This is a genomic window from Roseospira goensis, from assembly GCF_014197795.1.
GTDB classification, from domain to species: Bacteria; Pseudomonadota; Alphaproteobacteria; order Rhodospirillales; family Rhodospirillaceae; genus Rhodospira; species Rhodospira goensis.
Window position 1 is genome coordinate 1 of sequence record NZ_JACIGI010000015.1, and the last position, 107,261, is coordinate 107,261.

Genomic DNA, 107,261 nt, shown 5'->3' on the forward strand with positions numbered 1-107,261 from the left:
ACGGGGCCTCCCTGGCAGTCTGTGTCGTGTCGCAACTACCAGTGTGTCAGACCGTCCCGTTGTCCGCCCCTCCCCGATTTTCCGTCATGAACCTTATATTTGATTTTTGTCATAGAAGAGGCCGCCGGGGCGGTCCAGGCTGTCCCGCATCGCCGAACCGGAAGGACCGCCGCCCGTGGACCCGCAAGCCGAGTTGATGGCGCTGCTGTCGTCGGGCCTGGCCCATTGCCACGTCGTGATCGGCGATGAGGGCGGTCTGCTGGCGAGCCTGTTCCTGGCCGGCCTGGGCGGCGGGTTCACCCACTGCACCGGCATGTGCGGGCCGTTCGTGCTGTCGCAGACCACGGCGCGGCTGGAGGCCATCCCGGCCGACCGCATGCGCGAGTTTCACCGCCTGACCGGCGCCGCCCTGGTGCCCTATCACCTGGGACGGGCGACCACCTACGCCGTGCTGGGCGCGGCGCTGGCCGCGCTGGCCGGCACGCTGACCCGCACCGGCCTGCTGGACTGGATTTCGGCGGCGCTGCTGCTGCTGGCGGCGCTGCTGTTCGTCGGCTATGCGCTGCCGCGCCTCCGGGTGGCGATCCCCGGCGGATCGGCGCTGGAGGCCTGGTGGTCGGAGCACGTGGGCGACGCCGCCCGGCCGCTGTTCCGCGACCCCACCGGCTGGCGCGGCTACGGCCTGGGGGTCATGCTGGGGTTCATCCCCTGCGGCCTGCTGTACGGCGCGCTGGCGGCGGCGGCCTCCAGCGGCGAGGTGCTGACCGGCGCCGTCGCCATGGCGGTGTTCGCGGCCGGCACGGTGCCCAGCCTGCTGCTGGTGGGGCTGGTCGGCCAGGTGGCGGCGACCCGCTTCCGCCGTGCCATGGCGGTGGCGGTGCCCGCCCTGATGGTTCTGAATGCCGCCGTGTTGACGTATTTGGCGGTGAGGCTGGTGGTGTGAGCTGGACCGCACAACAGGGAAGGCGCCCATGACGCGCAAGTGGATGTCACTGCTCGGCGGGCTCGCCGTCATCGCGGCGGTGATCGCCATCGGCCTGCTGCCCCGGCTCGGGTTCCTCAGCGGGGGCGAGGGGACGGACGACGGCTCCCACGGCACCGGCCTGACCGCCACCACCGGCGAGGCCGACATCGGCGGGCCGTTCACCCTGGTCAACGGGGCCGGCGAGACCGTCACCGAGTCGTCGTTCCCAGGGCGGTATCTGCTGGTCTACTTCGGCTACACCTATTGCCCCGACGTCTGCCCCACCAGCCTGCAGACCATGGCGCTGGCGCTGGAGCGGCTCGACCCGGCGCTGCTGGACCGGGTGCAGCCGCTGTTCATCACCGTCGACCCGGCGCGCGACGACCGCGCCGCGGTCGCGGACTACGCCGCCGCGTTCCATCCCCGGCTGGTCGGCCTGACCGGCACGCCGGATCAGGTGGCGGCCGCGGCGTCGACCTACCGGGTCTACTACGCCAAGGTGGAGCAGCCCGAGAGCGCCATCGGCTACCTGATGGACCACAGCGCCATCACCTACCTGATGGCGCCGGACGGGTCGCTGGCCGCCTTCTTCCGCCACGGCAGCGATCCGGAGGCGATGGCGGACGAGATGCGCGTGATCCTCGGCGCCGCCGGGGCCCAAGGATGATCCCGCGTCGCCGTGGCCCGGTCCGGTGTCGAGCCCAGGAGTGCAGGGATTACAAATCGTTAACATGGGCTCGGCGGCATGGTCGGATGCCGGTTCGACTGGAAATCCGGGGCCGCCGGCGCTAGGGTACTGTCACCGTGGCGTTACACTTCGATCCGCCGCGCGGCGCGTTTCGCGCTCCGGCCCGACCCGACCGCCTGCGGTCCCTGATCCGGTAGAGGCCATGCACCGCTACGCTAATCCGACCCGGTTCCTGCGCATCGCCAACGCCATCCTGCCCTGGAGCACGGCGGTGATGGTCGCCGCCTTCGGCGTCGGCCTGGCCTATGCGCTGGTGTTCTCGCCGCCCGACTACCAGCAGAGCGAGACCGTGCGCATCATGTACGTGCACGTCCCGTCGGCCTGGATGGGGCTGTTCGTCTACACCGCTATGGCCGTCGCCAGCGCCATGTTCCTGATCTGGCGCCACCCGGTGGCCGACCTTGCGGCGCGCTGCTCGGCGCCGGTGGGGGCGGCCTTCACCTTCATCTGCCTGGTGACCGGGGCGTTGTGGGGCAAGCCGATGTGGGGCACCTGGTGGGTGTGGGACGCCCGCCTGACCTCGATGCTGATCCTGCTGTTCCTGTACCTGGGCTACATGGCGCTGGCCAACGCCTTCGACGACCGCCAGCGCGGCGCCAAGGCGGCGGCGGTGCTGGCCCTGGTGGGCTGGGTCAACATCCCGATCATCAAGTTCTCGGTGGACTGGTGGAACACCCTGCACCAGCCGGCCAGCGTCAACCCGATGGGCGAGAGCGGCATCGCCATCGACACCGCCATGCTGATCCCGCTGTTCACCATGGCGCTCGCCTTCAAGGCCTATTACGTCACCACCCTGCTGCTGGGCATGCGGCGCGAGATCGCCGCCGCCAAGGTGCGCGCCCTGCGCATGGCCGCGGCCCAGGGGTGAGGCGATTGGACCCGGGCAGGGAAGAACGACGGGCCAGGGAACGACGGGCCAGGGAATGGCGGGGCAGGCAAAGACGGGGCAGGCAAAGACGGGGCACGGTGTGGACAGCCTGATGACCTATTTGAACATGGACGGTTACGCAGCGTTCGTCTGGCCGTCCTACGGCATCGCCGGGGTGGTGATGGTGGCCTTGTTCGTCGCCGTGCGCGCCGGACTGCGCCGCGACGAGCGCACGCTGGACCAGCTCCGGGCCGCCACCGGCGGCCGACGGCGCGCGGCGGGGGCCGCGCACCGGGCGGGCCCGGACCAGGGGACCGGGGACAGCGGGGCCGCAGCGGCCGCGCCGCCCCGTACGACGACCGATCCGGGGGGACCGGAGCGTGAGCGGCATGGGGACGCCCTCGACGACGCGACATATCCCTCTGACGGAGGCCGGGCGTGACACGCAAGAAACAGCGTCTGTACTTCATCGGCCTGGGCATGCTGGCGCTGGCCGGCGCTACCGCCCTGGTCCTGACCGCCATCAGCGATAGCCTGCTCTACTTCTACAGCCCCTCCGACCTGGAAGAGCGCCCGGTGGCCGACGGCCAGCGCTTCCGCCTGGGCGGTCTGGTGGCCGAGGGCAGCGTCGACAAGGCCGGCGACACCGTGCACTTCGTGGTCACCGACCTGGTCCACGAGGTGCCGGTGACCTACACCGGCATCCTGCCCGACCTGTTCCGCGAAGGGCAGGGGGTGGTCACCGAGGGCCGCCTGAACCCGGGCGGCACCTTCCAGGCCGCCAACGTGCTGGCCAAGCACGACGAGAACTACATGCCCAAGGAAGTGGCCGACTCCCTCAAGGAGACCGGTCTCTGGAAAGAGGGCGAGGGCGGGTACGGCGATACGGGCTATGGCGAGACCGGCTCCGACACGGGCGCCGGACTCACCGCGACCCCGGGCGCGATCCAGGCCACGTCGGGCGGCTACCCGTGAGGCCGGGGCGTCCGGCCGGCGCGATCGAGCGCGCCGGCACACCGACCGCTTGCGCTTGCGCGCCGGCGGCGGATCGGTCAGGGTACCGGCGGGAATCAGGGGCGTATTCAGGGGACTGTGAAGGGCGCGCCGCCATGGGGGATCGGCGGGGCGCCGCTCTGTTCAGCGTGACGGCGGAGGTCGTGACGGCCGGCGGTCGGTGGTGGACCGCCCGCCCATGACGCCGCTCCCGACCGCACCCTCGACACGGAATCCCGAGATCCTGAGCGGGAGGAGTCCGCGATGATCCCCGAGATCGGACATTTTGCGTTGGTCCTGGGCCTGTTCGTGGCCCTGGTGCAGTCCGTTGTGCCCCTGGTGGGGGCGCAGCGCGGCAATCTGGCCATGATGGAGGTGGCGCGGCCGGCCTCCGTGGCTCTGTTCCTGACCATCGGTGTGGCCTTCGTGGCCCTGACCCACAGCTTCCTGGTCTCCGATTTCTCGGTCAGCAACGTCTATATGAACTCCCACACCGACAAGCCGCTGCTCTACAAGATCACCGGCGTGTGGGGGAACCACGAGGGCTCGCTGCTGCTGTGGATCCTGATCCTGGCGGTGTTCAGCCTCGCGGTGGCGGTTTTCGGGCGCAACCTGCCCCCCATGCTGCGCGCCCGCGCGCTGGCGGTGCAGGCCATGATCACCGTCGGCTTCCTGCTGTTCATCCTGTTCACATCCAACCCGTTCGAGCGCATCGACCCGGCGCCGCTGAACGGGCGCGGGCTCAACCCGCTGCTCCAGGACCCGGGCCTGGCCTTCCATCCCCCCATGCTCTACATGGGCTACGTGGGCTTCTCCATGGCCTTCTCGTTCGCCATCGCGGCGCTGATCGAGGGCCGGGTGGACGCCGCCTGGGCGCGCTGGGTGCGGCCCTGGACCCTGCTGGCCTGGATCTTCCTGACCCTGGGCATCGCGCTGGGGAGCTGGTGGGCCTACTACGAGCTGGGCTGGGGCGGCTGGTGGTATTGGGACCCGGTGGAGAACGCCTCGTTCATCCCCTGGCTGTCCGGCACCGCGCTGCTGCATTCGGCCATCGTGGTGGAGAAGCGCGACACCCTGAAGAGCTGGACCATCCTGCTGGCGATCATCACCTTCTCGCTGTCGCTGCTGGGCACGTTCCTGGTGCGCTCCGGGGTGCTGACCAGCGTCCACGCCTTCGCCACCGACCCCACCCGCGGCGTGTTCATCCTGTTGCTGCTGGCGGTCGCGGTGGTCGGCTCGCTCAGCCTGTACGCCTGGCGGGCGCCGCAGCTCAAGGGCGGCGGCGTGTTCGCCCCGGTGTCGCGCGAGGGCACCCTGCTGCTCAACAACGTGCTGCTCAGCACGGCGGCGGCCACGGTGCTGCTGGGCACGCTCTACCCGCTGTTCGCCGACGCCCTGAACCTGGGCAAGGTCTCGGTCGGGCCGCCGTTCTTCAACGCCGTGTTCGTGCCGCTGATGATCCCGATGATCGTGGTCATGGCGCTCGGGCCGATGCTGGCATGGAAGCGCGGCGACGCCCTGGGCGCGGCCAAGCGCCTGTGGCTGGCCCTGGTGGCGGCCGCCGCCGTGTTCGCCGCCACCTACGTGGTCGCGGGCGGGGCCTGGACCGACGTCGGGGCCGCCTTCGGCATGGGGCTCGGGGCCTGGCTGCTGGTCGCCACGGGGGTCGAGTGGGCGGAGCGGGTGCAGCTTTTCCGCACCTCGCCCGCCAACAGCCTGAAGCGGGCCGTCGGCCTGCCGCGCGCCGCCTACGGCATGAGCCTGGCGCACGCCGGCACCGCCCTTTTGGTGATGGGCATCGTCGGCAACACCGCCTGGAAGGCCGAATCGATCCAGGTGATGGCGCCCGGCGACGTGGTCGAGATCGGCGGTCACAGCTACCTGTTCGAGGGCGCCGAGACGGTGGACGGTCCGAACTACGCCGCCAGCCGCGGGCATTTCATCCTGCGCGACGAGGACGGCACGGCCCTGGCGCGGCTGGACCCGGAGAAGCGGCAGTACACCAGCCCGCCCCAGACCACCACCGAGGCGGCCATCCACAGCGACGGCATCACGGACTACTACGCGGTGATCGGCGATCCCTCCCCGGATCAGGGGCCGGGCGCCTACGTGACGCGGTTCTATCATGAGCCCTTCGTGCCGCTGTTGTGGTACGGGGCGCTGTTGATGGGCCTGGGCGGGGTGGTCTCGCTGACCGACCGGCGCCACCGCGTGGGCGCCCCCACCCGGGCGCGCGCCCGGGGCGCGGCCGCGTCCGCCGGCGGGGCGGTGGCCCCGACCGGCGCTTCCGCCCGCGTTTAGCCGTTCCCGAGCGGGCGGCCCCCCGGCGCCGGACCGGCGCCGGGGCCGAGCCGCCTGTCACCGCCTTGTCGCTGAGGGTCCCCCATCGCGGGGGACCGGAGGGTCTGACCCATGACACGCAAACTCGTCTACTTTCTGCCGCTTCTGGTGGTCGCGGTGCTGCTCGGGTTCTTCATCGTCGGCCTGCAACGGGACCCGCGCGAACTGCCGTCCGTGCTGCTGGACCAGCCGGTGCCCGAGTTCGCATTGCCCGGCCTGCCGGGGCGCGAGCCCCCGCTCACGGAAAAGGCCGACCTTCAGGGCGAGGTCGTGCTGCTGAACTTCTTCGGCTCCTGGTGCGCCGCCTGCCTCCAGGAGCATCCGGTGCTGCAACGCATCCAGGACGAGGGGCTGGTGCCGGTGCACGGCATCGCCTTCAAGGACCAGCCCGATGACACCCTGCGCTGGCTGAAGCGGCATGGCGACCCGTACGACCGCATCGGCTACGATACCACCAACCGCATCGCCATCGAGTTCGGCATCACCGGCGCCCCGGAGACCTTCGTGATCGACAAGGCAGGCGTGATCCGACACAAGCAGATCGGCCCCATCACCGACCGGATCTGGGCCGAGACCCTGCGACCGCTGATCGAGGACCTGAACGAGGGATGACCCACTCCGCCCCCCGTCACAGGATCGCGCGCGCCTCCCGGCTGGCCCGGGCCGCCGGGATCCTGCTCGCCGCCCTGCTGGCCGCAGGCGCCCCGGCCGGCGCCGTCGAACCGAACGAGATGCTGGACGATCCCGCGTTGGAGGCCCGCGCCCGCGAGGTCTCCAAGGGCCTGCGCTGCGTCGTGTGCCAGAACGAGAGCATCGACGAATCCAACGCCGAGATGGCCCGCGACATGCGCGTGCTGGTGCGCGACCGTATCCTCGCCGGCGACTCGAACGCCGAGGTCGAGCAGTACCTGGTGGACCGCTACGGCGACTACGTGCTGCTCAAGCCGCCGTTCAAGCCCACCACCTACGTGCTGTGGTTCGGACCGGCGCTGATCCTGCTGGGCGGGGCCGTGGCGGCGGTGGCCTACTACCGGCGCAAGGCCACGGGGCCGGCGGGACCGGCCCCGTTGAGTCCGGACGAGGAGGCCCGGCTGCACGCCCTCATCGGCGACGACGAGGCCGGACCCGGTGCCGGGACCCGCACCGGCCGCGACCAGGGGGGGTCCGCATGATCCTGCTGTGGCTCATCGTCGCGCTGTTCTCCGCCCTCGTCATGGCCATGCTCATGTTCCCGCTGCTGCGCGGGGAGGGTCCCGGGACCACCGACCGGGCGGCCTACGACCTGACCGTCTACAAGGACCAACTCGCCGAGATCGACCGTGACCTGGCGCGCGGCCTGCTGACGGAGGACCAGGCGGCCGCCGCCCGGGTCGAGGTGCAGCGCCGCATCCTGGCCGTCGCCGGGCCGGAGGCGGCGCGCGCGGCGACCGGAACCGACGCCGCCCAAGGACCCGCCGCCTCGGCGCGCGCCGACGGCCGGGTGCGCCTGCTTGACCTGGTGCCGCGGGCCATCGAGCAGGGGCCGTGGGGCCTCGCCACGCTCGCCGCCATCGTCGCCGTGGTGCCGATCGGCGCCCTGGCGCTGTACCTGGTGGTGGGCTCGCCGATGCTGCCCGGGCAACCGCACGCGGAGCGCATCGAACAGGCCGAGCGCGAGGCCCTGTCCCGGATGCCGCCGCAGCTCCGCGCCGAGATCGAGACCCTCCTGGAGGTGATCGACCGCGATCACGACAATGCCCGGGCGTGGTTCGAACTGGGCCGCGCCTATCGCCGCGCCGACCAGCACGACCGCGCCGTCGAGGCGCTGCGCACCGCCCGCGACCTTGGCCTGGACGGCCCGGACCGTCCCATCATGCTGGCCGAGCTGGGCGAGTCCATGATGCTCTCCGAGCAAGGCCGCATCACCGAGCGCACCCGCCAGTTGTTCCTGGACGCGGTGCGCATCGACTCCGACGAGCCACGCGCCCGCTTCTATCTCGGCATGGCCGCGGCCCAGGCCGGCGAGCCCGAACGCGCCCTGGCCATCTGGCGCGACCTGTCGGCGCAGACCCCGGCGGACGCGCCCTGGGCCGAGATGTTGCGCCAGAGCATCGCCATGGTGGGTCAACGGGCCGGCATTCCGCCGGCCACGGTGGAACCCGCCCATCCGCTGACCCTGGAGGCCGGCCAGCCGGTCAAGCGCACCGAACTGCCCGAGGCCGACGGACCGACGGACGGCGACGCCGCACCGGCCCCGGACGCGGGCGCCCAGATGCGCGCCGACGCCGACCGCCAGCGGACCCCGGGCGACGGCTTCTCGGACGACGAGCAGGCCATGATCGAAGGCATGGTCGAGGGTCTGGCCGCCCGCCTGGAAGAGAACCCCGAGGACGTCGACGGCTGGATGCGGCTGGCGCAGTCCTACGGGGTGCTGGGGCGCTGGGACGAGGCCATCGGCGCCGCCGAACGCGCCGCCGAACAGGCCCCGGAGGATCCGGCGGTGCTGACCGGCCTCGCCGACACCCTGATGACGGCGGCCCGGGCCGAAGGGGCCGGCGAGCCGCCGGCGCGCGTCTTCGGCCTGTTCGAAACCGTGCTGGAGCACGACCCGTTGAACCCGCAGGCGCTCTATTTCGTCGGCCTGTCGGCGGCCCAGGACGGCGACACCGACCGCGCCCGCACCCTGTGGGGCCGCCTGCTGGAGCGCATGCCGGAGGACGAGCCGGCCTACGCCGCCATCAAGCGCCAGCTCGACGCGCTGCCGGCGAACGGCGCGACCCAGTAGGCGCGGCCCGTCTTGCGCCCACGCGGAAGCATGGGCGCAAGAGAACCCAGCGGCGCCCCAGCAGGAGCGGGGGCGCGAGAGGTCTTTTCTGTCTCGGTCCCACGCTCCCGCGTGGGACCGGCACGCACCGCCCCCCGCCCCCGTCGGAGCGGGGGCGCAAGAAAACCCAGCGGCGCCCCCGCAGGAGCGGGGGCGCGAGACTCCGTTTCCATCTCGGTCCCACGCTCCCGCGTGGGACCGGCACGCACCGCCCCCCGCCACCGCAGGAGCGGGGGCGCAAGAAGACAAAGGCGCCCCCGCAGGAGCGCGGGCGAGAGACTCCGTTTCCATCTCGGTCCCACGCTCCCGCGTGGGACCGCACAACACCACCCCCGGGACCACCCGCATGGACTTCACCGAGGAGCAGATAAGGCGCTACGCCCGCCACATCGTGTTGCCCGAGGTGGGCGGCACCGGCCAGGCGCGGTTGCTGGCCGCACGGGTGCTGGTGATCGGCGCCGGCGGCCTGGGCTCGCCGCTGATCCTGTACCTGGCGGCGGCCGGCGTCGGCACCATCGGCGTGGTGGACGACGACACCGTCGACCTGTCCAACCTGCAACGCCAGGTGCTGCACGACGGCGGCGCCGTCGGCACCCCCAAGGCCGAGAACGCCGCGGGCGCGGTGGCGCGCCTGAACCCGGATGTGCGGGTCGTGCCCCACGTCACCCGCCTGACCGTGGACACGGTGGAGGACCTGCTGGCGGGCTACGACCTGGTGTGCGACGGCAGCGACAACTTCGCCACACGCTTCCTGCTCAACGATGCCTGCCACTTCGCCCGCAAGACCCTGGTCTCGGCCGCCGCCCTGCGCTTCGACGGCCAGCTTTCGGTCTACAAGACCCATGCCGGCGGACCCTGCTACCGCTGCATCTTCCCGGCGCCGCCGCCGCCGGACGCCACCCCGTCGTGCGGCGAGGCCGGTATCCTGGGCGCGGTGACCGGGACCATGGGCGCGCTCCAGGCCACCGAGGCGGTCAAGGAGCTTCTGGGCATCGGCCGCTCCCTGGCCGGGCGGTTGCTGATCCACGATGCCCTCGACAGCGCCTTCCGCACGGTGACCGTGAAACCGGACCCGGACTGCCCACTGTGCGGCCGCGCCCCCACCATCACCGACCTGTCGAGCCACCGCGGCCGGACGACCGACGCGACGCCGCCTTGACGCCTTCGCGGGGATGACGACCGGAGCCGGACCGGCCGCGCGTGCCAGCCACCCAGCCATGACCCCGCCATGACCCCGCCTTCCGAGACGACAGTGCTGGCCGTGCTGGCCGGCGGCGCCGCCCGGCGCCTGGGCGGGGCGGACAAGGCCCTGCTGGCGATGGGCGACGGCCGCCCGCTGCTGGCCCACCTGGTCGACCGTCTGGCGCCCTGGCCCGGGCCGGTGGTGCTGTGCGCGGGCGGCGATCCGGCGCGCTTCGCGGCCTTCGGCCTCCCGGTGGTGGCGGACACCCTGCGCGAGCCGGACGGCCGGCCGGCCGGACCCCTGGCCGGCCTGCTGGCGGCACTGGAGTGGACCCGCGCGGTGCACCCCGGCGTGGCTTGGCTGGTGAGCGTGCCGGGCGACCTACCGGTCGCGCCGCCGGACCTGCTGGCGCGGCTGTGGGCGACGCGGGCGCGGAGCGGGGCCACCGTGGTCCGCGCCGCCTCGGGCGGGCGGATCCATCACGCCGTCGCGCTGTGGCCGGTGGCCCGGGCGACGGCGCTGCGCCACGCCCTGACGGCCGAGGGGCTGCGCCGGGTGGACGCCTGGGCCGGCCGGCACCGGGGCGCCGTCGCGGACTGGCCGGCCGATCCGGTCGACCCGTTCCTGAACGTCAACACCCCGGCGGATCTGGCGCGGGCGCGGGCGCTGACGGCCCCGCGCTACTGATGCCGCACCACCAGCACCGAGCAGGTCGCATGCCGCACCACCCGCGCGGCGTTGGGGCCGAGCAGGTAGTCGCGCAGCTCCGGCCGATGGGCGCCGATCACGATCAGATCGACCGCGCGCTGCTCGGCCATGGCCAGCACGGCCTCGTAGACGTTGCCCTCCCCCACCAGGTGGTTCACGGTCATGCCGGCCGGCAGCGCCGCGTCCGCGCGCTCGCGCAGCCGCTCCATGACCACGTGGGCCATCTGCTGCTCGTAGCCGCGCGGGAAGAACTGGCCGACGATGCTCATGCCAAAGTCGGGAATCACCGTCATCACGTCCAGGCGCGCGGACCACTGCGCGGCCAGTTCCACGGCGGTGGGAAAGGTCTTCTCCCAGTCGAACGTCGCCTCCAGATCCACGGACACGAGAATATTGCGAAACATCGGACGGTGACTCCGCAGCGGGGAACGGGCAGGGCGCCCAGCTTAGCCCAGGCAGCGCCGGTTGCAACCGCGGCCGGTCGATCCGCGCCGGCGGGTCGCGCGCCCGCGCCGCCCCCCGAGACAAGCCTTGCGTCCCCCCGGACCCGGTTTCTATATTGGCCTCGGAAGGCTGGCGGTGGACGGGCTCCTCGCCAACCCGGTCAGGTCCGGAAGGAAGCAGCCGTAACGAGTTTCGGTCCGGGTCGCCGTCCAGTCTTCCACGCGCCCGCGGGGCGGTCCGCCGCCCCGCCGCCAGCGTTCTCCAGGCACACCCCCCAGGCATCATGACCGAGCCCCCCGCCGAGGCCCCGCGCGACGTCCAGACGGGCCCGGACGCGGGCTACCGGGTGCTGGCGCGCAAGTACCGCCCGACCGCCTTCGACCAGCTCATCGGCCAGGACGCCCTGGTCCGCACGCTCACCAACGCGGTGAAGAGCGGGCGCCTGGCGCAGGCCTACATGCTCACCGGGGTGCGCGGCGTCGGCAAGACCACCACCGCGCGGCTGATCGCGCGCGCCCTCAACTGCGTCGGCCCGGACGGCAGCGGTGGCGTCACTATCGCGCCCTGCGGGGTGTGCGAGCATTGCCGCGCCATCATCGAAGACCGCCACGTCGACGTCCTGGAGATGGACGCCGCCAGCCGCACCGGCGTGAACGACATCCGCGAGATCCTGGATGGCGTGCGCTACCGCCCCACCTCCGCGCGGCGCAAGGTCTACATCATCGACGAAGTGCACATGCTGTCGACGGCGGCCTTCAACGCGCTCTTGAAGACGCTGGAGGAGCCGCCCGAGCACGTCACCTTCATCTTCGCCACCACCGAGATCCGCAAGGTGCCGGTCACCGTGCTGTCGCGCTGCCAGCGCTTCGACCTGCGCCGGGTGGACCAGGACGACCTGGCCGCCCACTTCGGCCGCATCGCCGCGCGCGAGGGCGCCGACGTGGCGCCGGCCGCGCTGGCCCTGATCGCGCGCGCCGCCGACGGCTCGGTGCGCGACGGCCTGTCGCTGCTCGACCAGGCCATCGCCCACGGCGACAACACCGTGACCGAGGCCCAGGCCCGCGACATGCTGGGGCTGGCCGACCGCACGGTGGTCTTCGACCTGTTCGAGTCGGTGATGAAAGGCGACGTGGCCGCCGCCCTCGACACCCTGGCGGGGCAGTACGCCCTGGGCGCCGATCCGCTGGTGGTGATGCAGGACCTGCTCGACCTGACGCACTGGCTGACCCGCCTCAAGGTCGTGAAGACGGGGGAAGACGACCCCACCCTGCCCGAGACCGAGCGCACGCGCGGGCGGACCCTGGCCGAGGCCCTGTCCGTCGCCAGCCTGACGCGGGCCTGGCAGATGCTGCTCAAGGGCCTGGGCGAAGCGCGCCAGGCCCACGCACCGTTGCAGGCGGTGGACATGGCCCTGATCCGGTTGGCCTATGCCGCCGACCTGCCCCCGCCGGCCGAGGCCGTGGCCCGGGTGACCGGCAACGGGGGCGGCGCCGGCGGCAGTGGGGGTGGCGGTGGTGGTGGCAGCGGCGGCCGCGGCACACCGAGCGGCGCGGGTCCATCCGCCGCGCCCTCCTCCGCGGGCGCCGGCGCGGGTGGCACCCCGGGCGCGTCCGCCGCGTCGGGCGCGCCGCGGGCGGCGGCCGCCACGGCGCCCGCGCCCCCGGTGGCGGCGCCGACTCCACCCTCCGCCGCGGCGGGGCCGCCGCCCGGTCCGACCTCGTTCAAGGCGGTGGCCGAGCTGGCGCGCGAGAAGCGCGAGGCCGTGCTGGCCAAGCACCTGACGCACGACGTCCACCTGGTGCACTTCGAGCCGGGGCGCATCGAGGTCAACCCGGGACCGGACGCCCCACGCGATCTGGCCGGACGCCTGGGCAAGGCGCTTCAGGACTGGACGGGGCGGCGCTGGATCGTCATGGTCTCCGACCGCCCGGGCGAGCCGACCCTGCACGACCAGCTTCATGCCAGCGTGCTGGCCGACCCGCTGGTGCAAGCGGTGCTGGAGGCGTTTCCGGGCGCCCGCATCGGCCGCGTGCACGAGCGCGCGACGGGGCCGGATGCGGTCGATCCGACCGGCGCCGGACCGGCCGCGGGCGGGATGGAAACGGAAGACGGCGAGGCTGGACCCGCCGCAGACTTCATGATTGAGTCCGACGGCGAGGCGCCGGCGTTCGGCGCGCTGGAGGACGGATTCGGAGACGACGACCTATGAAGAACCTCGGCAACCTGATGAAGCAGGCCCAGGACATGCAGCGCAAGATGGGCGAGCTGCAGACCAAGATGCAGGAGATGGAGGTCTCCGGCAGCTCCGGGGGCGGCATGGTCGAGGTGGTCATCAACGGCAAGGGCGAGCTGCGCCGGCTGAACATCGACAAGTCGATCGTCGATCCCGAGGACAAGGAAATGCTGGAGGACCTGATCGTCGCCGCCTTCAACGACGCCAAGATGAAGGCCGAGCAGGCGATGCAGGAAGAGATGCAGGAGGTCACCGGCGGCCTCAAGCTGCCCCCCGGCATGAACCTGCCGTTCTGAGGATGCGGGCCGGCCCGTTTCGTCACGGCGGGCCGGCGGTCCCGCGATCCATGGCGCCATGACCGGCCCCGAGATCGACCGCCTGACGACGCTGCTGGCGCGCCTGCCCGGCCTCGGGCCGCGCTCGGCCCGGCGTGCCGTGCTGCACCTGATCCAGAAGCGCGAGGCCGCCCTGGTGCCGCTGATCGGCGCCCTTCAGGACGTGGCCGAGCGGGTGCGGCCGTGCGGCACCTGCGGCAACTTCGACACCCGCGATCCCTGCGCCGTGTGCGCCGATCCGCGCCGCGACGACAGCGCGATCTGCGTGGTGGAGGACGTCGCCGACCTGTGGGCGATGGAACGCGCCGGCGCGTTTTCCGGCCGCTACCACGTGCTGGGTGGGGTGCTGTCGGCGTTGGACGGGGTCGGGCCGGACGACCTGACGATCCCGGCGCTGGAGGCGCGCTGCGCCGACGGCCGGGTGCGCGAGGTGGTGCTGGCCCTGGGGGCCACGGTCGACGGCCAGACCACCGCCCATGTCATCGCCGAGCGCCTGACCGCGGTCGCGCCGGGGGTGACGGTCTCGTCGCTGGGCCAGGGGGTGCCGGTGGGCGGCGAACTGGACTACCTCGACGACGGCACCATCGGCGCCGCCCTGCGCGCCCGCCGGCCCGTGTAGTCGGGCCGTGTAGTCGGGCCGTGTCGCCGTCCCGACCGGACGGTCGTCGCCGGCCGGCACGCGAACCGCCCCCCGCCGGGGCGAGAGGCCGTGGGCATGCGCGGATCACGATCAACCGGCCCCCCGACATGGTTCGGGCTGATCGCGCAACTCCGCGCAAAATGTATGAATCGCAGCCGATGAGAGCCGACTGTTCGGAATCGGCCCCACCCCGGTGGTTCCGATTTCGAGCGATCGGCGCTGTTGCGTCAAACCGAAATCGCGCCGCGAGTCCGGTGTGTCGCCATCGGCTGCTGGTCGGCGCGGCGCGCCGGGATCAGCGCGAGTAGTACTCGATGACCAGGTTCGGTTCCATCTGCACCGGATAGGGCACATCGGCCAGCTTGGGCTGGCGCAGGAAGGTCGCGGTGGTGCCCTTGGCGTCGGACTGGATGTAGTCCGGCACGTCGCGCTCGGGCGAGGCCAGCGCCTCCAGCACAAGCGGCATTTCGCGCGACTTCTCCTTGACCTCGATGACGTCGCCTTCGCGCACCTGATAGGACGGGATGGTCACCGTGCCACCATTGACCTTGATGTGGCCGTGGTTGATGAGCTGGCGGGCGGCGAACACCGTCGGGACCACCTTCATGCGGTAGACCACCGCCAGCAGGCGGCGCTCCAGCAGGCCGATCAGGTTCTCGGAGGTGTCGCCCTTGCGGCGCACGGCCTCCTCGTAGGTGCGGCGGAACTGCTTCTCGGAGATCTCGCCGTAGTAGTTCTTCAGCTTCTGCTTGGCCATCAGCTGCACGCCGAAGTCGGACGGCTTGCGGCGGCGCTGGCCGTGCTGGCCCGGGCCGTACTCCCGGCGGTTGACCGGGCTCTTGGGCCGGCCCCACAGGTTCACGCCCAGGCGGCGGTCGATCTTGTACTTGGCGGAATGACGCTTGCTCATCGGTGGGCTCACCTTCATCGAGGTTGTTGTCGGGGCCGTTCGGCCCGTTGGTGTCCCGGGCTCGCCCGTCCCCGTCACCGGGGCGCCGATGGGCGCGATCCGAGCCGTCGCAGCGGCCGGATCGGGCGGCGCGGGCCGGGCGCGCACGCGCCAGCCGCTCCCTGCGGAGCCCGCCTGTCCAGGAAGAACCCGGGTGTGTACGCCAGCCGGGACACCGGGTCAAGACCGACGCCGGCCCGGATCTCGCGCGCGGGCGATGGTCCCGTTCCGTGGAGTGGTGTAGGAGCAGGAGGGACGCGGCCCGGTGCCGCGTCCGCCTCGCGACCGCCGGCAGCGGCGCGGCGGCGGGCCGCCGATGGGCAGGCCCGCCCCGCGCGGCCGGACGGGATCCCGCGGGGCGATTTGGAGCAAGACGGAGTTGGTCCCATGAAAAGACTCTTGATGGCCACCGACCTTTCGCCGCGGTCCGATCGGGCCCTCGACCGCGCGGTGGCGTTGGCGCGCGGGCACGACGCCGATCTGTGTGTCGTCCATGTCGTCGACGAAGACCTGCCGGCGTCGGTGGCCGAGGCGCAGGAAACGGCGGCGCGAGACGTCATGCGGGCGCATATCGACAGCCTGAACAAGGAGGCCGCGGTCCCCGTGTCGATCGAGGTCGTGATCGGGCGGACCTACGTCGACGTGCTGGAGATGGCGGAGCGCATCGAAGCGGACCTGATCATCCTCGGCACCCACCGCGAAGACTCGGTCATGGATATGTTCCGGGGGACCACGGCCGAGCGGATCATCCGCGCCGGCGATACGCCCGTTCTCTTGGTCCGGGATCGGGTCCTCGCGCCGTACCGCCGGATCATGGTCGCCGTTGATTTCTCCGTCTATTCCAGGCGGGCGTTCGAGTTCGCGACCCGCTTCGATCCCCGCGCGGAGTTCCATCTGGTGCACGCCTATGAGGTGCCGTTCAAGGGCTTCCTGTATGGCCATACGACCCGCAGAGAGGTCAGCAAGCAGCACGAGCGGCAGTTGCAGTCCATGATCGAGGAGGAGATGGCCGCCTTTCTCGGCACCCTGGAGACAAAGGTCCCGCGGCTCGAACGGGTGCTTCAGGAAGGGTCTCCACAGGAGGTCATCCGTCGCCAGGTGACCCGCCTGAAGCCCGACCTGCTGGTGCTCGGGACCCACGGCCGCACGGGGGTGGCCCATGCCATCCTCGGCAGCGTGGCGGAGGACCTGCTCAAGGCCCCGCCCTGCGATGTGCTCGCGGTCAAGGCCTGGTGACGGGGACCCGACAGTCTGTCGCGCCCCGCGCGGACGGGGTGCCGCCCGGACCGGTCACGGTTTGGTAAGGCCATGCCCCCACACTGGCGTGGTCGCCATCCCGATCCGGCGGATCCCTCGGGGTCCGCCTGTGCCCCGTCGGTCACAGCCCCTGCGCCCGGGCCGCGTCGGCCTTGACGCCGGCCGGCGGGCGCGGGACAACCGGGGCATCACGTCCCGCCCCTGCCACCGTTTCGGACCGCCGCATGGATGCTCCCACGGCCGCCCCGGTCAGCCTGACCGCCTATCTCACCGACAGCACCGCCGTGCTGGCCCGCACCCGCGACGCCGGACTCGACGCCGCCATGGACCAGGCGGTGGACCGGATCGTCACGGCGCTGGCGGACGGGCGGCCGGTCTTGGTGTGCGGCAACGGCGGCTCGATGGCCGACGCCCTGCACATCGCCGGAGAGCTGACCGCGCGCTTCCTGCTGGAGCGGCGCGGGCTGCCGGTGATCGCGCTGGGGGCCAACCCGTCCACGCTCACCGCCTGGAGCAACGATGTCGGCTATGCCGGCCATCTGGCGCGCGAGGTCGAGGCCTACGGCCAGGCCGGCGGCGTGCTGCTGGCGATCAGCACCAGCGGCTCGTCCGCCAACGTGGTCGCCGCCGCCGCGCGCGCCCGCGCCCTGGGGCTTTCCGTGATCGGCCTGACCGGGGAACAGGGCGGCGCGCTGGCGCCGCTGTGCGACGTGCTGCTGGCGGCGCCCTCCGGGTTCACGCCGCTGATCCAGCAGGCCCACCAGGCCCTATACCATTATCTCTGCCTGCGGGTGGAAGCCGCCCTGACCTGACCACTCGGGAGACCCCCATGCACGGAACGATCCCCCTGGTCCGGACCGCTCGTCCCTCGGGCCGCCCCTTCGCCGGCGACACCCTGGTGGTCGCCAGCCACAACACCGGCAAGGTGCGCGAGATCGCGGACCTGCTGGCCCCGTTCGGCCTGACCCGCGTGGTCTCGGCCGGCGAGCTCGGCCTGCCCGAGCCGGAGGAGACCGGCGCCAGCTTCGCCGCCAACGCCGAGCTGAAGGCGCTGGCCGCCGCACGCGCCAGCGGGCATCCGGCACTGGCCGACGATTCCGGCCTGGAGGTGGTGGCCCTGGAGGGAGCGCCCGGCATCTACTCGGCGCGCTGGGCCGGCCCGGACCGCGACTTCGGCCGCGCCATGGAGCGGGTGCGCAGCGAACTGGGCAGCGGCCGCGACCGCCGCGCCAATTTCGCCTGCGCGCTGTCGCTGGCCTGGCCCGACGGCCACGTCGACACCTTCGAGGGCCGCGTTTACGGTGACATCGTGTGGCCGCCGCGCGGCGACCGGGGCTTCGGCTACGACCCCATCTTCCAGCCCGACGGCCACGCCGTGACCTTCGCGGAGATGGACCCGGCCGACAAGCACGCCATCAGCCACCGCGCCGAGGCGTTCCGGCTGCTGGTGGCGGCCTGCTTCGACCCCGCCACGGGCTAGGCGCCGGGCAGCGCGTCCAGCAGGCGGTCGACCTCGTCGGCGGTGTTGTAGTGCACCAGGCTGACCCGCACGATGCCGTCGTCGGGCGCCAGCCCCAGCGCCTCGGCGGCGCGCCAGGCGTAGAAGCTGCCATGGCGCACCGCCACCCGACGCACGCTCAGGGCCTCCGCCACCGCGCGCGACGACCGCCGCGCATGCACGAAGGCGACCGTGGGCGCCCGCGCCGGTCCGGCCTGCGGCGGCCCGATCACCCGCACCCCCGGGATCGCCGCCAGCCCCTCCAGCAGGCGCGCGGTCAGGGCCGTCTGGTGCGCCTCGAAGCGGTGGAACAGGCGCACGATGCGGGTGCGCAAGGCGTCCCCGTCCGCGCCGCCCAGGGCGCGGTCCAGCCCGTCCAGGTAATCCGTGATGCCGGCCAGCGCCGCCGTCAGTTCGTGCGGCGGGCCGCCCGGGTTGAGCGGCAGCGTGCCCTTGCCGGCCAGATACATATGGTTCTGGTTCTCCAGCCGCCCCAGCAGCTCGGGGCGCAGCGCCAGCACCCCCACGTGCGGCCCGAACACCTTGTAGGCGCTGAAGGCGTAGGCGTCGGCGTCCAGCGCGGCCACGTCCACGACCCCATGCGGGGCGTAGGACACCCCGTCGACCACCGCCAGCGCGCCGGCGCCGTGGGCCAGGCGCACCGCCCCGGCGGCATCGCAGACCGCGCCGGTCAGGTTGGACGCATGCGGCAGGCAGACCAGGCGGGTGTTGTCCGTGAGCAGCGCCTCCAGGTCGGCCAACGCCAGCGCCCCGGTCTCGGGATCGAAGCGCCATTCGCGGATCGTGGCCCCGGCGCGGGTCAGCCGCCGCCAGGGCGTGATGTTGGCCTCGTGGTCCAGGTTGGTGACCACCACCTCGTCGCCCGGTTCGATCAGCGGCACCAGGGCGTTGGCCAGCACGTGCAGGTTGGTGGAGGTGTCGGCGCCGATCACCAGGCCCTCGACCGGCGCGTTGGCCAGCGTCGCCATGGCCGCGGTGCCCTCGTCCATCATCGCCGTCGCGAGCGCCGAGGCCGGGAAGTAGGGCGCCCCGGGCTGCACCTTGGCCTCGGTCATGAAGCGGGTCAGGCGCGCGATCACCGGGCGCGGCACGTAGGCGCCACCGGCGTTCTCGAAGAACGCCCAGTCGGCACCGGTCGGGCTGTCGAAGGCAGGAAACCAGGCGCGCACGGCGGCCAGGTCGAGGTCGGAGACGGACACGTCGGGCATAGAGGCTCCATGGCAAGGCAGCAGGGACGCAAGGCGGCCCGCGCGGACAAGGGGGCCACCGCCGAGCCTACAGGATCAGGCCGACCCCCAGCAGCAGCACCAGCAGGCCGCCGGTGACGGTGGACAGCACGCCGGCGGCGGTGCGGTGGTCGGCCATCAGGTGACGCAGGGTGCGGCGCAGGGCGCGGCGCCACGCCGGGCCATCCGCGTCGGCCTCCGGGCCGGCCTCGGGGTCGCCCTCCGGGGCCGTCAGGCCGGCCGCTTGCATCGCGGCCCAGCCGCGGCGCACCGCCGGCGTCGGCCGGTCACCCGCGGCGGCGGCGGCGCGCAGGTCCTGGAGGAACGGCCCCAGCGGGCTGACCCCATCCGGACGGCCGCGCGGGAAATGGGCGCGGTTCGGCACCAGCACCTGGCCGGTCAGGAGCGGCGCCTCGGGTTCGGCGTCGCTGGCGGCCACGGGATCGGGCAGTGCTGCCTGCACCGCCGCCATGGCCCGCCCCAGGCGGCGCAGCGGGTTGCCGAAGCGATAGGTGTCCAGACCCTGCTCCTGGCGCCACACCCGCCCGCGCGGCCGGCCCACCAGGCGGCCGCTGCGCATGCAGGTCTCCAGCACGACGAAGCCGGTCGGCAGCCGCACCACGTGGTCGACCTGCTGGAGCCCGCCGCGCGGACCCCGCAGCACCAGATCGTGCAGCGCCGGCAGCCCGGCAGCCTCCAGCGCACGTGCCACCCGGCGCTGGGCGCGCCCCTGGCGCAGCGCCGGACCCACCGTCATGTAGACGCCGGCGACGACCAGAAACAGCGCCAACACCCAGACCAACAGCAGCCACAGCAGGTCGCGCGCCCAGGGGATCAGGCTCTGGTCCATGGTCGGGTCCATGGCGGGGTTCGTCGCTCCTCCCGTCGGCGGGCCGGCCGGGTTGGCACCCCCGGCGTCGGTCCGCGTGCGTTGCCGCGCGTCGCGTCGCCCCTTCTTAGCGCAGCGCCCGCCGGGTGTCACTCTCCCGGCGTGCCGGCTGGACCGGCCCCGCAGGCGGCGCGCCGCAAGGGTGACGCCCTTGGCGATTCCCTTTCCCTATCATCTGCTTTAAGGTGCCCGCCCAGACCGGCGACGGCAGCGGGGGAGGCGTGCCCATGACGGCCAGACTAGAAGCGTCCCGAGCCGCGGTGCCCTGGCGGCGGCACCCCGGCGCCGCCCTGCTCGCCCTGGCCGTGCTCGGCGGCGCCGTCCTGGCGCCCGCGCCGGCACGGGCGGATGCGGACTTCAACATGATCGCGGCCGCCTCGCTGGCGGTGGTCGGCGCCGGCCTGATCGGCGACCACATCCGCGGCAACGACGTCTGGGCCGAGGGACCGGAGGAGCCGTTCCGCTTCGCGGTCGGCGCAGGCGCCCACAACGTACGCATCGACAACGAGACCGACCGCGGCAACGAGACGGTGTCGATGGTTCGCGTCGAGGCCCGGCTGCCCGAGAAGCTGTGGCGCTTCACCCCCATTGCCGGCCTGGAAGTGACCGACCGGGGCGCGGTCTACGCCTACGGCGGGCTGGCGCTGGACGTGTTCTTCGGCGAGCGGTTCGTGGTCACGCCGAACGCCGCCGCCGGCTACTACAGCGCCGGCGAGGGCCGCGACCTGGGCTACCCGCTGGAGTTCCGCACCGGTATCGAGGCGGCCTATCAGTTCGGCAACGGCAGCCGGCTGGGGGTGGCCTATCATCACATCTCCAACGCCGGGCTGGGGGACCGCAACCCCGGCATCGAGACCCTGACGCTGAACTACGCCCTGCCGCTGGACATGCTGTTCGGCCGCTGACCTCTCGCCGACCCCGGCCCGACCCTGGCTCTCCCCTGGCCCTACCCCGGCCACGGATCGCCGATTTCGCGGCGGTCGCGTTCGCGCTTGAACACCGCGTTGGCGAGCTGGTCCATCAGGATCCGGAACGCCGCGCTGTCGGGCGCGGTGGCCGGCCCGCCCCAGCCTTCGGCCCACGCCACCATCTCGGCGCGGTCGCACAACGCGGCACTGGCGTGCAGCGGTCCACCACCCCCGGTCCCGGCGGTGGTCCCGGCGCCGGTCCCGGCGCCGGTCCCGGGGGACGTCTCGCCGGTCTGACCGGTGCCGGCGGGCAGGGCGCCGCGACACAGGGCCTGGCCGTCGGGCACGCCGCCGTCGCCCAGGAACAGCACGGTGCGGTAGCCCGGCCCGGCGGTGCCCACCGCGGTGGGCACGAAGCCCAGCGGGCGGCCGTTGACGTTGCCGCTCATGGCCCGGGCGGCGGCGGCGGCCACGGTGGCGTCGGAGACGCCCGCGAACGGGTTGCCCACCACCTCCAGAGGCAGCGTGCCGGTGATGACGTAGTTGAACACGTCGTTCGGGCTGGAGACGTGGGAGACGGTGCGCGGCCCGGCACAGGCGGCCAGCGCCAGAGACAGAACGCCCGCCAGAGCGCCGGCGGACACGGCACGAGCAGCGGCCATGTTGAACTCAACTCCCTGAGGCTGCTCCCTAAGGCTGCGGGACCGGCCCTGCCCCGGCACGCGGGCCGGGGCCATCACCGGTCATCCCACAGGTGGCGCGGAGCCCGGGCCGGGTCAATGGCCGCCGCGCCCGGATGCGGGGGGCTCAGCCCAGATCGCGCACCGCCGTCAGCACGGCGTCGGCGTGGCCCGGCACCTTCACCTTGGGCCAGACCTGACGCACCACGCCGTCGCGGTCGATCAGCACGGTGGTGCGTTCGATGCCCATGTAGGTCTTGCCGTACATGCTCTTTTCCTTCCAGACGCCGTAGCGCTCGCAGACGTCGCCCTCGGCGTCCGAGGCCAGGGTGAAGGGCAGGTCGTGCTTGGCCTTGAACTTGTCGTGCTTGCCGACGGGGTCCTTGGAGACACCGATGATGGCGGCGCCGGCGGCCTCGAAGTCGGCCAGCGCGTCCTTGAAGGCGAGGGCCTCCTTGGTGCAGCCCGAGGTGTCGTCCTTGGGGTAGAAGTACAGCACCACGGCCCGGCCCTTCAGATCGCCCAGGGACACCTGGCCGCCGCCGTCGGTGGGCAGGGTGACATCCGGCGCGGGCTGGCCGACTTCGACGCTCATGGCAGGACTCCTTCGCGTGAGGGTGGGCTCGGGGACCGATCGGACGGGCATACGCGCCGGCGCGCCCGTCCGATCACTCCCCAATCACCCCACCAAATCAACCCGGGGGGACCCCTACCGCTTGTCGAAGGGCACGAACGCGCGCTGCGTCGGCCCGGTGTAGAGCTGACGCGGCCGGCCGATCTTCTGCGCCGGATCGGTGACCATCTCGTTCCACTGCGCCACCCAGCCGGTGGTGCGGGCGACGGCGAACATGCCCGTGAACATGGAGACCGGGATGTTCATGGCGCGGAAGATGATACCGGAGTAGAAGTCGACGTTCGGGTAGAGCTTCTTCTCCACGAAGTAGTCGTCCTCAAGAGCGATGCGCTCCAGCTCCAGGGCCACGTCCAGAAGCGGATCCTTGATGCCCAGTTCCTCAAGCACTTCGTGGCATGTCTGTGCCATGATCTTGGCGCGCGGATCGTAGTTCTTGTAGACGCGGTGCCCGAATCCCATCAGCCGGAACGAATCGTCCTTGTCCTTGGCGCGCTTGACGCAGGCACTGACGTTGTCCTTGCTGCCGATCTCGGACAGCATGTTCAAGACCGCCTCGTTGGCGCCGCCGTGCGCCGGCCCCCACAGCGAGGCGATGCCGGCGGCGATGCAGGCGAACGGGTTGGCGCCGGAGGATCCGGTCAGGCGAACCGTCGAGGTGGAGGCGTTCTGCTCGTGATCGGCGTGCAGGATGAGGATGCGGTCCATCGCCTTGGCGAGCACCGGGTTGACCTTGTATTCCTCGCAAGGGACCGCGAACAGCATGTGCAACAGGTCCTCGGCGTAGGTCAGGCAGTTGCGCGGGTAGATCAGCGGCTGGCCCATGGAGTACTTGTAGGCCCAGGCCGCGATCGTCGGCATCTTGGCGATCAGCCGGTGCGAGGCGATCATGCGGTGGTGCGGGTTCGAGATGTCGGTGCTGTCGTGGTAGAAGCCCGCCAGCCCGCCGACAATGCCGCACATCACCGCCATCGGATGGGCGTCGCGGCGGAACCCTTCCAGGAACTTGTGGATCTGCTCGTGCACCATGGTGTGGTGCGTGATGGCGTGCTCGAACGTGCCGTACTGCTCCGGGGTCGGCAGTTCGCCCTCCAGCAGCAGGTAGGCCACCTCCAGGAACGAACAGTTGGTCGCCAGGTCCTGGATCGGGTAGCCGCGGTGCAGCAGAATGCCCTGGTCGCCATCAATGTAGGTGATGGCGGATTCGCAGCTCCCCGTGGAGGTGTAGCCCGGGTCGTAGGTGAACATGCCCGTATCGGCATAGAACTTGCGGATGTCCACCACACTCGGGCCGGTCGACCCGTCGAGGATCGGCAGTTCGTAACTGGTGCCGCTCCGGTTGTCGGTGACGGTCACGGTGTTGGTCTGGGTCATGTCGGCTCGTCCTTCCCTTCGCTGCGGGTGTTCGCGCGTCGTTGGCGACCGGCCGGGCGGGGCCGCAGCGGCGCAGTCGCGCAGGATTGTTACCGACTTTTTAGACTCTTTCTCGTTTACGCGATACACCCTTCGTCCAGACACCCCTCGGAAACGCCTAAAGGGGCCTTCTGCTCCGGACTTCCTCCCCAAACGTGTTAATTTTATTTCTCATGACTCGCGCCGATGCGCAATGGACTTGCCCGGTGGTCCTATCCGGCGCAGCAGTCCTCCAGTCGGGCCAGCGTCTCCGCCCGCCCCAGGATCTCCATCACCTCGAAGATCGGCGGCGACACCGTGCTGCCCGTCAGGGCGGCGCGCAACGGCTGGGCGACCTTGCCCAGCTTGAGCCCGTGCGCCTCGGCGGCGGCGCGCGCGTCGGCTTCCAGCGCCGTCCGGTCCCACGGTTCCAGCGCCGCCAGCCGGTCCCGCATCAGGGCCAGCGTCGTGGCCCCGTCGCCCGTGACCTGCTTGAGCGCCTTGTCGTCCAGCGCCAACGGTCGCGGCCGGACATAGAAGGCCGCACTCTCGGCCAGCTCCATCAGGGTCTTGGCGCGCTCCTTCAGGCCCGCCATGCCGGCCAGCAGGCGGCGATGGCCCTCCTCGTCCACGGTCTGGCCCAGCCGGTCCACCACCAGATCCACCAGGCGGGCGTCGTCGGCACGGCGCAGATAGTGCCCGTTCAGGCTGGTCAGCTTGGCCATGTCGAAGCGGGCCGGGGCCCGGCCCACGCCGTCCAGGTCGAACCAGGCCACCGCCTGGGCGTCGTCGATGATCTCGTCGTCGCCGTGGCCCCAGCCCAAGCGCAGCAGGTAGTTGCGCATGGCCTCGGGCAGGTAGCCCATGTCGCGGTAGCTCTCGGTGCCGAGCGCGCCGTGGCGCTTGGACAGCTTGGCGCCGTCGGGGCCGTGGATCAACGGGATGTGGGCGAAGGCCGGCGGCGCCCAGCCGATCAGGCGGTAAAGCTGGGTCTGGCGGAAGGCGTTGGTCAGGTGGTCGTCGCCGCGGATGACGTGGGTGATGCCCATGTCGTGGTCGTCCACCACCACCGACAGCATGTAGGTCGGCGTCCCGTCCGAGCGCAGCAGGATCATGTCGTCGAGCTGGTCGTTGGCGACCGTAATGCGGCCCTGCACCTGGTCCTCGATCACGGTTTCGCCGTCGCGCGGCGCCTTCAGGCGGATCACCGGGCGCACCCCTTCGGGGGCCTCGGCGGGGTCGCGGTCGCGCCAGCGACCGTCGTAGCGCAGGGTCTGGCCGGCGGCCTTCTGGGCCTCGCGCATCGCCGCCAGCTCCTCCGGCGAGGCATAGCAGCGGTAGGCCTTGCCCTCGGCGAGCAGGGCGTGCGCCACCTCGACATGGCGCGGCGCGCGGGTGAACTGGAACACCGGCTCCTCGTCCCACGCCAGCCCCAGCCAGCGCAGACCGTCGAAGATGGCCTGCACCGCCTCCGGGGTGGAGCGCTGGCGGTCGGTGTCCTCGATGCGCAGCAGGAAGCGGCCGCCGTGGTGGCGCGCGAACAGCCAGTTGAACAGCGCCGTGCGGGCGCCGCCGATGTGCAGGAAGCCCGTGGGCGAGGGCGCGAACCGGGTGACGACGGTCATGGAGGGTCGGAGTCCGTGTGTCTGGGGCCAGCGGGAGCGCCGCCGGGGCGGCGCGTTTCTGTACCACACCGCCGCGCCCTGTGCAGCACCGGCCGAGCCGGCCCGCGCCGGCCGGCGAGCCGCGACAGGCGCACCCTTTCGGGGCATACTGGCGTGACGGCGACCGATTGGCGGAAGACATGGCGCACCACCGACACGGCCGCCGTCCGGGCGCCGGCCCGGCCCCCGCTGCGGCGGCCGCCCACACCGGCGGGATGGTCTGGCGCGCCCCCGTCTTCGCCCTGGCGGCCACCCTGGAGGCCGAGCGGGCGCGCTGGCCCTTGTGGCTGCCGGTGGCCTTGGGCTGCGGCGTGGCAGCTTACATCCTGCCGGCGGTGGAGCCGCCGCGCTGGGCCGGCGCGGCGCTGGCGGCCGGCGTGCTGCTGCTGGTGCTGGTGGCGCGCCGGGCGGCCTGGATCGGCGCGCTGCTGGCGGCGCTGGTGGCGGCCGCCGTCGGCTTCGTGGCGGCGCAGGAGCGCGCCCACGGGATCGCCGCGCCGGTGCTGGCGGAGCGACTCGGGCCGGCGACGGTCAGCGGCCGGGTCGTGCTGATCGAGGCGCGCGGCATGGCCCGCCACCGCGTCACCCTGGCCGACGCGCGGGTGGCCGGGCTGGACGCCGCGCGCACCCCGGCGCGGGTCCGGCTCACGCTGACCCGCGCCCCACCGCCGCGGCCGGGGGCCTGGATTCGCACCCGCGCGGTCCTGATGCCGCCGCCGCCACCGGCCGCCCCGGGCGGCTACGACTTCCGGCGCCGGGCCTGGTTCGAGGGCCTGGGCGCGGTCGGATTCGCGGTCGCCGACTGGGGCCCGCTCGACCTAGCGCCGGCGCCCACCCTCGCCGACCGGCTGGTGGCCTGGCGCGAGGGGGCCCGCCAGACGGTGGCGGACCGCCTGCGGGCCGGGCTGCCCGGGCAGCCCGGCGCGCTGGCAACCGCGCTCGCCACCGGCGACCGGGGCGCGGTGCCGGAGCCGGTGCTGGAGGCGTTCCGGGCCTCCGGACTGGCGCACCTGCTGGCCATCTCCGGGCTGCACATGTCGATGATCGCGGCGCTTCTGTTCGTCGGCGGCCGCGCCGGGCTGGCGCTGGTGCCGGCGTGGGCGGCGCGCTGGGACCTGAAGAAGCCCTGCGCCGTGCTCGCGCTGGCCGGCACCTTCGCCTACCTGATGCTGGCGGGGGGCAACGTGCCGGCACAGCGCGCCTTCCTGATGACGGCGCTGGTGCTGGCGGCGGTGCTGCTGAACCGCACCGCGATCTCGCCGCGGCTGGTGGCCTGGGCGGCGGTGGCGGTGCTGCTGACGCAGCCGCATGCCCTCTTGGGGCCCAGCTTCCAGATGTCGTTCGCGGCCGTGCTGGCGCTGGTGGCGACCTGGGAACTGGCGGCGCCGCGGCTGGCGACGGCGGCGCGACCGCGCCGGCCGCTGGCGTGGGCGCTGGCGCGCACCGTCGGGCTGTACCTGGGCGGTGTGCTGCTGACCAGCCTGGTGGCCGGGCTGGCGACGATGCCGTTCGCGGCCGTCCATTTCAACCGCGTGGCGGTGTTCGGGCTGGCAGCGAACATGGTGGCGGTACCGCTGATGGGGCTGTGGGTCATGCCGTGGCTGCTGGCGACCCTGCTCCTGCTGCCCTTGGGCCTGGAGGGCTGGGCGCTGGCGCCGCTGGCCTGGGGCCTGGAGGGGGTGGCCGGAACGGCCGCCGCGGTTGCGGGCTGGCCGGGGGCGACGCGGCTAGTGCCGGCGGCGCCGGCCTGGGGCCTGGCGGTGCTGGTCCTGGGCGGGCTATGGCTGTGCCTGTGGCGGCGGCCCTGGCGGCTGCTGGGGCTGGCGGCGATCGCGGCCGGGCTGGCGAGTCCCTGGAGCCGGCCGTTGCCGGACCTGGTGGTCAACGCGGACGCCCGGGCGATCGCGGTCCGGGCGGCGGACGGCGGGCTGATCCTGTCGCCGGGGCGGGCCGACGGATTCGCGCGCGCGGTGTGGGTGGAACGCTGGGGCGGGGCCAGCGCCGAGTCGTGGCCGGAGCCCGGGTCCGGCACGGCGGACGGGCGGCTGCGCTGCGACCCGCGCGGATGTGTGCTGGCGGTGGGCGGGGTCGCCGTGGCCCTGGCCTGGCACCGGGCGGCGCTGGCCGAGGACTGCGCGCGGACGGCGGTGGTCGTCACACCGGTGCCGGTGCCGGCGCCCGAGTCGTGCGCCGGGCCGGGGTGGGTCGTCGACCGGGCGGCGCTGGCGGCCGGGGGCGTGCATGCGCTCTGGCTGGCGGACGGGACGGTGCGGATCGAGACCGTGACCGGCACCAGCGGCCGGCGGCTGTGGACCGGCCCCCCGATACCGTGACAGGGCCGGACCCCGAACGAGATACCGCTCGGCTGGCTTGCGCCACCGAGCGGTATTCGTAGGATACGCGGTACTCATCCGTGCTGGCCGGATGGAGCGAGGTCAGCCTCCCCGCTCCCCGGTCAGCGCAGGATCAGCCCATCCACGCGGTCGCGTAACGGTCGCTACCGAACAGGATGGCGAGGTGGACCAGGATCGCCAGGACGAACAGGGCGATGAAGAAGCCAACCAGGCCCTCCTTCGGGGACACGATCTGCCAGAAGCGCCAGTCTTCGTTGAAGAAGTTCGGGATCATGAGCTTTCTCCACGGTCTGCAGTGGTTGTCTTAGTACGCGATACTCAGGAACTCAGCGGACGGCTGTATTAGCCGGCCACCGGGTACCAGGGCATCCACGCCCAGACCAGGAAGTGCGCCAGCAGGCAGATCGCGAAGAAGACCTGGCCACCACGCTGGAACATGGCGTGGAAAGCCTTCGCCTCGTCATCGGTCAGGCCGGTCCGGTTCAGGTTCTTGTAGCTCGTGACGGGAGCAGGTGCATCAGCCATTTGTTTTCCCCTCAGCAAAGATGGATCATTTCAATCCGTCCGGATTGGGCGAACACCGGGCCGCGGCCGCGGTTGACCGGTGTCGGGTGCGATCCTCCCTTTGTGTTCCCATCCGATCCCCGACAGAGCGGGAGGGCGGTGGGACCGCCGGGGTGACCGCTGCATCCCCACAATCCGAGAGTTGTTTTCACATATTGGCGGGAGAGTGTCAACACAGGTTTTCACATGAAATGTCATAGCGTGTTGACACCCCGTGCCGGGCGGTGCCGCGAGCGTCGATCGCCCGGGAGGGACCGCGGCGAGCGGGGGTCAATCCTGGGGGCCAATCCGGGGGGCCAACCCAGGAGGGCCGCGGCCGATCGCCGGTCGGCCCGCGCCCATCCGCCGATCGCGACAAACCGGGCTCGCGGCGCGATGTCGCTGTGCCGCAATCGCGGGGATCGCGATCAAACCGACCCACGTCGTGGTTCCGAGTGATCGCCATCCCCGCATGACCGCCGCATTACAGAAAATTCATGTGGCGGACGGCACGCCGTTAGGCGTGCCGTGGCAACGTCGGGGTGTACGGGTCACGGGTCTTCCGATTTCTCCTCCGCCACCGTCCGTCCCCGCAAACCTCCGGCGGGTCGGGCGTCCGACAGCGGACGATGCGTGCGGACGCCCCCCCGTCCTGGGACCTCAGCCACACTCCGATCGCCCGGCAATCGGCGGCCCGCCTCCAGCGCGCCGCCGGTTCGCTGTCCCGACCGGACGCGACTCGACCGTCGGGGTCGGGCCTACAGCCGATTGCGACAAACCGGAATCGCGGCACACCGACATTGCGCGGCCTTCCGGCCGCCTATCCGGCGGATGCGGCGGGCGGCGGGTCGCGCAGGCGCTCCGCCTCGCGCAGGTCCACCGACACCAGGGTGGACACCCCGCGCTCCATCATCGTGACCCCGAACAGGCGGTCCATGCGCGCCATGGTCATGCGGTGGTGGGTGACCAGCAGGAACCGGGTCTGCGCCGCGGTGCGCCCGGTCAGGTCCTCCAGCAGGCGGCACAGGCGGTCGACGTTGGCGTCGTCCAGGGGCGCGTCCACCTCGTCCAGCACACAGATCGGCGCCGGGTTGGTCAGGAACACCGCGAACAGCAGCGCCAGCGCGGTCAGCGCCTGTTCGCCGCCGGACAGCAGCGACAGGCTCTGCAACCGCTTGCCGGGCGGACTGGCCAGGATCTCCAGGCCGGCCTCCAGCGGGTCGTTGCTCTCGATCATCTCCAGGTGGGCGCGGCCGCCGCCGAACAGATGCGCGAACAGGTCGCCGAAATGCCCGTTCACGGCCTCGAACGAGGCCACCAGGCGCTGACGGCCCTCGCGGTTGATCTCCCCGATGCCCTGGCGCAGTCGCGCAATGGCGCCGGTCAGGTCCTCGCGCTCGTGCCGCAGGGCCGCCACCTTCTCGTCGAGGTCGGCCAGTTCGGCCTCGGCGCGCAGGTTCACCGGCCCCATGGCGTCGCGCCGGCGCGACAGGGTCGCCAGAGTCGCGTCCACCTCCGCCGCCGGCGGCAGGGCCTCGTCCGCCGGCAGACCGGCGGCGTCGGCGAGACCATCGGGCGGGCAGTCCAGGCGCTCGGCGATGGTGCCCGCCACGGCGCGACAGGCCGCCTGGCCCTGCTCCACCGCCGCCTCGTGGCGCACCCGGGTCTCGCGCGCCTGGGCCAGGTCTCGGTCGGCCTCGGCGGCCGCCTGGCCGGTGGCGCGCGCCTCCGTCTCGGCCGCGGCCAGGGCGTCGGCGGCGGCGGCCCGCCGCGCCTCCGCGCTCTCCAATGCCAGGGTCAGGGCGCCGCGTTCCGACTCCAGCCGCGCCGGCGCGTCCGCCAGCCGGGCCAGTTCGGCCGCCACCGCCGCCTGACGCGACTCGAGGTCGGCCAGCTGCGCCTGCCCCTGCGCCAGGCGGTCGGACCAGGAGTCGCGCTCGCCGGCGATCGCCGCCAGCCGGCGCCGGCGGTCGGCGCGCTCGCGCGCCAGCCGGTCGTGGGCGGCGCGGGCCTCCACCAGCGCGGTGCGGCGCGCGGACAGATCGGCGCGCCGGGCCTCCAGGGCCGCGCGGGCCGCGGCGCCGTCGCCCAGGGCGGTCCGCTCGGTCCGCGCCGCCTCGGCCTGCTCCGCCGCCTCGGCGCCATCGGCGGCGACCTGATCCAGGGTGGCGCGCAGGGCGGCCAGCTTGGCCTCGGCCTCGGCCGCCCGCCGGCTCAGGTCCTGGCGCACCGCACGCGCCCGAGCCGCGGCGGCATCGGCCGCCTTGACCGCCGCCCGGGCGGCGCGCTCCTCGCCCTCGGCGTCCGACAGCCGCGCCCGCGCCGCCTCGGACGCCGCCTCGGCGTCGGCCACCCGGCCCTCGGCCGCGTCCAGATCCGCCCGCAGCACCGTCAGCCGGTTGCGGGTCTGGAGCCGCGCCGCGGCCTGGGTGCCGGCCGCCGCGCCGGCCCCGGGCCGCACCGTCAGGCCGTCCCAGCGCCACAGGTCGCCGTCCGCGTCCACCAGCCGCTGCCCCGGGCGCAGGTCGTGGCGCCGCGCATCGCCGGTCGCCCGGTCGCGCACCACCCCCACCTGGGCCAGCCGCACCGCCAAGGCCGCCGGAGCGTCCACATGCGCGGCCAGCGCCGCCACCCCCGCCGGCAGCGGCGCCGGCTCCGCGGGCGTCGGCACCTCGATCCAGTGCGCGGGGGCGGCCGGGTCGAGCGCCGCCGTCAGGTCGTCGCCCAGGGCGGCGCCCAGCGCCCGCTCGAACCCGGGCGCGACCGTCAGCGCCTCCAGCACCGGCGGCCAGTCCCCGGCCGGGGCCTCGCGCGCCAGCAGGCCCTCCAGCGCCTGCACCTCGGCGCGCAGGCTGGCCCGCGCCGCCGCCCCCTCCTGCACCGCCTCGCGCGCCGCCTCGAAGCCGGCGCGCGCCTCCGCCCGGGCCGCCTCGGCGGCCTCGCGCGCCGCCGTCGCATCGGCCAGCGCCGCCTCGGCCGTGGCGACCGCCGCCTCGGACTCCCGCACCGCCGCGGGGTCCACGGCACCCGCCAGTGCGGCCTCCAACTCGGCCGCCAGGTCGGTCCGGCGCCGGGTCAGCCGCTCGGCCCGCTGGGCCGCCTCCGTCGCCCGCCGATCGAGGGCGGCGCGGGCCGCGTCGGCCTCGGCCAGCCCCTGGGTCGCCCGTGTCACCTCGGCCTCCAGGTCGGCGACCGCGGCCCCGGCTGCCTCCAGGTGGGCGTCGGCCTCCGCCTGGGCCGCGTCCTCGCCGGCCGCCGCCGTCTCCAGCGCGGCCCGCTCCTCGCCCAGACGGGCCAGCGCCGCCTCGGCATCGGCCACCCGGGCGCGTTCGCGCGCGGCATCGGTCCCGGCCTGAGCCCGCCGGGTCTCGGCGTCGGCGCGGGCCTGGTCGATGCGCCGGGCCTCCGCGTCCAGCCGGTCGCGCTCCAGGCTCAGGCGTTGCAGCGCCGCCGCCGCCTCGGTGGCCTGGTCGCGCAGGGGCGCCAGGGCGGCGTCGGCCGTCTCGCGCGCCCGGCCCGCCGCGCCAGCGCGGGCCGTCAGGTCGGCCACCTGGCGCTCGCTCTCCCGCAGTGCGGTGCGGGCGACGTCGAGCCCCCGGATGGCCGCCAGCCAGCGGTGGCGCAGCACCATGGCCTCGGTGCGGCGGATGGCCTCCGACAGCTCGCGGTACTGGGTCGCCTGGCGGGCCTGCTTGCGCAGGTTGCGGCCCTGACCGTCGAGCGCCGACAGCACGTCGTCCAGGCGCTCCAGGTTGGCCTCGGCGCCCTTGAGGCGCAGTTCGGCCTCGTGCCGGCGGGCGTGCAGGCCGGCGATGCCGGCCGCCTCCTCCAGGAGGGCGCGCCGCTGCGCCGGCTTGGCAGCGATCAGCGCCCCCACCCGGCCCTGCGACACCAGCGCCGTGGAGCGGGCCCCCGTCGCCGCGTCGGCGAACAGCAACTGGACGTCGCGCGCCCGCACCTCCTTGCCGTTGACGCGGTACACCGAGCCCGATCCGCGCTCGATGCGGCGGGTCACCTCCAGGTCCTGGAACTGGCGGAAGGCGGCGGCCGAGCCGTCGCTGTTGTCGAGGTCGAGGGTGACTTCGGCGACGTTGCGCGCCGGCCGGGCGCTGGTGCCGCCGAAGATCACGTCGTCCATCTCGCCGCCGCGCATCTGCTTGGCGGAGGTCTCGCCCATGACCCAGCGCAGGGCCTCGACCAGGTTGGACTTGCCGCAGCCGTTCGGCCCCACCACGCCGGTCAGCCCGGGGGCGATGACCAGCTCGGCGGGGTCGACGAACGACTTGAAGCCGCTGAGGCGCAGGCGGGTGAACTGGACCATGGCGGACCCGCGAACGGGCGGCGCGCGGAGGGCCGGGCCGGTCGGCCGGCCTAGCCGCCGGTCGCCTCCAGGGCGGCGTCGATCGCCCGGGTCATGTCGTCCAGGCGATAGCTGCCGGTGTGCTTCTGGCCGTTGATGACGAAGGTGGGGGTGCCGGAGATGTCCCAGCGGGCATCCGCCTCGGCGCGGCGATCCAGGATGGCCTGGTACAGGGTCTCGTTCTCCAGGCAGGCGTCCACTTCGGCCTTGGACATGCCGGCCAGGCGGGCGATGCCGGTGATCGACTCGCGCGGGGTGCGGGTCATCCAGGCGTCCTGATCGGCGAAGAAGATGTCCACCAGCCGCTTCTGGATCGCCTCCGGGGCGCAGTGGGTGATGAGCGAGACCGCGCCGGCGATGTTGTCCAGCGGGAAGTCCACCAGCGTCAGGTTGGCCCGGCCGGCCTCGATGTAGCGGTCGCGCAGGGTCGGCAGGGTCTCCTGGTGGAAGCGCGCGCAGTGCCCGCAGGTGTAGGAGGAGAACTCCAGGATCGACACCGGCGCGTCCGGATCCCCCCAGGTGTGCGGCGCATAGGATGGCGTCGCGGCCGCTTCCCCCTCGGGCGAGCTGGCGGCGGCCGGGGCCAGACGCGCGGCCACGGGCAGCAGGGCGAGGCCGGAGAGGCCGGCGGCGAGGCGGCGACGGGACAGCGGGCGGCGGTTCACGATGGCGTCTCCCCTGGGAGCGGGTGGTGGCAGGACGGACGAAGACCGTGCAACGACGGCGATAGTGACGATATGATGACGGTATGATGAGCCTGGGAGTCCCGGGCGGACACCGCCGCCCCCACGGACTGGCAAGGGACCACGGCACCCCGGGACCACGGCACCCCGGGACCACGGCTACATAGGGCGGCGGGCCGGCGGCGGACAAGGCCGGGGCGCCGCGTGCCCGGCCCGATCCCACTGTGCGCAGCCAAATGGGGCGGCAGGGTGACGGCGACACGGGGGGCGGGGTTGATCCCTCGGACGGCCGGTGGACCGTGATTGACAGCCGCCGCCGCCGGGCGTTTCCTGAATTAGAACACATCGGATCTGCCGGTCCGACGGCAGCCGAGACGAGCAACGGAGGGCGCGGTGGACGGGGCCGACCCCAGCGGGCGCAGACGGCAGGGCCTCCCGATGGACGGCGGAGCGGCGACGCGCCCGGCCCGCGCCGCAGCCGGCGGTGGGGCCGCCGACGCCGGGACCGGATCCGACACCAACGCCAACACCGTTTCCGGCACCGGATCCAACACCGTATCCGACACCGACCGGCTCCGCCCGCCGGTGCGCATCGCCGTCATCGCCGCCTGTCCCGCCCAACGGTCGGCCCTGAGAGCCGCCCTCGAGTCGCGCTATCGGGTCGATGTGTTCGCCGACGGCGACACCGCCATCGCCTGGCTGCGCGAGGCGCTGCCGATGGTGATCCTGATCGACGATGCAGCGCCGGAGGCCGCCGCCGGAGGCCGCTCCGCGGCGGCGCCGTGGAGCGCCCTGCGCACGGTGCACCGACTCGGCTTCTACCCCGATCTGGCGCGGGTGCCGCTGGTTGGGCTCACCGGTGATGCGCGTTCCGACCTGGCGCTCGACTTCCGGGCCGGCTACCGCCCGCTGCTGGTCAAGCCGATCCGGCGCAGCGCCCTGCTGGAGACCGTGGCCGACCTGGTCAACGAACAGGTGGAACTGGCCTGGCAGAACCTGGCCGAGCCGCAACGCGCCGCCCTGATGAAGACCGTCGCGGTCTTCAACGGCGTCACCGACATGATCGACGCCGGCCGCCCGGTGCCCTACCAGACCTTCCGCCAGAGCTGCTCGCCCCTGGTCGAGGCCGTGCGCGGCGGCGCCTTCCGCGCGGTGCTGGAGGGCGTGCGCGGCCACGACAACTACACCTATGTCCACTCGCTGCGGGTGGCGACGTTCCTGTGCTACTTCGGCCATGCGCTAGGGCTGCCCGAGAGCGACCTGACGGTGCTGGCCACCGGCGGGCTGCTGCACGACGTCGGCAAGATGTCGATTCCGCACGAGGTGCTCAACAAGCCGGGCAGGCTGTCGAGCGGGGAATGGGGGGTGATGAAAAGCCACGTGCCGCGCACGCTGGACTTCATGGATCTGGTCAACGAGGTGCCCGGCGGGGTGCGGCTGATCGCCGCCCAGCACCACGAGAAGCTGGACGGCACCGGCTATCCCGCCGGCCTGAAGGGCGCCGAGCTGAACGACCTGGCGCGCATGGCCGCGATCGTGGACGTGTTCGGCGCGCTCACCGACCACCGCGCCTACAAGGCGGCGATGGCGCCGGAGGCCGCGCTGGACCTGATGCACGGCATGAGGGGGCACCTGGACCACGTCCTGCTGGCGCTGTTCCGGGAGATGCTGCTGGACGCCGCCGGGGCCATGGACGCGGCGTGAATGTGGGCGCCCACGCGGGAGCGTGGGCTTTTTCTCGGTCCCACGCTCCTGCGTGGGACCGCCTGGACGATTGGCGCCCCCGCCGGAGCGGGGGCGAGAGAGTCCTATGCTTTCTCGGTCCCACGCTCCCGCGTGGGGCCGCCTGAACGATTGGCGCCCCCGCAGGAGCGGGGGCGGGAGAGTCCTATGCTTTCTCGGTCCCACGCTCCCGCATGGGGCCGCCTGTACGATTGGCGCCCCCGCAGGAGCGGGGGCGGGAGAGTCCAATGCTTTCTCGGTCCCACGCTCCCGCGTGGGACCGCCTGTACGACGGGCGCCCACGCCGGAGCGGGGGCGGGAGAGTCCTATGCTTTCTCGGTCCCACGCGCCCGCGTGGGGCCGGGCCGGACCCCGCCTCTACCGCCGTCGTGGCCCCGACAGCACCGCGCGGCCCAGACGCTCCAGGGCGGCGCGCAACTCGGGGTCGGTCACGGCGGCCAGCTTGGCGTCGAGCGCCCGCAACGCCTCCGGCGACGGCGGCGGAGGCGGCAGCGCCCGGCCGCGGCGCGCCGGCCGGCGGGCGGCCGCGCCAGACAGCGGCCCCTGGGTGACGCGCAGGGCGGCCACGGCCTCGAATCCGACATGGGTGTTGATGCGCTGGCACAGCATCGGCGCGCGGTGGGTCAGTTCGGTGGCGCAGGCGCCGGCGGCGGCCTTGACGTGCAGGGTGCCGCCGCGCCCGCCGGCCTTGGTCCCGCGCGGCATCACCAGCTTCAGCGGCACGCACTGGCGCGCCAGCGCCGGCCCCACGATGTCCGCCCAGTGCGCCAGGATCGGCCCCATCGCCACCCCGCGCCGGCCCAGCAGGCGGCGCGTGGCCGGCTCCAGGAGCTGGCCGACGGCGCGGCTGCGGGAGCTGCGGTTGGTCAGGTCGTGCACGGGCAGGCGCTCGCCTTCCGCCGTGACCAGGCGGCGCAGCCAGGCCGGCGGCGGGCCACGGCGGCCGTCGGGAGGAGGGGGATCGCTCATCGGTGGTGTCGACTGCTGTTGCCTTTGGCGCCGTCCTGTTCCCACATGGAGCCCGACCCGCCGCCGCCGGTCAAGCACCCCCGCCGCCATCCCGGAGAGCCCGCCCATGGCGCGCCGCGCCGCCCGCGCCCCCAACCCCGCCGATCCCGCCGATCCCGCGCCCGAGGCCGCCAGCGGCCCCGGGACCGTCGCGCCGCCCGACGCCGCCACCGCCGCCGACCTGGGCGCGCGCCTGCTGGCCTGGTACGACCGCGACCGCCGCGACCTGCCGTGGCGGCCGGCCCCGGGGGCGCCGCCGCCCGATCCCTATCCGGTGTGGCTGTCGGAAATCATGCTGCAACAGACCACGGTGGCGGCGGTGAAGCCGTACTATGTCCGCTTCCTGGCGCGCTGGCCGACGGTGCAGGCGCTGGCGGCGGCCGACGACGCCGCCGTGATGGCGGAATGGGCCGGCCTGGGCTACTACGCCCGCGCCCGCAACCTGCTGAAGTGCGCGCGGGCGGTGGTCGCCGACCATGGCGGCCGCTTCCCCGACACCGAGGCGGGCCTGCGCGCCCTGCCGGGGATCGGCGCCTACACCGCGGCCGCCATCGCGACCATCTGCTTCGGCCAGCGGGCGGTGGTGGTCGACGGCAACGTGGAGCGGGTGATGGCGCGGCTGTTCGCGGTCGAGGACCCATTGCCCGGCGCCAAGCCGACCCTGCGCCGGCTGGCCGACGCCCTCACCCCGACCGCGCGCGCCGGAGATCACGCCCAGGCCGTGATGGATCTGGGCGCGACCCTGTGCACGCCGCGTGCGCCGGCCTGCGGCCTGTGTCCGTGGATGGCCGCGTGCGCCGGTCGCCGCGCCGGCCTGGCCGAGCGGCTGCCCGCCAAGGCGCCGAAAGCGCCGCGCCCCACCCGGCGCGCGGTGGCGTTCTGGATCCAGCGCAAGGACGGCGCCCTGCTGCTGCGCCAGCGCCCGGCCTCGGGCCTGCTGGGGGGCATGATGGAGGTGCCGTCCTCGCCCTGGGAGGCGGCACCGATGCCGGACCCGGCCGCGGCGGTGGCGGCCGCCGCCCCGTTGCCGCTGTCGGACTGGCGCGCGCTGCCCGGTCTGGTCGCGCACACCTTCACACACTTCCATCTGGAGCTGACGGTGGTGATGGCCCGGGTCGGCGCCAATCCGCGGGTGCGGGGGATCTGGGTGCCGCTGACCGAGCTGGAGGGTCACGCGCTGCCCACCGTGATGCGCAAGGTGATCCGCCACGCGCTGACTAAGGGGTTCTGAGCGGGCGCCGGGTCCGGGTCGCGCGTCAGTCCAGCAGCCGCAGGGCCGAGCGGGCGATATCATCCAGCACGGCCCGCTCCGGGCGCGCCTTGGCGATCACGCGCAGCCCGTTGAACAGCGCCACGAAGGTGCGCGCCAGCGCCACCGGGTCGGCGTCGGCGGCCAGCTCGCCGGCGTCGCGCGCCTGGGCCAGGCGCACGGCCAGGGCGCGCTCCACGCCCTCGAAGCTGCCCGCCAGCCAGGCCCGCAGGTCCGGGTCGTGCGGCGCCAGCTCGACGGCGGTGTTGCACATCATGCAGCCACGGCCCTCGCCGGCCAGGGTGCGGGTCACCATGTCGGCCAACAGGCGCTCCATGACCGTGCGGATCGGCCCGGGCTGCTCCAAGGCCCGCATGATGCGGGAGGTGACGCGCGCCTCGTAGCGGCGCAGGGAGGCCTCGAACAGCGCCCGCTTGCCGCCGAAGGTCTCGTAGAAGCTGGAGCGGCTGATGCCCATGACGTCCAGCAGGTCGGGCAGCGAGGTGTTGCCGTATCCCTGGCGCCAGAAGGCGTCCATCGCGCGGTCCAGGACCGCGTCCGTGTCGAATCCGCGAGGCCGCGCCATCGCCCCGCTCCCTCCCGTGCCCCAACCGCCCGCGCGGCGAAGGCGCGGCCGACCGGCATTCAAGACCAATGAGTCCATTTATGGCGCTGCGGCACGACCGTCAAGCCGGCGGCGGCGTGCCGCTCCACGCCAGCCACAGCAAGGCGGGCAGCAGCACCACCGCCATCAGCGTCGACATCAGGACCAGGCCCGCCACCTCGTCCGGGCGATTGCCGTAGCGTTGCGCGAACAGGTAGTTGAACACGGCCACCGGCATCGCCATCTCGATCAGCACCACACCCCGCGCCGCTCCGTCCAGGTCGAGCGTCCAGACCAGCAGCAGGCCCGCCCCCCAGCCGAGCGCCAGCTTGGCCGCGGACAGCGCCGCGGCCCGCCCCAGGCCGGCCGGCTTCAGGCCGACCAGGGCCACGCCCAGCGCCAGCAGCATGAGTGGAATGGTCATCCCGCCCAGCAGTTCGACCGTGTCGGCCAGGAACGGCGGCATCTGCACCCCGGCCGCGTTCATCGCCAGGGCGGCGGCGAGCGCCCAGATCACCGGCGTGCGCAGCATCGCCCCCAGCGAGGCCCGGCCCGCGGCGATGGCGACGCCGACCGTGAAGTTGAGGATCGCGGTGAGCACGAAAAAGGCGATGGCCAGCGCCAGCCCCTCCTGGCCGAAGGCGAACAGGCACAGCGGCAGCCCCACGTTGCCGGTGTTGCCGAACATCATCGCCGGCAGATACGGCGGCAGCGGCAGCCGTGCCGCGCGCAGCAGCGCGAGCCCGGCCGCGCCGGTCAGCGCCACCCCGAGGGTCGCCGCCAGCACCATCTCGCCCAGGACCGCCAGGTCGATCTCCACCCGCGTCATGACGTCCAGCACCAGGCACGGCACGCCGATGCGGGTCGACAGGCTGGCCACCATCTCGGTGTCGAACGGCCAGCGCCGCCACCCCCACAGAAGACCCAGGCCGGCGATGAGCAGCACCGGCGCGACGACGGCGAAGATGGCGGCAATCATGCGCTTGGGATCCGGACCACGGACGGACGGGCGGGGCGGCCGCCGGGGTGCAAAGGGGGTGGGAGAATGGGGTCTTTTTCGCCCCGCCCCTTAACGGCGCGGCGGCCGGGACGCTACACTGGCGCGCCGGCGCGATCCAGTCTCGCCGGGCCGCCGCCGGCGACAGAGCGAACGAGAGGGAGATCCACCGTGAGCCACCCCTTCACCGTCCACGGCACCTGCGTGGCCCTGCCCGAGGGCGGGGTCCTGCTGCGGGGCGGGGCCGGATCGGGCAAGTCCGACCTGGCGCTGCGCCTGATGGAAAGCGGCGACGCGCGGCTGGTGGCGGACGACCGGGTGATCCTGGAGCGCGACGACGAGAGCGGCCTGCTCTACGCCTCCACCCCGGCGCCGCTGCGCGGTCTGATGGAGGTGCGCGGCATCGGCGTGATCCCGCTCGACACCTCGCGGTGGGTGGCGAACGCCCCGCTGATCGCGGTCGTCGACATGGCGCCGCTGCCCGGGGCGGTGCCGCGCACGCCGTCGGCCGCCACCTGCGACCCGCTGGCCGACGCCAACCGCCACAGCGACCACGTCCCGACCCGGGTGCGCCGGTTCGTGGTGTGGCCGTTCGAGGTCTCGGCCCCGGCCAAGGTGCGTCTGGCGGCGGCCATCGCCGTCGAGGCCATCGTGCCGGTGACGGAACAGGACCTGGCATGATCCGCGCGCCGGTCCCGGTCCGCGCCGGCGCTGCCGGCCCCGCTGGGGACCCCGGTGGTGGCCCCGGTGGTGGCCCCGGTGGTGGCCCGGGCGGATCCGCGGGCGAGCCCCAGCGCCTGGTGGTCATCACCGGCATGTCGGGGGCGGGCAAGTCCTCGGCGCTGGCGGCGCTGGAGGACCTGGGCTACGAGGCGGTCGACAACCTGCCGCTGGCGCTGCTGGACGGGTTGTTGACCGGGGCCACCCTGGACCGCCCGCTGGCGGTGGTCACCGACGTGCGCACCCGCGACTTCACCGTCGACCGGCTGTTGGACACGGTGGCGCAGTTGCGCGGCCGTCCGGGGCTCGACGTGACGCTGTTGTTCCTGGACTGCGACGACGACGTGCTGCGCCGCCGCTTCACCGAGACGCGGCGGCGCCACCCGCTGGCCCTCGACCGCCCCCTGAGCGATGGCCTGGCGCTGGAGCGGGCGCGCATGGCGCCGGTGCAGGCCGGGGCCGACGTCATCGTCGACACCGCGCATTGGACCCTGGGCGAGCTGAAACGGCGGCTGGAGGACCAGCTCGGCCTGGGCCGTGGCGCCGAGGGGGCGGTGATCGCGGTGGTCTCGTTCGGCTTCCGCCACGGACTGCCGCGGGAGGCGGACCTTGTGTTCGACGTCCGATTCCTGCGTAATCCCCATTACGTGACGGATCTGCGACCGTTGACCGGCCGTGACCCCGCGGTCGCCGCCCATGTGACGGCGGACCCGGATTTCGATCGGTTCTGGTCGGCGCTGACCGCGCTGCTCGACGTCGTGCTGACCCGCCAGCAGGGCGAGGGCAAGAGCTACCTGACGCTCGCCGTGGGCTGTACCGGCGGGCGACATCGGTCGGTCCTGGTGGCGGAGCGGCTCGGCGCCTGGTTGACCGGACGCGGCGCCCGGGTCACGGTGCGCCACCGTGACCTGGAGCCGGCGGGACCACCCGCGTGAGCCGGCGCCGTCAGGGGAAGAACCCGGGAACGGGGACGCGGACCACGCGAGGGACGCGGGCGACGACGAGGCAGGTCGTCATGACCGGAGACGAGGGCCGATGATCGGACTGGTGCTTGTGACCCACGGCCGGCTGGCCGAGGAAATGCTGGCCGCCCTGGAACACGTGGTGGGCGCCCAGGCCAACGTGGCCACCATCTGCATCGGTCCCGACGACGACATGGAACAGCGCCGGGCCGACATCGTCGACGCCGTGAACCGGGTCGACACCGGGCAGGGGGTGATCGTGCTGACCGACATGTTCGGCGGCACGCCGTCGAATCTGGCGATCTCGATCATGGACCGCGCCACGATCGAGGTGATCGCCGGGGTCAACCTGCCGATGCTGATCAAGCTGGCGTCGGTGCGCGCCACGGAGCCGCTGGCCGAGGCGGTCACCAGTGCCCAGCTCGCCGGGCGCAAGTACATCAACGTGGCCTCGCGCCTGTTGACGCAGGAGTAGTCCGGTGTCCGCCCGCCCCCTGCCCCCGGCCGCGTCGTTCGCGCCCCACTGCCTGCGGTCCGCCGACGACGGCGGCGCCGGCACCGCCGCCGCGGTGACCGCCGACTGCGAGATCGTCAACCAGCGCGGCCTGCACGCCCGCGCCGCCGCCCGCTTCGTCAAGACCGTCGAGCGCTACGACGCCAGCGTCAAGGTGTTCAGCCGTGGCCAGGAGGTCTCGGGCCATTCCATCATGGGGCTGATGATGCTGGCGGCCGGCCGGGGGTCGACCATCCACGTGGTGTGCGAGGGCCGCGAGGCCGGGGCGGTGATGGAGGCGCTGCAGACGCTGATCGCGGCCCGGTTCGACGAGGACTAGAGCCGATTATCGCGACAAACCGAAGTCGTGCCGCGATTCCGGTTTGCCGCAATCGGCTGTAGGGCGGAGCCGCGCGCCGGGACGCCGGACCCTGTGACGCCGCGGTTCCGGTGCAGCCGGCGCCAAATCCCGGACGGCACAGCCATGCATGGGAGCCCCGCCGTGAGTCGGCAGTCACGAGAAGGCGGTCATGAGTAGGCGGTCATGAGAAGGCGGTCATGAGAAGGCAGCCATGATGGGGGAACGGTGAGGAGCGGCCCGGGCCGCACGGGCGCCGCCATTCCGGCGCGCCTGGCCGTGACGGCCGAAGACGGCGGCCCGCACGACCCGACGGAGAGCCCGTTGGGCGGCGGCGCGGCCGACGCCATGCTGCGCCTGGAGGGGGTGGCGGTCGGTCCCGGCTACGGCATCGGCACCGTTTACTTGCACGACACCGGCCTGTCGCCGATTCCCGAGTACCGCATCCCCAGCGGCCTGGTGGCGCGCGAACGCCAGCGCTTCGCCGACGCCGCCGAGCGCGCCATCGCCGAATTGCGCACCCTGGGCCAGAAGGTGCGCAAGCTGCCCGGCGCGGCGGGCGAGGAACTGTCCTGCATCCTGGAAGCCTACGAACGCATGTTGCGCGGCTCGCGACTGGTGCGCGGCGTGGACCAGCGCATTACCGCCGAGCGCGTCAACGCCGAGGCCGCGGTGCGCATCGAGATGACCGAGCTGATCGGCGCCTTCTCGTCCATGGAGGACGACTATCTCGCCGCCCGCATGGACGACATTCGCGAGGTCGGGCGCCGCCTGATCCGCAACCTGGGCCGGCGTCCGCGCCAGCCCGGCCTCACCAGCCTGTCGCGCGGCAGCGTGATCGTGGCCGAGGAGCTGAGCCCGGCCGACACCGCGCTGCTCAACCCGCGCCTGGTGGGCGGCCTGGTCACCGCCCTGGGCGCCCGCCAGAGCCACACCGCGATCATGGCCCGCTCGCTCGGCCTGCCGGCGGTGGTGGCGGTGCCCATGCTGCTGCGCCACGCCCACGCCGGGGCCACCATCGTGGTGGACGGCACCGAGGGCGCGGTGATCCTGAACCCGGACGCCGACACCCTGGCACGCTACCGCGCCCGGCGGGCCAACTTCCTGCGCACCCGGCGCAACCTGCAACGCCTGCGCGACGTCCCGTCGGTGACCCGCGACGGCATCGCCGTGCATCTGCACGCCAACATCGAACTGCCGGCCGAGGTCGAGGGGGTGTTGCAGGCGGGCGCCGAGGGCATCGGCCTGGTGCGCTCCGAATTCCTGTACATGAACCGGGAGTCGCTGCCCAGCGAGGACGAGCAGGCGGCCGTGTTCAGCACCCTGATCGAGCACATGAAGGGCCGCCCCGTGACCATCCGCACCCTGGATCTGGGCGGCGAGAAGCTGGGCGACGCCCTGGGCATCAAGCCCGGCGCCAATCCGGCCCTGGGGCTGCGCGCGGTGCGCCTGTCGCTGACCCGGCCGGCGCTGCTGCGCACCCAGTTCGCCGCCGTGCTGCGCGCCGCGCGGCGCGGGCCGGCGCGCATCCTGCTGCCGATGGTGTGCACGGTCGAGGAGGTGCGGGCCGCACGCGCGGTGCTGGACGCGGTGGTGGCGGACTTCCGCGCCGCCGGCCGGCCGCTGCCGGATCCGATTCCGCCCCTGGGGGTGATGATCGAGGTTCCGGCGGCCGCGCTGTCGGCCGACGCCCTGGCGCGCGAGGCCGACTTCTTCGCCATCGGCACCAACGACCTGACGCAATATGCCCTGGCCATCGACCGCACCGACGAAGCCGTGGCGCACCTGTACGAACCGCTGCATCCGGCGGTGCTGCGGCTGATCCACTTCGCCACCGGAGCGGCGCAGGCGGCCGGCATTCCGGTGTCGGTGTGCGGCGAGATGGCCGGCGACCCACGCCTGACGCCGCTGCTGTTCGGTCTCGGGGTGCGCGAGCTGTCGATGGCCTCGTTCGCCATTCCCGCGGTCAAGCAGCGGGTCCGGCGCATCACCCAGCCGGCGGCGGAGCGCCACGCCCACCGGGTGCTGGGCCAGCCCGACGCCGCCCGCATCGGGGCCCTGATCGAGTCCTTTGATGCCGGCTGACCGCCGGCGCTGCCCCCGTGCCGTCCTCTTCCCCGTCCCCGCGCCAGAGACCGCCATGCCCGACTTCACCCTGGAATCCGCCCACGAGGGCCTGGTGTGCGGCGTCGACGAAGCCGGCCGCGGGCCGCTGGCCGGGCCGCTGGTGGCCGCCGCCGCCGTCCTGGACCGCGCCCGCCTGCCGACCGCCCTGCGCGAGGGTCTGGACGATTCCAAGGCGCTGAAGCCGGCGCGCCGCGCCGCCCTGCTGGGCGCCCTGGAGGCCAGCGACGCGGTGCGCCTGGCGGTGGCGGTGGTGGACGTGGCGGAGATCGAGCGCCGCAACGTCCTGGGTGCCACCCTGGCCGGCATGGTCCGGGCGGTGGCGGCCCTGGGGGGGCCAGCGCCGACTCTGGCGCTGGTGGACGGCAACCAGCCGCCGCCGGACATGCCCTGCCCGGTGCGCTGCGTGGTCCGCGGGGACGCCCGCTGCCTGTCCATCGCCGCCGCCTCCATCGCCGCCAAGGTGACGCGCGACCGCCTGATGATCGCCCTGGATGCCGCGCACCCCGGCTATGGCTGGGCGCGCAACATGGGCTACGGCACCGCCGAGCATCTGGCGGCGCTAGGACGGCTGGGGGTGACGCCGCAGCACCGGCGCGGCTATGCGCCGGTGCGGGCCGCGCTGGCAGCCGAGGCGGCGCCCCACGGGCTGTGGCCCCGCGACCACAGCGGACCCATCCCTGGCGCCTGACCGGGGCCGGACCCCCAACCCGTTGCGATCGTACGGGATGCGAGAAAACATCAATTTCACCTCCAAAACATCCCGTAGAGTCCTGAATTAAAACAAACATTGTCATGCCGACTCGGCCGGCGTACAAACGTCAAACGGCTCGTGCCGTCCCCGTTCCTAGTCCCCGTTCCTAGTCCCCGTGCCCGGATGCCGCCATGCCCCCGCTGAAGACCGACCGGATCTACCAGGGCGATTGCGTCGAGGTTCTCGCCGGCCTGCCCGCCCAGTCCGTCGACGTCGTGTTCGCCGATCCGCCCTACAATCTTCAGCTCGGCGGCGAACTGCTGCGGCCCAACAACAGCCGCGTCGACGGCGTGGACGACGCCTGGGACCGCTTCGCCGGCTTCGCCGACTACGATGCCTTCACCCGCGCCTGGCTGGCCGCCTGCCACCGGGTGCTGAAGGACACCGGCACGCTGTGGGTCATCGGCACCTATCACAACATCTTCCGGGTCGGGACGGCGCTCCAGGACCTGGGGTTCTGGGTGCTCAACGACGTCATCTGGCGCAAGACCAACCCGATGCCCAACTTCCGCGGCACCCGCTTCACCAACGCCCACGAAACCCTGGTGTGGTGCGCCAAGGGACCGGAGGCGCGCTACACCTTCAACTACGAGGCCATGAAGGCGCTCAACGAGGGCCTCCAGATGCGCAGCGACTGGAGCCTGCCCCTGTGCACCGGCGGCGAGCGGCTGAAGGACGACGGCGGCCAGAAGCTGCATCCGACGCAGAAGCCGGAGGCCCTGCTGCACCGGGTGGTGCTGGCCTCGACCAACCCGGGCGACGTCATTCTGGACCCGTTCCTCGGCAGCGGCACCTCGGCGGCGGTGGCCAAGCGGCTGGGCCGGCGCTGGATCGGCATCGAGCGGGACCCGGACTATATCGCCGCCGCCCGCGCCCGTGTCGCGGCGGTGCAGACGGTGGATGACCCGACGCTGCTCGCCACGCCGCGCAAGCGCGCGGAGCCGCGCATCCCCTTCGGCGCCGTGGTGGAGCGCGGCCTGCTGCCGCCGGGCACGGTGCTGACAGACTCCGGCGGGCGCTGGACCGCCAAGGTGCGCGCCGACGGCACCCTGATCAGCGCCGAGCACCGCGGCTCCATCCACCAGGTGGGGGCGGCGGTGCAGGGGGCGCCGGCGTGCAACGGCTGGACCTTCTGGCACATGCAGACGGAGGGCACGGAGGGCCTGGTGCCCATCGACCTGCTGCGCCAGCGCCTGCGCCAGGAGATGGTGGACCAGGGCGAGGCGCCCGCCGACCCCGCGCCGCTGCCGACCGGCGGCCGGGGTGGGTCCCGAAGCGGGCGCGGCCCGCGCCGCGGCACCCGCGGCTCGGCCGCCGCCACGCTGCATTAGGGCCGATTGTTCGAAATCGGAACCGCAGATGCGGTCCGATTTCGAACGTGAATCGGCTCTACATTATTGATTTTACAGCCGATTATCGCGACAAACCGAAATCACGGCGTGACCCCGACTTCGGGCGATCGGCTGTAGGCGGGGCACCGACGCCCGGGCGCCGGCGCGCCACCGACACGGCGCTTGCGTCCGCCGGCGCGGCGCGCCGATCATGGCGCCGCCGTGCCCCGCGCCCCGCAGCAGAAGGCCGCCGCCGTGTCCCGCACCGTGTCCCGTTCCGTGTCTCCCGCCCTGCGTGCCTGGTGGGACAGCCTCGCCGTCTACCGCGATATCCGGGTTCTCCGGGTGCTGTTCCTGGGCTTCTCCAGCGGGCTGCCACTGCTGCTGGTGTTCTCCACCCTGTCCTACTGGCTGTCGGAGGCCGGGGTCTCCAAGACCGCCATCGGCCTGTTCGCCTTCGCCAGCACCGCCTACGGCTTCAAGTTCCTGTGGTCGCCGCTGGTCGACCGGCTGCGGCTGCCGCTGCTGACGCCCTGGCTGGGGCAGCGGCGCGGCTGGCTGATCCTGGCCCAGCTCCTGATCATCGGGTGCATGATCGGCCTGGGCGCCACCGACCCGGCCACGGACCTGTGGTGGACCGCGCTGTGGGCTGTGCTGCTGGCCTTCGCCTCCGCGACCCAGGACATCGTCATCGACGCCTACCGCGTGGAGAGCCTGGAGGAGCACCAACTCGGCGCCGGCGCCGGCACCATCGTGCTGGGCTACCGCATCGGCATGGTGGCGGCCAGCGGCGGGGCGCTGATCGTCGCCGACCTTGCCGGCTGGTTCTGGGCCTACACCGCCATGGCCGGGCTGATGGGGGTGGGGATGCTGACCGCCCTTTTGAGCCCGGAACCGGACCGGACCGCCGCCGTCGCCCAGGCCGCCGCCGAGGAGGACCGGGCGCGCGACTGGATGGCGCGGCGCGGTCCCCTGTCGCCGGCGCTGCGTCAGGCGCTGACGTTCCTCTACGGCGCCGTGGTGGCCCCGTTCCGCGACTTCATGACGCGCCGCCACTGGGTCATGATCCTGGTGTTCATCGCGCTCTACAAATACGGCGACGCCCTGCTGGGCATCATGGCGATGCCGTTCTACGAGGAGATCGGCTTCACCAAGACCGAGGTGGGGGTGATCTCCAAGGGCTACGGCGTGGTCATGACCATCGTCGGCGGGCTGGCCGGGGGGCTACTGGTGGCGCGGCTGGGGATCCTGCGGGCGCTGCTGATCTGCGGCGTGGCCCAGGCGGCCTCCAACCTGGTGTTCGCCTGGCAGGCCTACGTCGGCCCCGACGTGGGCTGGCTGGTGGTGACCATCAGCGTCGAGAACCTGACCGGCGGCATGGGCACGGCGGCCTTCGTGGCCTACCTGTCGTCGCTGTGCAACATCGCCTATACGGCGACGCAGTATGCCCTGGTCTCCAGCCTGATGAGCTTCGCCCGCACCTTCTTCGCGGCCGGCGGCGGCTGGCTGGCCGAGCAGGTGGACTGGGTCAGCTACTTCCTCATCACCACGCTGGCGGCGGTGCCGGGCCTGCTGCTGCTGCTGTGGATGATGCGCACCTTCCCCAGCCGCGCCACCCGCGCCGACCCCCGCGCCGCCTGGGCGGACGATGATTGAGGGGGAAGACGGCCGGCCCAATCATTACGCCTACCGGCAAGCGACTCGGCGGCCTGACGAACATTCGTCAAAGGGCCAAGTGCGCTCGCGCTTCGCCGGAGTCGGCGTCGCGGCGGACGTTATTTGCACAAATGCGTATGCGCAGCGCATAATTTTACCGGCGTTGGCCCGTCTTTAGCAAAAAGCACGACGATACTGCCCTCGCGAGCCAGAATCCCCTTGCAACCTGAGTGGACCGAACGTAGCGTAAACGAGCCGGGCGGGACGCACTATGCGGTACGTCCGATCCTTTTGGGCTACCAGATGTGGAGGCGCGAACGGCGATCCCGACACCTAAAAAAAGAAACCGCCCAAGACGGCGGTAGCCATCTGGGCGGTTTCTCAACCGGTCGCTAGCCCACTACGGACCAGATCCCAGCGTGAACAACTAGGATCCTGGGCCAAAGTGGGTTTGCGATCAAGCGCAAACCGCTTTGGAGATACGAAACATTAACGATCGTATCGTTCATGTGCGGGCTTACGTGCGCCTCCGGCATGGCCGGGATGAGTACGTGCGTGCGCACACCCGCCGGTGGCCGCGCAGGTAAGCGGGCTGCCATCGACACTGCGCCGCTGGTATTCGCGGCCAGACTCGTCAACGCAACAGGCCGGTCGGGGGTTGCTCCCCCGACCGGAACTGTTTCTGTACGTCGAAAGAAGACGGTTCGGGACGGGGGCAACCCCCCGTTCCGCCATCTCGGCGTGTTACTCCGCCGCCATCCGGGGCGCGGGGGCGTCGTGGGCGGCGCGCAGTTCGGCCTCCTTCGCCCTGGCCGCTTCCACGTTCGTCTCCAGCACATGGCCGAAACCGCGCATCTCCAGCGGCAGCCGCGCCAAGTCCACCGCCAGCGCGTGGCTCTCCGGCGTCAGGTCGGCCAGCAGGCGGTCGACCGAGGCGCGGTATTCGGCGATGAGGCGGCGCTGCATGCGCCGCTCCCCGGTGTAGCCGAACGGGTCCAGCGGCGTGCCGCGCAGACCCTTCAGGCGCGCCATGACCCGGAAGGCGCCGAACACCCAGGGGCCGTATTCGCGCTTGATGAGGTGGCCGGTGCGCGGGTCGCGCTTCGCCAGCAGGGGCGGCGCGAGGTGGAAGGTCAGGCGCGGGCGCTCGCCCTCGAAGCGGGCCTTCAGGGACTCGGCGAAGCGGCCGTCGGTGTACAGCCGGGCGACCTCGTACTCGTCCTTGTAGGCCATCAGCTTGAACAGGGCGCGGGCCACGGCGTCGGTCAGGGCGGTCTCGTCCGGTCCCATGGCCGCCGCCTCGGCGGCGCGCACGCGCGCCACCAGCTTGCGGTAGCGCTTGGCGTAGCGCCCGCTCTGGTAGGCGCGCAGGGACGCAACCCGCCGCGCGATGGCCTCGTCCAGCGTCTCGGACAGCCGGCGGTCGCCGCTGGCCTCGGCCTGCGGACCGACCAGCGCCAGCACCCGCTCGGGCTCCGCCGCCATGCGCCGGCCCCACAGGAAGGCGCCCAGGTTGCTCTGGACGGCGGCCCCGTTCAGCTCCACGGCGCGTTCGATGGCGGCGCGGGCGATCGGGATCAGGCCCTTCTGCCAGGCGTAGCCCACCATGAACAGGTTGGCGGCGATGCTGTCGCCCAGCAGCGCGGTGGCGACCCGGGTCGCGTCCACGTACTGCACGTCGTGGGCGGCGTCGGCGAGCACGTCCCGGATGGCCTGGTCGGGGAAGGCCAGGTCCGGCTTCTGGGTGAAGTCGGCGGTCATCACCGGATGCGCGTTCATCACCGCCACGCTGAGCCCCCGGCGCATCTTCGCCAGCACGTCGGCACCGGCCGCGGTGACCATGTCGCAGCCGAGCAGCAGGTTGGTGTTGCCGGCGGCGATGCGCACGGCGTGGATGTCCGCCGGCTTGTGGGCGAGGCGCACGTGGCTGACCACGGCGCCGTTCTTCTGCGCGAGGCCGGTCTGGTCGAGCACCGAGACGCCCTTGCCCTCCAGGTGGGCCGCCATGCCCAGGATGGCGCCGATGGTCACCACGCCGGTGCCGCCGATGCCGGTGATGAGGATGTCGTAGGGCATGCTCTGGGTGATCGCGGTGTCCGGCTCGGGCAGGGCGGGGAAGCCGTCGTCCTGGTCCGGGGCGCCGGCCTTGGCCGACGCCTTCTTGGGCACCACCCCGGAGACGGTCACGAAGCTGGGGCAGAAGCCCTTGATGCAGGAGATGTCCTTGTTGCACGTGGACTGGTCGATGGCGCGCTTGCGGCCGAATTCGGTCTCCACCGGGGTGATCGAGACGCAGTTGGACTGCACGCCACAGTCGCCGCAGCCCTCGCATACCGCCTCGTTGATCATGACGCGGACGTCCGGGTCCTCCATCAGGCCGCGCTTGCGGCGGCGGCGCTTCTCGGCGGCACAGGTCTGGTCGTAGATCAGGACGGTGACCCCCGCCACCTCGCGCAGGTCGCGCTGGATCGCGTCCAGGCGGTCGCGGTGCGCCACCTGGGTTCCCGGCGGCAGCATCGCCCCGTCGCCATACTTCTCCGGGTCGTCGGAGACGACGACGATGCGCTTGACGCCTTCGCCCGCCATCTGGTGCGCGATCTGCGGCACGGTCAGGGTGCCGTCCACCGGCTGGCCGCCGGTCATGGCGACGGCGTCGTTGTAGAGCAGCTTGTAGGTGATGTTGACCCCGGCGGCGACGGCCTGGCGGATCGCCAGCGAGCCGGAGTGGAAGTAGGTGCCGTCGCCCAGGTTGACGAACATGTGGCGGGTCTCGGTGAAGGGCGCCAGCCCGACCCAGCTCGCCCCTTCGCCGCCCATGTGGGTGAAGGTCTTCGTGTTCCGCTCCGGCATCCACGTGACCATGTAGTGGCAGCCGATGCCGGCCAGGGCCTCGCTGCCCTCGGGTACGGTGGTCGAGGTGTTGTGCGGGCAGCCGGAGCAGTAGTAGGGCAGGCGCTTGGTGGCGACCCGCTCGGTGGACAGTTCGGCCTGCTTGCGCTCCAGCAGGGCGAGGCGCTGTTCCATCGTGTCCAGGGTGACGAAGCGGCGCAACTGCCCGGCGATGGCGCGGGCCACCATGGCCGGGGTCAGTTCGCCGGCGGAGGGCAGGATCCAGGTGCCCGCTTCGTCGAACTTGCCGACGATGCGCGGGCGCACGTCCTCGCGCCAGTTGTAGAGCTGCTCCTTCAACTGGTTCTCGATCAGGGCGCGTTTTTCCTCGACCACCAGGATCTCTTCGAGCCCCTCGGCGAAGCGGCGGATGCCGTCGCGCTCCAGTGGCCAGGGCATGCCGACCTTGTACAGCCGGATGCCGATATCGCGGGCGATGCGCTCGGTGATGCCCAGGTCGGCCAGGGCCTGGCGGACGTCCTTGTACGCCTTGCCCGACGCCACGATGCCCAGGCGCGGTTCGGGCGAATCGAAGACGACCCGGTCGATCCGGTTGGCGCGGGCGAAGGCGAGCGCGGCGTAGATCTTGTAGCGCATCAGCCGATATTCCTGCGCCAGGGGCGCGTCCGGCCAGCGGATGTGCACCCCGTCGGGCGGGAACACGAAGTCCGTCGGGGTGACGATATCCAGCGCCAGCGGATCGACCAGCACCGAGCCGCCGCTGTCGCAGGTCTCGCTGATCGCCTTCATGGACACCCACAGGCCGGCATAGCGGCTCATGGCAATGCCGAGCAGGCCGTAGTCCACCACCTCGTCGACCCCGGCCGGGTTCAGGACCGGGATCTGGGCGCCGGACAGCGCATGCTCGGACTGGTGGGCGATGGTCGAGGACTTGGCGGCGTGGTCGTCGCCGGCGATCACCAGCACGCCGCCGTGCGGCGACGTGCCGGCCATGGTGGCGTGCTTGAACACGTCCCCGGAGCGGTCGACGCCCGGGCCCTTGCCGTACCAGACGCCGAACACACCGTCGACCTTCGCCCCCCGGAACAGCCCGGTCTGTTGCGTGCCCCAGATGGCGGTGGCGGCCAAGTCCTCGTTGACACCGGGCTGGAAGACGATGTTTTCGGCCTCCAGGTACCGGCGCGCCTTCCACAGCTCCTTGTCGTAGGCGCCCAGGGGCGAGCCGCGATAGCCGCTGACGAAGCCGCCGGTGTTCAGGCCGGCGGCACGGTCGCGCTGGCGCTGGGCCAGCAGCAGGCGGGTCAGCGCCTGGATGCCGGTCATGAACACGCGGCCCTGGGCCAGGCGGTACTTGTCCTCCAGGCTGACCTGATCCATCGGGACCGGCTCCAGGGCGGGGGGCGGCGGGACGGCGGTCATGGCGGGCTCTCCGGACAGGGGGCGCGGATCGGGACGCGCCGTCATGTCATTTGAAGTCATGTGATTGGGAACATGTGGTCACGGCGCGGCGGCGGCGCCAATGCCCCATCCACGCGCTCAGGCTGGAGACAGTCTAACGCGCCGCGCGCACCCCTGCAAACGGGACAGCAATCCTGACGTTTTTTGGGGGATGGGGAGTGAGCGGCCTGGCCCTCGCGTCCTGTCACCCACATCTCATTTGAGATACGATGAGGGCCCCAACAGACGAGGCGATCCATGACCGCTCGGACATCCATGCTGCACGTCCGCGTCGACGACAGGCTCAAGGCCGAAGCGACCGAGGTCCTGGCCGGCGTCGGCCTCTCGGTATCCGATGCCGTCCGCATCCTGCTCACGCGGGTCGCAGCGGAGGGCGGCCTGCCCGCCGGCCTGACGGCCGACCCCGACGCCTACGACTCCTGGTTCCGAGCCAAGGTACGTGAGGCTCTCGACGACCCCGGTGCGACGGTCCGTCACGATGCCGTGATGGCGGAGGCACAGGCGGCAATCCAAGACAGGCGCCGTGCCTGAGGTTACCTGGACGCAGGCCGCGCGGGCGGATCTGCTGTCCGTCGTCACGTACATCGCCGATGACAACCCGGCGACCGCGCGCGCTGATTGGCGAGATCGACGCCAAGGTGTCGCGGCTGCCGGAGACCCCAAGGCTGTCCCGGGCAGGCCGGGCGGCGGGCACCCGCGAGATGGTCGTGCGGCGGCGCTACGTGGTGGTTTACAGACATGATGACGACGGGCTGGGCGGGACCGCCGTCACGGTGCTGCGTGTGCTGCCCGTGGCACAGCCGTGGCCGTGACCACGGGACAGCCATGGCCGCGACGAGATGGCGTTTGCGTCGTTGACGCGGCGGGAGCGGCTCTGTAGGGTGCGCGCCTCTTGCGACCGGCCCCCGGGCGGCCGCCCCGTGGCGTATGGACCGCCGGGGCCGGACACCGGGCAGCCCCCGAGGACAAAGCCCGACGATCGAGCCCGAGGACAGAACCATGCGCGTGCGGAATTCCCTGAAGTCGGCCAAGACCCGCGACAAGAACTGCCGCGTCGTGCGGCGCAAGGGCCGGGTCTACGTCATCAACAAGACCAACCCCCGCTACAAGGCCCGCCAGGGCTGAGGCCGGCCGCGCCGGCGTCGTCACGACGTTCCGGCGCGCCGACTCCTGGATGGCGTGACGACACAGCGGCCGGCCGCAGGGCGGGCCGCTGTGTCGTGCGCGGGGGGACCGGGAAGGGATAGGCTCTCGCGCCCACGCGGGAGCGTGGGCGCATGGGGTGCGCCGGGTCCCACGCGGGAGCGTGGGACCGAGACAGGATAGGCTCTTCCGCCCACGCTCCTGCGTAGGCGCTTCTGCGTCGCGTGGTCCCACGCCGGCGCGTGGGACCGAGACAGGATTAGGCTCTCGCGCCCACGCTGCCGCGTGGGCGCCTTCACGTCGCGTGGTCCCACGCCGGAGCGTGGGACCGAGACAGGATTAGGCTCTCCCGCCCGCGCTCCTGCGTGGGCGCCTTCGCGTCACATGGTCCCACGCCGGAGCGTGGGACCGAGACAGGATTAGGCTCTCCCGCCCGCGCTCCTGCGTGGGCGCCCTCACGTCGCGTGGTCCCACGCCGGAGCGTGGGACCGAGACAGGATAGCGCTCTCCCGCCCACGCTCCCGCGTGGGCGCCTTCGCGTCACATGGTCCCACGCGGGAGCGTGGGACCGAGACAGGATAGGCTCTTCCGCCCACGCTCCCGCGTGGGCGCTTCTGCGTCGCGCGGTCCCACGCCGGAGCGAGGGACCGGGGCGGGGCGGCCGACACGCCCCCGGCGACCGACGCCGCCCCCTGCCACCAAACCTTCCAGCGGCGTCATACTTTGTCACGACTGGCACCGGGTGCCGTCAAACCGGCGTCAATACCCCCGTCCATCGTCAGGGCATCGGACGCGCGGCCGTATCGGATCGCGCCGTTCCCTCCCGTCCGGACCGGCCTCCGGCCCCCAAGACCCGGCCTCGCGCGGCGGGGCCGGGGCGCCGTCGCCGCGTCCCCGATGCCTGCGAAAGGACGCCTTGACCATGCGACTCACCGATTCGAAGACCGGCTACGGGCTGGTCACCATCATCAACCACTGGGCCATCGCGGTCCTCATGCTGGGCCTGATCGCCTTCGGCCTGATCCTGGAGGGCATGCCGCGCACACCCGACAAGGGCGCGCTGGTCGGGCTGCACAAGTCGCTCGGCGTGCTGGCCCTGGCCCTGGCCCTGGTGCGCATCGGCTGGCGCGCCTGGCAGCCCGCCATCACCCCCTTCGCCCACCAGCCCAGGTGGGAGCCGACGCTGGCCCGCGCCATGCACCTGACGCTGATCGCGGCCACCATCCTGATCCCGCTGTCCGGGGTTCTGTCCTCGGTGTTCGGGGGGCGCGACCTAACCGTCTTCGGCCTGTTCACCATCCCCGCGCTGGGTGAGGTGGCGGCGGTGCGCAGCGTGGCGCATGTCATCCACGGCCCGGGCAGCTACCTGGTCCTGGCCCTGGTTGCCGGTCACGCGCTGGTGTCGCTGAAGCATCATTTCCTGGATCGCGACACCACCCTGCGGCGGATGCTGACCAGCCGCGTCGCCCAGGGCGCCGCCACGCCGGCGGAGTAGGGCACTGGGTGTGGGCGCACCCACGCAAGGCGCGTGGGTGCGAGACGGCCGCGCCCTCTGGCCCCACGCTGCCGCGTGGGGCCAACCGGTCACGCCGCCGCTTCGGCGGCCTCCAGGGCCTCCTGGGCCTCCATCCAGCGGGCCTCGGCGGCCTCGATCCGCCTGCCCACCGCGCCCAGGTCCTTCTGAAGCGCGGTGAGCCGCTCCGCCGGCCCTTGGTACAGGGCCGGGTCGGCCAGCGCCGCTTCCAGCCGGGCCTTCTCGGCCGTCAACCTCTCGATGTCTTTTTCCGCCGCCTGGATCGCCTTGCGCAGCGGGGCGGTGCGCTGGCGCAACTCGGCGGCGGCGCGGCGCTCGTCCTTGCGCGTCTGGGCCGAGACCCCGCCGGCCGGGCCGCCGCCCTTGGCGGCCTCGCCCTCCGCCCGGGCCTCGCGCCGTTCCTCGCGCGCCCGCTCCAGCAAGAGCTTGCGGTAATCGGCCATGTCGCCGTCGAACGGCGCCACGGTGCCGCCATCCACCAGCCACAGCCGGTCGGCCGCCAGCTCCACCAGGAGCGGGTCGTGGGTGATCAGCACCACCGCGCCCGAGAAGGCGTTCAGGGCCGCGACCAGGGCCTCGCGGGTGTCGATGTCCAGGTGGTTGGTGGGCTCGTCCAGGATCATCAGGTGCGGCGCGGTGCGGCTCATCAGCGCGATCAGCAGCCGCGCCTTCTCCCCGCCCGACAGGTTGCCGACCGGGGTCTCGACGTGCTGGGCGGTGAAGTCGAACCGCCCCAGATGGGCGCGCAACTTGGTCTCCGTGGCCTCCGGCATCTCCCGGCGCAGGTGCCACAGCGGGCTCTGGGTGGTCACCAGTTCATCCGTCTGGTGCTGGGCGAAATAGCCCACGGTCAGCTTAGACGACGCCTGCATCCGCCCGCCCATCAGGTCGAGCCGCCCGGCCAGCACCTTGGCCAGCGTGGACTTGCCGTTGCCGTTCGCACCCAGCAGGGCGACGCGGTCGTCCATGTCCAGCCGCAGGTCGAGCCCGCGCAGCACCGGCCGACCGTCGTAGCCGGCCACGCCGCCCTCGATCGCGACCAGGGGCGGGGACAGCGGCGCCGGTTCGGGGAAGTCGAAGCTGACGGCGTGGTCTTCCACCACCGGGGCCAGCACCTCCATCTTCTCCAGCAGCTTGATGCGGCTCTGCGCCTGGCGGGCCTTGGTGGCCTTGGCGCGGAAGCGGTCGATGAAGCCCTGAATGCGCTGGCGCTGAGCCTGCTGCTTCTCGTAGGCGCGGGCCTGCAGGTCCATCTGCTGGCGGCGCGTGGTCTCGAAGGTGTCGTAAGGGCCGCCGTAGGCCACCAGCTTGCCCCGGTCCAGGTGCCAGATGCGGTCCACGGCCCGGTTCAGCAGGGCGCGGTCGTGGCTGATGATCAGCACCGTGCCGGGGTAGCTCGCCAGATGGCCTTCCAGCCACAGCGTGGCCTCCAGGTCCAGGTGGTTGGTGGGCTCGTCCAGCAGCAGCAGGTCGGGGCGCGCGAACAGCACCGCCGCCAGCGCGACGCGCATGCGCCAGCCGCCGGAGTAGTCGCCCACGGGGCGGCCGTGGTGCTCGGCGGGGAAGCCCAGGCCGGACAGGATGCGCCCGGCCCGGGCCTCGGCGGTGTGGGCCTCGATGGCGGTCAGGCGCTCGTGGATCTCCGCGATGCGGTGGCCGTCGGTGGTCGCGGCCTCCTCGGCCAGCAGCGCGGCGCGCTCGGTGTCGGCGGCCAGCACGCAGTCCAGCAGCGGCGTCTCGCCCTCCGGCGCCTCCTGCGCCAGCCGGCCGACGCGGGCGCGCGGGTGCACCGTGATAGCGCCCGAATCGGGGGCGGCCTCGCCCAGGATCAGGCGCAGCAGGGTCGACTTGCCGGTGCCGTTGCGGCCCACCAGGCCGACGCGCGCCCCGGCCGGCAGCGCCGCCGAGGCGCCGTCGAACAGCACGCGCCCGCCGATGCGGTATGTCAGGTCGCGGATCTGGAGCATGGCCGGGGTGATAGCATGGGCGGACCGGCCGCGACAGGGGGCGCGGGTTGCCGCATCGGCCCGGGGCACCTATCGTGCGCGCCCAGGCCATCGTGCCTGCCATGCAAGACCCAGGGCTGCCATGACCGCCGCACCGCCGCCGCATCGCGCCGACCGAAACCGCCGGCTTCGTGTCGACCCGGTCAACGTCGGCTGCAACCTGCTGTTCGGGCTGCTGCTGCTGATTCCGGTGTCGGCGCTGGCGGCGGGCGTCGTCGTGGCGGTGGCGAGCGTGCCGCTGGTGCTGGCGCTGTTCCCGATCACCCTCGCGGTGGGCGCGGTGGCGGTGGGGATCCTTTACCTGCGGCACCGCCGCGCCCGCCGGGCGCGGGCCAGGGCCGACACGGGCCGCCCGGGGTGAGGAGCCTCTACTGTGGCGGCATGCGCCCCTGCATCATGTCCTGCATTCGCATCGGCGGCGCCGGCAAGGTGAAGGCGTCGGCAGGCGGCGCCTCGGGCGAGATCGTCGCCAGCCGGAAGCGGTCGCCGTAGCGCAGCAGGCCGCGCCCGGCCAGCGCATCGGCACGGGCGTCCTCGGTGCGCTCCAGGGCGCGCCCGAAGGCCTGGAACGCCTGCGTGAACGCCACCGCCAGCGGATCGTCGCTGAGCACCAGGGTATCGGTGCGGGTGGCCCCGGTGCCGTCCACCCAGACCAGGTCGTGGACGTCCCCGGTCAGGCCGGCCAGGGTCTCGGTGCCGCCGGTCGGGGTCAGGCTGACCACGGCGGCGGCGGTGTGACGGTCGAGGAAGGCGCCGCCGTCCGGCGCCTGGGCCATCGGCGTGCCGGCGGCCGTCTCCGGCATGGGGCCCATCTCCATGACCAGGGGCACGCCGCCCTGACGCATCACCACATAGGCGCTGCCGTCGCGCACCAGCGTAAAGCCGGGGCGGCGCGGCATGTCCATGCGGGCGGTGTCGCCGTCGAGCCAACGCACCGTCATGGAGCGCGCCCCTTGCGGGGTCTCGGTCTCGACAGTGGCCGTGCCCGCGGCCAGCGCCGGGCCGGCCGCCACGACCAGGGCGAGGGCGGGGGCGAGGGCGAGGGCGGGGGCCAGCAGCGCGGCCAAGGCGCGGGTCATCGTCATGGCGGGGCTCCGGGCGACGGGGTGGCAGACACGGGAAGCGCGTCGGCGGTCCGACAGGTCCCCGGCACATGGGCGCGGCGCGCCCATGCCGCAAGCCGCGCCCGGCCTCTCGGACCCGTCGTGTCGCGGAACCGTCACACCCGGCCCTGTTTGGCCGCGTTGACAACACCGGACCGCCTCGGCAATATCCACGCTTTCCTGGGCCGTGCGCCGGCAAGCGCGCGGCCCGTTGGTTTTCCTCCCGGGGGTGTCCCCGGCGCGAGGTATCGAGGGACCGGGACATCCGGGCGGGGCCACTGTTGAAGGGCGCCCGAGCGGGCGTCGCGGCGATCTGTCGTTCCGCGCCGGCCTGTCGTCCCCGGCGCGAGACGCGGACCACGCCCATGACCATGCCGGCCCTTATGGAGACCTACGCCCGCGCGGACCTTGCCTTCGACCACGGCGAAGGCGCCTGGCTGACGACGACCGACGGGCGACGATTCCTGGACTTCGGCGCCGGCATCGCGGTCTCCGCCCTGGGCCACGCCCACCCCCGCCTGGTCGAGGCGCTGCGGACCCAGGCCGGCAAGCTGTGGCACACCTCCAATCTGTACCGCATCCCGGGCCAGGAGCGGGTGGCCGAGACCCTGGTGGCGCACAGCTTCGCGGACTCGGTGTTCTTCTGCTCCACCGGGCTGGAGGCCAACGAGGCCGCGCTCAAGATGGCGCGCAAGGTGGCCCACGACGCCGGCCATCCGGAGCGGGACCGCTTCGTCGTGGCCGGCGGGGCGTTCCACGGCCGCTCCTTCGCCTCGATGGCGGCCGGCGGCAATCCCAAACACATGACCGGGTTCGGCCCGCTGCTGGACGGCTTCGACCGGGTGGCCTTCGGGAACCTCAACGAGGCCCGCCAGGCCGTGGGCGAGCGGACCTGCGCCGTCCTGGTCGAGCCAGTGCAGGGCGAGGGCGGCATCCGCCCGGCGCCCGAGGACTACCTGGCCGGCCTGCGGGCGCTGTGCGACGAGTTCGGCCTGCTGCTGATCCTGGACGAGATCCAGACCGGCGTCGGCCGCACCGGCACCCTGTTCGCCTACGAGCACAGCGGCATCACCCCCGACATCCTGACCGCGGCCAAGGGCCTGGGCGGCGGCTTCCCGGTCGGGGCGCTGCTGGCCACCGAGGCGTGCGCCCGCGCCTTCACCGCCGGCAGCCACGGCACCACCTTCGGCGGCAATCCGCTGGCGATGGCGGTGGCCGAAGCGGTGCTGGCCGAGGTGCTGGCCCCGGACTTCCTGGCGCGCGTGCGCCGGATCGGCGCCGACCTGGGGGAGCGCCTGGACGCCGTGGTGCGGGACTATCCCACCGTCCTGGCCGGGGCGCGCGGCCTGGGCCTGATGCGGGGCCTGATCTGTAGGGTTCCCAACGGCGACGTGATCGCCGCCTGCCGCGACCAGGGTCTGCTGCTGGTGCCGGCCGCCGACAACGTGGCGCGCGTGCTGCCGCCGCTCATCATCGATTCCGCCGAGGTGGACGCCGCGATCGAGAAGCTGCGGGCCGCCTGCGCAACACTGGCGACGTGACATGAACAAGCAGAGCTTCCCCAGCGGCCCGACCGCCCCCCGGTCCGGCGCCACCCCCCGCCATTTCCTCGACCTCGACCAGGTCGACGGCGCCGCCCTGACCGGCATCCTCGACCTGGCCGAGCGCCTCAAGGACCAGGGCGCGGCCCGCGCCGTGGGCCGGGACCGACCGCTGGCCGGCAAGACCCTGGTGCTGATCTTCGAGAAGAACTCGACCCGCACCCGGGTCTCGTTCGAGGTCGCCATGCGCCAGCTCGGCGGCGACGTCATCGTGCTGGAGGGCGACAAGAGCCAGTTGGGCCGCGGCGAGACCGTCGCCGACACCGCGCGCGTGCTGTCGCGCTACGTCGACGCCATCATGATCCGCACCAGCGCGCCGGAGAAGCTGGCGGAGATGGCCCGCTTCGCCTCCGTGCCGGTCATCAACGGCCTGACCGACGTCGCCCACCCCTGCCAGCTCATGGCCGACATGCTGACCCTGCGCGCGCACAAGGGCGCCGACCTGCGCGGGCGCGTGGTGACCTGGGCCGGCGACGGCAACAACGTGGCCCAGTCCTGGGTCAAGGCCGCCGCCCGCTTCGGGTTCGAGCTGCGCCTGGCCTGCCCGGACCCGCTGCGGGTCGACCGCAGCGTGGTCGACTGGGCGCTGGCCCAGGGGGCGCGGGTGGTCGAGGGGACCGATCCGGAAACCCTGGTGGCGGGTGCCGACTGCGTGGTCACCGACACCTGGGTGTCGATGGGCGACAAGGACGCCGCCGACCGCCACAACATGCTGCGGCCGTATCAGGTCAACGAGGCCCTGATGGCCCGGGCCGCGCCCGACGCCGTCTTCATGCACTGCCTGCCGGCGCATCGCGGCGAGGAGGTGACCGACGCGGTCATCGACGGGCCGCAGTCGGTGGTGTGGGACGAGGCCGAGAACCGCCTGCACGCCCAGAAGGGGATCCTGGCGTGGTGCCTGGGGGATTGAGGCCCGCGGCCGGCGGCCCCCGGTGACCACCCGACCCCGCCCCCCGACCCCACCCCCCGACCCCGGACATGGATCCGTCATGAGTGAACAGACGCCCTGGGACGACACCCTTTACGGGTTCCACCTGGCGGGCGGTCTGGTGCGCGGCCGCCTGGTGCGGATGGGAAGCGCGCTCGACGACCTGCTGAGCCGCCACGACTACCCCCCGGTGGTCAACACCCTGGTCGCCGAGACCACGGTGCTGGCCGTCGCGCTGGCCGGCGGCCTCAAGTACGATGGTGTGTTCACCCTGCAGACCAGCAGCGGCGGCCCGATTCCGACCCTGATGGCCGACGTGACCAGCACCGGCGACGTGCGCGCGGTGGCCCGGCTGGACCGCGACCGGCTGGACGCCGTGCTGGCCGGGCAGGGGCCGCAGGCCGACGCCGGCGATGCGGCCGCGATCGGCCTGCCGGCCCTGCTGGGGCGCGGGCACGTGGCGTTCACCGTCGACCAGGGGCCCGGCACCGAGCGCTATCAGGGCATCACCGAACTGGTGGGCGCGACCCTGGCCGACAGCGTCGAGCACTACTTCCGCCAGTCCGAGCAGTTGCCCACGGTGATGCTGTCGGCGGCGCGCCGCGACCCCGCCGAGGGCTGGCGCGGCGGCTGCGTGCTGTTGCAGCGCATGCCGCCGGAGGCCGGCGGCCGCGAGGGGCCGGCGGCCGAGGACGCCTGGCAGACCGCCGGCGTGCTGCTGGACAGCCTGGGGGCGGACGAACTGCTGGACCCGGCCCTGACGCCGGAGCGCATCGTGCACCGCCTGTTCCACGGCGAGGCCCTGGTGCCCGGCGAGACCCGTCCGCTGCGCTTCGGCTGCCGCTGCTCGCGCGAAAAGGTGGAGGCGGCGCTGGGCCGCTTCCCGCGCGCCGAGCTGGAGAACATGAAGCAGGACGACGGCCTGGTGACCGCATCTTGCCAATTCTGCGCTGCACACTATACCTTTAGCGATAACGACCTCGACGCCCTGGCCAGCGACCGGGACGCCCCGGACGCCCCCGGCCCGGCATGATCGACAGCGCGACCCCGGGCCCGACCCGGGACGGATGGTGAACGGCGGCACCCCATGGCGAGGCTTCCCCCGGGCGGTCCTTCGGTGCGATGCGCGACGCGCAGGCAGGTGATGCGCGTGCTGGCGGCGGCCGGCGCGGCGATCGGCACCGGGGGTCTGGCGGCCTGCACCGACCCGCCGGACCGCCCGGTGTTCCCGACCCTGGCCTTCTCGCACAAGCCGCCGTTCCTGTTCCGCGCCGCTAGGGTAGATGTAAGGTCTGAATACAACCGGCCGGGTCGCCCGCCCCACGTCGAGCACGAAATGCCGCTGGCCCCGGACCGCGCCGCCGGCCAGTGGGCGGAGGATCGCCTCCAGGCCAACGGCACCGGCGACGCCGTGGTGCGCTTCACCGTGCACGACGCCAGCGTGGTCGAGAAGCGCCTGACGGTGGAACGCGGCCTGAGCGGCCTGCTGAAGAACGAGCAGGCGGAGAGCTACCACGCCCAGCTCGAAGGCACGGTCGAGATGGTCGATGCCCTCACCGGCATTGCGCTCGCCGCCGCCACCGCCAAGGTGTGGCGCAGCCAGACCCTGCCCGAGAGCGCCACCGCCAACGCCCGCGACCGCATGTGGTTCGACCTGGTCGAGGCCCTGATCACCGACTTCGACCGCACCATGACCGCGCGCATCGACACCCACCTGGGCGACTACCTGGTGACCGGTCCGGCGGCGTAGCGGCGCGCCGGGGCATCGGCGCGCCGTCCTGTCCCCCGGCGCGCCCCGTGGGTTCCCTACCGGGTCTACCCTCCGGGCAGGATGTCGCCGAGATTGTCGAGGATCGACACCAGGATCATGGCGCCGATGATCAGCAGCGCCAGCCAGACCGCGACCTGAAAGACGATGGCCCCGGCCCCGAGCCCGGCCCCGACCGCCAGCGCCCGCGGCGACTCCCCACGCAGCAGGCCCACGGCCGCGACCACCAGGGCGGCGCCGCCGGCCACCAGGGCCACCACGACCATGATACGGTCGATGGTCCAGGGCGGGGCCTGCGGCTCGGGCTTCGGCTCGCCGGCCAGCTTGCGCGCGGCGGCGTCGCGGATGTCGCTGGCGATGTCGACGATGGTGGTGCCGAGCGAGTCCTGCGGCGCGAACGGCCCGGCCGCGAACTGGATCAGCACCAGGAGCAGCGCGGCCCCCCCGAGAATGACCGCCACACCGGCGGCGCCGGTGAAGGGGCTCCTCGTCTGCGCGGTGTGTGCACCCATCGGCCGGGCTCCTTCCGTTTGCGGAACGTCGAGGACGAAGACACTCGGAGGATACCCGAACCGGACACCGGGAGCGATGAGTCTGCACATGAGCCAGAGCAACCGGGTGACGGAAGCCGCGCGGCACGGGAAGAGACCCTTTAGATAGAAAAAATGGGATCTTCGCCCGTATTTCGTCATTGCGCGCCTGCGTCTTCAGACGCGGGCATGGCCATCCAGGGCGACTGGTGCTGCCTCTTCGCCCGGGCCGCGCCTACTTGCCGATGCAGAAGTCGCGGAAGATGACGTCGAGCAGGTCCTCGACGTCGACCCGGCCGGTCAGCCGCCCCAGGGCGCGCGCGGCCAACCTCAGGTCCTCCGCCACCAGTTCGGGCAGGGGGGCGTCCAGGGCGCGGACCAGAGCATCGTGGGTCTCGGCCAGGGCGTGGCGGTGGCGCGCCCGCGTCAGCGGCGGCGGCGCGCCGACCCCGGCCTCGGCCAGCGCCCGCACCCGCGTGCTCAGGGTCGCCAGCAGCGCGTCCAGCCCGGCCCCGGTGGCCAGCGACAGGGGCAGGGGCGCCCGGCCGTCCGACAGCACCGCCGGCGGTGCGCCGCCCCGCACATCCATTTTGTTCAGAACCACGATCACCTCAGGATCCGCGGCCAGATCAACGACCGCCGGATCCAGCGGGTCCGCCGCCGCGCCGTCCAGCAACAGCAGCCGCAGGTCGGCCGCGTCGGCGCGGGCGTGGGCGCGGCGCACGCCTTCGCGTTCGATGAGGTCGGCCGTGTCGCGCAGGCCGGCGGTGTCGGCCAGCACCACCGGATAGCCGCCCAGGTCCAGGTGAACCTCCACGATATCGCGCGTCGTGCCGGCGAGGGCCGAGACGATGGCCGCCTCGCGCCGGGCCAGGGCGTTGACCAGGCTGGACTTGCCGGCGTTGGGCGGGCCGAGCACCGCCACGTGCACGCCGTCGCGCAGCCGTTCGCCCCGGGGCGGTTCGGCCAGGTGGGCGGCGATCTCTCCGGCCAGCGCAGTCATGTCGGTCCGCAGCGCCGGCAGCAGGGCTTCGGGCAGGTCCTCGTCGGAGAAGTCGATGGTCGCTTCCAGGTGGGCGAGGGTACGCACCAGCCGGTCGCGCCAGCCGTCGGTCAGGCGGGCCAGGGCGCCGTCCCTCTGGCGCAACGCCTGGCGACGTTGCGCGGCGGTCTCGGCGTCGATCAGGTCGGCCAGGCCCTCGACGGCGGTCAGGTCCAGCTTGCCGGCCTCGAAGGCGCGGCGGGTGAAGGCGCCGGGCTCGGCCGGGACCAGGCCGGGCAGGCCGGCCAGGGCGTCGAGGATCGCCCGCGTGACCGCGCGGCCGCCGTGGCCGTGCAGCTCGGCCACGTCCTCGCCGGTGAAGCTGTGCGGGGCGGGGAAGAACAGGGCCAGGCCGTCGTCCAGGATCTCCCCGCTGGCGGGGTCGCGGAAGCGGGCGCGCACGGCGCGGCGGGGTGGGGGAGGTGCAGGGCGGTCGGCGAGCGCACACAGGGCGGCGCCCGCCCGCGGTCCGCTGACGCGGATCACCGCCACCCCGGCGCGGCCGGGGGCGGTGGACAGGGCGAACAGGGTCGGGGCGTCGGGGTGGGTCATGGCGGGGAGGATGCCGCTGCCCGCCTCGGACCGCAATCGGGTTGCCGAAGCCCGGTCGCCGCGGCCACGACGCTGCGCCTTTCCGGCGGTCTTGCCCCCACGCTCCTGCGTGGGCGACCGTCCTGTGACGCGCCGCCCGCGCGGAATCCCGCCGACGCCTTGGTGTCTTCGTGCCTTGGTGGTTCATTTTCGCGACCGGGGCGGAGGGAACCACCAAGACTCCAAGGCACCAAGGGCGCAGCCCCCGGCCGTGGCCCTGGCGCCCGCCTCGACGTCGGAAGACCGGATGCCGCATGTGCGGCGGCACACAGGACAATAGGGATCGGGCCGACGCCTTGGGGCCTTCGTGTCTTGGTGGTCAATCTTCGCGACCGGGGCAGAGGGAACCACCAAGGCTCCAAGGCACCAAGGGCGCAGCCCCCGGCCTCGGCCCTGGCGCCCGCCTCGGTGTCGGAAGACCGGATGCCGCATATGCGGCGGCACACAGGACGATAGGGATCGGGCCGACGCCTTGGCGCCTTCGTGCCTTGGTGGTTCATTTTCGCGACCGGGGTGGAGGAAGACCACCAAGGCTCCAAGGCACCAAGGGGACCGTCCCCGGCCTCACCCCTGGCGCCGGCCTCGGCGTCGGAAGACCGGTTGCTGCGTCCGTGGTGGTTCGGACCACCATCGGGATCTCGCCGACGCCTTGGTGTCTTCGTGCCTTGGTGGTCGATCCTCGCGACCGGGGCGGAGGGAACCCCCAAGGCTCCAAGGCACCAAGGGCGCAGCCCCCCGCCTTGGCCCTGGCGCCCGCCTCGGCGTCGGAAGACCAGATGCCGCATGTGCGGCGGCACACAGGACGATAGGGATCGGGCCAACGCCTTGGCGCCTTCGTGCCTTGGTGGTCAATCCTCGCGACCGGGGCGGTGGGAACCCCCAAGGCTCCAAGGCACCAAGGGCGCAGCCCCCGGCCGTGGCCCTGGCGCCCGCCTCAGCGTCGGAAGACCGGATGCCGCATGTGCGGCGGCACACAGGACGATAGGGATCGGGCCAACGCCTTGGGGCCTTCGTGCCTTGGTGGTCGATCCTCGCGACCGGGGCGGAGGGAACCCCCAAGGCTCCAAGGCACCAAGGGCGCAGCCCCCGGCCGTGGCCCTGGCGCCCGCCTCAGCGTCGGAAGACCGGGGGCCGCATGTGCGGCGGCACACAGGACGATAGGGATCGGGCCAACGCCTTGGCGCCTTTGTGTCTTGGTGGTCGATCCTCGCGACCGGGGCGGAGGGAACCCCCAAGACTCCAAGGCACCAAGGGCGCAGCGCGGGACGCCCCCATACGCGTCCGTTTCACGTGAAACACCGCCGCCGCCGCTGGTCCCGGTCATCGCCCATCGCCGCGTCGGCGCGCGGGTCCGAGACCGCCGACGCCGATCGGGACGCCGCCTATCGGGACGCCGCCTATCGGGACGGGGGGGTGCCTGGCGGGTGGGTAGGCGTCCTCAAGCTCGCGTGCGCGGATATCGGCCACCACCTCGTCATCGGTGCGCGCCGCCCGGCCTCACGACTCCCGGTCCCCGCTGCTGCCGCTCCCGCCCGCGGCACGGCTGGCGGCGGTGGCGAACTGCTGCCAGAAGAACTTCTGCAACTGCTCCAGGTTGCCGATCTGGTGCGGCAGCCAGGTCCGGATCAGCACCTCGGGGTCGGTGGCGGCCAGGTTCGCTTCCAGCCGCTCCTGGAGCTGGGCCATCAGCGCGCTCTGCATCGGCTGCACGTCCGGCAGGCCGAGGAACGTCCGGGCCTCCTCCGGCGTGCAGTCCACGTCGATATGCAGCTTCATCGCGGGTGCCTCCCCGAGGGGGCCGGCGGTTGCATGCGCCCGGCCGGATGCCAATGTCCTCCCCAACGAAGGACCCAACCTAAGGCATTGCGCCCCCGAGTCCAACCCCGGGCGCGCGCGCAATTCCTGTCCCGAACCGCGGAGTCGGACCGCCATGCCCCTTGACCAGGATCCCCGTAACCGTCTCGACGCCGAGACCAGCCCCTACCTGCTCCAGCACAAGGACAACCCGGTGCACTGGTGGGCCTGGGGGCCGGAGGCCTTCGCCGCCGCCCGGGCCGAGCGCAAACCGGTGCTGCTGTCGATCGGCTATGCCGCCTGCCACTGGTGCCATGTCATGGCGCACGAGAGCTTCGAGGACCCGGAGATCGCCGCGGTCATGAACGACCTGTTCGTCAGCATCAAGGTCGACCGCGAGGAACGCCCGGACGTCGACGCGCTCTACATGGCGGCGCTGTCGATGATGGGCGAGCAGGGCGGCTGGCCCCTGACCATGTTCCTGACCCCGGACGGCACGCCCTTCACCGGCGGCACCTACTTCCCGCCCGAACCGCGCTACGGCCGACCCGGCTTTGCGCAGGTGCTGCGCCGGGTGGCAGAGATCTATCACGCCGGCGACGGCCAGGTGGACCGCGCCGCGGCCAGCCTGAAGGAGGGCCTGGAGAGCCACACCCGGTCCGGCGCCGGGCCGGCGGACGCGCCGCTGCCGACCCTGGCCGACCTGGATGGCTGGGCGCGGTCGCTGGCGGGGCACGTGGATCCGGTGCACGGCGGCCTTCAGGGCGCGCCGAAGTTCCCCATGGCCTACGCCTTCGCCTTCCTGTGGCGGGCCTATCGCCGCACCGGCGAGGCCGCCCTGGGCGACGCCGTGCGGCTGACGATGGAGCGCATGAGCCAGGGCGGCATCTGGGACCACGTGGGCGGCGGCCTGGCGCGCTATTCCACCGATGCTCAGTGGCTGGCCCCGCACTTCGAGAAGATGCTGTACGACAACGCCCAATACATCGACCTGCTGACCCGACTGTGGACCGCCGACCGCACGCCGCTGTTCAAGACCCGGGTCGCGGAGACGGTGGCTTGGTTGGAGCGCGAGATGGGCACCGAGACCGGCGCCTTCGCCGCCGCCCTGGACGCCGACAGCGAGGGCGAGGAGGGCCGGTTCTACGTCTGGTCCGAGGCCGAGATCGACGCCGCGCTGGGCGACGATCCGGACACGCTGGCCCTGGTCAAGCGCGCCTACGACGTCACTCCGGCCGGCAACTGGGAGGGCAAGGTCATCCTCAACCGCTCCCAGCCGCAGCCCCGGCCCGCGTCGGGCGACACCGCCGAGGCGCTGGAGGCCCGCCTCGCGGCGGCGCGGGCGCGGCTGCTGGCGGTGCGCGAGACCCGGGTGCGCCCGGCCCGCGACGATAAGGTTCTCGCGGACTGGACCGGTTTGATGATCGCCGCCCTGGTGCGGGCCGGGCAGGCGTTCGACCGGCCGGACTGGACCGACCGGGCCGCCACGGCCTTCCGCGCCGTGGTCGACACCATGACCTGGACCGACGCCGACGGCCGGGTCCGCCTGGGCCATGCCTGGTGCCGGGGGCGGCTGCAACGGGCGGCGGTGCTGGACGACTACGCCCACATGACGCTTGCCGCGCTGGCGCTGTATGAGGCGACGGGGGAGGGCGCCTACCTCGCCCAGGCGCGCGCCTGGGTCGACACCGCCGTGGCGCTGTATCACGACGCCGGGGCCGGCGGGTTCTTCCTCACCGCCCATGACGCCGACGACCTGATCGTGCGCTCGAAGACCGCGGTGGACAACCCGACCCCGTCCGGCAACGGCGCCCTGGCGGTGGCGCTGGCGCGGCTGCACCTGATCACCGGCGAGGCCCGCTACCGTGCCCTGGCCGAGGGCACCGTGCGGGCGTTCCTGGGGGTGCTGACGCGCATCTTCCCGCACTCGGGCACCCTGCTGGAGGCGCTGGAGCTGCTGGAGGCGGGGATCCAGGTGGTGCTGGTGGGGCCGGCCGCGGCCGACGACACCCGGGCGCTGGCCCGGGCGGTGACCGAGAGCCCGGCCGAGGGCCTCGTCGTCACCCGCCTGGCGCCCGAGGCCAGCCTGCCCCCGGGCCATCCGGCCCACGGCAAGACGATGGTGGACGGCCGGCCCACGGCCTATGTCTGCCGGGGTCCGGTGTGCTCGGCCCCGGTCACCGACGCCGACGCGCTCGCCGCCCAGCTCGCCGCGTGAGAGCGCGCCGGCGCCACGGACCCGAGACACCCGGCGGACCGCGTGGTAGGGGACCCCCTCGGGAGCGGCGACGGGGCGGCGTCCGGCGTCGGGGCGGCGCGGCGCCGCCCGCGCCAACACCACACCACCAACACCAGAACAAGACGAGGTTTCCCATGGCGTCCGTCCATGCCATCCGCTTCCATGAGACCGGCGGCCCCGAGGTGCTGCGCTGGGAGGAGGTCGCGCTGCCCGACCCCGGCCCCGGCGAGGCGCTTGTGCGCCACGCGGCGGTGGGGCTGAACTACATCGACACCTACCACCGCAGCGGCCTGTATCCGGTGACGCTGCCGTCGGGGATCGGCCTGGAGGGCGCCGGTGTCGTCGAGGCGGTCGGCGACGGCGTGACGGAGGTCGCGGTGGGCGACCGCGTGGCCTACGGCACCGGACCCCTGGGCGCCTACAGCGAGGCCCGGGTGATGCCGGCGGCGACGCTGGTGCGGCTGCCCGACACCATCGACGACCGGAGCGCCGCCGCCATGATGCTGCAGGGCCTGACGGCGCAGTACCTGATCCGCCGCCTGTTCCCGGTGCAGCCGGGCATGACGGTGCTGTTCCATGCCGCTGCCGGCGGGGTGGGGCTGATCGCCTGCCAGTGGCTGAAGCACATCGGGGCCACGGTGATCGGCACCGTGGGCTCGCCGGAGAAGGCAGCGCTGGCGAAGGCCCACGGCTGCGACCACACCATCCTGTATCGTGACGAGGACTTCGTCGCCCGGGTCAAGGAGGTCACCGGCGGCGCCGGGGTGCCGGTGGTCTACGACGGGGTCGGCAAGGACGTGTTCGACGGCTCGCTGGACTGCCTGGCCCGGCGCGGCATGATGGTGACCTACGGCAATGCCTCGGGGCCGGTGCCCGACGTGGCGCCCCTGACCCTGAACGCCAAGGGCTCGCTGTTCCTGACCCGGCCCAAGCTGATGGACTATGTCGCCACGCGCAGCGAGCTGACCGCGGCGGCGGACGATCTGTTCGACGTGGTCGGCTCCGGCGCGGTGACCATCGCGGTCAACCAGACCTATGCGCTCAAGGACGCCGCCCAGGCCCACCGGGATCTGGAGGCGCGCAAGACCACCGGCTCGACGGTGCTGCTGCCGTAGGGGCGGGCCCGAGGCGTTTCATGTGAAACCTGGGGCGGGGCAGGGCGGCCGGGGTCCCGCGTTTCACGTGAAACCCGGGGCGGGGCAGGGCGACCGGCGTTTCACGTGAAACAGGGGGCGAGCCCGGCCAACGGGTGTTTCACGTGAAACCGTGCGGCGCGGCCGTGGTGGGTCTTGCTGTCACGGCTGCGAGGATTGACCACCAAGGCACGAAGACACCAAGGCGTCGGCGGGATCCCGATGACCGCGCGTGCGGCCGCGCTGGCGGCACCCGAGTCTTCCGACGCCAAGGCCGGCACCAAGGGTGAGACCGGGTGGCGTGGCCTTGGTGCCTTGGAGCCTTGGTGGTTCTCTCTGCCGTCAACACCGGCCGCCGTTTCACGTGAAACAGCGTCCGGCTCTGGGCCGCCTTGACGCCACGGTCGGGCGGGCCGATGTTCCGCCCAACCCCGCCTGTCCCGCCGTGATCCGCCCATGCCCGACCCCTTCGCCCCCGATCCCCTGGCCACGCGCCGCCTGTCCCCGCGCGACGCCGGGCGCCGGTTTGCCGATGTCATCGTGGTCGGCGGCGGCCATGCCGGCACCGAGGCCGCCGCCGCCGCCGCGCGCATGGGCGCGCGCACCCTGCTGGTCACCCACGACCGCCGCGCCATCGGCGCGCTGTCCTGCAACCCGGCCATCGGCGGCCTGGGCAAGGGCCACCTGGCGCGCGAGATCGACGCCCTCGACGGCCTGATGGCCCGCGCTATCGACCGCGCCGGCATCCAGTTCCGCGTCCTGAACCGGTCCAAGGGACCGGCGGTGCAGGGGCCACGCGCCCAGGCCGACCGGCGCCTCTATGCCGCCGCGATCCAGACCCTGCTGGCGGAGACGCCGGGCCTGTCCGTCGTCGAGGCCAGCGTGGAGGACCTGCTCACCGCGCCCGGCCCGGACGGCCGCCCGCAGGTGACCGGCGTCGTGCTGGCCGACGGCACCGCCCTGAAAGCCGGCGCCGTGGTGCTGACCACCGGCACCTTCCTGCGCGGCCTGATGCACCGGGGCCAGGACACCGAACCGGGCGGCCGCGTCGGCGCCCCGGCGGCGGTGGGCCTGTCGGCCGCGCTGGCCCGCCTGGGCCTGCCCCTGGGCCGCCTGAAGACCGGCACGCCGCCGCGCCTGGACGGCCGCACCATCGCCTGGACCGTGCTGGAGGCGCAGCCGGGCGACGACCCGCCGGAGCCATTCTCTACGCTGACGGACCGGATCGCGACGCCGCAGGTGCCCTGCCACATCACCACCACGACGCCCGCGACCCATGACCTGATCCGGGCCAATCTGGGCCGCTCGGCGCTCTACGGCGGGCGCATCGACAGCGTGGGGCCGCGCTACTGCCCCAGCATCGAGGACAAGGTGGTCCGCTTCGCCGACCGCGACCGCCACCAGATCTTCCTGGAGCCGGAGGGCCTGGACGATCCCACCGTCTATCCCAACGGCATCTCCACCAGCCTGCCGGTGGACGTGCAGGCCGCCCTCCTGAAGACCATCCCGGGCCTGGAGCGGGCGACGATCCTGCAGCCCGGCTATGCCATCGAATACGATTTCATCGACCCGCGCGCCCTGACGCCCGGGCTGGAGCTCGCGGCCGTGGCGGGACTGTTCCTGGCCGGACAGATCAACGGCACCACCGGCTACGAGGAGGCCGGCGCGCTCGGCCTGATGGCCGGGATCAACGCGGCCCGAAGGGCGGGGCAGGGGGGCGCCACGACCGACACCGCCGCCGATCCCGACCCGGTGACCCTGGACCGGGCCGAGGCCTATACCGGGGTCATGATCGACGACCTGGTGACCCGGGGGGTGACCGAGCCCTACCGCATGTTCACCAGCCGGGCCGAATACCGCCTGCGCCTGCGCGCCGACAACGCCGACCAGCGCCTGACCGAGCGGGGCCTCGCCCTGGGCGTGGTGGGGTCGGCTCGCGCCGCCGCCTGGGCCGACAAGCGGGACCGGCTGGCCGCGGCCGAGGCGCTGGTCCGGGGCCTGTCCATGACCCCGGCCGCACTGGCCCGCGCCGACTGGGCGGTGAACCAGGACGGCCAGCGCCGCACCGCCTTCGACCTGCTGGCCCAGCCGGACGTGACTTTGGCGCGGCTGACGGCCCTATGGCCCGACCTGGCGGGTATCGGGTCGGACATCGCACCCCTGGTGGAGGTGGCCGCGCGCTACGACCGCTACCTGGCCCGGATGGAGCGCGACATCGCCGCCTATCGGCGCGACGAGGCGCTGGCCCTGCCGGCGGATCTGGACTACGGGGCCATCGGCAGCCTGTCGAGCGAGGTGCGCCAGCTCCTGGAGCGGTCCCGCCCGGCGACGGTGGGGGCGGCCGCCCGGTTACCCGGCATGACCCCGGCGGCGGTCACCGCACTCCTGGCCCACGCCCGCCGCCGCTCGGCGTAAGCGGGGCGGGGCGGGGCGGGGACAAGACCCCCAAGACTCCAAGGCCCCAAGGGCGCAGCCCCCGGCCGTGGCCCTGGCGCCCGCCTCGGCGTCGGAAGACCGGGGGCTGCATGTGCGGCGGGCACGGAGGACGATAGGGGTCGGGCCAACGCCTTGGCGCCTTCCTGCCTTGGTGGTCGATCCTCGCGACCGGGGCGGAGGAAACCACCAAGACTCCAAGGCCCCAAGGGCGCAGCCCCCGGCCGTGGCCCTGGCGCCCGCCTCAGCGTCGGAAGACCGGGGGCCGCATGTGCGGCGGGCACGGAGGACGATAGGGGTCGGGCCGACGCCTTGGGGCCTTCGTGCCTTGGTGGTCGATCTTCGCGACCGGGGCGGAGCGAACCACCAAGACTCCAAGGCCCCAAGGGCGCAGCCCCCGGCCGTGGCCCTGGCGCCCGCCTCGGCGTCGGAAGACCAGATGCCGCATGTGCGGCGGCACACAGGACGATAGGGATCGGGCCGACGCCTTGGGGCCTTTGTGTCTTGGTGGTCGATCCTCGCGACCGGGGCGGAGGGAACCACCAAGACACCAAGGCACCAAGGGCACAGCCCCCGGCCGTGGCCTTGGCGCCCGCCTCGGCGTCGGAAGACCGGGGGCCGCATGTGCGGCGGGCACGGAGGACGATAGGGGTCGGGCCAACGCCTTGGCGCCTTCCTGCCTTGGTGGTCGATCCTCGCGACCGGGGCGGAGGGAACCACCAAGACACCAAGGCCCCAAGGGCACACCACCCGGCCGGACCGATGTGGCGAACCGGTCGGACCTTGGGAGGGTCGCGCTGGCGCTCGCCGCCGCGCTGGTGCTATCACCCGACCCGGACACCGAGACCAGCCCCGTCAAGGATCCCCGACCCCATGTCCACCGTCCGTTCCCGTCCGCCCGGTCGCGGCCCGCGCGATCGCAGCACCGACCACCGCGACGGCCGGCGCACGGCGGCCCCGGCGCTCGGGCTGCCGCCGCCTGCGGACTGTCGCGCGGGCCTCGCCGCCGCCCTCGGCCGCGACCCCGCCGCCGTCCCCGCCGCCGTCCCTGACGAGACCGTCGCCCGCCTGCGCGCCCTCCTGGAGCTGCTCGCCACCTGGACCCGGCGCATCAACCTGGTGGGGCCGGCCACCCTGCCGCAGGCCTGGGAGCGCCACGTGCTCGATTCGGCCCGCCTCGTCCCGCTGATCCCACCCGGAGCCCGGCGCGTCGTCGACCTGGGGTCGGGCGCCGGCTTCCCCGGGCTGGTGCTGGCCCTTCTGGGGGCGCCTGACGTCCACCTCGTCGAATCGGACCAGCGCAAGGCCGCCTTCCTGCGCGAGGTCGCGCGGGTGACCGGCGCCCCGGTGACGGTCCACGCGGCCCGCATCGAGGCCGTGCCCCCGCTCGCCGCCGACGTGGTGACCGCCCGCGCCCTGGCGCCGTTGCCCGATCTGCTGCCGCTCGTGACCCGCCACCTGACGCCCGACGGGGTCGCGCTGCTGCCGAAAGGCCGCGGCGCGGAGAGCGAATTGACCGCCTGCCGCGAACGATGGATCATGCGGGTCGACTCGCATCCCGGTCCCGGTCCGTCCGCCGCCGCCGCCGCGCCCGTGCGCGGCGGCGCCGACCCGGACTCGGCCGGGCCGATCCTCATCCTCCGGGAGATCCGCCGTGCCCCGTCCCCAGCTTGACGCCCGTCCCGCGCCCGCGCGCGCTCCGGCCGATGCCGACGGTGGTGCGGGCGGCCCCGCGGGGCGCGCCCCGCACATCATCGCCATCGCCAACCAGAAGGGCGGGGTCGGCAAGACCACCACCGCCATCAACCTGGCCACCGCCCTGGCCGCCACCAAGGTGCGCGTCCTGGTGATCGACCTCGACCCCCAGGGCAACGCCTCCACGGGCTTCGGCATCGCCCGCGAGGCGCGGCGTCAGGACACCTACCGCCTGCTGTCCGGCGACCTGCCGTTGTCGCAGGCGGCGATCCCGACCCAGGTCCCGGGGCTGTCGATCGTGCCGGCCGGCGTCGACCTGGCCGGCGCCGAGGTCGAGCTGGTGGCCACCGAACAGCGCGAACAGCGCCTGACCGAGGCCCTGGGCGCCGCCACCGGCGCCGGGGTGGACTACATCCTGATCGACTGCCCGCCGGCCCTGGGGCTGCTGACCATCAATGCCCTGGTGGCGGCGCACGCGGTGCTGATCCCGTTGCAGTGCGAGTTCTTCGCCCTGGAGGGCATCAGCCACCTGATGCGCACCATCGAGCGCGTGCGCGGGCGCTTCAACCCGGCCCTGGCGATCCAGGGCATCGTCCTGACGATGTTCGACAAGCGCAACAACCTGTCCGACATGGTCGCCCAAGACGTCCGCAGCTACTTCGGCGACAAGGTTTATCGCACCGTGATCCCCCGCAACGTGCGCGTCTCCGAGGCCCCGTCACACGGCAAGCCGGTGTTGCTGTACGATGTCGGCTGCGCCGGCTCCAAGGCCTACATTCAACTGGCCGGGGAGTTGATCCGCCAACACCGCACCCTGGCGGCCTGACCCGATGGCGAAACGGCAGACCCTGGGCCGCGGGTTGTCCGCCCTGTTCGGCGAGGACGACGCGGGCGCGGGCGAGGATACGGCGCCCGCGACCGGCGCCGACGAGAGGGTGGGCGCCGCCGCCGCCGACGACGACGGCGCGGGCCGCCGCGGCGTGCGGCGGGTGGCCATCGACCGGCTGGCCCCGAGCCGGTACCAGCCGCGGCGGGTGTTCGACGAAGACGGCATCGACGAACTGGCGGAGAGCCTGCGCGCACGCGGGGTTCTGCAACCCTTGCTGGCGCGCCCGGACGCGGCGCATCCGGGCCATTTCGAGATCGTTGCCGGTGAGCGGCGCTGGCGCGCGGCCCAGCGGGCCGGGCTGCACGAGGTGCCGATCCTGCTCCGCGACCTGTCCGACCGCGAAACCCTGGAGGTGGCGCTGGTCGAGAACCTCCAGCGCCGCGACCTCAACCCGATCGAGGAGGCCGAGGGCTACCGCCGCCTGGTCGAGGAATTCGACCACAGCCAGGACGCCCTGGCCGAGGTGGTGGGCAAGAGCCGCAGCCACGTCGCCAACACCCTGCGCCTGCTCCAGCTTCCCGCCGGGGTGCGCGACATGGTCTCCGACGGGGCGCTGTCGGCCGGCCACGCCCGCGCCATGCTGGCGCTGGACGACCCGACGGCGTTCGCCGAGGAGGTGGTGCGCAAGGGTCTGAACGTGCGCCAGACGGAGACCCTGGTGCGCGAGGCCCAGAAGCGCCGGGCGCAGGCCCGCCCGCGTCGGGGCAGCGCCGGCAAGGCGGACAAGGATGCCGATACCCTGGCGCTGGAACGCGACCTGAGCGCCCGGCTGGGCATGGCGGTCTCGATCGACGCCAAGGCCGAGGGCGCCGGCACGGTGACGGTGACCTGGCAATCGCTGGCCCAGCTCGACGAGATCCTGGCCCGGCTGTCCGGCGCCGAGTCGGCCTCCGCGCCGGAGAGCGACTGACGGCACGCGCCCCCGGTCCGCCCCCGGTCCGCCCCCGGTCCGAGCGCATCGCCGCCGCCGCTGCGGCCGACGCGCGGCTGTGGCATTTCCACCCCGGCAATGGTATCGTGAAACCGTTCGCGGCGCGACACAGCATCGTCGCGGCCGGTGATCCGGACGGGTTGGCGGATCGTACGGTCTTCAGGGAGAGGGGGCTTCCGGCGTCACCGCGCCCCGGAGACGGACGCAATGGAGCCCGAACCCCCGGGGATATCGCCCGGGCTCATGCTCACGAGGTGCCGCCATGTTCGCTGACAAGACCCTGACACCGCGCGAGACCGTCCGTCTGTGCGCCCTCGGCCTGATCGCCGACGCGCCGGACTCCTACGCCACCATCGCCCGCCAGGTGCGCGACTTCGTCACCCGCATCACCGGTCCGTCGCTGGACCTCCTGGGCAGCTCCATGGAACTGCTCCAGGTGGAGGGGTTGATCAGCTCGTCCGCCGGCGATCGGATCGACGACACCGCCCGGCTGGAGATCACCGAAGCCGGTCACGTGGAGTTGCGCCGCCTGCTGACGGCCAACCTCAGGGCCTCGTCGGACCTGTCCAAGCTGGTGATGGCGCTGAAGTTCCGCTTCCTGCACCTGCTGCCGCCCGAGGACCAGCGCGCCCAGGCCGAACTGTTGCTGGACTCGCGCGAGACCGAGTTGAACCGTCTGCTCGACATGCGCCAGGCGCACGGGGACGGCGACGGGCCGTTCAATGATTGGTTGGAGCACGAGATCACCCAGGCCGAGCGCAGTCAGGCGTGGCTGGAGGCCTTCTGCGAGCGTCTGCCGGAGCCGACCCCGACCCCGACCCCAGCGTAATGAGGGTGGCCCGGTTCCGGCCCGCACCCCGCGCACGCCTCAGACCAGCCGACGACTGCACAGACGTCTTTTTGCACAGACGTCATTTGCACAGACGTCTTTCGCCGGCTGGCCGGTATCAGACGAGGGCCGCCCTGTGGCGGCCCTCGCGTCATGGAGCGGAACGCTCGAATACGGACTCGGATGGTGAGTTCGAATTCGGGCGTTCCGCTCTGAAACCAACTGATCGCGCCGATTCACGCTCGAAATTGGCCCCACCCCGGTGGTTCCGATTTCGAGCGATCGGCGCTAAGGACAGTCCCCACCCCCCGTCACACCCCGTCACACGAGGATCCGCCCGCCATGAGCGACGCCGGGACCGCCGATCTGCCGCACCGCGATCCAGGGGCGTTGACGGCCGCCGCGCTGCGCCCGCTGGTGGGGGAGGGCCTGGTTATCGCCCATCCCGGCCTCGACGGCGCGCATACCCTGACGCTGGTGGCGGTCGAGGAACGCCCCGAGGCGACGCCGCCCGGGGCACCCCGCACCGGCTTCCGGCTGGTCCTGCGGGGCGCCGCCGACGCGGTGCTGCCCCAGGCGACCTACACGATCGGCCACCCGGATCTGGGCCAGGTTGCGCTGTTCATGGTGCCGGTCGGGCCGGTCCCGGGGGAGCGCGGGGCGGCGGATTACGAGATTATCATGAACTGACTGGCCCGGCCCCGGCGGTCGGGGCGGGCCGCGCGGGCCGTTCCATGTAAAGGTACACCCCCCGGTCCGCAACCGGCTGGAACCCCAGCCGGTCGTACAGTGCCCGGATCGGGTTGCGGTGTTCCACATGCAGGCTGACGGTGCGCGCCTCGGCGTCCGCTTGGGCGCAGAGCGCCGTGACCAGCCGGCGCCCGTATCCCCGGCCGCGCACGGCCGGCAGCAGGATCAGGTCCATGAGACGCAGCTCGGCGGGACCGTCCCAGACGTAGAACCGCCCGATCGGCGCGCCCGCCAGGGTGACGAAATCGAGGCGGGCGCCGGGATAGCTGTCGGTATAGGCCCGGTGCTGGGCGGTGAACTGCTGGTCGATGAAGCGCGCCCACGCCGCGTTCGGGTCGTCCGTCGGATCCGCCGCCGGCCCCCCCGCCAGGCCGGCCGCCAGCAGGGGCGCCATGGCCGCGCGGTCCTCTGCCCGGCCGGCCTCGTAGATCGCCCGCATGCGGGCCATACCGGCCGCGGTCAGGGGCGCCAGGCCGAGCGGCGCAATGGCCGCGCCCAGCGCGGCGCGCCGGTCCGCGGCGCCGGTCGCCCCGGGTGGAGCGGGCGAGGCGGGGCGATCGTCCGGCATCGGTCTCCCTCGCTCTCTCCCCGTTTTCTCTACCGGGGCGCGCGGAGCGCCCCGCACCCGGGACGGGACGTGGCGCTCGTCCGCCTCAACTGCGCGGCGGATAGATCCCCTGCAGGGCGATCTGATAGTTCAGCATGAGGTAGGGCTGCCGGTTCTCGTGGGCTTGGTTGCCCCCCGTGTTGGAGACCGACTGGGCGTTCATGAGGGTGTAGGAATCCGGGATGTCGTACAGCGGCTTGGTGGCCCGGCCTGCAGGCGTCTTCGCCAGCACGACGTCGGGGCCGGGCGCGGTCTCTGCGGCGTTGCTGTCGACGGCATGGACGCTGTGGGTGTGCGGTGGGATCTCCGGCTGGCTGAGCGTCACGTCCGACACGCCGCCGGTCTCGCCCACGCGTCGCAGCGTCAGGCCGGGACCGCGGCCCTGGCCGACGGGCATGCGACCGCTCAGGTTCGGCAGCCCGAACGTGGTCCGCCCATCGCCGCCGAACGTCGTGCCCAACAGCGAGAACAGGGCGGTATACTGGGCGATGGCAAGCAGGCGGCCGTCGCAGGGCGCCCAGCCCTCGACGGTCCAGGTCAGGGGCCAGGCGCGGATCTCTCCGAGGAACGGTTCGCTCACGACACGTCTCCTTGCTCGACTCCGGGGTCGCGGGGGCCGCGACGGAGTCCGTCGTTCTCATGCCCGCTCTGGGTCGGACGCGCGGACCGGGGGGAGGGCTTCGGCATGACCGGGCCGCAACCGCGGCATCAATGCCGGGACGGGTAGATGCCGACCAGGGCGATGCAGTAGCGGATGACCAGGAAGGGAGCCATGTTCTCGTGGGATTGCCCCTGGCCGTCGTCGACCAGCATGTTGGCTTCCATCGTGACCATCTGGGTCTGGTCCGGCACGCCGTAGTGCGGGGTCGTCGAGGCGGCCAGAACATGGTCCGTCGCCACGGTCTGCGTGGCGCCGTCCGTGCTGCCGTGGATCACATGGTTGTGGGCGGGCATTTCCGCGGTGGTCACGGTGACCCGCTCGGTGCCGAACCTCTGGCCCTCGAGGCGTAGCGACAGGCCCGGGCCATGGCCCATGTGCAGGGCGGCCCGGCCGCGCAGGTCGGGCAGGGCGAAGGTGGTGCGCCCGTCGCCGCCGTAGGTCGTGCCGATCAGCGAGAACAGGGCGTCGTTCGACGAGATGGCCATGAGCTGACCCTCGCAGGCGGCCCAGCCGCGCGGGGCATAGGTGTAGGGGAACGGGCGGATTTCACCGATGAAGGGGTCCATGGCGTGATCTCCCTGGGCGGATCGGCGCGCAACTGTCGGCGCGGTCGGCAGTGGCGCGGTCGTCAGTTACGCGGCGGAAAGACGCCGAACAGCGAAATGCAGGCGTTCAGGACCAGGCTCGGCTGCATGTTCTCGTGCGCCCAGGTCTCCCCGGTGTTCGTCACCATGGTCCCGTTCAGGGGCACCATCGCGGTGGCCGCGCCGTAGCTGGCGGCCTCGGTCTGCGCCACCAGGGCACCGCTGGGAGACTCGGTCTCGGCGCTGTCATTGGTGGCCCGCATGCCGTGGGAATGCGCCGGCATCTCGGCCGTCGTCAGGGTCACGGTCTCGGTTCCGCCCTTGGCGCCCACGGGCTGCGTCTCGCTGTGATGCGTCGGCGCGCGGCCGCGCAGGTCGGGCAACGCGAACGTCGTGCGGCCGTCCCCGCCGTAGATCGTGCCAATCAGCGAGTACAGGGCCTGGTTCTGTGAAATCGCCATAAGCTGGCCATCGCACTTGGCCCAGCCCTTTGGCGCGAAGTTGAAAGCGAAAACGCGGATCTCAGAGATAAAGGGCTCGGCCATGCTTGCCTCCGGCGTGACGAAACCGAACACGCTGCTGGCGCGTGCAATCGGGAGCAAGCGTATGAGGCGAAACGACCCGCGGCAACCGAAAAGACACGCCAAGGCTAAAATGCAGCCCATATTCTCGTCCTGGGATGCATCACCGGCGCATAGGGACTACTCGAAGGCGAATATCCCCGAGAACACTCCGGTCCGGATTGGGACCCCGGCGGCGCGTCGGACCGTGCGTCCGTGCGCGGGACGCCCGTCCGTTGCCGCAGCGAACCGGAGTCGGCGCGGGCCGCGCGATGCGGCGGGTTTGCGGGTTTCGGGGACCGCTTGCAGGCGCACGCGCGCGGCGCCTATTCCATGCGGTGCGTGCGCTCCATGCGCTCGTGGCGCTCCTGGGCTTCCAGGCTGAGCGTCGCGATCGGACGGGCCTCCAGCCGGCGCAGGCTGATCGGCTCGTGCGTTTCCTCGCAGTACCCGTAGCTGCCGTCCTCGACCCGTTGCAGGGCGGCGTCGATCTTGGAGATCAGCTTGCGGGCGCGATCACGGGTCCGCAGTTCGAGGGCGCGGTCCATCTCGGCCGACGCGCGGTCGGCCAGATCCGGTTCCTGAAGACCCCCCTCCTGCAGGTGTTCCAGGGTCTCCTCGGCCTCCTTGATGAGTTCAGCGCGCCACTTCAGCAGTTTGTTGCGGAAGTACTCGCGCTGCATCTCATTCATGAACTCTTCATGCTCACTCGGCCGATAATCCGGCGGCAGCGTGACGCTCATGGTCCGCCTCAAACCCTTCTTTGTGCTTCACCCGCCCCCCGGCCCTGCGGGAGTTCGGTCCTCCCCGTGACGCGGCGGACTATAGGCGGGCGGCTGCACCCTCGCAAGCGTTCCGGTGAATCCGGGGGCGAAATGTTGCACCGTCTCGATCGCGCCCGGTCCGGCCGCGCGCCCCCCCCTGGCCCCGGCGGGGCCAGGCCGGCCGACATCGGCCCCGGCGCCGCCGCCGCGGCGGGCGCGCGGCCCGGTGCCGTTCTGCGATGCGCTGATCCGATGCCCCGATCCGATGCCCCGATCCGATGCCCCGATCCGATGTTGGGGTCCGATGCTGGGGTCCGACGCCTGGCGCGGCTCGGACCGCCCTACGTCTCGGCGCGGGCCAGCTTGGCCAGTTCCACCTCGGCCCGCAGCTCGATCTCGTCGAGCAGGGCGTCAAGCTGGCGGTCCGGCCCCTGCTCGCGCTTGGCGCGCACCATGCGGGCCAGATCCATGAGCCGATCCTTGGGAATCGCGCCCAGCAGCAGGCCGAGCCGGATCTCCTCCAGCCGGTCCAGCATCTCCTCGCCGTGCCGGACCAGCCGCCCGCGCCGCTGCCGGCCGCTGGTGGCGTCGTCGGCGGCCCCGGCCTCCTGCACCGCCAGCAGTCCGGTCAACGCGCCGGCCCCGCCGGCGGCGGCCGTGTCGCCGGCCGCGCCGACGGCGTCGGCGTCCTCGCCCAGGACCCCCTTCAGGGCGCGCTCAAACTCCAGTCCGGCCCTGTCCGACGGGCGGTCGGCACGCCGGCCCCGGCCCATGGCGACGGGCCGCCCGGACCCTTCGATCTTCATCGTCATGGTTCACCCGTCCGTTGCGGCCGCATGGCGATCCGACGGCGCGATCCCGCCCCGCCGAGCGCCGCGTGCGGCCTCGTCCCGCAGCTTGTGCAAGTCCATCTGCCACTTGCAACTCTCGCGCCAAGTCGGCCCGGTCGCGAGTCTGTCAAGGGTAGACCGCCGTCTCGGGGCGATGCAAACCCCCTCTTCGTCCGTCGCGTCCGCCCGTGCGCACCCGGCGGCCCTGCGCGGTCCGCGCGCCCGTGCCGCGGCCGGCAGTTCCTGCCCACCGGCCGGTCGACCGTGCCGACCGGCGTCCGGACGCGGCCCGGCCCCGGACCGCAGAGCCGTGTCGCGACAAGGGCTTGGGCCGCGCCGGCGGGACGCCCCGGTTGGCACACCGTTCGCATTGCCCCGGGCGAGGCGGTCTGCCTGCCGCCGTCCGCCGCCCTCGCTCGACGATCCCGGGGTTCCTGCCATGACCCGACAGCCGCACCGCCCGCACCGCCGATGGCCGTCCCCGGTCGCCCTGCTGGGCGCCGCGCTGACGCTGGCCGCGGTTCTGCTGCTGGCCGCCCCGGGCGCCTGGGCGGCCTCGCGGATCAAGGACATCGCCGATTTCGAGGGCGTGCGCGACAACCTGCTGGTGGGCTACGGCCTGGTGGTGGGCCTGAACGGCACCGGCGACGACATGGACGACGATCCCTACACCCGGGAAAGCCTGATCGGCATGCTGGAGCGCATGGGCGTCAACACCCGCGACGGCGACCTGTCACCGGACAATGTGGCCGCCGTCATGGTCACCGCCACGCTGCCGCCGTTCGCCCGCCAGGGCAGCCGGATCGACGTCACCCTGAGCGCCCTCGGCACCGCCAGCAACCTGCTCGGCGGCACCCTTCTGGTCACCCCGCTGATGGGCGCCGACGGCGAAATCTACGCCGTCGCCCAGGGCCAGCTCCAGGTGGGCGGCTTCGTCGCCCAGGGCGAGGCCGAGACGGTCACCAAGGGTGTGCCCACCAACGGCCGCATCCCCGCCGGCGCCATCGTCGAGAACGAGGTGCCGTTCGAGCTGGCGGGCATGGAATCGGTCAAGATCAGCCTGCGCAACCCCGACCTCACCACCGGCCGGCGCATCGCCAACGCCATCAACACGTTCCTCGGCACCGACCTGGCCCGGCCACTGGACCCCGGCACCGTGCTGATGCGGGTCCCGCGCGACTATCCCGGCGGCGTGGTGGCGCTGATGACCGACGTGGAACAGCTCCGCGTCGAGCCCGATCAGCTCGCCCGCGTGGTCATCGACGAACAGACCGGCACCATCGTGATCGGCGAGAACGTGCGCATCGACACGGTCGCCATCGCCCAGGGCAACCTGACCATCCGCGTCACCGAGACACCGCAGGTCTCGCAGCCGGCGCCGTTCTCGACCACCGGCGACACCGTGGTGGTGCCGCGCACCGACATCGAGATCGACGAGGGCGAGGACAATCGACTGACGGTGGTCAACCCCGGCGTGACGTTGCAGGATCTGGTCAACGGCCTGAACGCCCTCGGCGTGGGACCGCGCGACATGATCTCGATCCTGCAGGCGATCAAGGCGGCCGGCGCGTTGCAGGCCGAAATCCAGGTGATGTGAGGCCCGGAGGCACGCCATGGACAGCATGCTCACCGCCCAGCTCGATCAGGCCGCCCGCCAGGCCACCGGGTCCGCGCCCGCGCTCGGCGCCGGCGGGGACGAGAGCGGCCGGCGTTTCCGCACCGTCGAGCAGGCGCGCGGCGCGGCCCGCGAGTTCGAGGCCTTCTTCCTCAGCCAGATGCTGCAACCGATGTTCTCCGGCCTGTCGAGCGAACCGCCCTTCGGCGGCGGCCATGCCGAGCAGGTGTGGCGCTCGCTGCTGGTGGACGAGTACGGCAAGATGATGGCCCGGCGCGGTGGCGTCGGCATCGCCGATGCGGTGCTGAAGACCATGCTGGCGGCCCAGGAAGGCCAGGCCACGCCGCAGACCCGATCCCTCTGAGCCGGCCCGGGAGAGACCGATCATGTCCCAGGACAAGCCATCCCTTGGCCCGCCGCCCGCCCTCGGGCGTCCCGCGACCGCCGCACCCCGCGCCGCGACCGGGTCGGGTGCCGGATCCCCGCCCGCGCCGGGCGCGCCGCGCGTGAACGTCGGTGTCGCGCCCCCGGCACGCGGGGCGGCATCCGCCAAGCCCGGGGCGGCGCCGCCATCCGCCGAGGGCGCCGCGCGCCCGGGGCCGCCGGCCCTGGCGATCGGCAGCGGAGCCGGACGCGACCGCCCCGGCGCCGGATCGGCCCCCGCTGCCCCCTCCAAAGCCCCCTCCCAAGCCCCCGCCGCCGGCCTCCGCCGACCCGCCGCCGGCCCCCAGGGCCGCCCCGGCCGGGGACCGCGCGCCGCCACCCCCGACCCGCGACGCACGCCGGCGGGACGGGCGGAGATCCCCGCCGGCCACACGGTCCAGGGCCTGCGGCCCCCCACCGGAGCGGTGCGCAGCGACCCGGCGGCGGCCGAGGTGGTGCGGGCGGCGCGCGCGCTGGCCGACCTGCTGGTGGAGGAAAACGCCGCGCTGCGCCGCCACGACGTCGACGCCGTGCGCGCCCTGGCCGACCGCAAGGAGGCCACCACCCGCCTGTACCGCGAGCGCATGCTGGCGGTGCACAAGGACCCCGGCCACCTCACCGGGCTGCCGGAGGGCGAACGGGCGGTGGTGCGCCAGACCGGCGTCTACCTGGACGCCCACCTGGCCGAGAACGCCCGGCTGCTGAAGGCCACGATGGAGGGCACCAACCGGCTGATGAGCCTGATCGTGGACGCGGTCAAGCACGTCAACGCGGAGCGCGCCCCCGGCTACGCCGCCGACGGGCGCATGAGTGACCCGACCCACAACCCGTCGCGCGTGACGATGGCGTACAACGAGAACCTCTAGAGCCAATCCCGCGCGATCTGGCACGGATCGCGACGACGATTTGCTTCAATATCAAGACGCTAGAGCATTTTGCACGATGCAAGTGCTGGGCAAAATGCTCTAGGCCCCGACCCCAGCCCCCGGCCAAAGCCCCGGCCCCGACGGCGGGGCGGCGCGGAAAGGACCTGACCCATGAGCCTGAACCTGGCCTTGAGCTCGGCGCTCAGCGGACTACAGACCAACCAGAAGGGTCTGGACCTGGTCTCGCGCAACATCGCCAACGTCAACACCGTCGGCTACACCAAGAAGATCTTCAACCAGGAGAGCCGGGTTCTCTCCGGCACCGGCGCCGGCGTCCAGGTCACCGAGGTGACCCGGCGCGTCGACTTCGGCCTGATCGAGGAACTCAACCGCGAGACCGCCAAGCTGGAAGAGCTGTCGGTCCGGAGCGACTACTACGACCGCATGCAGGACCTGTTCGGCACCCCCGCCGACAACAGCTCGATCGCCCACATCATGGCGGAGCTGGTGGAGGAGGTGGAAACCCTGGCGCTGGAGCCGGACAAGACCGAGCAGCACCTGGCCACCGTGCAGCGCGCCGAGGACGCGGCGCGCAAGCTGAACAGCATGGGCACGCGGCTGCAACAGCTCCGCCTGGACGCTGACCAGGAGATCGAACGCACCGTCGACCAGGCCAACGGCCTGCTGCACGACATCCAAACCCTGAACGAGGAGATCGCCTACGCGCTGGCCACCGGGCGCGACGGCACCGACCTGATCGACCAGCGCGACGTGGCGGTGCAACAACTGACGTCGCTGATGAACGTCACCACCTTCACCCGCGGGTCGGGCGAGCTGACCGTCTACACCGAGGGCGGCAGCATCCTGGTCGACCGCGAGGTCAAGGAGCTGAACCACACCGCCCTGTCCGACATGAGCCCGTGGCAGACCAAGGGCGGCCGGGACATCCAGGGCATCACCCTGAACGGCGCCGACATCACCGACGACATCACCGAGGGCAAGCTGTCGGCCCTGATCGACATGCGTGATTCGGTGCTGACCGACTATCAGGCCCAAATCGACGAACTGACCCGGGGCCTGGCCGACACCGTCAACCAGGTCAACAACCGCGGCACCAGCTATCCCAACCTCGCCAACGAGTACGTCGGCACCCGGACGTTCCTGGACACCACGGCCCAGGAAATCACCCTGGACGCCAGCCACGACACCGTGATCGGCCTGTTCGACGCCGACGGCACCCAGGTCGATTCGACCACCCTCAAGACCATTCTCGGCAGCCCCGGGCCGCACACCCTGGAGGACGTCCGCGCCGACCTGGCCACCTGGCTGGCCGGGGCCGGCGGCGGCGCCCTGGCCTCGCCCAGCGTAACGTTCACCGACGGCAAGCTGGACATCAAGCTGAACAGCAACGACTACGGCCTGTCATTCAAGGACGTGAAGACCGTCGACCCGGGCGACCCCGCCACCTGGGTGCATGAGGACGCGACGATTTCCTTCAACGCCGACGGTGACGGCGCCAGCACCACCGACAGCACCCACCAGGGCTTCGCCAGCTTCCTGGGGCTCAACGACGTCTACACCGCGCCGCGCGCCGACTGGGCCTGGGATTCGGGCGTCAAGAGCGCGGGCTGGCGGCCCTTCGTCGGCGGCGACCTGGTGTTCAGCGACAACGACCCCGCCGGCGGCCTGAACCGGGGGACGCTGACCATCGCCGGCACCGATACGCTCCAGGACATTGCCGACAAGATCAACGACGACCCCGGTCTGAGCAGCTTCCTGGAGGCCGAGGTGGTGCGCGAGGGCGAGGGCGTGCGCCTGCGCGTCAAACACCGGGAAGGCTACGACATGGCGGTGACCCAGTCGGGCGCCGGCACCGACGTGATGACGGCGCTGGGCCTGGGCGTGAGCAGTGCCGGGTTGTCGAACGACATCGCCATCAAGGATGAGATCAGCGCCAACCCGTCCCTGATCTCGCGCGGCAGCATGCTGTACAACGCCGACACCGGCGAGTACACGCTCAGCGCCGGCGACAACAGCACCGCCAACGCCATGGCCGAGGCCCTGCGCGGCACCCAGGCGTTCGACAGCGCCGGCCGCCTGCCCGCCACCACCCGGTCGCTGATCGACCACGCCACGCTGACGCTGTCGCTGAACGCGCGCGAGGCCTCGACGAACGAGACCCGCACCGACTATCAGACCGGCCTGGTGGACACGCTGAACCGCAAGCACGCCGAGATCAGCGCCGTGAACATGGACGAGGAACTGGCGCAGCTCATCATCTTCGAGCAGAGCTACGCCGCCTCCGCCAAGGTGATCGCCACCACGGCCGAGATGTTCGACGTCCTCAACAGTATCGTCTAGACGGGAGGGTGGGCATCATGACAGCGCAGCGCCGCACCAGAACGGGGCCGCCGTCGCGCGTCGTCCGGCCCACCCGCCCCGGCACGCAGGAGGCCCGGCCATGATGGGGATCTCGACCCGCGTGGGCACGTTCGCGCAGCGAACGTCGCTCGTGCAGCAGATGATGACGGTCCAGAAGCGCCTGTACGAGACGCAGACCCAGCTCAGCACCGAAAAGAAGTCGCAGGACTACGCCGGTGTCTCCATCGACAGCTTCCGGCTGGTCAGCGTCGAGACCGAGAAGACCTCGGTGCAGCGCTTCACCCAGGGCAATCAGATCGCCAACGTCCGCCTGGGCACGATGGAGACCGCCGTCAGCGGCCTGCGCGAGAGCGTGCGCACGTTCCGCAACGATCTGATCGCGCTCAACAATCAGACCTTCGACCCGAGCAACGGCGACGACCTGCAGAAGCTGCGCGAGATCCAGGAGCGCGCCTTCGCCACCCTTCAGGACGTCTCCGGCTACCTGAACACCAGCACCGACGGGCGCTACCTGTTCGCGGGCGGGCGCACCACCATCGCGCCGGTCGAGGTGCCCTACGGCGATCTGGACGCCTTCCAGGCGGACTACACCGGCGACGCCGGGACCGGCCTGATCTACCCGGACACCCGCCCGGCCAACGTGCCCGACATCAAGGTGACACCGGACGAAATGTCGGCGGCGCTGTCCTTCGGCGGCGGTCCCGGCGCCTACACAGTGACCGTCACCCCGGCCTCGGCGGTCAACAACATACCGGTGGGCGCGACGGTGCGCCTATCCGACTCGGATACCAGTGAGACCTACACCGTCACCGCCAACGCCGCCGGCGTGCTGACCCTCGGCGAGGGGGCGAACGGCACCGCAGCGACGGCCGCAACCTTCGACACGAGCGGAACCACCATCGAGACCGTCAGCTACTACCGGGGCGACAGTCTGGCGATCGACCACCGGGTCAGCGCCGACCGTACCATCCAGCTCGGCGTCACCGCCAAGGATCCGGCGTTCGAGAAGGCGGTGCGCGCGCTCGGCACGCTGGCCCAGGGCGACCTGGAGAACAACCTGGGCCGGCTCGACACCGCGCTGACGTGGCTCAACGAATCGCTGGACGACAGCAGCACCGCGGCCAGCGACCTGGACACGGTGGCGCGCCGCATCGGCTTCCAGCAGGTCACCCTCAACCGGGCCATCGAGGAGGCCCAGTCCTACGAGGTGTTCCTGGAAAACCGGCAGACCGAGATCGAGAACGTCAACATCATCGACGCCGCCACCCGGTTGCAGGACGACGCCCGCGCGCTCGACGTCTCGTTCCAGAGCTACGCCCGCATCAGCCAGTTGTCGCTGCAGCAGTACATCTAGCCCGCGTTCCCCGCCAGCCCGAGAGCCGTGGCGCGCCCGCCTCCCCCCGGGGCGGGCGCCGCCGTGTGCGCCGGGCGTGCCGGTCACCCGCCGGGATCCGGCCCCGGCAGGAGTTGCCGAGCCCGCCGTGCAGTCCGTGCCGCACCGACCGGCGGGCGACAGCCACGGTCCCGCCCGGTTGTCCATGCCCCGGGTCGTCCGGCCAAGATACGCCGCGTTTCCAAGGACTTGACGATCGTTTTGTGGATTGGCCCGGCGGTTGCTTGAGCCTGGGGCGGCGGCGTCCATGCCGCGCCCTGCCCACCCCGGGCTCCGATGCACCACCAGGATGGCCGTGATGGACATCACTCCGGTTTCCCCCGCCTCCGCCGCCGGCCCCGCCGCCGGATCCGGCGCGCCGTCGAAGGCCCCCGCCCCCACCGCGGGCACGCTGTTCGCCGCCCTGATCGGCCGGGTGAGCACGGGCGCCGCGCCGGCGGCCGGCCTGACCGTGCCGATGACCGACACGCTGTTCGCCGCCCCGCCCGAGCCCGATCCGGCGCCCCGCCCTGCCCCCGCGCGCGAGACCCGAGACCGCGACGAGGGCGCTCCGGCGCGTCGGGCCGATCCCGAGCCCGAACCTGACCGCGAGTCCGAGACCGCCGCCGCGCCGCGCCGCGCCAACGACGCCGACGACGCCGCGGATGCCGCCAGCGCCGACGCCGCCCCCGCCGCCGCGCGCGCGACCCCCGCCGAGTCGCGCCCAGCCCCGGCCGCCGCCGCGCGGGCAACGGCCGCCGCCTCGGGCCTGACGGGCGCCAGCGCCGCCACGGCCTCGACCTCCGCGGCCGGCGCGGGCGCCGGGCAGACCGCCCCGTCGGGACAGGCCGCAACCACCCCGACCCCGGCCGACGCCGCCGCGACCGCCCACACCACCCCGTCCGGCCCGTTCCGGACGCAGGGCGCCGGCGCCGCAGCCCAGGACACCGCCACCGCTGCCAAGGCTGGCACCGAGGCCGGCGCCGAGACCGCCGCCGCACGCGCCGCCGGGGCGGCCGCCGCCCGCACCGCCAGCGCGGGCGACTCGGCCCCAGGCCGCGCCGCACCCGGGGCCACCCCGTCCCCGGGCACGGCCAGCGGATCCGCTCCCAAGGCGCCGACCGCCGCCGCGCCGCCGCGCACCGAGGGCGCCCGCGCCCAGGCCGACGCCCTGGCCCGCCAGGTCAAGCCCGACACCCCCGTCCAGGCCCGCGTCACCGTGCACGACGCGGGTTCGGGCGCCGGCTCCCGCCAGACCGCCGCCCAGGCGGCCACGCCCGAGACGCGCCCGGCGGCCGCCCCCGGTCCCGAAACCGCCGCACAGGCCCAGGCCGGCCGGACCGCCGCCGCCGGCGCGTCCGCATCGGGGAGCGAGCCGAGCGGCGCGACCGCCCTGCGCCAGCAGGTGCTGGACGGCCTGCGCCAGGCCCAGGGCGAGGGCTTCGTCAGCAACACCCCGGCCAAGCCCGGCAGCCCGGGCGCCCAGCCGACCACCGCCGAGTTGAACGCGGCCGCCGCCGACGCCCGCGCCCAGGCGCGCCAGCAGGCGCAGGCCCAGATGACCGCGCAGGCCGGCGCCCAGACCTCCGCCGCCGAAGGGCGCGGTGACACCGAGGCCGCCCAGGCCCAGCGCGCCGCCGCCGCCACGCTGGCCGCCGCCAATACGGCGCCCACGCCCCGCCCCGGCGAGGGCCGCCCGGCCTGGAGCGGCGCCCCCGGCGGCCGCACGCCCGGCGCCAGCGCGCCCGGCGACGGCGCCCTCGCCCGCGCCCCGGGGCGCGCCGGCGCACCGGGTCAAACCCAGGCCCAGGGCCAGGGCCAGGGCCAGACCGGGGCCGGCAGCGGCAGTCAGGCCCAGGGCGCCGCCACCCGCGCGGGCACCGCCCCCAGCGGCGCGATGCCGGCCGATGGCCCGGCCGCCTCCGGCAGCTTCGCCGAGCAGGTGGCCCGCACCGGCCAGGGCAGCGCCGCCGAACCGGCCCGTCCCGACCCCAAGACCCGTCCGGTCGTGGAGCAGCTCCGCGTCACCATCCACAAGGCCGCCAACCGCGGCATGGACCGGGTGACGCTTCAGCTCCATCCCAAGTCGCTGGGGCGTGTCGAGGTCAAGCTGGAGTTCGGCGCCGACGGCCGCGTCTCGGCCCATGTGACGGTCGACAAGGCCGACACCCTGGACCTGCTGCAACGCGACGCGCGCGGCCTGGAGCGGGCGCTGACCGACGCCGGCCTGAAGACCGACGGCGGCGGCATCCAGTTCAGCCTGCGCGGCGACGGCGGGGCCGCCGCCCAGGGCGACGCGGACGGACGCGGCAGCGGTCCCGGCCAGACGCCGCAGGGCGGTGAGGACGCCGGTAACGCGCCGGTCGCCGAAGAGCCCGATCCCGAAACCCTGGCCGCGGCCGCCGCCCAGGCGCGCGGCGGCATCAACGTTCGCGTCTAACCGTCCGCGTCCAACCGTTCGCGTCCAACCGTTCGCGTCCAACCGTTCGCGTCGAGGAGAAGCCCGCCATGGTCGATTCGGTCGCCGCCGCCGGCCTCATCAATCCGGAGGACGCCAGCAAGACGGGTCAGTCCCGCAACAAGCTGGCCAAGGATCTGGACAGCTTCCTGACGCTGTTGACCACACAGCTCAAGGCGCAGGACCCGCTGTCGCCGATGGACTCGACGGAGTTCACCAACCAGCTCGTCCAGTTCGCCCAGGTCGAGCAGCAGATCGCCCAGAACGAGAACCTGGAAAACCTCCTGGCCTCGACGATCAAGACGCAGCAGGCCATGGCGGTGAACTTCCTCGACAGCTACGTCGAGGCGGAGACCAACAAGGTGATGCTCCAGAACGGCCAGGCGGTCTTCACCTACGGCCTGTCCGACCGCGCCAAGAACGTCACGGTGACGGTCAAGGACACCGACGGCAACGTGGTGCGCAGCTTCGCCGGCGAGCCCAGCCAGGGTCTGCACAAGATCACCTGGGACGGCACCGACTACAACGGCAACCCGGTCGAGGACGGCGTCTACCTGCTGGAGGTCAACGCCACCGAGCGCGACGACGCCAGCGAAGACGAGACCCTGGAGACCTGGACCACCGCCATCGGCCGGGTGACCGGCGTCGCCTCCGACGACAAGGCCACCTATCTGGCCATCGGCGACCTGTCGGTGGACATGAACAAGGTGCTCGGCGTGTTCGCGACCCTGCCCGGTGAGGCCGGCGGCGACGCGGACGGCGGGGACGGCGGCGCGGGTGACGGCGCGGGTGACGGCGCGGGTGACGGCACCGGCGGCGGCGACGCCGGCGACGGGACCGATACCGACACCGCCGACGTCTAGCCCCTCGTCCGGGACCCCCGGGCGGCGCCACGCCGCCCCCTGAGCCCCCGGACCCGTGCGGCGCCCCGATGGCCCGCACCAAACAGAACGGACCCGGCGGAGAGACACCCCCGGGCACCTTGAAGGAGAAGACCGATGTCGCTGTACGGAGCCTTGTTCTCGGGCGTGTCCGGGCTGCAATCGCAGTCCAGCGCCATGGGTGCCATCTCGGACAACGTCTCGAACGTCAACACGGTGGGCTACAAGGGCACCACGGTGAACTTCCAGACCCTGGTCACGGCCCAGGTGTCGGTGACCCAGTACTCACCCGGCGGCGTCCAGTCCGCGCCGCGGACCAACGTGGACGTACAGGGGCTGTTGCAGGCCACCACCTCCTCCACGGACTTCGGCATCTCCGGGCAGGGTTTCTTCGTCGTCTCCGACCAGGCGATCGACCCTTCGGGCTACGCCTACAGCCGCGCCGGCTCCTTCAAGGTGGACAAGGACGGCTACCTGCAGAACGTCTCCGGCTATTACCTCCAGGGCTGGCCCCTGATCCAGGGCGCGGGTCCGGCCTCCTCGGCCATGGTCGAGTTCAACAACCAGACCTACACCAAGGCCTACAAGAAGGCCGACGGCGAGACCTTCTACATCAACGACAACGCCGTCGACAGCGTCAACATGCAGCCGCTGAACCTGAACACCATCGGCGGCACCGCGCGCGCCACCGGCAGCCTGTCCATCGGCGCCAACCTGCCGGCCGGCGCGGCCATCGGCAACACCGAGAAGACCAACGCGCTGATCTTCGACAGCCTGGGCAACAGCCACAACCTGAACTACCAGTGGACCAAGCGCGGGCAGAACGTGTGGGACATGGAATTGCTGCCGCCGGCCGGCGCGCGCGACGTCAGCATCAAGGCGCAGGACGATACCAGCGTATACTTCTCGTCCGGCCGCATCGACTTCACCGATATTCCGGATGATGGCACGTCGTTTACGATCGACATCAGCGGAACCACCTACACCTTCGACTTCGACTCCTCGACGCCCACCGACAGCGCCAACGTGACCCTGTCCGCCACCGGCGATGCCGGCCCGTTCACCATCGGCACCCAGGGGCGCACCCTGTCGCAGGTGCTGGACAGCCTGGGCGATGCGGTCGAGCAGGCCTCGCGTCATGCCTATGACGCCGAGTACACCGGCGGCGGCGACGGCACGGTCCAGAATATCACCGGCAAGACCCCGCCCGGCCGCTGGGCCGAGCGCCTGGCCGGCACCGACGCCATCATCTTCCGTCAGGGCTCGGAGTCCGACGAGATGTCGGTGGACACCTCGGCCCTGTTCACCGGCACCGACCCGTCGGTGATCCAGACCCCGGTCCCCGATGCCAGCGGCGTGCTGCAACCCTGGACCGTGGCCCAGCTCAGTGCGCCCGCCGGCGCGCCGCCGCTGCCCAACGAAAGCGACTGGCGCGGCTCCTGGGTAAACTCGAACGGCGTCACCAGCGCCACCGACCGCGACTATCCCTCGGGCATCGTGTTCAACGGCGACGGCACGCCGGCGCGCTTCTTCGGCTACTCGCCGCAAGGCGCCGACGACCCCGCGACCAGCGTGGAAATCGGCTGGTCGAACGGCGCCGCGGACATGCAGGGCAGCAGCGCGATCTCGCAGTTCCTGGGGAATTACAACACAAACGATGCCATGCAGCAGTTGTCTGGTGACTACCAGCTCAACTATGTCAACCAGAACGGCAACCGCTTCGGCAACTTCACCGGCGTGACCGTCTCCGAGACCGGCATCGTCACGGCGCTGTTCGACAACGGCGTGCAGGCCCCGATCTTCATGGTCCCGATCGCCACCTTCGTGAACCCGAACGGCATGAACGCCCTGACCGGCAACGTCTTCCAGCAGACCGACAACTCCGGCTTGCCGACGGTGCGCGAGGCCGGGACGGCCGGGGCCGGCACGGTGGCGCAGGCGACCCTGGAGTCGTCGACCGTCGACCTGGGCCAGGAGTTCACGACCATGATCACCACCCAGCGGGCCTATTCGGCGGCGGCGAAGATCATCACCACCTCGGACGACATGCTGGAGGAGCTGATCCGCATCAAGCGGTAGGCGTATCCGGGTCTCCTGCTTCAAGATCACCTCAGGTCCCCGGCCCGCGCCGGGGACCCTTTTTCTGGGTGGTGCCGGTTTTCTGGGTGGTGCCAGCATCCGCTGTGCCATGCGGGATCGGTGCACGGCGCCCGGGACCGGCCGGTGTCACTGGACAAACGGCCGACCGCGGCCGATACCGGACGGCATCACCGCCCACCCCTTGCCCGCGCACAGGAGGCCGCCCATGACCGCGTCCGCCCCGAAGGCCCCACACCGAGCCGCCACAGACGCCGCGCACGATGGTGCGCAGCCCAAGCGCCGCGTGGCGGTCTGGGACCTGCCCACCCGCCTGTTCCATTGGGGTCTGGTGGCGGCCCTGGGGGTGGCCTGGTGGAGCGGCGAGGAGGGCGATTTCACGGTCCATTTCATCGCCGGCCACGTGGTTGTCGGGCTGTTGGTGTTCCGCCTGCTGTGGGGGGTGATCGGCAGCCAGACGGCGCGCTTCTCCGACTTCGTGCGCGGCCCGGGCGCGGTGGGGCGCTACCTGCGCCGAACCTTCAGCAAGGCCCCGGACGACAGCATCGGCCACAACCCCGCCGGCGCGGTCATGGTGCTGCTGCTGCTGCTGATGGTCGGGGTCCAGGCCGGCACCGGCCTGTTCGCCAGCGAGAACACCTGGGCCTTCGTCTCCGGCCCGCTGGCCGGCCTGGTCGACGGCGCCACCTCCAGCGACCTGACCAGCCTGCACAAGGGCGTGCTGTTCAACGCCCTGCTGGTGCTGGCCGGCCTGCACGTGCTGGCCGCCGTGGTGTATCTGGTGGTCAAGCGCGAGAACCTGATCGGCGCCATGGTGGTGGGCCGCAAGTGGCTGCCCGCCGACAAGGCCGACCCGCCGCCGCGCATGGCCAGCCGGGTGCTCGCGCTCGCGGTCGCCCTCGCCGCCGCCGGGCTGGCCGGGTGGCTGTACAGCCTGACGTGACGGCGCGGCGCGGCGCGGCACCGCCGGCCCGGTCGCGGTGCCGTCCGAAAGACCCGGTGTCACATAGCGTTGGCGCGCCCTGCCGGCCCCTGATAGCGTAGGCGGGTGTCCCTGGATCGTCCTCCGTCGCCGAGGGGTGCGGCTTTGCCCCAACGTCTCGCCCTATCCCCGTCCGCGCAGACCTCCCGCGACGGACCGGCCCTGATGACGCGCCTGCGCGCCGCCACGCGGGAGCCGCATGAGGCCCTGCACCGCGCCGCGCTGCTCGCGCCGTTGCAGGCGCCACGGCTGGAGGCCGCCCGCTATGGCCGCATCCTGGCCCGGTTCGACGCCTTCCTGACGGTCGCCGAGACCCAGGTCCTGATCCCCGCCGATCCGTGGCTGGCGCGCCAGGGTTTCGCGCGCGCCTCGCGCCGGCCGGCCCTGGCCGCAGACCTCGCCGATCTGGCCCGCGCCGGCGTGACGCCCACCGCCGACCCGCCCGCGCCCCCGGCCATCGCCCTGCCCTCGGGACCGGGGGCGGCGCTCGGCGTTCTGTACGTGACCGAGGGATCGCGCCTGGGCGGACGCGGCCTCGCCCGCCACCTGGCCGGCGCGCTGCCGGCGCCGGTGGCGGGGGCGACCCGCTTCCTAGGCTCCCCGGAGGTCGATCTGGCGACGCACTGGCGCCGGGTCGGCGCGGTCATCGACACCGCCGGGCGCGATCCGGGCCACGCCGCCGCCGCCCTGGAGGCCGCCCGGCGCGCCTTCGCGCTTCTGCACCACTGGTTCGACGAGAGGCCATGAGCGACAGCCGGACCGATCTGCCGACGGTGGATCTCAGCGAATGCGAGAACGAGCCGATCCACCTGCTGGAGCTGGTGCAGGGCCACGGCTGCCTTCTGGTGCTGGGCGGATCGCCGCTGGCGGTGCTTCAGGCCAGCCAGAACACCGAGGCGTTCCTGGGCACCCCCGCCGACGCGCTGCTCGGCCGGCCGCTGTCCCAGGTGCTCGACCCGCTGGCGGTGCGTGGCCTGGAGGGGCTGGCCGCCCAGGCCGGGCGCGCCGACCTGCCGCCGCTGGGGGTCTACGCCCGGCCGCCGGCGGACCGGGGCCGGCTCCGCCGTCTGCGGGCCACCGCCCACCGCGCCGACACCGCCGACGGCGCGGTGCGCCTGATCGTCGATCTCGAGCCGGTCGACGAGCATGACGAGGAGGCCGCCGAAGCGACCTTCGAGGCCGAGGGCATCGCCCAGGCCGGCCTGACGGAAAGTGAAAACCTGTACCAGTTTCTCGACCAGGCGGTGCATGCGATCGCGGGCGTGACCGACTACGACCGGGTCATGGCCTACATGTTCCATCCCGACTGGTCGGGCGAGGTGGTGGCGGAGGCGCGCAACCCCGACCTCACCCCGTTCCTGGGCCTGCGCTACCCCGCCTCGGACATCCCGTCGCAGGCCCGCCGCCTGTACCTCAGCACGCTCCTGCGGGTCATCGCCGACGTCAACGGCCTGGCCGTCCCCCTGACCCGGGCCGACTCGGTGGCCGACGACGGCCCGCTCGATCTCAGCCGGGCGGTGCTACGCAGCGTCTCCAGCTATCACATCGAGTATCTGCGCAACATGGGCGTGGGGGCGACGCTGGTCACCTCGCTGGTGATCGACGGCGCCCTGTGGGGCCTGATCGCCTGCCACCACATGGGGCCGAAGACGGTCCCCTGGCACCGGCGCGAGGCGGTCGCACGCCTGACCGCCCGCACCTCCGACCGCATCGGCGACATCCTCAGCCTGCAACGCACCCGCCAGGAGCGGCGCAGCCGGCGCTTCCTGGAGATGGTCCAGGGCCGCCTGGGCGCCCGGGGCAACCCGCTGGACGTGCTGTTCTTCGGCGGCCCGCGCCTGAGCGACGTGATCCGCTGCGACGGCATCGCGGTGCACAGCCCGGACCGCACCGCCACCACCGGCAACACCCCGGCACCGCGCACCCTGGCCGCCTTCTTCGCCCGCGCCGCGGCCCACGCCGAGAACGGGGTGTTCGTCTCCCAGGCCCTGGCCGACACCCACCTGTTCGACGACCTCGACCTGCCCGGCTGTCGCGGCGCGCTGGTGGCGTTTCCCTCCCGCGAGCCGCTGGTGGCGCTGGCCTGCTTCCGCGACGAGCTGGTGCGCGAGGTGCACTGGGGCGGCGATCCCAACAAGCCGGTGGAGGTGGACGCCGCCTCGCAGCGGCTGTCCCCGCGCAAGTCGTTCAATCTGTGGCGCGAAGAGGTGCGGGGCCACTCCCGCGCCTGGGAGCCGTGGACTCTCGACCTGATGCGGCGGCTGGCCGACACCCTGGCCCGCGGCCTGGGCGGCACGACCGGCGCGGCGCCCGACCCCGCGGCCGAGGTGGCGGCCCTGGCCGCGGCCATGGACGACCTGCTCGACCGCTTCGAGCGCCGCGCCGGGAACCTCCTGGAAAGCCTCGATCTGGCCGACAACGGCGCGCTGCTGGCGACCCCCCAGTCCGTGCTGGGCTGGCCCGAGGACGTGGCGGTCGCCGCCAACGCCGTGTTCCGTGACCGCTTCGACGTCGACGAGGGCGACATCGCCGAGCAGCCGGTCAAGACCGTCCTGCGCGCGCTCGGGCTGCCCGGCACCATCACCCACCTGCCGCCGGGCGGCAGCATGGAGGTGGAATGGTGGTCGGGCGTCTCGGGTCATCGCACCCTGCACGTGCTGCGGCGCGGCCTGTTCGCGCTGGCGCGGGGCGAGGCCGAGCGCGCCTGGGTGATCTACGCCTTCGACGACGTGACCAGCTTCTACCGCACCCAGAAGGCCCTGGGCGCAGCGCGCACCCAGGCGATGGCGCGCACCCGGGGCCGCACCGAGTTCCTGGCCCAGCTCGCCCGGGAGCTGCGCGCGCCTCTGCACGCCATTCAGGGGTTCGCGGACTCCCTGACCCAGGACCGGACCGAGACCCACGCCGACCGCTACCGCGACTATGCAGGGGAGATCCGCTCCCTCAGCGGCAACCTTCTCGACCTGCTGAACGACCTGCTGGACGTCGCCCGCCTGGAGGGCGGCGGCGAGCCCGGCGGCAGCGGCGTCTTCGACCTGACCCTGCTGGTGGGCGACATCTGCCGCGAGGTGCGCGACAGCGGACGCGACCACGGCATGGCCTGGGACTGGCACCTGCCCAACGAGCGGATCCTGGTTCAGGGCGACGTGGGCGCGCTGCGTCATGCCCTGGCGACCCTCATCACCGCGGCGTTGCGGGCCAGCCTGCCCGACGGCCCGGTGATGGTGCGCCTGACCATGGAACGCGGCGGCGAGCCGCGCGTCTCGGTCAGCGACACCGGCCTGGGGCTGGGCGAGGACGACCTGATCGCCCTGCGCCGGCCGCTGGACGCCACCCTGGCCCACGGCGGCGAGCCGCACCGGGGCATCGGCCTGGCACTGGTGCGCGGCCTGGTGGACCTGCACGGCGGCGGGGTGACGGTGACCAGCAACCCGGACTCCGGGACCACCGTGCACGTGACCCTGCCGCGCCACCGCGTGGTCGACCGCGACAACCTGCCTGGCGGCGGTGCCGCGGCGGCCACCCGCCCGACCCTGCGGACCCCGTAGGACCACGCCGGGCGCCCGCCGCCCCTTGCGTTCCGGACCCGAGCGCGTATGGTGCCGACCGCCGCCGGCCACCGCTTCGGCCGGCGCGCCGTTCGCAACCGGGGGGTCAGTCGGGAGGCCCGAACCATCGCGTACCGCGCCCGTCTTCGTCGTCCGGGCCCCTGGACCTGGGGCAGCCTGCTCGTCGCCGGCCTGGTGGCGCTCCCGCTGGTCGCGGTGTTCGTCATGGCGCTGTGGCCGGAGGAGAACATCTGGCCACATCTGGCCGCCACGGTGCTGCCGCGCTACCTCACCACCACCGTGCTGCTGATGACCGCCGTCGGCGCCGGCACCCTGACCATCGGGATCACCGGCGCCTGGCTGGTCACCATGTACCGCTTCCCCGGCCGGCGCCTGTTCGAGTGGGCGCTGCTGATGCCGCTGGCGGTGCCGGCCTACGTCATCGCCTACGTCTACACCGACCTGCTGGAATACGCCGGGCCGGTGCAGGGGGCGATCCGGGCCGTGTTCGGGTTCGACAGCGCGGCCGACTACTGGTTCCCCGAAATCCGCTCGCTGCCGGGCGCGGCCATCATGATGACGGCGGTGTTCTACCCTTACGTCTACCTGCTGGCCCGGGCCGCCTTTCTGGAACAGTCCCTGTGCGTGCTGGAGGTCAGCCGCACCCTGGGCTGCGGCCCCTGGGCCTCGTTCCGCCGGGTGGCGCTGCCGCTGGCCCGGCCGTCCATTGTGGTCGGCCTGGCACTAGTGCTGATGGAGACCCTGAACGACTTCGGCACCGTGGACTACTTCGCGGTGCAGACCCTGACCGCCGGGCTCTACAATGTCTGGCTGATCCTGCACAACCGGGCCGGCGCGGCCCAGATCGCCCTGGTGCTGATGGGCTTCGTGGTGCTGCTGATCGTGGCCGAGCGCCTGGGCCGACGCCGGCGCGGCTATCAGGCCACCAGCACCCGCACCCGCAGCAGCGCCGGCGTGCGCCTGACCGGCTGGCACGCCCCGCTCGCGACCGTCGCCTGCGCCCTGCCCATCGTGGTGGGGTTCGTCGTCCCGGTGGCCGTGCTGACCCGCCACGCCGTGGTGCGGTTCGAGGAGTCGTGGAACGCCGGGTTTCTGACCCATGCCCTCAGCAGCCTGGGCCTGTCGGCCGGCGCCGCCCTGATCGCGGTTGCCATCGGGCTGTTCCTGGCCTACGCCGTGCGCCTCGACGGCGGCCGCGGCCTGCGCCTGCTGGTGCGCTTCGCCAGCCTGGGCTACGCCATCCCGGGCGCGGTGCTGGCGGTGGGGGTGCTGACCGTGCTGGCCGGGATCGACAACACCGTGGACGCGATCATGGAAGGCACCTTCGGGATCGACACCGGCCTGCTGCTCAGCGGCACCGTGTTCGCGCTGCTGTTCGCCTACACCGTGCGCTTCCTCGCCCTGTCGCACGGCACCCTGGAGGCCGGCCTGGGCCGGGTGCGCCCCAGCCTGGACATGGCGGCGCGCACCCTGGGGCGCACGCCCGGGCAGGTGCTGCGCGAGGTGCACGCCCCCCTGGTGCGCGGCAGCCTGCTGACCGCCGCCCTGCTGGTGTTCGTGGACTGCATGAAGGAGCTGCCGGCCACCCTGATCCTGCGCCCGTTCAACTTCGAGACCCTGGCCACCCATGTCTACCAGTTCGCCTCCGACGAGTTGCTGGAACAGTCCGCCCTGGCCGCGCTCAGCATCGTTCTGGTGGGCCTGATCCCGGTGCTGCTGCTGAGCCGCTCGATCTCGCGCGCCCGCGACTGGGGTCAGGGGGGGCCGGCATGACGGCTGCGGCTGCGGCGCCCGCCCTCGCCTTCAAGGGGGTCACCCACGGCTACGACGACGGCCGCCCGGTGGTGCGCGCCCTGGACCTGACCCTGGCGCCGGGCGAGGTGGTGTGCCTGCTCGGCCCGTCCGGCTGCGGCAAGACGACGACATTGCGCCTCGCCGCGGGCCTGGAGCGGCCCTGGACCGGCACCGTGCGCATCGGCGGGGCGACGGTGGCCGACGCCGGCGCGGCGCCGCCGGTGCACGTGCCACCGGAGCGGCGCCGGGTCGGGTTCCTGTTCCAGGACTTCGCCCTGTTTCCGCATCTGACCGTGCTCAACAACGTCCTGTTCGGCCTCAAGGGCCGGCCGCGCAAGGCGGCGCAGGCGCGCGCCCGGGCGGTGCTCGCCGACGTCGGCATGGCCGACCACGCCCGCGCCTGGCCGCACCAGCTCTCCGGCGGCCAGCAGCAGCGGGTGGCGCTGGCCCGGGCGCTGGCGCCGGAACCGGCCCTGCTGCTGCTGGACGAGCCGTTCTCCGGCCTGGACACCCGCCTGCGCCGCACGGTGCGCGAGCAGACCCTGCGTGTCCTCCAGGAAACCGGGGTGGCCGCTTTGATGGTCACCCACGATCCGGAAGAGGCCATGTTCATGTCCGACCGCATCGCCCTGATGCAGGCCGGCCGCATCGTCCAGATCGACAGCCCGATGCAGCTTCACCACCGGCCGCGCTCGCCCTTCGCGGTGCGCTTCTTCAGCGAGGTGAACGAGTGCGCCGGGGTGATCCGGAACGGCGCGCTGGACACCCCGCTCGGCCGCTTCGACGCCCCCGAGCTGGCCGACGGCACCCCGGCGCGGGTGCTGGCGCGGCCCGAAGCCCTGATCCCCACCCTGTCGGGCGACACCGGGTTCGCCGCCCGCGTGGTCTCGGTGCGGCCGCTGGGGCACGAGACCATCCTGCTGCTGGGTCTGACCGCCCCCGGCCGGCCGGAGAGCGAGGCCCTGCCGCTGACCGCGCGGGTGCCGGGCCGGCCGCGCTGCGATCCCGGCGACATCATCGCGCTGGCGGTGGAGGCCGACGAGTGCTTCGTCTTTCCCGACGCCGGCCCGGACCCGGAGGACGCCGGCGGCACCGGGTGAAGACCACCGGCGAGTCTCTTGGCCCCCTTCCGCCGTTGGGGCACACTACCGGCATCGGAACCAACGGGCGTCGGGCCGGGCACCCCGGCGCCGCCAAGACCCGCCGTCAACAAGACCCGCCGTCAAACAGGGGGGCGCCGTCCCGGCATGGCCGGACGCCCCGCCACGTGTGACCACTGGCGCGTGAGAACACCGGGAGGACGACCGTGACCGAACCGCTTTGGACCCCGTCGGCCGAGGCTATCGCCGCCAGCAACATGACCGCCTTCATGGAGCGCGTGAACGCGGCCCACGGGCTGGCGCTCGACGACTACGATTCGCTCTGGCAGTGGTCCATCGACCAGCCGGCCGCCTTCTGGTCGGCGGTGTGGGACTTCTGCGGCCTGATCGGCGACAAGGGCGACGTGGTGGTGGACGACGTCACCCGCATGCCGGGGGCGCGCTGGTTCCCCAACGGGCACATCAATTTCGCCCGCAACCTGCTGCGCCCGGACTGGGACCCGGACGCCGACGCCCTGGTGTTCTGGGGCGAGACGGCGGTCAAGCGCCGCCTGACCTACCGCGACCTGTGCGCGGCGGTCTCGCGGATCCAGCAGGCGCTGATCGCCCAGGGTGTGCAGAAAGGCGACCGGGTGGCCGGCTACATGCCCAACATGCCGGAGACCGTCATCGGCATGCTGGCCTGCGCCGGCATCGGGGCGATCTGGTCCACGGCCTCGCCCGACTTCGGCGTGCAGGGCGTGGTCGACCGCTTCGGCCAGATCGAACCCAAGGTGCTGATCGCCGCCGAGGGCTATTTCTATAACGGCAAGGCGCACGATTGCCTGGAGAAGATCGCCGCCATCGTGGAACGCATCCCGTCCATCGAGCGGGTCGTCGTCGTGCCCTACACCCGCGAGTCGGCCGATCTCGGCGCCATCCGCGGCGCCGTGATGTGGGACGACGTCGTTGCCCCCTATGACGCCGGCGACATCCGCTTCGACGACCTGGCGTTCGAGACCCCCCTGTACATCATGTACTCGTCCGGCACGACCGGGGTGCCGAAGTGCATCGTGCACGGCCAGGGCGGCACCCTGATCCAGCAGGCCAAGGAACACGTCCTGCACTGCGACGTGAAACCGGGCGACCGCGTGTTCTACTTCACCACCTGCGGCTGGATGATGTGGAACTGGCTGGTGGCCGGGCTGGCGGCGCGGGCCACCCTGCTGCTGTACGACGGCAGCCCGGGCTATCCCTCCGGCAACATCCTGTTCGACTACGCCGACGCCGAGCGCATGACCCTGTTCGGCACCTCGGCCAAGTGGATCGACGCCATCAAGAAGGCCGGCCTGACGCCACGCGAGACCCATGACCTGTCGACGGTGCGGGTGATGACCTCGACCGGCTCGCCGCTGGTGCCGGAATCGTTCGACTACGTCTACCGCGACGTCAAGCCGGACGTGCAGCTTTCGTCGATCTCCGGCGGCACCGACCTGCTGTCCTGCTTCATGCTGGGCAGCCCGATCAGCCCGGTCTACAGGGGCGAGATCCAGAAGCGCGGCCTCGGCATGAAGGTCGACGTCTACGACGAAAACGGGCACCCGGTGCGCGGCACCAAGGGCGAGCTGGTGTGCACCCAGGCGTTCCCGTCGACCCCGGTCGGCTTCTGGAACGACCCCGGGAACCACAAGTTCATGGCCGCCTACTTCGAGCGCTTCCCCGGCATCTGGACCCACGGCGACTGGGTGGAACTGACCGAGCACGGCGGCCTGGTGGTGCACGGCCGCTCCGACGCCACCCTGAACCCGGGCGGGGTGCGCATCGGCACCGCCGAGATCTACCGGCAGGTCGAGATGCTGGACGAGGTGGTGGAGGCCCTGGTGATCGGCCAGGAGTGGGACGACGACGTGCGCGTGGTACTGTTCGTGCGGCTGCGCGACGGCATGACCCTGGACGACGCCCTGATCGACCGCATCAAGAAGCAGATCCGCCAGAACTGCACGCCGCGCCACGTGCCGGCCAAGGTGGTGCAGGTGATGGACATCCCGCGCACCAAGTCCAACAAGATCGTCGAACTGGCGGTGCGCGAGGTGGTCCACGGCCGCCCGGTCAAGAACAAGGAGGCGCTGGCCAATCCGGAGGCGCTGGACGAATTCGCCGACCGCGACGAACTGGCGAGCTGAGCCGAGCGCGCCGGATCCGGACGCGGCCGGCCCCCTTGCCAGGACCGCAGCCGGGCGCCAGAGTCGGGGCATCGGCACCGCCGTGATCCGGCCGTCGGGGCGGCGGTGGACGGCGGGGCGCCGCCGCCCGACCGCCCCGACCGCCCCGACCGCTCCGAGCGAGGGCGAGCGAGGGAGAGCATGACCGTGGACACGCGCATCCTGTGGGGGGGCGGCGCCGTCGTCGGCGCGGCGGCGCTGGCCGTGGCGGCGTACCTGCTGCTGACCGGTCCGCCCGGCCCGGTCTCGGAGGATCCGGTCGCCGAGGCCCCGGGTCGCGGGGACGCGTCGCGCCCCGGCGGTGCCCCGGAGTCCACCGGCAGCGCCGCCCTCGATCGCGCCCTGTCGGAGGCCCGCGACACCCTGTCGGCGGTGCCCGGCCCCGCCACCCCGGACGACCCGGCCGCCGCCCCCTCCGCTGACCCGGTCACCAACCCGGTCACCGACCCATCGGCCGCCGACTCGTCGGTTGCGGTCCGGCCGGCGCCCAACAGCGGACCCGCCGCGATCCCCGACACCGCCATCGACGCCGGCCCGGACGGTCCCGACGCCCCCACCTTCGACATCGTGCGGGTGGAGCCGGACGGCAGCGCCGTGATGGCCGGCCGCGCCGCGCCGGGCGCCACGGTCTCGATCCTCGACGACGGCGAGACCCTGGGCGAGACCACCGCCGACGACCGCGGCCAGTGGGTGTTTCTGCCCGACCGGCCGCTGACCCCGGGCCAACGCGAACTGTCGCTGACCGCGCGCGGCGGCCACCCCGCCGAGACCACGCCCGCGCCGGCCGCATCGGCCCCGGCCGTCCCGGCCGCGCCGCAGGGGGCCGACGCCATCACCGCGCAGGCCGGCACCACCCCCGACCCGGCCCCGGCTGCCCCCGCCGCGACGGCTTCGGCCGGCGGCGGCGGGTCGGTATCCGCCTCCGCCGGCGCCCCGCCGGACGCGCGCCGCTCCGAGACGGTGGTGGTGCTGGCCGTGCCCGGCGCCGACAGCCCCGACGCCCCGGTCATCGCCCTGGAGGCGCCCCGGGTCGGCGGCGGCACCGGCCGCCTGCTCCAGGGACCGGCGCCGGCGATGGCCAGCGGCACGTTGCAGCTCTCGCGCGTCGATTACGCCAGTGGCGGCGCGCTGGCGTTGTCCGGCACCGCGCGGCCGGGGGCGACGCTCCAGCTCTACCTCGACAACGCGCCGGTGGCCCGGGTCGAGGCCGACGCCGGCGGCACCTGGCGCGCCAGCCCCGAGACCGCCGGCCTGGACGAGAAGGTCTACACCCTGCGCGTCGACGAGGTGCGCGCCGACGGCGCCGTGCGGCGGCGGGTGGAACTGCCGTTCCAGCACACCGACCTTGCGCTCGGTGCGGGCGCCGACGGCGAAACCATGGTGGTGGTGCAACCCGGCAACAATCTTTGGCGGGTGGCGCGCGCGGTCTACGGCCGCGGCATCGACTACACCCTGATCTACGCCGCCAACGCCGACCAGATCCGCGACCCGGACCTGATCTACCCCGGGCAGGTGTTCCACATCCCCGACGCCCGGGACGACGCCCGGGACGGGGACGGGGACGGGGACGCGGCCGGCGCCGACACCCCCGCCGGCCCCACCCCGCGCGACGGCGCACCGGCGGTCCGGTGAGCCGCCCCAACGTGTCCGACCGCCGCCCCATCCGCGTCCTCCAGGCCCGCCCGCCCGGCATACCCGGGGCGGCCGCGCTGGACGATCTGGCGCTGATCACCGTGGAGGGCCTGCGCGAGCTGGGCCACCCGGTCGAGCGGGTGTCCGATCCGGGCGCGGGCGGCATCGACGCGGACGCCCTCACGCTGCTGATCGGCGGCCACCTGCTGGAGGGGCGCGGCGTCGACGCGCTGCCGCCCGAGGTGGTGGTCTACAACGCGCTGCCGATCCCCTCCGGCGGGGTGGCCGCGCGCTTCCCGGAGTACGCCCGCCTGTTGGCCCGCAACCCCGTGTGGGACGTGGCGCGGCCGTCGCTGGACGCCCTGGCCGAGGCCAGCAGCCGCGACGGCGACGGCCTTCAGCACGTCCCGCCCGGGTGGGTGCCGGCGCTGGGCCGGCTGCCGGTGGCGCGGGCGCAGGACATCGCGGTGCTGTTCATGGGGCCGATGGACCGGCGCCGCTGGCGCCTGATGGCCGAGCTGGAGGCCCAGGGCCAGAGCCTGCGCCACGTCGCCGACGTGACCGGCAGCAAGCGCGACGCCCTGGTGGCGCGCGCCCGCCTGGTGCTGGAGCTGGCGCCGCTGGAGGACCAGATTCCGGAGCCGACCCGGCTGGTCTACCTGCTCGCCAACCGCAAGGCGGTGCTGGCCGAAGCGACGCCGGAGCTGGAGAACGACCCGGTTCTGCGGGCCGGGCTGCGGCTGGCGCCGTTCGACGAGATCGCGCGGGCTCTGCAACGGCTGGGCCACGACGTCGACGGTCGCCACGCGCTGGAACTGCGCGGCCTGGATGCGGTGCGCCGGCGCGATGCCGCCACCGTGCTCAAGCGCGCGCTGGCGCGGCTGCCGGCGGCGCTGACGCGGGCGGCACCGGCCCGCGCCCGGGCCGCCGTCGCCGGTCCCGCCCGCCCGGCCGTCGCCGGTCCTGCCCGCCCGACCGCGGCCGCGACGGTCGCCGGACCCGCGCCCACGGTGCTGAACCTGAACGGCGGCCGCGACCCGATCGAGGAGGCCCTGAACCTGGAGCTGCCGGACACCCCGATGCCGGCCGGCGTGGCCGCCCCGGACATCGTCGCCGACCCCTGCGACCCGGAGCTGATCGGGCGGGTGTTCGACACCGCGCGCTTCGGCGCCGTGGTCTTGGGGGCCGGCGGCTTCGGCCGTATCCTGGCGCCCTGGGTGCCGGCCCGGGTGCCCGACCTGGTGGCCTTCATGGCCACCTGCCTGACCCTGCTGGCGGAGGACGGCGCGCTAGAGCTGCTGGTGCCCTACGACCTGTCGCACGGCGCCTGGTCCGACCCGGCCAACCGGCGGGCCTTCAACGAGCATTCCTTCACCGCCTTCACCGAGGGCCACGCCGCCATCGGCTGGACCGAGGCGCGGTTCCACCTGGACAGCCTGGAGTTCGCCTTCACCGCGCTGGGCGAGCGGCTGGAGCGCGACGGCGCGGCGGTCGAGACCATCCTGGGCACGCCGCGCGCCGTCGACGCCATGCGAGTTGTTCTGCGCAAACGCTCTCTTCGTTAGCGCAGGTCGCACTCAGCAGTTCGCACTCAATGGATGATACCGGCCGCCGGACGGACGGACCTCTCCGTCGACCGGCTGGCGCCGCTGGTGCCGCATGAGCACCGGCGGCAACCGCGCCAAGGTGGCGCGATTCCGGGACCGGGCCGCCCCGCCAGCGGCCCGCGCAAGCGACCCATGAGAGGCGTAAAATACTTATTTATTAGTATCTTATATCATTTTCTTGACACGATACTTCCGCCATGCCCTGATGATCGCACAGGGCGCGGCACGTTCGCGTCCCCCGGATCCCGGACTCGCCCCGGACGCATCAAGGAGGGCCTGTCATGCGACTGCTGGTACGTACACCCGACGCGGAATCCTTTCTGCGTGCCCTCACCATCGCGGTGCCGGACGCCGCCGCGGTGATCGAAATCCCCGAGATGTACCTGATCGCGGTGGACGACCTGCCCCCCGCCACCGTGGCGCGCCTGGAGGACCTGGGCGCCTGGGTGCGCCCGGCGCCCTGGTTGCACGCGTCGCGCCGGCCGGAGACCGTCGCCGCCTGATCCGCCGGGCGCCCGACCGCCCGACCGCGCCGCCCCCGCGCCCCGCAAGTGGCTTGCCGACGGCGGCGCGTGGTGGGATGGTCCCGCCCGTCATGCTGCTCCTGTTCGACTACACCGGAACCGACGTCTTCGATCCCCTCGTGCTGCTGCTGGCCGCGATGGTGCTGGACGCCTATCTGGGCGAATTCGGCCCCGTGTTCCGCGTTCTGCCGCATCCGGTGGTGGTCATGGGCCATTGGATCGGCGTCGCCGACGCCCGCCTCAACCGGCCGCAGAGGTCCGAGACCGACCGCCGCGTGCGCGGGGTGATGACCGCGCTTGGCCTGACCGCCGCCGCGGCCGGCGTTGGCCTGCTGGTGCAATGGTTTGCCACCACCGCACCGGCGGGCTGGGTCCTCGAACTGCTGCTGGTGGCCCTGCTGCTGGCCCAGAAGAGCCTGCACGACCATGTGCGCGCCGTCGCCCATGCCCTGGAGAGCGACGGCGTGGCGGCCGCCCGCAGCGTCATCCGCCATCTGGTGGGCCGCGACCCGGAGACCCTGGACGGCGGCGGCATCGGCCGCGCCGCGGTCGAATCCCTGGCCGAGAATTTCTCCGACGGCGTGGTGGCCCCGGTGGTCTGGTACGTGATGTTGGGGCTGCCGGGCCTGCTGGCCTACAAGATGATCAACACCCTCGATTCCATGATCGGTCACCGCACGCCCCGGCACGAGGCGTTCGGCTGGGCCTCGGCCCGGCTGGACGATGCCGCGAACTGGGTTCCGGCGCGGCTGGCCGGCGCGCTGCTGGTGGCCGCCGCGGCGACGCTGCGCTTCGCCGATGCGCGAGCATCGCTGCGCATCCTGCGCCGCGACGCGCGCCGCCACCGCTCGCCCAACGCCGGCTGGCCGGAGGCGGCCACCGCCGGGGCGCTGGGACTGGCGCTGTCGGGGCCGCGTCGCTACCACGGCCGGGTGACGGACGAACCCTGGGTCGGCGACGGCCGCGCCACCGTGACCCCGAAGGACATCCGCCGCGCCCTGCGGCTGTACGTGCGCGCGTGTTTCGGCCTCGGGATCCTGGTCGCGCTGGGGCTGGTGCTCAAGCTGGCGACGGCCGGCCCCGGGTGAAAACCCAGGCTAGCAGGCTGCGGAAAAAGCGGTGTGGTTTCCCCCTTTCCCCATCGACAGCGGCGAAAATCGGTGCTGTCGGTGAGGTTAGGACCGCCGTTTCC

At 72.8% G+C, this 107,261-nt stretch carries 90 protein-coding genes, 1 other RNA gene and 2 pseudogenes; 66 read left to right on the forward strand and 27 right to left on the reverse strand.

Annotated features, from left to right (window positions below):
• Positions 1 to 175 precede the first annotated feature (175 nt).
• From GGD88_RS10025 to mobA, 11 genes and pseudogenes are all read left to right on the forward strand, one after another.
• Positions 176 to 943: a sulfite exporter TauE/SafE family protein gene (locus tag GGD88_RS10025; RefSeq protein WP_343056333.1), complete on the forward strand. Its 768-nt coding sequence runs from the start codon at positions 176 to 178 to the stop codon at positions 941 to 943.
• A 28-nt stretch (positions 944 to 971) separates the two neighbouring features.
• Positions 972 to 1,631, forward strand: a complete 660-nt coding sequence (locus tag GGD88_RS10030) for an SCO family protein (RefSeq protein ID WP_184435006.1) — start codon at positions 972 to 974, stop codon at positions 1,629 to 1,631.
• Between the two features lie 223 nt (positions 1,632 to 1,854).
• Positions 1,855 to 2,580, forward strand: a complete 726-nt coding sequence (locus GGD88_RS10035; RefSeq protein WP_184435009.1) for a heme ABC transporter permease — start codon at positions 1,855 to 1,857, stop codon at positions 2,578 to 2,580.
• A 112-nt stretch (positions 2,581 to 2,692) separates the two neighbouring features.
• Complete coding sequence (gene ccmD, locus GGD88_RS10040; RefSeq protein ID WP_184435012.1) at positions 2,693 to 3,022, forward strand: heme exporter protein CcmD; 330 nt, start codon at positions 2,693 to 2,695, stop codon at positions 3,020 to 3,022.
• A pseudogene (gene ccmE / locus GGD88_RS10045) lies at positions 3,019 to 3,447 on the forward strand (cytochrome c maturation protein CcmE); the annotation flags it as partial. The gene ccmD and the pseudogene ccmE, both read left to right, overlap by 4 nt.
• Positions 3,448 to 3,837: 390 nt before the next feature.
• Positions 3,838 to 5,874: a heme lyase CcmF/NrfE family subunit gene (locus GGD88_RS10050; protein ID WP_184435018.1), complete on the forward strand. Its 2,037-nt coding sequence runs from the start codon at positions 3,838 to 3,840 to the stop codon at positions 5,872 to 5,874.
• Positions 5,875 to 5,985: 111 nt separating this feature from the next.
• On the forward strand, positions 5,986 to 6,525 hold the full coding sequence (locus GGD88_RS10055; RefSeq protein ID WP_184435021.1) for a DsbE family thiol:disulfide interchange protein: 540 nt from the start codon (positions 5,986 to 5,988) through the stop codon (positions 6,523 to 6,525).
• Entirely contained in the window at positions 6,522 to 7,085 is a 564-nt protein-coding gene (locus GGD88_RS10060) for a cytochrome c-type biogenesis protein (RefSeq protein WP_184435024.1), read from the forward strand. The genes GGD88_RS10055 and GGD88_RS10060 overlap by 4 nt, the downstream gene beginning before the upstream one ends.
• Positions 7,082 to 8,677 (forward strand): c-type cytochrome biogenesis protein CcmI, encoded by a 1,596-nt coding sequence (gene ccmI / locus GGD88_RS10065; RefSeq protein WP_184435028.1) that lies wholly within the window; start codon positions 7,082 to 7,084, stop codon positions 8,675 to 8,677. Before GGD88_RS10060 ends, ccmI begins: the two co-directional genes overlap by 4 nt.
• 385 nt (positions 8,678 to 9,062) lie before the next feature.
• Positions 9,063 to 9,875 carry a HesA/MoeB/ThiF family protein gene (locus tag GGD88_RS10070; RefSeq protein WP_184435031.1) on the forward strand — a complete coding sequence of 271 codons (813 nt, stop codon included), beginning with the start codon at positions 9,063 to 9,065 and terminating at the stop codon, positions 9,873 to 9,875.
• Between the two features lie 69 nt (positions 9,876 to 9,944).
• Positions 9,945 to 10,586 carry a molybdenum cofactor guanylyltransferase MobA gene (gene mobA / locus GGD88_RS10075; RefSeq protein ID WP_184435034.1) on the forward strand — a complete coding sequence of 214 codons (642 nt, stop codon included), beginning with the start codon at positions 9,945 to 9,947 and terminating at the stop codon, positions 10,584 to 10,586.
• Here the strand turns inward: mobA and GGD88_RS10080 are convergent.
• Positions 10,580 to 11,011: a universal stress protein gene (locus GGD88_RS10080; protein ID WP_184435037.1), complete on the reverse strand. Its 432-nt coding sequence runs from the start codon at positions 11,009 to 11,011 to the stop codon at positions 10,580 to 10,582. The two genes, mobA and GGD88_RS10080, sit on opposite strands and share 7 nt — an antisense overlap.
• Before the next feature lie 164 nt (positions 11,012 to 11,175).
• Between GGD88_RS10080 and ffs the strand changes: the two genes are divergently transcribed.
• The 4 genes from ffs to recR all read left to right on the forward strand — a co-directional run bounded on the left by ffs (position 11,176) and on the right by recR (position 14,238).
• Positions 11,176 to 11,272: signal recognition particle sRNA small type (ffs, locus tag GGD88_RS10085), an RNA gene on the forward strand.
• A gap of 62 nt (positions 11,273 to 11,334) precedes the next feature.
• Positions 11,335 to 13,260, forward strand: coding sequence for a DNA polymerase III subunit gamma/tau (locus GGD88_RS10090; protein WP_184435039.1), 1,926 nt, complete (start codon positions 11,335 to 11,337; stop codon positions 13,258 to 13,260).
• Positions 13,257 to 13,580 (forward strand): YbaB/EbfC family nucleoid-associated protein, encoded by a 324-nt coding sequence (locus tag GGD88_RS10095; protein ID WP_184435041.1) that lies wholly within the window; start codon positions 13,257 to 13,259, stop codon positions 13,578 to 13,580. The genes GGD88_RS10090 and GGD88_RS10095 overlap by 4 nt, the downstream gene beginning before the upstream one ends.
• 58 nt (positions 13,581 to 13,638) lie before the next feature.
• Positions 13,639 to 14,238, forward strand: a complete 600-nt coding sequence (gene recR / locus GGD88_RS10100; protein ID WP_184435043.1) for a recombination mediator RecR — start codon at positions 13,639 to 13,641, stop codon at positions 14,236 to 14,238.
• Positions 14,239 to 14,554: 316 nt separating this feature from the next.
• On the opposite strand, the gene rpsD is transcribed toward recR, so the two are convergent.
• Positions 14,555 to 15,169: a 30S ribosomal protein S4 gene (gene rpsD / locus GGD88_RS10105; RefSeq protein WP_184435045.1), complete on the reverse strand. Its 615-nt coding sequence runs from the start codon at positions 15,167 to 15,169 to the stop codon at positions 14,555 to 14,557.
• Positions 15,170 to 15,595: 426 nt separating this feature from the next.
• Between rpsD and GGD88_RS10110 the strand changes: the two genes are divergently transcribed.
• The 3 genes from GGD88_RS10110 to rdgB all read left to right on the forward strand — a co-directional run bounded on the left by GGD88_RS10110 (position 15,596) and on the right by rdgB (position 17,945).
• Complete coding sequence (locus tag GGD88_RS10110; RefSeq protein WP_281392904.1) at positions 15,596 to 16,444, forward strand: universal stress protein; 849 nt, start codon at positions 15,596 to 15,598, stop codon at positions 16,442 to 16,444.
• Between the two features lie 245 nt (positions 16,445 to 16,689).
• Positions 16,690 to 17,277 carry a D-sedoheptulose-7-phosphate isomerase gene (locus GGD88_RS10115; protein WP_184435049.1) on the forward strand — a complete coding sequence of 196 codons (588 nt, stop codon included), beginning with the start codon at positions 16,690 to 16,692 and terminating at the stop codon, positions 17,275 to 17,277.
• A 17-nt stretch (positions 17,278 to 17,294) separates the two neighbouring features.
• Positions 17,295 to 17,945, forward strand: coding sequence for an RdgB/HAM1 family non-canonical purine NTP pyrophosphatase (gene rdgB, locus GGD88_RS10120; protein WP_184435051.1), 651 nt, complete (start codon positions 17,295 to 17,297; stop codon positions 17,943 to 17,945).
• Here rdgB and GGD88_RS10125 read toward each other — a convergent pair.
• Together GGD88_RS10125 and GGD88_RS10130 are read right to left on the reverse strand one after the other, a co-directional pair.
• A complete protein-coding gene (locus tag GGD88_RS10125; protein WP_184435053.1) occupies positions 17,942 to 19,192 on the reverse strand; it encodes an aminotransferase class V-fold PLP-dependent enzyme in 1,251 nt (416 codons plus the stop codon). The two genes, rdgB and GGD88_RS10125, sit on opposite strands and share 4 nt — an antisense overlap.
• Positions 19,193 to 19,259: 67 nt before the next feature.
• Positions 19,260 to 20,072, reverse strand: coding sequence for a nuclease-related domain-containing protein (locus GGD88_RS10130; protein ID WP_184435056.1), 813 nt, complete (start codon positions 20,070 to 20,072; stop codon positions 19,260 to 19,262).
• A 254-nt stretch (positions 20,073 to 20,326) separates the two neighbouring features.
• On the opposite strand from GGD88_RS10130, the gene GGD88_RS10135 reads away from it, so the two are divergent.
• Entirely contained in the window at positions 20,327 to 21,004 is a 678-nt protein-coding gene (locus tag GGD88_RS10135) for an acyloxyacyl hydrolase (protein ID WP_184435059.1), read from the forward strand.
• A 41-nt stretch (positions 21,005 to 21,045) separates the two neighbouring features.
• On the opposite strand, the gene GGD88_RS10140 is transcribed toward GGD88_RS10135, so the two are convergent.
• From GGD88_RS10140 to gltX, 4 genes are all read right to left on the reverse strand, one after another.
• Positions 21,046 to 21,669: a hypothetical protein gene (locus GGD88_RS10140; protein ID WP_184435062.1), complete on the reverse strand. Its 624-nt coding sequence runs from the start codon at positions 21,667 to 21,669 to the stop codon at positions 21,046 to 21,048.
• Positions 21,670 to 21,814: 145 nt separating this feature from the next.
• Positions 21,815 to 22,282 (reverse strand): thioredoxin-dependent thiol peroxidase, encoded by a 468-nt coding sequence (gene bcp / locus GGD88_RS10145; protein WP_184435064.1) that lies wholly within the window; start codon positions 22,280 to 22,282, stop codon positions 21,815 to 21,817.
• A 114-nt stretch (positions 22,283 to 22,396) separates the two neighbouring features.
• Entirely contained in the window at positions 22,397 to 23,692 is a 1,296-nt protein-coding gene (locus GGD88_RS10150) for a citrate synthase (protein WP_184435066.1), read from the reverse strand.
• Positions 23,693 to 23,943: 251 nt separating this feature from the next.
• A complete protein-coding gene (gene gltX, locus GGD88_RS10155) occupies positions 23,944 to 25,335 on the reverse strand; it encodes a glutamate--tRNA ligase (protein ID WP_184435068.1) in 1,392 nt (463 codons plus the stop codon).
• A gap of 179 nt (positions 25,336 to 25,514) precedes the next feature.
• Here gltX and GGD88_RS10160 point away from each other — a divergent pair, with 179 nt between their 5' ends.
• Complete coding sequence (locus GGD88_RS10160; RefSeq protein WP_184435070.1) at positions 25,515 to 27,707, forward strand: ComEC/Rec2 family competence protein; 2,193 nt, start codon at positions 25,515 to 25,517, stop codon at positions 27,705 to 27,707.
• Positions 27,708 to 27,840: 133 nt separating this feature from the next.
• Here the strand turns inward: GGD88_RS10160 and pufA are convergent, their stop codons facing one another.
• The 4 genes from pufA to GGD88_RS10180 all read right to left on the reverse strand — a co-directional run bounded on the left by pufA (position 27,841) and on the right by GGD88_RS10180 (position 33,296).
• Positions 27,841 to 28,002, reverse strand: a complete 162-nt coding sequence (gene pufA, locus GGD88_RS10165) for a light-harvesting protein (protein ID WP_184435072.1) — start codon at positions 28,000 to 28,002, stop codon at positions 27,841 to 27,843.
• A 68-nt stretch (positions 28,003 to 28,070) separates the two neighbouring features.
• Positions 28,071 to 28,253 (reverse strand): light-harvesting antenna LH1, beta subunit, encoded by a 183-nt coding sequence (gene pufB / locus GGD88_RS10170; protein ID WP_184435074.1) that lies wholly within the window; start codon positions 28,251 to 28,253, stop codon positions 28,071 to 28,073.
• 838 nt (positions 28,254 to 29,091) lie between these two features.
• Positions 29,092 to 32,592 carry a chromosome segregation protein SMC gene (gene smc / locus GGD88_RS10175; RefSeq protein WP_184435076.1) on the reverse strand — a complete coding sequence of 1,167 codons (3,501 nt, stop codon included), beginning with the start codon at positions 32,590 to 32,592 and terminating at the stop codon, positions 29,092 to 29,094.
• Between the two features lie 50 nt (positions 32,593 to 32,642).
• Positions 32,643 to 33,296, reverse strand: coding sequence for a thioredoxin domain-containing protein (locus GGD88_RS10180; protein WP_184435078.1), 654 nt, complete (start codon positions 33,294 to 33,296; stop codon positions 32,643 to 32,645).
• A 456-nt stretch (positions 33,297 to 33,752) separates the two neighbouring features.
• Here GGD88_RS10180 and GGD88_RS10185 point away from each other — a divergent pair, with 456 nt between their 5' ends.
• Complete coding sequence (locus GGD88_RS10185) at positions 33,753 to 35,018, forward strand: HD domain-containing phosphohydrolase (protein WP_184435081.1); 1,266 nt, start codon at positions 33,753 to 33,755, stop codon at positions 35,016 to 35,018.
• A gap of 396 nt (positions 35,019 to 35,414) precedes the next feature.
• Here GGD88_RS10185 and GGD88_RS10190 read toward each other — a convergent pair whose 3' ends face one another.
• Positions 35,415 to 36,026 (reverse strand): DUF721 domain-containing protein, encoded by a 612-nt coding sequence (locus GGD88_RS10190; protein ID WP_184435083.1) that lies wholly within the window; start codon positions 36,024 to 36,026, stop codon positions 35,415 to 35,417.
• Between the two features lie 106 nt (positions 36,027 to 36,132).
• Between GGD88_RS10190 and mutY the strand changes: the two genes are divergently transcribed.
• Positions 36,133 to 37,296, forward strand: a complete 1,164-nt coding sequence (gene mutY, locus GGD88_RS10195) for an A/G-specific adenine glycosylase (protein ID WP_184435086.1) — start codon at positions 36,133 to 36,135, stop codon at positions 37,294 to 37,296.
• Positions 37,297 to 37,321: 25 nt separating this feature from the next.
• Here mutY and GGD88_RS10200 read toward each other — a convergent pair whose 3' ends face one another.
• Positions 37,322 to 37,900 carry a TetR/AcrR family transcriptional regulator gene (locus GGD88_RS10200; protein WP_184435089.1) on the reverse strand — a complete coding sequence of 193 codons (579 nt, stop codon included), beginning with the start codon at positions 37,898 to 37,900 and terminating at the stop codon, positions 37,322 to 37,324.
• A gap of 100 nt (positions 37,901 to 38,000) precedes the next feature.
• On the reverse strand, positions 38,001 to 38,897 hold the full coding sequence (locus tag GGD88_RS10205) for an AEC family transporter (protein WP_184435091.1): 897 nt from the start codon (positions 38,895 to 38,897) through the stop codon (positions 38,001 to 38,003).
• Between the two features lie 189 nt (positions 38,898 to 39,086).
• Between GGD88_RS10205 and GGD88_RS10210 the strand changes: the two genes are divergently transcribed.
• The 8 genes from GGD88_RS10210 (at position 39,087) to GGD88_RS10245 (ending at position 47,313) form a co-directional block, all read left to right on the forward strand.
• A complete protein-coding gene (locus GGD88_RS10210; RefSeq protein ID WP_343056334.1) occupies positions 39,087 to 39,596 on the forward strand; it encodes an HPr kinase/phosphorylase in 510 nt (169 codons plus the stop codon).
• Positions 39,593 to 40,570 carry an RNase adapter RapZ gene (gene rapZ, locus GGD88_RS10215; protein WP_184435096.1) on the forward strand — a complete coding sequence of 326 codons (978 nt, stop codon included), beginning with the start codon at positions 39,593 to 39,595 and terminating at the stop codon, positions 40,568 to 40,570. Before GGD88_RS10210 ends, rapZ begins: the two co-directional genes overlap by 4 nt.
• A 100-nt stretch (positions 40,571 to 40,670) precedes the next feature.
• Positions 40,671 to 41,072, forward strand: a complete 402-nt coding sequence (locus GGD88_RS10220; RefSeq protein ID WP_184435099.1) for a PTS sugar transporter subunit IIA — start codon at positions 40,671 to 40,673, stop codon at positions 41,070 to 41,072.
• A 4-nt stretch (positions 41,073 to 41,076) separates the two neighbouring features.
• Positions 41,077 to 41,430 (forward strand): HPr family phosphocarrier protein, encoded by a 354-nt coding sequence (locus GGD88_RS10225; RefSeq protein WP_343056335.1) that lies wholly within the window; start codon positions 41,077 to 41,079, stop codon positions 41,428 to 41,430.
• 246 nt (positions 41,431 to 41,676) lie between these two features.
• On the forward strand, positions 41,677 to 43,533 hold the full coding sequence (ptsP, locus tag GGD88_RS10230) for a phosphoenolpyruvate--protein phosphotransferase (RefSeq protein WP_343056336.1): 1,857 nt from the start codon (positions 41,677 to 41,679) through the stop codon (positions 43,531 to 43,533).
• Between the two features lie 55 nt (positions 43,534 to 43,588).
• Positions 43,589 to 44,263, forward strand: a complete 675-nt coding sequence (locus tag GGD88_RS10235) for a ribonuclease HII (RefSeq protein ID WP_184435102.1) — start codon at positions 43,589 to 43,591, stop codon at positions 44,261 to 44,263.
• 194 nt (positions 44,264 to 44,457) lie between these two features.
• On the forward strand, positions 44,458 to 45,657 hold the full coding sequence (locus GGD88_RS10240) for a site-specific DNA-methyltransferase (RefSeq protein WP_184435104.1): 1,200 nt from the start codon (positions 44,458 to 44,460) through the stop codon (positions 45,655 to 45,657).
• 255 nt (positions 45,658 to 45,912) lie between these two features.
• Positions 45,913 to 47,313 carry an AmpG family muropeptide MFS transporter gene (locus tag GGD88_RS10245; RefSeq protein ID WP_343056337.1) on the forward strand — a complete coding sequence of 467 codons (1,401 nt, stop codon included), beginning with the start codon at positions 45,913 to 45,915 and terminating at the stop codon, positions 47,311 to 47,313.
• A 744-nt stretch (positions 47,314 to 48,057) separates the two neighbouring features.
• On the opposite strand, the gene GGD88_RS10250 is transcribed toward GGD88_RS10245, so the two are convergent.
• Complete coding sequence (locus tag GGD88_RS10250; RefSeq protein ID WP_221237098.1) at positions 48,058 to 51,582, reverse strand: indolepyruvate ferredoxin oxidoreductase family protein; 3,525 nt, start codon at positions 51,580 to 51,582, stop codon at positions 48,058 to 48,060.
• Positions 51,583 to 51,858: 276 nt separating this feature from the next.
• Here GGD88_RS10250 and GGD88_RS10255 point away from each other — a divergent pair, with 276 nt between their 5' ends.
• The 4 genes from GGD88_RS10255 to GGD88_RS10270 all read left to right on the forward strand — a co-directional run bounded on the left by GGD88_RS10255 (position 51,859) and on the right by GGD88_RS10270 (position 54,259).
• The gene (locus GGD88_RS10255) at positions 51,859 to 52,152 is read left to right on the forward strand and encodes a type II toxin-antitoxin system RelB/DinJ family antitoxin (protein WP_184435107.1); all 294 of its coding nucleotides are present in this window, start codon (positions 51,859 to 51,861) and stop codon (positions 52,150 to 52,152) included.
• A gap of 59 nt (positions 52,153 to 52,211) precedes the next feature.
• Entirely contained in the window at positions 52,212 to 52,433 is a 222-nt protein-coding gene (locus tag GGD88_RS10260) for a type II toxin-antitoxin system RelE/ParE family toxin (protein WP_246423695.1), read from the forward strand.
• Positions 52,434 to 52,620: 187 nt separating this feature from the next.
• On the forward strand, positions 52,621 to 52,746 hold the full coding sequence (gene ykgO / locus GGD88_RS10265; RefSeq protein WP_184435111.1) for a type B 50S ribosomal protein L36: 126 nt from the start codon (positions 52,621 to 52,623) through the stop codon (positions 52,744 to 52,746).
• A gap of 940 nt (positions 52,747 to 53,686) precedes the next feature.
• Positions 53,687 to 54,259 (forward strand): cytochrome b, encoded by a 573-nt coding sequence (locus GGD88_RS10270; RefSeq protein ID WP_184435114.1) that lies wholly within the window; start codon positions 53,687 to 53,689, stop codon positions 54,257 to 54,259.
• Positions 54,260 to 54,348: 89 nt separating this feature from the next.
• Here the strand turns inward: GGD88_RS10270 and GGD88_RS10275 are convergent, their stop codons facing one another.
• The gene (locus GGD88_RS10275) at positions 54,349 to 56,265 is read right to left on the reverse strand and encodes an ABC-F family ATP-binding cassette domain-containing protein (RefSeq protein ID WP_184435116.1); all 1,917 of its coding nucleotides are present in this window, start codon (positions 56,263 to 56,265) and stop codon (positions 54,349 to 54,351) included.
• Positions 56,266 to 56,386: 121 nt separating this feature from the next.
• Between GGD88_RS10275 and GGD88_RS10280 the strand changes: the two genes are divergently transcribed.
• On the forward strand, positions 56,387 to 56,665 hold the full coding sequence (locus tag GGD88_RS10280) for a hypothetical protein (protein WP_184435118.1): 279 nt from the start codon (positions 56,387 to 56,389) through the stop codon (positions 56,663 to 56,665).
• 7 nt (positions 56,666 to 56,672) lie between these two features.
• Here GGD88_RS10280 and GGD88_RS10285 read toward each other — a convergent pair whose 3' ends face one another.
• On the reverse strand, positions 56,673 to 57,389 hold the full coding sequence (locus GGD88_RS10285; RefSeq protein WP_184435119.1) for a hypothetical protein: 717 nt from the start codon (positions 57,387 to 57,389) through the stop codon (positions 56,673 to 56,675).
• A gap of 383 nt (positions 57,390 to 57,772) precedes the next feature.
• Between GGD88_RS10285 and GGD88_RS10290 the strand changes: the two genes are divergently transcribed.
• From GGD88_RS10290 to GGD88_RS10305, 4 genes are all read left to right on the forward strand, one after another.
• Complete coding sequence (locus GGD88_RS10290) at positions 57,773 to 58,948, forward strand: aspartate aminotransferase family protein (RefSeq protein WP_184435122.1); 1,176 nt, start codon at positions 57,773 to 57,775, stop codon at positions 58,946 to 58,948.
• A gap of 1 nt (position 58,949) precedes the next feature.
• Complete coding sequence (gene argF, locus GGD88_RS10295) at positions 58,950 to 59,918, forward strand: ornithine carbamoyltransferase (RefSeq protein WP_184435125.1); 969 nt, start codon at positions 58,950 to 58,952, stop codon at positions 59,916 to 59,918.
• A 79-nt stretch (positions 59,919 to 59,997) separates the two neighbouring features.
• The gene (gene hslO / locus GGD88_RS10300) at positions 59,998 to 60,969 is read left to right on the forward strand and encodes an Hsp33 family molecular chaperone HslO (RefSeq protein ID WP_184435128.1); all 972 of its coding nucleotides are present in this window, start codon (positions 59,998 to 60,000) and stop codon (positions 60,967 to 60,969) included.
• Positions 60,970 to 61,077: 108 nt separating this feature from the next.
• On the forward strand, positions 61,078 to 61,686 hold the full coding sequence (locus GGD88_RS10305) for a hypothetical protein (protein WP_425502587.1): 609 nt from the start codon (positions 61,078 to 61,080) through the stop codon (positions 61,684 to 61,686).
• 65 nt (positions 61,687 to 61,751) lie between these two features.
• Here GGD88_RS10305 and GGD88_RS10310 read toward each other — a convergent pair whose 3' ends face one another.
• The 3 genes from GGD88_RS10310 to GGD88_RS10320 form a co-directional block, all read right to left on the reverse strand.
• The gene (locus tag GGD88_RS10310) at positions 61,752 to 62,216 is read right to left on the reverse strand and encodes a hypothetical protein (RefSeq protein WP_184435131.1); all 465 of its coding nucleotides are present in this window, start codon (positions 62,214 to 62,216) and stop codon (positions 61,752 to 61,754) included.
• 253 nt (positions 62,217 to 62,469) lie between these two features.
• Positions 62,470 to 63,828 (reverse strand): tRNA uridine-5-carboxymethylaminomethyl(34) synthesis GTPase MnmE, encoded by a 1,359-nt coding sequence (gene mnmE / locus GGD88_RS10315; RefSeq protein WP_184435134.1) that lies wholly within the window; start codon positions 63,826 to 63,828, stop codon positions 62,470 to 62,472.
• A 1,536-nt stretch (positions 63,829 to 65,364) separates the two neighbouring features.
• Positions 65,365 to 65,643, reverse strand: a complete 279-nt coding sequence (locus tag GGD88_RS10320) for a DUF6489 family protein (RefSeq protein WP_184435137.1) — start codon at positions 65,641 to 65,643, stop codon at positions 65,365 to 65,367.
• Positions 65,644 to 65,797: 154 nt separating this feature from the next.
• Between GGD88_RS10320 and GGD88_RS10325 the strand changes: the two genes are divergently transcribed.
• The 8 genes from GGD88_RS10325 to GGD88_RS10360 all read left to right on the forward strand — a co-directional run bounded on the left by GGD88_RS10325 (position 65,798) and on the right by GGD88_RS10360 (position 76,500).
• Positions 65,798 to 67,879: a thioredoxin domain-containing protein gene (locus tag GGD88_RS10325; RefSeq protein ID WP_184435140.1), complete on the forward strand. Its 2,082-nt coding sequence runs from the start codon at positions 65,798 to 65,800 to the stop codon at positions 67,877 to 67,879.
• A gap of 155 nt (positions 67,880 to 68,034) precedes the next feature.
• Positions 68,035 to 69,015, forward strand: coding sequence for a quinone oxidoreductase family protein (locus GGD88_RS10330; protein ID WP_184435143.1), 981 nt, complete (start codon positions 68,035 to 68,037; stop codon positions 69,013 to 69,015).
• Between the two features lie 474 nt (positions 69,016 to 69,489).
• The gene (gene mnmG / locus GGD88_RS10335; protein WP_184435146.1) at positions 69,490 to 71,448 is read left to right on the forward strand and encodes a tRNA uridine-5-carboxymethylaminomethyl(34) synthesis enzyme MnmG; all 1,959 of its coding nucleotides are present in this window, start codon (positions 69,490 to 69,492) and stop codon (positions 71,446 to 71,448) included.
• An 891-nt stretch (positions 71,449 to 72,339) separates the two neighbouring features.
• Entirely contained in the window at positions 72,340 to 73,140 is an 801-nt protein-coding gene (gene rsmG / locus GGD88_RS10340; RefSeq protein ID WP_184435149.1) for a 16S rRNA (guanine(527)-N(7))-methyltransferase RsmG, read from the forward strand.
• A 76-nt stretch (positions 73,141 to 73,216) separates the two neighbouring features.
• Positions 73,217 to 73,987 carry an AAA family ATPase gene (locus GGD88_RS10345; RefSeq protein ID WP_184435220.1) on the forward strand — a complete coding sequence of 257 codons (771 nt, stop codon included), beginning with the start codon at positions 73,217 to 73,219 and terminating at the stop codon, positions 73,985 to 73,987.
• 4 nt (positions 73,988 to 73,991) lie between these two features.
• Positions 73,992 to 74,960, forward strand: a complete 969-nt coding sequence (locus tag GGD88_RS10350) for a ParB/RepB/Spo0J family partition protein (protein ID WP_184435152.1) — start codon at positions 73,992 to 73,994, stop codon at positions 74,958 to 74,960.
• A 283-nt stretch (positions 74,961 to 75,243) separates the two neighbouring features.
• Positions 75,244 to 75,810 (forward strand): hypothetical protein, encoded by a 567-nt coding sequence (locus GGD88_RS10355; protein WP_184435155.1) that lies wholly within the window; start codon positions 75,244 to 75,246, stop codon positions 75,808 to 75,810.
• 342 nt (positions 75,811 to 76,152) lie between these two features.
• Positions 76,153 to 76,500 (forward strand): DUF6916 family protein, encoded by a 348-nt coding sequence (locus tag GGD88_RS10360; protein ID WP_184435158.1) that lies wholly within the window; start codon positions 76,153 to 76,155, stop codon positions 76,498 to 76,500.
• Here GGD88_RS10360 and GGD88_RS10365 read toward each other — a convergent pair.
• The 6 genes from GGD88_RS10365 to GGD88_RS10390 form a co-directional block, all read right to left on the reverse strand.
• The gene (locus GGD88_RS10365) at positions 76,490 to 77,128 is read right to left on the reverse strand and encodes a GNAT family N-acetyltransferase (protein ID WP_184435161.1); all 639 of its coding nucleotides are present in this window, start codon (positions 77,126 to 77,128) and stop codon (positions 76,490 to 76,492) included. The genes GGD88_RS10360 and GGD88_RS10365 overlap by 11 nt on opposite strands.
• Before the next feature lie 85 nt (positions 77,129 to 77,213).
• A complete protein-coding gene (locus GGD88_RS10370) occupies positions 77,214 to 77,747 on the reverse strand; it encodes a tail fiber protein (RefSeq protein WP_184435164.1) in 534 nt (177 codons plus the stop codon).
• A gap of 128 nt (positions 77,748 to 77,875) precedes the next feature.
• On the reverse strand, positions 77,876 to 78,394 hold the full coding sequence (locus GGD88_RS10375; protein WP_184435166.1) for a phage tail protein: 519 nt from the start codon (positions 78,392 to 78,394) through the stop codon (positions 77,876 to 77,878).
• Positions 78,395 to 78,456: 62 nt separating this feature from the next.
• Positions 78,457 to 78,957, reverse strand: coding sequence for a phage tail protein (locus tag GGD88_RS10380; RefSeq protein WP_184435169.1), 501 nt, complete (start codon positions 78,955 to 78,957; stop codon positions 78,457 to 78,459).
• A 341-nt stretch (positions 78,958 to 79,298) separates the two neighbouring features.
• Positions 79,299 to 79,715: an RNA polymerase-binding protein DksA gene (gene dksA, locus GGD88_RS10385; RefSeq protein WP_184435171.1), complete on the reverse strand. Its 417-nt coding sequence runs from the start codon at positions 79,713 to 79,715 to the stop codon at positions 79,299 to 79,301.
• 362 nt (positions 79,716 to 80,077) lie between these two features.
• Positions 80,078 to 80,548, reverse strand: coding sequence for a flagellar assembly protein FliX (locus GGD88_RS10390; RefSeq protein ID WP_184435172.1), 471 nt, complete (start codon positions 80,546 to 80,548; stop codon positions 80,078 to 80,080).
• Positions 80,549 to 81,005: 457 nt separating this feature from the next.
• Here GGD88_RS10390 and GGD88_RS10395 point away from each other — a divergent pair, with 457 nt between their 5' ends.
• The 19 genes and pseudogenes from GGD88_RS10395 to cbiB all read left to right on the forward strand — a co-directional run bounded on the left by GGD88_RS10395 (position 81,006) and on the right by cbiB (position 107,157).
• A complete protein-coding gene (locus GGD88_RS10395; RefSeq protein WP_184435174.1) occupies positions 81,006 to 82,163 on the forward strand; it encodes a flagellar basal body P-ring protein FlgI in 1,158 nt (385 codons plus the stop codon).
• Between the two features lie 16 nt (positions 82,164 to 82,179).
• The gene (locus GGD88_RS10400; RefSeq protein WP_246423696.1) at positions 82,180 to 82,545 is read left to right on the forward strand and encodes a rod-binding protein; all 366 of its coding nucleotides are present in this window, start codon (positions 82,180 to 82,182) and stop codon (positions 82,543 to 82,545) included.
• 484 nt (positions 82,546 to 83,029) lie between these two features.
• A complete protein-coding gene (locus GGD88_RS10405) occupies positions 83,030 to 83,470 on the forward strand; it encodes a hypothetical protein (RefSeq protein ID WP_184435176.1) in 441 nt (146 codons plus the stop codon).
• Positions 83,471 to 83,641: 171 nt separating this feature from the next.
• Positions 83,642 to 85,831: a flagellar hook-associated protein FlgK gene (gene flgK / locus GGD88_RS10410; protein ID WP_184435179.1), complete on the forward strand. Its 2,190-nt coding sequence runs from the start codon at positions 83,642 to 83,644 to the stop codon at positions 85,829 to 85,831.
• Positions 85,832 to 85,931: 100 nt separating this feature from the next.
• Positions 85,932 to 87,206 carry a hypothetical protein gene (locus tag GGD88_RS10415; RefSeq protein ID WP_184435182.1) on the forward strand — a complete coding sequence of 425 codons (1,275 nt, stop codon included), beginning with the start codon at positions 85,932 to 85,934 and terminating at the stop codon, positions 87,204 to 87,206.
• A gap of 337 nt (positions 87,207 to 87,543) precedes the next feature.
• Positions 87,544 to 89,664 carry a flagellar hook-length control protein FliK gene (locus GGD88_RS10420; protein WP_184435184.1) on the forward strand — a complete coding sequence of 707 codons (2,121 nt, stop codon included), beginning with the start codon at positions 87,544 to 87,546 and terminating at the stop codon, positions 89,662 to 89,664.
• Between the two features lie 68 nt (positions 89,665 to 89,732).
• Positions 89,733 to 90,545 (forward strand): flagellar hook assembly protein FlgD, encoded by an 813-nt coding sequence (locus GGD88_RS10425; RefSeq protein ID WP_184435187.1) that lies wholly within the window; start codon positions 89,733 to 89,735, stop codon positions 90,543 to 90,545.
• A 135-nt stretch (positions 90,546 to 90,680) separates the two neighbouring features.
• On the forward strand, positions 90,681 to 92,642 hold the full coding sequence (locus GGD88_RS10430) for a flagellar hook protein FlgE (protein WP_184435190.1): 1,962 nt from the start codon (positions 90,681 to 90,683) through the stop codon (positions 92,640 to 92,642).
• A 226-nt stretch (positions 92,643 to 92,868) separates the two neighbouring features.
• Positions 92,869 to 93,603, forward strand: a complete 735-nt coding sequence (locus GGD88_RS10435) for a cytochrome b/b6 domain-containing protein (RefSeq protein ID WP_184435193.1) — start codon at positions 92,869 to 92,871, stop codon at positions 93,601 to 93,603.
• 204 nt (positions 93,604 to 93,807) lie between these two features.
• Positions 93,808 to 94,389 (forward strand): biliverdin-producing heme oxygenase, encoded by a 582-nt coding sequence (locus GGD88_RS10440; protein ID WP_184435196.1) that lies wholly within the window; start codon positions 93,808 to 93,810, stop codon positions 94,387 to 94,389.
• Positions 94,386 to 97,190 carry an ATP-binding protein gene (locus GGD88_RS10445; protein WP_184435198.1) on the forward strand — a complete coding sequence of 935 codons (2,805 nt, stop codon included), beginning with the start codon at positions 94,386 to 94,388 and terminating at the stop codon, positions 97,188 to 97,190. The genes GGD88_RS10440 and GGD88_RS10445 overlap by 4 nt, the downstream gene beginning before the upstream one ends.
• 48 nt (positions 97,191 to 97,238) lie before the next feature.
• Positions 97,239 to 98,984: an ABC transporter permease gene (locus tag GGD88_RS10450; RefSeq protein WP_184435200.1), complete on the forward strand. Its 1,746-nt coding sequence runs from the start codon at positions 97,239 to 97,241 to the stop codon at positions 98,982 to 98,984.
• On the forward strand, positions 98,981 to 100,105 hold the full coding sequence (locus GGD88_RS10455; protein WP_184435202.1) for an ABC transporter ATP-binding protein: 1,125 nt from the start codon (positions 98,981 to 98,983) through the stop codon (positions 100,103 to 100,105). Before GGD88_RS10450 ends, GGD88_RS10455 begins: the two co-directional genes overlap by 4 nt.
• 257 nt (positions 100,106 to 100,362) lie before the next feature.
• Positions 100,363 to 102,267, forward strand: coding sequence for an acetoacetate--CoA ligase (locus GGD88_RS10460; RefSeq protein WP_246423699.1), 1,905 nt, complete (start codon positions 100,363 to 100,365; stop codon positions 102,265 to 102,267).
• Positions 102,268 to 102,447: 180 nt separating this feature from the next.
• On the forward strand, positions 102,448 to 103,938 hold the full coding sequence (locus GGD88_RS10465; RefSeq protein ID WP_184435205.1) for a LysM peptidoglycan-binding domain-containing protein: 1,491 nt from the start codon (positions 102,448 to 102,450) through the stop codon (positions 103,936 to 103,938).
• An 11-nt stretch (positions 103,939 to 103,949) separates the two neighbouring features.
• Positions 103,950 to 105,503: a hypothetical protein gene (locus tag GGD88_RS10470; RefSeq protein ID WP_184435206.1), complete on the forward strand. Its 1,554-nt coding sequence runs from the start codon at positions 103,950 to 103,952 to the stop codon at positions 105,501 to 105,503.
• A 79-nt stretch (positions 105,504 to 105,582) separates the two neighbouring features.
• A pseudogene (locus GGD88_RS19390) lies at positions 105,583 to 105,681 on the forward strand (CGNR zinc finger domain-containing protein); the annotation flags it as partial.
• 145 nt (positions 105,682 to 105,826) lie between these two features.
• Positions 105,827 to 106,048, forward strand: coding sequence for a hypothetical protein (locus GGD88_RS10480; RefSeq protein ID WP_184435207.1), 222 nt, complete (start codon positions 105,827 to 105,829; stop codon positions 106,046 to 106,048).
• Between the two features lie 92 nt (positions 106,049 to 106,140).
• Positions 106,141 to 107,157 (forward strand): adenosylcobinamide-phosphate synthase CbiB, encoded by a 1,017-nt coding sequence (cbiB, locus tag GGD88_RS10485; RefSeq protein WP_184435208.1) that lies wholly within the window; start codon positions 106,141 to 106,143, stop codon positions 107,155 to 107,157.
• Positions 107,158 to 107,261: the final 104 nt, after the last annotated feature.

What these genes read in the sequence shown, in the direction of transcription:
- GGD88_RS10030 (WP_184435006.1), top strand. Translation starts at nt 972, where the DNA reads ATGACGCGCAAGTGGATGTCACTGCTCGGCGGGCTCGCCGTCATCGCG.
- GGD88_RS10035 (WP_184435009.1), top strand. Translation starts at nt 1,855, where the DNA reads ATGCACCGCTACGCTAATCCGACCCGGTTCCTGCGCATCGCCAACGCC.
- ccmD (WP_184435012.1), top strand. Translation starts at nt 2,693, where the DNA reads ATGACCTATTTGAACATGGACGGTTACGCAGCGTTCGTCTGGCCGTCC.
- GGD88_RS10050 (WP_184435018.1), top strand. Translation starts at nt 3,838, where the DNA reads ATGATCCCCGAGATCGGACATTTTGCGTTGGTCCTGGGCCTGTTCGTG.
- GGD88_RS10055 (WP_184435021.1), top strand. Translation starts at nt 5,986, where the DNA reads ATGACACGCAAACTCGTCTACTTTCTGCCGCTTCTGGTGGTCGCGGTG.
- GGD88_RS10060 (WP_184435024.1), top strand. Translation starts at nt 6,522, where the DNA reads ATGACCCACTCCGCCCCCCGTCACAGGATCGCGCGCGCCTCCCGGCTG.
- ccmI (WP_184435028.1), top strand. Translation starts at nt 7,082, where the DNA reads ATGATCCTGCTGTGGCTCATCGTCGCGCTGTTCTCCGCCCTCGTCATG.
- GGD88_RS10070 (WP_184435031.1), top strand. Translation starts at nt 9,063, where the DNA reads ATGGACTTCACCGAGGAGCAGATAAGGCGCTACGCCCGCCACATCGTG.
- mobA (WP_184435034.1), top strand. Translation starts at nt 9,945, where the DNA reads ATGACCCCGCCTTCCGAGACGACAGTGCTGGCCGTGCTGGCCGGCGGC.
- GGD88_RS10080 (WP_184435037.1), bottom strand. Translation starts at nt 11,011, where the DNA reads ATGTTTCGCAATATTCTCGTGTCCGTGGATCTGGAGGCGACGTTCGAC.
- GGD88_RS10090 (WP_184435039.1), top strand. Translation starts at nt 11,335, where the DNA reads ATGACCGAGCCCCCCGCCGAGGCCCCGCGCGACGTCCAGACGGGCCCG.
- GGD88_RS10095 (WP_184435041.1), top strand. Translation starts at nt 13,257, where the DNA reads ATGAAGAACCTCGGCAACCTGATGAAGCAGGCCCAGGACATGCAGCGC.
- recR (WP_184435043.1), top strand. Translation starts at nt 13,639, where the DNA reads ATGACCGGCCCCGAGATCGACCGCCTGACGACGCTGCTGGCGCGCCTG.
- rpsD (WP_184435045.1), bottom strand. Translation starts at nt 15,169, where the DNA reads ATGAGCAAGCGTCATTCCGCCAAGTACAAGATCGACCGCCGCCTGGGC.
- GGD88_RS10110 (WP_281392904.1), top strand. Translation starts at nt 15,596, where the DNA reads ATGAAAAGACTCTTGATGGCCACCGACCTTTCGCCGCGGTCCGATCGG.
- GGD88_RS10115 (WP_184435049.1), top strand. Translation starts at nt 16,690, where the DNA reads ATGGATGCTCCCACGGCCGCCCCGGTCAGCCTGACCGCCTATCTCACC.
- rdgB (WP_184435051.1), top strand. Translation starts at nt 17,295, where the DNA reads ATGCACGGAACGATCCCCCTGGTCCGGACCGCTCGTCCCTCGGGCCGC.
- GGD88_RS10125 (WP_184435053.1), bottom strand. Translation starts at nt 19,192, where the DNA reads ATGCCCGACGTGTCCGTCTCCGACCTCGACCTGGCCGCCGTGCGCGCC.
- GGD88_RS10130 (WP_184435056.1), bottom strand. Translation starts at nt 20,072, where the DNA reads ATGGACCCGACCATGGACCAGAGCCTGATCCCCTGGGCGCGCGACCTG.
- GGD88_RS10135 (WP_184435059.1), top strand. Translation starts at nt 20,327, where the DNA reads ATGACGGCCAGACTAGAAGCGTCCCGAGCCGCGGTGCCCTGGCGGCGG.
- GGD88_RS10140 (WP_184435062.1), bottom strand. Translation starts at nt 21,669, where the DNA reads ATGGCCGCTGCTCGTGCCGTGTCCGCCGGCGCTCTGGCGGGCGTTCTG.
- bcp (WP_184435064.1), bottom strand. Translation starts at nt 22,282, where the DNA reads ATGAGCGTCGAAGTCGGCCAGCCCGCGCCGGATGTCACCCTGCCCACC.
- GGD88_RS10150 (WP_184435066.1), bottom strand. Translation starts at nt 23,692, where the DNA reads ATGACCCAGACCAACACCGTGACCGTCACCGACAACCGGAGCGGCACC.
- gltX (WP_184435068.1), bottom strand. Translation starts at nt 25,335, where the DNA reads ATGACCGTCGTCACCCGGTTCGCGCCCTCGCCCACGGGCTTCCTGCAC.
- GGD88_RS10160 (WP_184435070.1), top strand. Translation starts at nt 25,515, where the DNA reads ATGGCGCACCACCGACACGGCCGCCGTCCGGGCGCCGGCCCGGCCCCC.
- pufA (WP_184435072.1), bottom strand. Translation starts at nt 28,002, where the DNA reads ATGATCCCGAACTTCTTCAACGAAGACTGGCGCTTCTGGCAGATCGTG.
- pufB (WP_184435074.1), bottom strand. Translation starts at nt 28,253, where the DNA reads ATGGCTGATGCACCTGCTCCCGTCACGAGCTACAAGAACCTGAACCGG.
- smc (WP_184435076.1), bottom strand. Translation starts at nt 32,592, where the DNA reads ATGGTCCAGTTCACCCGCCTGCGCCTCAGCGGCTTCAAGTCGTTCGTC.
- GGD88_RS10185 (WP_184435081.1), top strand. Translation starts at nt 33,753, where the DNA reads ATGGACGGCGGAGCGGCGACGCGCCCGGCCCGCGCCGCAGCCGGCGGT.
- GGD88_RS10190 (WP_184435083.1), bottom strand. Translation starts at nt 36,026, where the DNA reads ATGAGCGATCCCCCTCCTCCCGACGGCCGCCGTGGCCCGCCGCCGGCC.
- mutY (WP_184435086.1), top strand. Translation starts at nt 36,133, where the DNA reads ATGGCGCGCCGCGCCGCCCGCGCCCCCAACCCCGCCGATCCCGCCGAT.
- GGD88_RS10200 (WP_184435089.1), bottom strand. Translation starts at nt 37,900, where the DNA reads ATGGCGCGGCCTCGCGGATTCGACACGGACGCGGTCCTGGACCGCGCG.
- GGD88_RS10205 (WP_184435091.1), bottom strand. Translation starts at nt 38,897, where the DNA reads ATGATTGCCGCCATCTTCGCCGTCGTCGCGCCGGTGCTGCTCATCGCC.
- rapZ (WP_184435096.1), top strand. Translation starts at nt 39,593, where the DNA reads ATGATCCGCGCGCCGGTCCCGGTCCGCGCCGGCGCTGCCGGCCCCGCT.
- GGD88_RS10220 (WP_184435099.1), top strand. Translation starts at nt 40,671, where the DNA reads ATGATCGGACTGGTGCTTGTGACCCACGGCCGGCTGGCCGAGGAAATG.
- GGD88_RS10235 (WP_184435102.1), top strand. Translation starts at nt 43,589, where the DNA reads ATGCCCGACTTCACCCTGGAATCCGCCCACGAGGGCCTGGTGTGCGGC.
- GGD88_RS10240 (WP_184435104.1), top strand. Translation starts at nt 44,458, where the DNA reads ATGCCCCCGCTGAAGACCGACCGGATCTACCAGGGCGATTGCGTCGAG.
- GGD88_RS10250 (WP_221237098.1), bottom strand. Translation starts at nt 51,582, where the DNA reads ATGACCGCCGTCCCGCCGCCCCCCGCCCTGGAGCCGGTCCCGATGGAT.
- GGD88_RS10255 (WP_184435107.1), top strand. Translation starts at nt 51,859, where the DNA reads ATGACCGCTCGGACATCCATGCTGCACGTCCGCGTCGACGACAGGCTC.
- GGD88_RS10260 (WP_246423695.1), top strand. Translation starts at nt 52,212, where the DNA reads ATGACAACCCGGCGACCGCGCGCGCTGATTGGCGAGATCGACGCCAAG.
- ykgO (WP_184435111.1), top strand. Translation starts at nt 52,621, where the DNA reads ATGCGCGTGCGGAATTCCCTGAAGTCGGCCAAGACCCGCGACAAGAAC.
- GGD88_RS10270 (WP_184435114.1), top strand. Translation starts at nt 53,687, where the DNA reads ATGCGACTCACCGATTCGAAGACCGGCTACGGGCTGGTCACCATCATC.
- GGD88_RS10275 (WP_184435116.1), bottom strand. Translation starts at nt 56,265, where the DNA reads ATGCTCCAGATCCGCGACCTGACATACCGCATCGGCGGGCGCGTGCTG.
- GGD88_RS10280 (WP_184435118.1), top strand. Translation starts at nt 56,387, where the DNA reads ATGACCGCCGCACCGCCGCCGCATCGCGCCGACCGAAACCGCCGGCTT.
- GGD88_RS10285 (WP_184435119.1), bottom strand. Translation starts at nt 57,389, where the DNA reads ATGACGATGACCCGCGCCTTGGCCGCGCTGCTGGCCCCCGCCCTCGCC.
- GGD88_RS10290 (WP_184435122.1), top strand. Translation starts at nt 57,773, where the DNA reads ATGACCATGCCGGCCCTTATGGAGACCTACGCCCGCGCGGACCTTGCC.
- argF (WP_184435125.1), top strand. Translation starts at nt 58,950, where the DNA reads ATGAACAAGCAGAGCTTCCCCAGCGGCCCGACCGCCCCCCGGTCCGGC.
- hslO (WP_184435128.1), top strand. Translation starts at nt 59,998, where the DNA reads ATGAGTGAACAGACGCCCTGGGACGACACCCTTTACGGGTTCCACCTG.
- GGD88_RS10310 (WP_184435131.1), bottom strand. Translation starts at nt 62,216, where the DNA reads ATGGGTGCACACACCGCGCAGACGAGGAGCCCCTTCACCGGCGCCGCC.
- mnmE (WP_184435134.1), bottom strand. Translation starts at nt 63,828, where the DNA reads ATGACCCACCCCGACGCCCCGACCCTGTTCGCCCTGTCCACCGCCCCC.
- GGD88_RS10320 (WP_184435137.1), bottom strand. Translation starts at nt 65,643, where the DNA reads ATGAAGCTGCATATCGACGTGGACTGCACGCCGGAGGAGGCCCGGACG.
- GGD88_RS10325 (WP_184435140.1), top strand. Translation starts at nt 65,798, where the DNA reads ATGCCCCTTGACCAGGATCCCCGTAACCGTCTCGACGCCGAGACCAGC.
- GGD88_RS10330 (WP_184435143.1), top strand. Translation starts at nt 68,035, where the DNA reads ATGGCGTCCGTCCATGCCATCCGCTTCCATGAGACCGGCGGCCCCGAG.
- mnmG (WP_184435146.1), top strand. Translation starts at nt 69,490, where the DNA reads ATGCCCGACCCCTTCGCCCCCGATCCCCTGGCCACGCGCCGCCTGTCC.
- rsmG (WP_184435149.1), top strand. Translation starts at nt 72,340, where the DNA reads ATGTCCACCGTCCGTTCCCGTCCGCCCGGTCGCGGCCCGCGCGATCGC.
- GGD88_RS10350 (WP_184435152.1), top strand. Translation starts at nt 73,992, where the DNA reads ATGGCGAAACGGCAGACCCTGGGCCGCGGGTTGTCCGCCCTGTTCGGC.
- GGD88_RS10355 (WP_184435155.1), top strand. Translation starts at nt 75,244, where the DNA reads ATGTTCGCTGACAAGACCCTGACACCGCGCGAGACCGTCCGTCTGTGC.
- GGD88_RS10360 (WP_184435158.1), top strand. Translation starts at nt 76,153, where the DNA reads ATGAGCGACGCCGGGACCGCCGATCTGCCGCACCGCGATCCAGGGGCG.
- GGD88_RS10365 (WP_184435161.1), bottom strand. Translation starts at nt 77,128, where the DNA reads ATGCCGGACGATCGCCCCGCCTCGCCCGCTCCACCCGGGGCGACCGGC.
- GGD88_RS10375 (WP_184435166.1), bottom strand. Translation starts at nt 78,394, where the DNA reads ATGGACCCCTTCATCGGTGAAATCCGCCCGTTCCCCTACACCTATGCC.
- GGD88_RS10380 (WP_184435169.1), bottom strand. Translation starts at nt 78,957, where the DNA reads ATGGCCGAGCCCTTTATCTCTGAGATCCGCGTTTTCGCTTTCAACTTC.
- dksA (WP_184435171.1), bottom strand. Translation starts at nt 79,715, where the DNA reads ATGAGCGTCACGCTGCCGCCGGATTATCGGCCGAGTGAGCATGAAGAG.
- GGD88_RS10390 (WP_184435172.1), bottom strand. Translation starts at nt 80,548, where the DNA reads ATGACGATGAAGATCGAAGGGTCCGGGCGGCCCGTCGCCATGGGCCGG.
- GGD88_RS10395 (WP_184435174.1), top strand. Translation starts at nt 81,006, where the DNA reads ATGACCCGACAGCCGCACCGCCCGCACCGCCGATGGCCGTCCCCGGTC.
- GGD88_RS10400 (WP_246423696.1), top strand. Translation starts at nt 82,180, where the DNA reads ATGGACAGCATGCTCACCGCCCAGCTCGATCAGGCCGCCCGCCAGGCC.
- flgK (WP_184435179.1), top strand. Translation starts at nt 83,642, where the DNA reads ATGAGCCTGAACCTGGCCTTGAGCTCGGCGCTCAGCGGACTACAGACC.
- GGD88_RS10415 (WP_184435182.1), top strand. Translation starts at nt 85,932, where the DNA reads ATGATGGGGATCTCGACCCGCGTGGGCACGTTCGCGCAGCGAACGTCG.
- GGD88_RS10420 (WP_184435184.1), top strand. Translation starts at nt 87,544, where the DNA reads ATGGACATCACTCCGGTTTCCCCCGCCTCCGCCGCCGGCCCCGCCGCC.
- GGD88_RS10425 (WP_184435187.1), top strand. Translation starts at nt 89,733, where the DNA reads ATGGTCGATTCGGTCGCCGCCGCCGGCCTCATCAATCCGGAGGACGCC.
- GGD88_RS10430 (WP_184435190.1), top strand. Translation starts at nt 90,681, where the DNA reads ATGTCGCTGTACGGAGCCTTGTTCTCGGGCGTGTCCGGGCTGCAATCG.
- GGD88_RS10435 (WP_184435193.1), top strand. Translation starts at nt 92,869, where the DNA reads ATGACCGCGTCCGCCCCGAAGGCCCCACACCGAGCCGCCACAGACGCC.
- GGD88_RS10440 (WP_184435196.1), top strand. Translation starts at nt 93,808, where the DNA reads ATGACGCGCCTGCGCGCCGCCACGCGGGAGCCGCATGAGGCCCTGCAC.
- GGD88_RS10445 (WP_184435198.1), top strand. Translation starts at nt 94,386, where the DNA reads ATGAGCGACAGCCGGACCGATCTGCCGACGGTGGATCTCAGCGAATGC.
- GGD88_RS10450 (WP_184435200.1), top strand. Translation starts at nt 97,239, where the DNA reads ATGGTGCCGACCGCCGCCGGCCACCGCTTCGGCCGGCGCGCCGTTCGC.
- GGD88_RS10455 (WP_184435202.1), top strand. Translation starts at nt 98,981, where the DNA reads ATGACGGCTGCGGCTGCGGCGCCCGCCCTCGCCTTCAAGGGGGTCACC.
- GGD88_RS10460 (WP_246423699.1), top strand. Translation starts at nt 100,363, where the DNA reads ATGACCGCCTTCATGGAGCGCGTGAACGCGGCCCACGGGCTGGCGCTC.
- GGD88_RS10465 (WP_184435205.1), top strand. Translation starts at nt 102,448, where the DNA reads ATGACCGTGGACACGCGCATCCTGTGGGGGGGCGGCGCCGTCGTCGGC.
- GGD88_RS10480 (WP_184435207.1), top strand. Translation starts at nt 105,827, where the DNA reads ATGCGACTGCTGGTACGTACACCCGACGCGGAATCCTTTCTGCGTGCC.
- cbiB (WP_184435208.1), top strand. Translation starts at nt 106,141, where the DNA reads ATGCTGCTCCTGTTCGACTACACCGGAACCGACGTCTTCGATCCCCTC.